The organism is Rubrivirga marina (genome assembly GCF_002283365.1).
Taxonomy (GTDB): domain Bacteria; phylum Bacteroidota; class Rhodothermia; order Rhodothermales; family Rubricoccaceae; genus Rubrivirga; species Rubrivirga marina.
In genome coordinates, this window is sequence record NZ_MQWD01000001.1 from 1311154 (window position 1) to 1426496 (window position 115343).

General features: G+C 72.8%; 85 protein-coding genes and 1 pseudogene (1 of these 86 running past the window's edge). 42 read left to right on the forward strand and 44 right to left on the reverse strand.

Annotated elements, in window-relative coordinates:
* From BSZ37_RS21860 to sqr, 5 genes and pseudogenes are all read right to left on the reverse strand, one after another.
* A pseudogene (locus tag BSZ37_RS21860) lies at nucleotides 1-355 on the reverse strand (energy transducer TonB); the annotation flags it as partial.
* 183 nt (nucleotides 356-538) lie between these two features.
* Nucleotides 539-3241 (reverse strand): pyruvate, phosphate dikinase, encoded by a 2703-nt coding sequence (gene ppdK / locus BSZ37_RS05425; protein ID WP_095509564.1) that lies wholly within the window; start codon nucleotides 3239-3241, stop codon nucleotides 539-541.
* Nucleotides 3242-3260: 19 nt separating this feature from the next.
* Nucleotides 3261-3785 (reverse strand): DsrE/DsrF/DrsH-like family protein, encoded by a 525-nt coding sequence (locus BSZ37_RS05430; RefSeq protein WP_095509565.1) that lies wholly within the window; start codon nucleotides 3783-3785, stop codon nucleotides 3261-3263.
* A gap of 84 nt (nucleotides 3786-3869) precedes the next feature.
* Nucleotides 3870-4184, reverse strand: a complete 315-nt coding sequence (locus BSZ37_RS05435) for a TusE/DsrC/DsvC family sulfur relay protein (RefSeq protein WP_095509566.1) — start codon at nucleotides 4182-4184, stop codon at nucleotides 3870-3872.
* 19 nt (nucleotides 4185-4203) lie between these two features.
* Nucleotides 4204-5454 (reverse strand): type III sulfide quinone reductase, selenoprotein subtype, encoded by a 1251-nt coding sequence (gene sqr / locus BSZ37_RS05440; RefSeq protein WP_095509567.1) that lies wholly within the window; start codon nucleotides 5452-5454, stop codon nucleotides 4204-4206.
* A 272-nt stretch (nucleotides 5455-5726) separates the two neighbouring features.
* Between sqr and scpC the strand changes: the two genes are divergently transcribed.
* Nucleotides 5727-7217, forward strand: coding sequence for a succinyl-CoA:acetate CoA-transferase ScpC (scpC, locus tag BSZ37_RS05445; protein WP_095509568.1), 1491 nt, complete (start codon nucleotides 5727-5729; stop codon nucleotides 7215-7217).
* 178 nt (nucleotides 7218-7395) lie between these two features.
* Nucleotides 7396-8337 (forward strand): universal stress protein, encoded by a 942-nt coding sequence (locus BSZ37_RS21865; RefSeq protein ID WP_095509569.1) that lies wholly within the window; start codon nucleotides 7396-7398, stop codon nucleotides 8335-8337.
* Between the two features lie 95 nt (nucleotides 8338-8432).
* On the opposite strand, the gene BSZ37_RS22770 is transcribed toward BSZ37_RS21865, so the two are convergent.
* From BSZ37_RS22770 to BSZ37_RS05475, 5 genes are all read right to left on the reverse strand, one after another.
* The gene (locus BSZ37_RS22770) at nucleotides 8433-9458 is read right to left on the reverse strand and encodes a DUF6920 family protein (RefSeq protein ID WP_342761180.1); all 1026 of its coding nucleotides are present in this window, start codon (nucleotides 9456-9458) and stop codon (nucleotides 8433-8435) included.
* Between the two features lie 41 nt (nucleotides 9459-9499).
* Nucleotides 9500-9916, reverse strand: a complete 417-nt coding sequence (locus BSZ37_RS05460; protein ID WP_095509571.1) for a CBS domain-containing protein — start codon at nucleotides 9914-9916, stop codon at nucleotides 9500-9502.
* 75 nt (nucleotides 9917-9991) lie between these two features.
* On the reverse strand, nucleotides 9992-11413 hold the full coding sequence (locus BSZ37_RS05465) for a hypothetical protein (RefSeq protein WP_095509572.1): 1422 nt from the start codon (nucleotides 11411-11413) through the stop codon (nucleotides 9992-9994).
* Nucleotides 11414-11444: 31 nt separating this feature from the next.
* Entirely contained in the window at nucleotides 11445-12011 is a 567-nt protein-coding gene (locus BSZ37_RS05470) for a YceI family protein (RefSeq protein WP_095509573.1), read from the reverse strand.
* A 33-nt stretch (nucleotides 12012-12044) separates the two neighbouring features.
* Nucleotides 12045-12617, reverse strand: a complete 573-nt coding sequence (locus BSZ37_RS05475; RefSeq protein ID WP_095509574.1) for a YceI family protein — start codon at nucleotides 12615-12617, stop codon at nucleotides 12045-12047.
* A 334-nt stretch (nucleotides 12618-12951) separates the two neighbouring features.
* Between BSZ37_RS05475 and BSZ37_RS05480 the strand changes: the two genes are divergently transcribed.
* The 7 genes from BSZ37_RS05480 to BSZ37_RS05515 all read left to right on the forward strand — a co-directional run bounded on the left by BSZ37_RS05480 (nucleotide 12952) and on the right by BSZ37_RS05515 (nucleotide 21675).
* Nucleotides 12952-13866, forward strand: coding sequence for a universal stress protein (locus BSZ37_RS05480; protein ID WP_095509575.1), 915 nt, complete (start codon nucleotides 12952-12954; stop codon nucleotides 13864-13866).
* Between the two features lie 12 nt (nucleotides 13867-13878).
* Nucleotides 13879-15108: a universal stress protein gene (locus BSZ37_RS05485; RefSeq protein ID WP_095509576.1), complete on the forward strand. Its 1230-nt coding sequence runs from the start codon at nucleotides 13879-13881 to the stop codon at nucleotides 15106-15108.
* The gene (locus BSZ37_RS05490) at nucleotides 15105-16706 is read left to right on the forward strand and encodes a sensor histidine kinase (protein WP_095509577.1); all 1602 of its coding nucleotides are present in this window, start codon (nucleotides 15105-15107) and stop codon (nucleotides 16704-16706) included. The genes BSZ37_RS05485 and BSZ37_RS05490 overlap by 4 nt, the downstream gene beginning before the upstream one ends.
* Nucleotides 16703-17359 carry a response regulator gene (locus tag BSZ37_RS05495; protein WP_095509578.1) on the forward strand — a complete coding sequence of 219 codons (657 nt, stop codon included), beginning with the start codon at nucleotides 16703-16705 and terminating at the stop codon, nucleotides 17357-17359. The genes BSZ37_RS05490 and BSZ37_RS05495 overlap by 4 nt, the downstream gene beginning before the upstream one ends.
* A 296-nt stretch (nucleotides 17360-17655) precedes the next feature.
* Nucleotides 17656-19140: a UDP-glucose dehydrogenase family protein gene (locus tag BSZ37_RS05500; RefSeq protein WP_095509579.1), complete on the forward strand. Its 1485-nt coding sequence runs from the start codon at nucleotides 17656-17658 to the stop codon at nucleotides 19138-19140.
* Nucleotides 19141-19192: 52 nt separating this feature from the next.
* Nucleotides 19193-20179 carry a UDP-glucuronic acid decarboxylase family protein gene (locus tag BSZ37_RS05505; RefSeq protein ID WP_095509580.1) on the forward strand — a complete coding sequence of 329 codons (987 nt, stop codon included), beginning with the start codon at nucleotides 19193-19195 and terminating at the stop codon, nucleotides 20177-20179.
* A 548-nt stretch (nucleotides 20180-20727) separates the two neighbouring features.
* Complete coding sequence (locus BSZ37_RS05515) at nucleotides 20728-21675, forward strand: class I SAM-dependent methyltransferase (RefSeq protein ID WP_179299492.1); 948 nt, start codon at nucleotides 20728-20730, stop codon at nucleotides 21673-21675.
* A gap of 447 nt (nucleotides 21676-22122) precedes the next feature.
* On the opposite strand, the gene BSZ37_RS05520 is transcribed toward BSZ37_RS05515, so the two are convergent.
* Nucleotides 22123-22890 (reverse strand): hypothetical protein, encoded by a 768-nt coding sequence (locus BSZ37_RS05520; RefSeq protein ID WP_095509583.1) that lies wholly within the window; start codon nucleotides 22888-22890, stop codon nucleotides 22123-22125.
* 260 nt (nucleotides 22891-23150) lie between these two features.
* Here BSZ37_RS05520 and BSZ37_RS05525 point away from each other — a divergent pair, with 260 nt between their 5' ends.
* Nucleotides 23151-24620 carry a sugar transferase gene (locus BSZ37_RS05525; protein WP_095509584.1) on the forward strand — a complete coding sequence of 490 codons (1470 nt, stop codon included), beginning with the start codon at nucleotides 23151-23153 and terminating at the stop codon, nucleotides 24618-24620.
* On the opposite strand, the gene BSZ37_RS05530 is transcribed toward BSZ37_RS05525, so the two are convergent.
* Nucleotides 24614-26242, reverse strand: coding sequence for a right-handed parallel beta-helix repeat-containing protein (locus BSZ37_RS05530; RefSeq protein WP_179299493.1), 1629 nt, complete (start codon nucleotides 26240-26242; stop codon nucleotides 24614-24616). The two genes, BSZ37_RS05525 and BSZ37_RS05530, sit on opposite strands and share 7 nt — an antisense overlap.
* Before the next feature lie 436 nt (nucleotides 26243-26678).
* The gene (locus tag BSZ37_RS05535) at nucleotides 26679-27170 is read right to left on the reverse strand and encodes a helix-turn-helix domain-containing protein (protein WP_095509586.1); all 492 of its coding nucleotides are present in this window, start codon (nucleotides 27168-27170) and stop codon (nucleotides 26679-26681) included.
* 406 nt (nucleotides 27171-27576) lie between these two features.
* Here BSZ37_RS05535 and BSZ37_RS05540 point away from each other — a divergent pair, with 406 nt between their 5' ends.
* Complete coding sequence (locus BSZ37_RS05540; protein WP_179299494.1) at nucleotides 27577-30765, forward strand: malectin domain-containing carbohydrate-binding protein; 3189 nt, start codon at nucleotides 27577-27579, stop codon at nucleotides 30763-30765.
* A 60-nt stretch (nucleotides 30766-30825) separates the two neighbouring features.
* On the opposite strand, the gene BSZ37_RS05545 is transcribed toward BSZ37_RS05540, so the two are convergent.
* On the reverse strand, nucleotides 30826-31038 hold the full coding sequence (locus BSZ37_RS05545) for a helix-turn-helix domain-containing protein (protein WP_095509588.1): 213 nt from the start codon (nucleotides 31036-31038) through the stop codon (nucleotides 30826-30828).
* 257 nt (nucleotides 31039-31295) lie between these two features.
* On the opposite strand from BSZ37_RS05545, the gene BSZ37_RS21870 reads away from it, so the two are divergent.
* The gene (locus BSZ37_RS21870; RefSeq protein ID WP_095509589.1) at nucleotides 31296-32333 is read left to right on the forward strand and encodes a site-specific integrase; all 1038 of its coding nucleotides are present in this window, start codon (nucleotides 31296-31298) and stop codon (nucleotides 32331-32333) included.
* Nucleotides 32334-32405: 72 nt separating this feature from the next.
* Here the strand turns inward: BSZ37_RS21870 and BSZ37_RS05555 are convergent, their stop codons facing one another.
* From BSZ37_RS05555 to BSZ37_RS05580, 6 genes are all read right to left on the reverse strand, one after another.
* A complete protein-coding gene (locus BSZ37_RS05555; protein ID WP_095509590.1) occupies nucleotides 32406-33332 on the reverse strand; it encodes a malectin domain-containing carbohydrate-binding protein in 927 nt (308 codons plus the stop codon).
* An 82-nt stretch (nucleotides 33333-33414) separates the two neighbouring features.
* Nucleotides 33415-35370: a sulfate adenylyltransferase subunit CysN gene (cysN, locus tag BSZ37_RS05560; protein ID WP_095512320.1), complete on the reverse strand. Its 1956-nt coding sequence runs from the start codon at nucleotides 35368-35370 to the stop codon at nucleotides 33415-33417.
* 187 nt (nucleotides 35371-35557) lie between these two features.
* Nucleotides 35558-36496, reverse strand: a complete 939-nt coding sequence (cysD, locus tag BSZ37_RS05565) for a sulfate adenylyltransferase subunit CysD (RefSeq protein ID WP_179299495.1) — start codon at nucleotides 36494-36496, stop codon at nucleotides 35558-35560.
* Nucleotides 36497-36519: 23 nt separating this feature from the next.
* The gene (locus BSZ37_RS05570; protein ID WP_095509592.1) at nucleotides 36520-38295 is read right to left on the reverse strand and encodes an SLC13 family permease; all 1776 of its coding nucleotides are present in this window, start codon (nucleotides 38293-38295) and stop codon (nucleotides 36520-36522) included.
* Entirely contained in the window at nucleotides 38283-39125 is an 843-nt protein-coding gene (locus BSZ37_RS05575) for a 3'(2'),5'-bisphosphate nucleotidase CysQ family protein (protein WP_095509593.1), read from the reverse strand. The genes BSZ37_RS05570 and BSZ37_RS05575 overlap by 13 nt, the downstream gene beginning before the upstream one ends.
* Entirely contained in the window at nucleotides 39122-40003 is an 882-nt protein-coding gene (locus BSZ37_RS05580; protein ID WP_143537567.1) for a hypothetical protein, read from the reverse strand. Before BSZ37_RS05580 ends, BSZ37_RS05575 begins: the two co-directional genes overlap by 4 nt.
* Before the next feature lie 157 nt (nucleotides 40004-40160).
* Here BSZ37_RS05580 and BSZ37_RS05585 point away from each other — a divergent pair, with 157 nt between their 5' ends.
* Together BSZ37_RS05585 and BSZ37_RS05590 are read left to right on the forward strand one after the other, a co-directional pair.
* Nucleotides 40161-40967 (forward strand): WecB/TagA/CpsF family glycosyltransferase, encoded by an 807-nt coding sequence (locus tag BSZ37_RS05585; RefSeq protein WP_095509595.1) that lies wholly within the window; start codon nucleotides 40161-40163, stop codon nucleotides 40965-40967.
* Between the two features lie 26 nt (nucleotides 40968-40993).
* Nucleotides 40994-42058 (forward strand): NAD-dependent epimerase/dehydratase family protein, encoded by a 1065-nt coding sequence (locus BSZ37_RS05590; RefSeq protein ID WP_095509596.1) that lies wholly within the window; start codon nucleotides 40994-40996, stop codon nucleotides 42056-42058.
* Nucleotides 42059-42215: 157 nt separating this feature from the next.
* On the opposite strand, the gene BSZ37_RS05595 is transcribed toward BSZ37_RS05590, so the two are convergent.
* The 3 genes from BSZ37_RS05595 to BSZ37_RS05605 all read right to left on the reverse strand — a co-directional run bounded on the left by BSZ37_RS05595 (nucleotide 42216) and on the right by BSZ37_RS05605 (nucleotide 45236).
* Nucleotides 42216-42443, reverse strand: coding sequence for a tetratricopeptide repeat protein (locus tag BSZ37_RS05595; RefSeq protein ID WP_179299497.1), 228 nt, complete (start codon nucleotides 42441-42443; stop codon nucleotides 42216-42218).
* On the reverse strand, nucleotides 42443-43846 hold the full coding sequence (locus BSZ37_RS05600; RefSeq protein WP_095509598.1) for a hypothetical protein: 1404 nt from the start codon (nucleotides 43844-43846) through the stop codon (nucleotides 42443-42445). The genes BSZ37_RS05595 and BSZ37_RS05600 overlap by 1 nt, the downstream gene beginning before the upstream one ends.
* An 82-nt stretch (nucleotides 43847-43928) precedes the next feature.
* Complete coding sequence (locus BSZ37_RS05605) at nucleotides 43929-45236, reverse strand: O-antigen ligase family protein (protein ID WP_095509599.1); 1308 nt, start codon at nucleotides 45234-45236, stop codon at nucleotides 43929-43931.
* A 181-nt stretch (nucleotides 45237-45417) separates the two neighbouring features.
* Between BSZ37_RS05605 and BSZ37_RS05610 the strand changes: the two genes are divergently transcribed.
* The 11 genes from BSZ37_RS05610 to BSZ37_RS05660 all read left to right on the forward strand — a co-directional run bounded on the left by BSZ37_RS05610 (nucleotide 45418) and on the right by BSZ37_RS05660 (nucleotide 67808).
* The gene (locus tag BSZ37_RS05610) at nucleotides 45418-47685 is read left to right on the forward strand and encodes a polysaccharide biosynthesis tyrosine autokinase (RefSeq protein ID WP_095509600.1); all 2268 of its coding nucleotides are present in this window, start codon (nucleotides 45418-45420) and stop codon (nucleotides 47683-47685) included.
* Nucleotides 47686-47688: 3 nt separating this feature from the next.
* Nucleotides 47689-48549: an SLBB domain-containing protein gene (locus BSZ37_RS05615; protein ID WP_095509601.1), complete on the forward strand. Its 861-nt coding sequence runs from the start codon at nucleotides 47689-47691 to the stop codon at nucleotides 48547-48549.
* 23 nt (nucleotides 48550-48572) lie between these two features.
* Nucleotides 48573-49478, forward strand: coding sequence for a sulfotransferase family protein (locus BSZ37_RS05620; protein ID WP_095509602.1), 906 nt, complete (start codon nucleotides 48573-48575; stop codon nucleotides 49476-49478).
* A complete protein-coding gene (locus BSZ37_RS05625) occupies nucleotides 49475-50947 on the forward strand; it encodes a lipopolysaccharide biosynthesis protein (RefSeq protein WP_095509603.1) in 1473 nt (490 codons plus the stop codon). Before BSZ37_RS05620 ends, BSZ37_RS05625 begins: the two co-directional genes overlap by 4 nt.
* Before the next feature lies 1 nt (nucleotide 50948).
* Nucleotides 50949-51962: a glycosyltransferase family 2 protein gene (locus tag BSZ37_RS05630; protein WP_095509604.1), complete on the forward strand. Its 1014-nt coding sequence runs from the start codon at nucleotides 50949-50951 to the stop codon at nucleotides 51960-51962.
* The gene (locus BSZ37_RS05635; protein WP_095509605.1) at nucleotides 51959-53149 is read left to right on the forward strand and encodes a glycosyltransferase; all 1191 of its coding nucleotides are present in this window, start codon (nucleotides 51959-51961) and stop codon (nucleotides 53147-53149) included. Before BSZ37_RS05630 ends, BSZ37_RS05635 begins: the two co-directional genes overlap by 4 nt.
* A complete protein-coding gene (locus BSZ37_RS05640) occupies nucleotides 53146-54120 on the forward strand; it encodes a sulfotransferase family protein (protein WP_095509606.1) in 975 nt (324 codons plus the stop codon). The genes BSZ37_RS05635 and BSZ37_RS05640 overlap by 4 nt, the downstream gene beginning before the upstream one ends.
* Nucleotides 54117-55067, forward strand: coding sequence for a glycosyltransferase family 2 protein (locus tag BSZ37_RS05645; protein WP_095509607.1), 951 nt, complete (start codon nucleotides 54117-54119; stop codon nucleotides 55065-55067). Before BSZ37_RS05640 ends, BSZ37_RS05645 begins: the two co-directional genes overlap by 4 nt.
* Before the next feature lie 135 nt (nucleotides 55068-55202).
* Complete coding sequence (locus BSZ37_RS05650; RefSeq protein WP_095509608.1) at nucleotides 55203-58175, forward strand: malectin domain-containing carbohydrate-binding protein; 2973 nt, start codon at nucleotides 55203-55205, stop codon at nucleotides 58173-58175.
* A 302-nt stretch (nucleotides 58176-58477) separates the two neighbouring features.
* Nucleotides 58478-66469 carry a PKD domain-containing protein gene (locus BSZ37_RS22350; protein ID WP_095509609.1) on the forward strand — a complete coding sequence of 2664 codons (7992 nt, stop codon included), beginning with the start codon at nucleotides 58478-58480 and terminating at the stop codon, nucleotides 66467-66469.
* An 88-nt stretch (nucleotides 66470-66557) separates the two neighbouring features.
* Nucleotides 66558-67808, forward strand: a complete 1251-nt coding sequence (locus BSZ37_RS05660) for a glycosyltransferase family 4 protein (protein ID WP_095509610.1) — start codon at nucleotides 66558-66560, stop codon at nucleotides 67806-67808.
* Between the two features lie 81 nt (nucleotides 67809-67889).
* Here BSZ37_RS05660 and BSZ37_RS05665 read toward each other — a convergent pair whose 3' ends face one another.
* Together BSZ37_RS05665 and BSZ37_RS05670 are read right to left on the reverse strand one after the other, a co-directional pair.
* Nucleotides 67890-68549, reverse strand: coding sequence for a response regulator (locus tag BSZ37_RS05665; protein ID WP_218830413.1), 660 nt, complete (start codon nucleotides 68547-68549; stop codon nucleotides 67890-67892).
* A 183-nt stretch (nucleotides 68550-68732) separates the two neighbouring features.
* Nucleotides 68733-69782 (reverse strand): sensor histidine kinase, encoded by a 1050-nt coding sequence (locus tag BSZ37_RS05670; RefSeq protein ID WP_095509612.1) that lies wholly within the window; start codon nucleotides 69780-69782, stop codon nucleotides 68733-68735.
* A 175-nt stretch (nucleotides 69783-69957) separates the two neighbouring features.
* On the opposite strand from BSZ37_RS05670, the gene BSZ37_RS05675 reads away from it, so the two are divergent.
* Nucleotides 69958-70425, forward strand: a complete 468-nt coding sequence (locus tag BSZ37_RS05675; protein ID WP_095509613.1) for an SRPBCC family protein — start codon at nucleotides 69958-69960, stop codon at nucleotides 70423-70425.
* Nucleotides 70426-70513: 88 nt separating this feature from the next.
* Here BSZ37_RS05675 and BSZ37_RS05680 read toward each other — a convergent pair whose 3' ends face one another.
* On the reverse strand, nucleotides 70514-71260 hold the full coding sequence (locus BSZ37_RS05680) for a T9SS type A sorting domain-containing protein (RefSeq protein ID WP_095509614.1): 747 nt from the start codon (nucleotides 71258-71260) through the stop codon (nucleotides 70514-70516).
* A 61-nt stretch (nucleotides 71261-71321) separates the two neighbouring features.
* Between BSZ37_RS05680 and BSZ37_RS05685 the strand changes: the two genes are divergently transcribed.
* Nucleotides 71322-72437: a helix-turn-helix transcriptional regulator gene (locus BSZ37_RS05685; protein WP_095509615.1), complete on the forward strand. Its 1116-nt coding sequence runs from the start codon at nucleotides 71322-71324 to the stop codon at nucleotides 72435-72437.
* 79 nt (nucleotides 72438-72516) lie between these two features.
* On the forward strand, nucleotides 72517-73629 hold the full coding sequence (locus BSZ37_RS21905) for a helix-turn-helix transcriptional regulator (protein WP_218830414.1): 1113 nt from the start codon (nucleotides 72517-72519) through the stop codon (nucleotides 73627-73629).
* A 95-nt stretch (nucleotides 73630-73724) separates the two neighbouring features.
* On the opposite strand, the gene BSZ37_RS05695 is transcribed toward BSZ37_RS21905, so the two are convergent.
* From BSZ37_RS05695 to BSZ37_RS05725, 7 genes are all read right to left on the reverse strand, one after another.
* Nucleotides 73725-75035: an amidohydrolase family protein gene (locus BSZ37_RS05695; RefSeq protein ID WP_095509616.1), complete on the reverse strand. Its 1311-nt coding sequence runs from the start codon at nucleotides 75033-75035 to the stop codon at nucleotides 73725-73727.
* Nucleotides 75032-75319 (reverse strand): hypothetical protein, encoded by a 288-nt coding sequence (locus BSZ37_RS05700; protein WP_095509617.1) that lies wholly within the window; start codon nucleotides 75317-75319, stop codon nucleotides 75032-75034. The genes BSZ37_RS05695 and BSZ37_RS05700 overlap by 4 nt, the downstream gene beginning before the upstream one ends.
* A 2-nt stretch (nucleotides 75320-75321) precedes the next feature.
* Entirely contained in the window at nucleotides 75322-76185 is an 864-nt protein-coding gene (locus BSZ37_RS05705; protein WP_095509618.1) for a PPC domain-containing protein, read from the reverse strand.
* 11 nt (nucleotides 76186-76196) lie between these two features.
* Nucleotides 76197-76595, reverse strand: coding sequence for an alpha/beta hydrolase (locus BSZ37_RS05710; protein WP_095509619.1), 399 nt, complete (start codon nucleotides 76593-76595; stop codon nucleotides 76197-76199).
* Nucleotides 76592-76969: a hypothetical protein gene (locus BSZ37_RS05715; protein ID WP_095509620.1), complete on the reverse strand. Its 378-nt coding sequence runs from the start codon at nucleotides 76967-76969 to the stop codon at nucleotides 76592-76594. Before BSZ37_RS05715 ends, BSZ37_RS05710 begins: the two co-directional genes overlap by 4 nt.
* Nucleotides 76970-77010: 41 nt before the next feature.
* Complete coding sequence (locus tag BSZ37_RS05720; protein ID WP_143537569.1) at nucleotides 77011-78093, reverse strand: hypothetical protein; 1083 nt, start codon at nucleotides 78091-78093, stop codon at nucleotides 77011-77013.
* Between the two features lie 75 nt (nucleotides 78094-78168).
* Nucleotides 78169-79554: a T9SS type A sorting domain-containing protein gene (locus tag BSZ37_RS05725; protein WP_095509622.1), complete on the reverse strand. Its 1386-nt coding sequence runs from the start codon at nucleotides 79552-79554 to the stop codon at nucleotides 78169-78171.
* Nucleotides 79555-79759: 205 nt separating this feature from the next.
* Between BSZ37_RS05725 and BSZ37_RS05730 the strand changes: the two genes are divergently transcribed.
* The 5 genes from BSZ37_RS05730 to BSZ37_RS22355 all read left to right on the forward strand — a co-directional run bounded on the left by BSZ37_RS05730 (nucleotide 79760) and on the right by BSZ37_RS22355 (nucleotide 87061).
* Complete coding sequence (locus tag BSZ37_RS05730) at nucleotides 79760-82465, forward strand: DUF5916 domain-containing protein (RefSeq protein ID WP_095509623.1); 2706 nt, start codon at nucleotides 79760-79762, stop codon at nucleotides 82463-82465.
* An 11-nt stretch (nucleotides 82466-82476) separates the two neighbouring features.
* Nucleotides 82477-83442 carry a DUF2268 domain-containing putative Zn-dependent protease gene (locus BSZ37_RS05735; protein ID WP_095509624.1) on the forward strand — a complete coding sequence of 322 codons (966 nt, stop codon included), beginning with the start codon at nucleotides 82477-82479 and terminating at the stop codon, nucleotides 83440-83442.
* A 27-nt stretch (nucleotides 83443-83469) separates the two neighbouring features.
* A complete protein-coding gene (locus tag BSZ37_RS05740) occupies nucleotides 83470-84183 on the forward strand; it encodes a hypothetical protein (protein ID WP_095509625.1) in 714 nt (237 codons plus the stop codon).
* A gap of 86 nt (nucleotides 84184-84269) precedes the next feature.
* A complete protein-coding gene (locus BSZ37_RS05745; RefSeq protein WP_095509626.1) occupies nucleotides 84270-85913 on the forward strand; it encodes a S41 family peptidase in 1644 nt (547 codons plus the stop codon).
* Between the two features lie 35 nt (nucleotides 85914-85948).
* Complete coding sequence (locus tag BSZ37_RS22355) at nucleotides 85949-87061, forward strand: helix-turn-helix transcriptional regulator (RefSeq protein WP_218830415.1); 1113 nt, start codon at nucleotides 85949-85951, stop codon at nucleotides 87059-87061.
* On the opposite strand, the gene BSZ37_RS05755 is transcribed toward BSZ37_RS22355, so the two are convergent.
* The 10 genes from BSZ37_RS05755 to BSZ37_RS05800 form a co-directional block, all read right to left on the reverse strand.
* Nucleotides 87058-87480, reverse strand: a complete 423-nt coding sequence (locus BSZ37_RS05755; protein WP_095509627.1) for an OsmC family protein — start codon at nucleotides 87478-87480, stop codon at nucleotides 87058-87060. The genes BSZ37_RS22355 and BSZ37_RS05755 overlap by 4 nt on opposite strands.
* Entirely contained in the window at nucleotides 87477-87929 is a 453-nt protein-coding gene (locus BSZ37_RS05760; RefSeq protein ID WP_095509628.1) for an SRPBCC family protein, read from the reverse strand. Before BSZ37_RS05760 ends, BSZ37_RS05755 begins: the two co-directional genes overlap by 4 nt.
* Nucleotides 87930-87934: 5 nt before the next feature.
* Nucleotides 87935-89044 (reverse strand): WD40/YVTN/BNR-like repeat-containing protein, encoded by a 1110-nt coding sequence (locus tag BSZ37_RS05765; RefSeq protein ID WP_143537570.1) that lies wholly within the window; start codon nucleotides 89042-89044, stop codon nucleotides 87935-87937.
* Nucleotides 89045-89114: 70 nt separating this feature from the next.
* Complete coding sequence (locus BSZ37_RS05770) at nucleotides 89115-90227, reverse strand: helix-turn-helix transcriptional regulator (RefSeq protein ID WP_095509630.1); 1113 nt, start codon at nucleotides 90225-90227, stop codon at nucleotides 89115-89117.
* A 261-nt stretch (nucleotides 90228-90488) separates the two neighbouring features.
* Nucleotides 90489-92048: a S41 family peptidase gene (locus BSZ37_RS05775; RefSeq protein WP_095509631.1), complete on the reverse strand. Its 1560-nt coding sequence runs from the start codon at nucleotides 92046-92048 to the stop codon at nucleotides 90489-90491.
* A 39-nt stretch (nucleotides 92049-92087) separates the two neighbouring features.
* On the reverse strand, nucleotides 92088-92288 hold the full coding sequence (locus BSZ37_RS05780) for a hypothetical protein (protein ID WP_095509632.1): 201 nt from the start codon (nucleotides 92286-92288) through the stop codon (nucleotides 92088-92090).
* A gap of 11 nt (nucleotides 92289-92299) precedes the next feature.
* Nucleotides 92300-92479 (reverse strand): hypothetical protein, encoded by a 180-nt coding sequence (locus BSZ37_RS05785; protein WP_095509633.1) that lies wholly within the window; start codon nucleotides 92477-92479, stop codon nucleotides 92300-92302.
* 111 nt (nucleotides 92480-92590) lie between these two features.
* Nucleotides 92591-93112 carry a hypothetical protein gene (locus BSZ37_RS05790; RefSeq protein ID WP_095509634.1) on the reverse strand — a complete coding sequence of 174 codons (522 nt, stop codon included), beginning with the start codon at nucleotides 93110-93112 and terminating at the stop codon, nucleotides 92591-92593.
* Nucleotides 93113-93443: 331 nt separating this feature from the next.
* Nucleotides 93444-94436 carry a glycoside hydrolase family 5 protein gene (locus BSZ37_RS05795; protein WP_095509635.1) on the reverse strand — a complete coding sequence of 331 codons (993 nt, stop codon included), beginning with the start codon at nucleotides 94434-94436 and terminating at the stop codon, nucleotides 93444-93446.
* A gap of 47 nt (nucleotides 94437-94483) precedes the next feature.
* The gene (locus BSZ37_RS05800; protein WP_218830416.1) at nucleotides 94484-96940 is read right to left on the reverse strand and encodes a glycoside hydrolase family 9 protein; all 2457 of its coding nucleotides are present in this window, start codon (nucleotides 96938-96940) and stop codon (nucleotides 94484-94486) included.
* A gap of 70 nt (nucleotides 96941-97010) precedes the next feature.
* Here BSZ37_RS05800 and BSZ37_RS05805 point away from each other — a divergent pair, with 70 nt between their 5' ends.
* Genes BSZ37_RS05805 through BSZ37_RS05815 form a run of 3 tightly spaced genes read left to right on the forward strand, consistent with a single transcriptional unit; the run spans nucleotide 97011 to nucleotide 102323 of the window.
* Nucleotides 97011-98219, forward strand: coding sequence for a glycoside hydrolase family 5 protein (locus tag BSZ37_RS05805; protein ID WP_095509636.1), 1209 nt, complete (start codon nucleotides 97011-97013; stop codon nucleotides 98217-98219).
* Nucleotides 98220-98254: 35 nt separating this feature from the next.
* Nucleotides 98255-99952 carry a glycosyl hydrolase gene (locus tag BSZ37_RS05810; RefSeq protein WP_095509637.1) on the forward strand — a complete coding sequence of 566 codons (1698 nt, stop codon included), beginning with the start codon at nucleotides 98255-98257 and terminating at the stop codon, nucleotides 99950-99952.
* A 7-nt stretch (nucleotides 99953-99959) separates the two neighbouring features.
* Entirely contained in the window at nucleotides 99960-102323 is a 2364-nt protein-coding gene (locus BSZ37_RS05815; protein WP_095509638.1) for an AGE family epimerase/isomerase, read from the forward strand.
* Between the two features lie 24 nt (nucleotides 102324-102347).
* Here BSZ37_RS05815 and BSZ37_RS05820 read toward each other — a convergent pair whose 3' ends face one another.
* Nucleotides 102348-103601, reverse strand: coding sequence for an ROK family transcriptional regulator (locus BSZ37_RS05820; protein ID WP_095509639.1), 1254 nt, complete (start codon nucleotides 103599-103601; stop codon nucleotides 102348-102350).
* Between the two features lie 122 nt (nucleotides 103602-103723).
* Between BSZ37_RS05820 and BSZ37_RS05825 the strand changes: the two genes are divergently transcribed.
* From BSZ37_RS05825 to BSZ37_RS05850, 6 genes are all read left to right on the forward strand, one after another.
* A complete protein-coding gene (locus BSZ37_RS05825) occupies nucleotides 103724-105655 on the forward strand; it encodes a sodium:solute symporter family protein (protein ID WP_095509640.1) in 1932 nt (643 codons plus the stop codon).
* A gap of 2 nt (nucleotides 105656-105657) precedes the next feature.
* On the forward strand, nucleotides 105658-107130 hold the full coding sequence (locus BSZ37_RS05830) for a GH1 family beta-glucosidase (RefSeq protein WP_095509641.1): 1473 nt from the start codon (nucleotides 105658-105660) through the stop codon (nucleotides 107128-107130).
* Entirely contained in the window at nucleotides 107127-108347 is a 1221-nt protein-coding gene (locus tag BSZ37_RS05835) for a glycoside hydrolase family 130 protein (RefSeq protein ID WP_095509642.1), read from the forward strand. Before BSZ37_RS05830 ends, BSZ37_RS05835 begins: the two co-directional genes overlap by 4 nt.
* Nucleotides 108347-109552 carry an AGE family epimerase/isomerase gene (locus BSZ37_RS05840; RefSeq protein ID WP_095509643.1) on the forward strand — a complete coding sequence of 402 codons (1206 nt, stop codon included), beginning with the start codon at nucleotides 108347-108349 and terminating at the stop codon, nucleotides 109550-109552. Before BSZ37_RS05835 ends, BSZ37_RS05840 begins: the two co-directional genes overlap by 1 nt.
* A gap of 242 nt (nucleotides 109553-109794) precedes the next feature.
* Entirely contained in the window at nucleotides 109795-112794 is a 3000-nt protein-coding gene (locus BSZ37_RS05845) for a TonB-dependent receptor (RefSeq protein ID WP_095509644.1), read from the forward strand.
* A gap of 65 nt (nucleotides 112795-112859) precedes the next feature.
* Nucleotides 112860-115343: the 5' portion of a T9SS type A sorting domain-containing protein gene (locus tag BSZ37_RS05850; protein ID WP_095509645.1), read on the forward strand. Its footprint extends 198 nt past the window's final position; the window shows 2484 of its 2682 coding nt (coding positions 1-2484); its start codon is at nucleotides 112860-112862; its stop codon lies beyond the right edge, outside the window.

A 115343-nucleotide genomic window follows, 5' to 3' on the forward strand; every position in this document is an offset into this window, starting at 1 on the left:
GCGGGGCTGGCGGCACCGCGATCGTCGCGGTCAGGTCGAGCTCGATCTCTTCGATCACCTCCTCCTCGATCGCCACGTCGTCGGGGACCTCTTGCGGCGGCGGGAGCGCGGCCGGAGGGGGCGGCGGGGGAAGCGTCTGCTGCGTCTGCTCGATGTCTTGGAGCTCGATGACCTCCTGGACCTCGTCGATGACGGCGACGTCCTGGCCGTCGGGGAGGGGCACCGTGAAGGCGCCGATCGTGACGCCGAGGGCGAGGATCGCGCCGAGTTCGCGGTGGATCGGGAGCCGGCGTCGGAGGTCGGCGTGAGGGGCCTTGTGGATCGCCATGGCAGGAGGGGCGGGCGGAACGGTCATTCGCAACGTCGGCCGTCGCGAGCCCCCGGTTTGCCGGGTGGGCTGCGTACGGCGGCCCGGGCGTCCCCGACACGCCGTGTAGGGCGATCGCCTACCCGGAAGCCCTTCCGCCCTGCACACGACGCGGCCCCGGACGCGCCCACCGACGCGCCCGGGGCCGTCCGCCCCGCCGGGGCCATCCACTCAGGCCTCCGGCGTGTCGGGGGAGTCGCGGAGGGCGGCCTGCGCCGCCGCCAGCCGGGCGACGGGCACCCGGAACGGCGAGCAGCTCACGTAGTCGAGGCCGGCCTCGTGGAAGAAGGCGACCGACTCGGGGTCGCCGCCGTGCTCGCCGCAGACGCCGAGGTGGAGCGCCGGGTTGGCGTTGCGTCCGAGCGCCGCGGCGTTCCGCACGAGCAGGCCCACGCCCTCCTGGTCGATCGTCTGGAACGGGTCGTCCGGGAGGATCTTCGCGTCGAGGTACTGCGGGAGGAAGCCCGTGCCCGCGTCGTCGCGGCTGTAGCCGAACGTCATCTGCGTGAGGTCGTTCGTGCCGAACGAGAAGAACGCGGCCTCCTCCGCGATGGCGTCGGCGAGGAGCGCCGCGCGCGGGACCTCGATCATCGTCCCGACGAGGTACGGGACCGTCCGACCGCGCTCGGCGAAGACCGCCGCGGCGACCTCGTCGACGACGGCCCGCTGGTGCCGGAACTCGGCGACCGTCCCGACCAGCGGGACCATCACCTCGGGCCGGACGTCGGCGCCAGCCTCGGCCGCCTCGACAGCCGCCTCGAACAGGGCGCGCGCCTGGGTCTCCGTGATCTCGGGGTGCGTCACGCCGAGCCGGCAACCCCGGTGGCCGAGCATCGGGTTCTGCTCGCGGAGCGCGGCGACCCGTCGGCGGACCGTGCCCACAGACACGCCGAGGCGGTCGGCCAGGGCCTCCACGCCCGCGTCGTCGTGCGGCAGGAACTCGTGGAGCGGCGGGTCCAGGAGGCGGACCGTCACGGGCAGCCCGTCCATGGCCTCGAAAAGCGCACGGAAGTCGCCGCGCTGGAGCGGGAGGAGGGCGTCGAGGGCCGCCCGCCGGTCGTGCTCGGTCTCGGCGAGGATCATCTCGCGGACCGCCTCGATCCGGCCGTCCTCGAAGAACATGTGCTCGGTCCGGCACAGCCCGATCCCCTCGGCCCCGAAGGCGCGCGCTTGCTCGGCGTCGGCCGGCTGGTCGGCGTTGGCGCGGACGCCCAACCGGCGGAACTCGTCGGCCCAGGCGAGGACTTCGGTCACGTCGTCGGAGAGGCCCGGGGGCACGAGCTCCGCCCGGCCGAGGAGGACCTCGCCGGTCGTCCCGTCGAGCGACAGCCAGTCGCCCTCGCGGACCGTGACCGTCCCGGTCGTGACGTGCCTCCGCTCCTCGTTGACCACGATCCCGTCGCACCCCGCGACGCACGGCTTGCCCCAGCCGCGGGCCACGACGGCCGCGTGGCTCGTCATGCCGCCGCGCGACGTGAGGATGCCCTCGGCCGCGTGCATCCCGCCGACGTCCTCGGGACTCGTCTCGACGCGCACGAGGATCACGGCGTCGCCCGCGGCCTTGGCCGCCTCGGCCGCCTCGGCGGAGAACACGGCCTTCCCGACGGCCGCGCCGGGCGAGGCCGGCAGGCCCTTCGCGATCGGCGTCGCGCCGTGGTCGCCGTCGGTGGCGAAGCGCGGGTGGAGCAGCTGGTCCACGTGGCCCGGCTCGACGAGGTCGCGCACGGCCCGGTCCTTCGTCACGACCCCCTCGCGGACGAGGTCGGTCGCGATCTTGACGGCCGCCGCGCCGGTCCGCTTGCCGTTGCGGGTCTGGAGGAGGTACAGCGTGCCCTCCTCGACGGTGAACTCGATGTCCTGCATGTCGCCGTAGTGGCGCTCCAGGCGCGTCACGGCCGCCTCGAGGTCGACGTAGACCTCGGGCATGGCGTCGCGGAGGGCCGAGAGCGGCTGCGGCGTGCGGATGCCGGCCACGACGTCCTCGCCCTGGGCGTTGGCGAGGTACTCGCCGAAGAGGCCCGGCGCGCCGGTCGACGGGTGGCGCGAGAACAGGACGCCCGTCCCGCTCCCCTCGCCGTGGTTGCCGAACACCATGGCCTGCACGTTGACCGCCGTCCCGACGAGCCCGCGGATGTGGTTGATCCGGCGGTACGTGATGGCCCGATCGCTCCGCCACGACCCGAACACGGCGTCGATGGCGAAGCGGAGCTGCTCGCGCGGGTCCTCAGGCGGCATGTGGCCGGTGTGGCGGCGGTAGACCGCCTTGTAGCGGTCGACGAGGTCGCGGAGGGCGACGACGTCAAGGTCGGTGTCGTCGGTCACGCCGCGCTCGTCCTTGAGGCCCTGGAGCGCCGTCTCGAACCCGGCGTGCGGGACGCCCATCACGACGTCGCCGAACATGTCGAGGAACCGCCGATACGCGTCCCACGCCGAGCGCTCGTCGCCGTAGGCCCGGGCGAGCGCCTCGACGGTCCGGTCGTTGAGGCCGAGGTCGAGGACCGTGTCCATCATGCCCGGCATCGAGACGGCCGCGCCGGAGCGGACCGAGACGAGGAGCGGCCGGCGGGCGTCGCCGAAGCGGCGGCCCGTGGCGGCCTCGAGGTGGGCCACGCCCGCCTCGACCTCCTCGTCGAGCCCCCCGGGCCACTCACGACCGGCGTCGTAGAACGCGGCGCAGGCCTCGGTGGTCACGGTGAATCCCGGGGGCACGGGCAGCCCGAGCCGGCTCATCTCGGCGAGGTTGGCGCCCTTCCCGCCCAAGAGCGCCTTGAGCGAGCGGTCGCCGTCGGTGTGGCCGCCGCCGAAGCGGTAGACGCGGCGCGGGACGTCGGTGGAGGTGGGCTGGACGGTGAGGGTGTCGACGGAGGACGTCATCGGGGGCCTCGGGGCTGGGTTAGATGAAGAGGATCTGCGTGCCGTCGCCGTCGGCGAGGCCATACATGTCGCCGACGGTGATGACGCCGGCGAGGTCGTCGATGAGGTCGGCCGGGTCGACCTTGAACATGTCGGCGGCCAGCTTGCAGGCGTAGATCTCGCCGCCGCCCGCCACGATCATCTCGAGGAACTCGGACACCGGCGGGATGTCGAGCGCGTCCATCTCCTTGCGCATCATGGCTGAGGCGAGCGCCTCGAAGCCCGGGAGCCCGCCGAGCATCGTCGGGAGCTTGGCCATGAACGCCGGGTTGCCGACGGTGGCGGTGTGGAGGTGGTCTTGGCGGTCCTTCCGAAGGGCCTCCAGGCCGAAAAAGGTGAAGAACATCTTAGCTTCGAGGCCCTCCATGAGGGCGCCGTTGGCCAGGATGAGCCCGGCGTAGACGTCCTCAATCGTCCCCTTCGAGACGATGACGAGGACCTTCTCGACCTTCCTGGGCGGCGCGGGGACGGCGGCCGGAGTGGGGAGTGGGGTGGTGAGTTCCATGACGTACCTCGGTGGGGGTGGGGCCGACCTCCCCCGCCTCGGCGTCGAGGCGAGCGGGGCCGGAGGGTGTGCCGTCGCGACGGGCTAGACGCAACTGGCGGGCTTCGGAATGCCGGCGATCCGGCTCGACACCTTCAGCGGCCCGCCGGGGAAGAGGCCGTAGAACTCCTTGATCGTGACGACCCCGGACTTGCCGACGCGGCGGATCGTGAGGGGCGTCCCCTCGAAATGCCGCTCGCGGAGAAACTGGAGGACCTCGACGTGCTTGTCGGTCAACTCGATGCCGGCGTCGCGTGCGATCTCGCGGGCGATCTCGGGCGTCCACTGCGTGGCGTCCGTGAGGTAGCCCTCGGAGTCGACGTCCAGCGTGGTCAGGTCGATGGCGGACTGGATCTGCATGGGTCTGGGGGAGGAGGGGTCAGGCGGGGGCGGCGTCGAGGCGCTTGCCGAGCATCGACATCTCGGTCGAGACCGGGAGCGGCTTGCCGCTGAGGAGCCGGTGCCAGTAGATCCACTCGAAGGCGAGCTTGCCGAGGTGGTTGGTGCGCGTCTCCTTGAGCAGGCGCATCGGGCCGAGGACCGGGAGCGGGAAGTCGCCCGGGAGCGGCTCCGTGTCGTAGTTGAAGTCGATGAGCGCCGCCTTGCCGTGCCCCGTCTCGATAAAGCAGTTGGCGTGGCCGTCGAACTCGGCTGCGAGCGGCTCCCCGGCGATCCAGTGGAGGACGTTCTCGGTCAGGATCTCGGCCTCGAAGTGGGCCACGGAGCCGGCCTTCGAGGTCGGCAGGTTGGTGGCGTCGCCGATCACGAACACGTTGTCGTGGTCGCGAGACCGAAGCGTGTGGCGGTCCGTCGGGACGTAGTTGAGGTCGTCGGCGTCGCCCATCCCGCTCGCGCCCACGAGGTCCGCGCCCATGTTGACGGGGACGGCCACGAGCAGGTCGAAGGGCACCTCGCGCTCGTCGTACGCCACGAGCGTCTTCCGCTCGGCGTCGACGCGCTCGGCGTAAAAGTCGGGCACGACGGCGATCCCCTTCTCGTCCATCAGCCCGCCGAGGAAGGCCCCAGCCTTGGGCTTGGTGAACGCGCCCGAGAGCGGCGTCACGTAGGTGATCTCGACCCGGTCGCGGATCCCGCGCGCCTCGAAGAACGAGTCGGCGAGGAACGCGAACTCGAGCGGGGCGACGGGGCACTTGAAGACGCTCTCGGCCAGGAAGACGACGAGCCGGCCGCCGTCCCACGTCGCCAGCCGGTCGCGGAGGGCCGTGGCCCCCTCGAGGGTGTAGAAGTCGAAGGCGTCGCGGTACCACAGCGGGCCGTCGAGGCCGGGCGTCTCGGCGGGGCGGGGCGCCGTGCCCGTGGCCACGATGAGGACGTCGTAGGCCACGGGCCGGCCGTCGGCGAGGAGCACGCGGTCCTTGTTGGGCTCGACCTCGGCCACTTCGGCGACGATCAACTCGATCCCGCCGTCGAGGACGTCGCGGCCGGGCCGCGTGAGCCGCTCGGGCTCGTAGACCCCGAACGGGACGAAGAGGAGGCCCGGCTGGTAGAGGTGGGTCTCGCTCTTGTCGATGACCGTGACGGACCAGGCGTCGGGGTCGAGTTCGCGGCGGAGCTTGTTGGCGGCCATCGTGCCGGCCGTGCCGCCGCCGAGGATGAGGAGGGTCTGCATGGGAGCGGGGTCCGAGGTGCCCGAAGCGTAGGCCGTCGGCGGCCCCTCGTTCGCCCGGCCGGTGCCCGTCGGCGGGCGGGATTTCTCGACGGGGGCGAGTAGGCGATCCCCCCACACGAGCGCGGCGCCTCCACGCCGGGCCTCCGCGCCTGACCGTCTGGGGGCCTGCAGGGGGACGCCCTACACCCGGGGCCGCACTGGCCCCTCACCCGCCGCGCCCCCCTGCGGTCACCTTCCGTCTATCGCTCGGCCCCAGGTCCCTCCCCCGTTCCATGCCCACTCACCCGTTCCCCACTCTTTCGGCTGATGAGGCCGCCGCGCTCATCCCGGACGGAGCCTTCGTCGGGTTCTCCGGGTTCACGCCGGCGGGCGCGGCCAAGGCCGTGCCCGCCGCCCTCGCCGACCGCGCCCGCACGCTCCGCGCCGCGGGCGAGCCCTACCGGCTCCGCGTGCTCACCGGCGCCTCGACCGGCGACGACTTCGACGAGACCCTCGCCGAGGCCGACGCCATCGCGTGGCGCGCGCCGTACCAGTCGTCGCGGGCGCTCCGGCGGCGCGTCAACGCGGGGGAAGTCGAGTTCGTCGACATGCACCTCTCCCACGTGCCCCAGATGCTCGAGTTCGGGTTCTTCGGCGCCATGGACTGGGCCGTCGTCGAGGCGACGGAGGTCACGGCCGACGGGCGCGTCTACCTCACGACGTCGTCGGGCGTCTCGCCGAGCGTGCTCCGGCACGCCGAGCGCGTCCTGATCGAGGTCAACCGACATCCGTCGAAGCGGCTCTGGGAGATGCACGACGTCGCGATCCTCCCGCCGCCCCCATACCGGAGCCCGATCCCGATCCACCACCCGCTCTCGAAGATGGGGGTCCCGTTCGCCGTGCTCGACCCGGCCAAGGTCGCGGGCGTCGTCGAGACCGACGCGCCGGACGACGTGGCGCCGTTCTCGGCCCCGGACGACGTGAGCCGCGACATCGCGGGGCACGTCATCGAGTTCCTCCTCCACGAGCTCCGGTCCGGACGGATCCCGCCGGACTTCCTCCCGCTCCAGTCGGGCGTGGGGAACGTGGCCAACGCCGTCATGGCCGGCCTCGGCGCCCACCCGGACGTCCCGACGTTCACGATGTACACGGAGGTGTTCCAGGACGCGCTCGTCGACCTCATGGAGGCCGGCCGGCTCACGGCGGCCTCGACGTGCGCCCTCACGCTGAGCCCGCCCCAGATCCAGCGGGTCTACGACCGGATGGACGTCTTCGCGCCGAAGATCGTGGTTCGCCCGCAGGAGCTGACGAACAACCCCGGCGTCGTCCGCCGGCTCGGCGTGATCACGATCAACACGGCGCTCGAGGCCGACGTCTACGGCAACGTGAACTCGACGCACGTGGCCGGGACGCAGATGGTGAACGGGATCGGCGGGTCGGGCGACTACACGCGGAACGGGTACCTCAGCTTCCTCGTCACGCCGAGCCTCGCCAAGGGTGGCGCGATCTCGGCCATCGTCCCGATGGTCTCGCACGTCGACCACAACGAGCACTCCGTCCAGATCCTCGTGACGGAGCAGGGCCTGGCCGACCTCCGCGGGCTGGGCCCGATGGCGCGGGCCGAGGCGGTCATCGAGAACTGTGCCCACCCGATGTACCGCGACACCCTCCGCGACTACGTCCGCGACGCGCGTCAGGGCCACATCCGCCACGACCTCGGCGGGGCGTTCTCGCTCCACCGAAACCTGATCGAGCACGGTCACATGCTCCCGGCGGGCCGGTGACGTCCGGACCGCCTCGGCGCGAGACCGAGGCGGACGGGGACGGCGTCGGGGCGGCAGTGTGAGGGGAGGCCCGGCACGACGGCGCGCAGCGCCCTCTCAGGCACGGGGCCGAGGAGGGGCCACCTTGCCGTTCGGCGGCGCTTCTGCCGTCCGTGTCCTTCCCTTCGTCCCCGATCCCATGCTCCCGTACCAAACCGTCGTCTGCGCGCTCGACGTCGAGCCCGGCTCGGCCCGGGCGCTCGTCCGCGCGGCCGACCTCGCCGAGCGCTCGCACGCCGCGCTCCACCTCTTCCACGCCCGCCCGCTGTTCCGCGCCCGCCTGGCGCACGCGGGCGACGACACCGCCGCTGACCCATTCGAGGCCACCGTCCGCGACTACGTGAACGAGGCGCTCGGGGCCGACGACGCGTTCGACGTACTCGCGCCGGTCGTCCACGTGGCGCACGGCGAGGCCGCGCCGGACGGCATCCTTCGTTACGCCGCCGCCGTCGGGGCCGACCTCGTCGTCCTCGGGACGCACGGGCGCCAGGGGATCGGGCACCTCCTGCTGGGCAGCGTGGCCGAGGAGGTTCTCCGCCGCTCGACCGTCCCCGTCCTCGTCGTGCCCGACCGGGCCGCGCGGACGGCGCCGGGCCCCGATGCCCCCATCCTCGTCGGCGCCGATTTTTCGGCCCACACGGCGGAGGCCCTCGCCCACGCCCTCCGCGTCGCGGGCGCCTACTCGGCCCCGATCGCCCTCGCCCACGTCCGCGACGCCCCGGCCGACACGCTCGTCGACCCGCACGCGCGCGGCCCCATGTCGCCGCCCACCGGGCTGAGCTCGCGCGAGGAGGCCCACGAGGCGCTCCGCGACCTGATCGACGCCCACGGCCTCGGCGACCGCGTCGAGCGCCACGTGATCCCGGGCCGCCCGGCCGAGGAGCTCGCCGCCCTCGCCCGTCGCACGCACGCCGGCCTCCTCGTCGTCGGGACGCACGGACGGCGCGGGTGGGACCGCCTCCGCCTCGGGAGCGTGGCCGAGGGGGTCGCGCGGCACGCCGAGTGCCCGGTCCTCGTGGTCCCGACGCCCTCGCTCCACCCGCCCGCCGAGGCGGTGGAGGTCGCCGCCGAGGCGGCGTAGTCAGATTTTCCACTCCCTAGACGTCGCCGGCCCCCTGGGCTGGCGACGTCGTTCGTTAAGAGCGGCGCCCGGCTCGGTCTCCCGCGCCACGCACGTCAAGGAGCAAACTCGTAGTCGATGCCGGTGATGTGTCCCCGCCAGTACGTCTGCTCGCCCTCCGGTGGCAGCCAGGCCACCTCGCCGTCGAGCGGCACCCGCATCCCGCCCCGCTCCTCGTAGTTCCAGTAGCGTCCGAGCCACCGGGTCGGCACGATTTCCCCGCCCACCATCCGACCTCGGGCCTCCGCTCGCACCGTGTCGATGAGGTCCCGCTCGTCGAACGTGAACAGCAGCGTGACGCTCGTGCCCCCGTCGGTCAACGTGCCGGAGGCCGAGCGGTCGTCCACGGCTGCCCACGTCACGCCCTGACTCGGCAGCAGAGCCGTCGGGTACCACGTCGCTTCGGCGAGGTACCGCATCAGTTCGCCCGCTGCCAACGCTCCATCGCCCCGCTCGTCGGCCACCGACACGAGACCTAACAGGGTGGCGTGGAGGATGCCTTCCCCTCCGACGTACGCGTCGTGGACTCGGGCGGGGACGCCAGGCAGTACGGCGACGCGGCCGTTCCAGACGAAGCCGGGCCGGTGGGGAGCCACCCACTGCTCCGAGGTGAACGGTTTCCACCGGGCCCCCGACTCGCTCATGTTGAACCTGCCCTCGTGGCGCATGGCGACTCCTCGTACGACCGGCTGACCGTCTCTGAGCACCGTACGGAAGTACCGCTGGACCGGAGAGGGCAGTCCTTCGAGGTCTCGGAAGTCCACCCTCTGCTGCCGCGGCGGCGTGCGCGCTGAGTCAAGCTGCGATCGCAGCTCTCGTGTGTGGGCCTTCCACCGCTCGGCGCCGTACGTGAGCCCGACGGCATAGATGGCCATGGCCGCGAGCGCGAGGAGGGAGAGGAGCCACGGCCACATACGGGTACCGGCTTTGGGGTGCGTGGGTTGTGGAACGGACACGTCTGTGACGCCGGGCATCTGCGTGACGAGGTGAGACGGCGGTCGAGCGCGTGGGCGCATAGGCCTTCGTCGGCCGACCCACCGAGGCGGGCGGAGCCCGAGCCAAACAGGGCGGGCCGGCGCCATCCCCAGCGCCGGCCCGCTCGGCCGTCCCACATCGACTGCGTCTACGAGAGCTGGCGCTCCTGCCCGGCCGCGTGGCGGAGCACGTCGGCCGACGTCACGATCCCGACCAGCCGGCCCTCCTCCACGACCGGCAGCGACGAGATGTCGTGCCGGAGCAGCGTGTCGGCGATCTCCTCGACCGACATGAGCGGGTCGGCCGTGATCGGGTCGGGCGACATGACCTCGCGGAGCGTCCGGTCGATGCCCGGCCCCCCGTCGGCGTCCCACTCGTGGGTCCCGAGCGAGGGGCCCGCGGCGCGGAGGACGTCGCGGTCGGAGACGAGGCCGACGAGGCGGCCGCCCTCGACGACGGGGAGGTGATGGAAGGCCCCGTCGCGGAAGCGGTCGCGGGCCTGGAGGACGGTCTCGTCCGGGGCGGCGGCCTCGGGCTGGCGGGTCATCAGGTCGCGGGCGGTCATGGCAGGCGGGGTCGGGAGGGAACGGAGCGGGGGCCGACCGCGAGAGCCGGCCCCCGAGGTGCGGGCGGACGAGGCCTAGAAGGCCAGCGTGCCCTCGACCATGAAGCCGTTGAACGAGCCGCCGTTCAGGATGTCGCCCGTCGGGAAGTCGTTGTAGGCCTGGTCGACGTAGGACGCCTTGAGGAGCAGGTTCCGGGTCGGGAACCAGCCCGCGGCGACCTCATAGCGGTCGATCGAGACGGCGTCGCCGGCCGCCGTGATGGCGCCGTTCACGCGCGCGCCGAGCAGTTCGCCCGAGACCCGGTTGAAGCGGGCGCCGAGGTAGGCCTGCTCGTTGGGCAGGAAGCGGTAGACGGCGTCGGCGGCCAGCTGCGTCCAGGCGCGGCCGAGGTCCTCCGACTCGCCGCCGGCGAAGCCCGTCGTGTACTCGTAGGTCCCGAACAGCTCGAGGCCGTTGAACTTGACGAACGGGTTGACCATCACGCTCGTGACCGACTCGGTAAAGCCGGGGTTGATGCGGCCCGTCGTGAACGCGCTGCCGCCGGGGACGTCGAGCACGTTGTAGAACCGCGAGCCGGTCCGGTCGCCGCCGTAGAGCGTGTTGCGGCCGGCGTTGCGGTTGCCGTAGGCCGACCCCGTCAGGCGGAGGCGGAGCGCCTCCGTGACCTGGCGGTCGAGGCCGAGCTTGCCATAGAGCGAGTACGAGCGGCCCTCGGGGTCTGTGACGGACCCCTTGATCTCGCCGTTCGTGACGCCGAGCATAGCGATCGCGCCGTTCGAGCGAGCGTAGACCTCGCCGCCGATCTCGGTCGTGAACGCGTCCATGATGTTGTTGCCCACGAACGGGTTGTAGAACGCGTTGCCGTTGTCGGTCCGGCGGAAGTGGGCGTCGCCGTAGTTGATCTCCATGTGGCCGAGCCGGACGGTCGCGACCTCGAAGATCCGGTCGACGAGCGGACTGCCGAGCCACGGGGCGCCGTCGACCTGGAGGTAACCGCCCTTCACCCACGTCTCCTGGTGGTGACGCGACGAGAGGTAGGTCTCGAGGTTGACCTGGACGCCGTCGGCGAGGAGGGCGTTCACGTTGAGGTTGGCCGTGGCGAGGTTGAAGCCCGGGCCGATCTCCGCGAGCGCGTTCACGTTCTCACCGTCGACCATGAACGCGTTGTTGCTGTGGTCGAGGGCCTGGAACTGCTGGGCGAAGGCGCCGCCGATGCGGAGCTGCGGGGTGGTGCCGCGGAGGCGCGAGGCCGTCTTCGGCGCCTCGAACGTGTTGAGGCCGCGGAAGTCGGGCGGGCGCTGGTTGGGGTACTGGACGAGCGGGTTGTCCGTCTCGTCGGGCGGCGTGGCGTCGTCGGTGGTGGCGTCACTCGCCGAGGAGTCGTCGGCGAGGACGGCGGGCGTGGCGCTGTAGGCCGGGTCGGTGGAGGCGACCTGGGCCGAGGCCGCGATCGAGAAGAAGGAAGCGACCAGCGCGAGGGCGAGGAGGCGTGTCATGACGGTGGGGGTATGGGGTGGGGATGGTGGGTTAGCGGGGCGCGGCGACGAGGTCGAAGCGCACCGTGATGGCGTCGTGGGCACGGACCAGCCCGAGGGCGTGGGCCGGCGGCTCGACGCCGAAGTCGGTCATGCGGAGGGGCAGCCGGCCGCGGACGTCGACGCGGCCGTTGGACCGGCGGCGGCCCTCGGCCGTGACGGCCACACGGCGCGCGGTGCCGGCGAGCCGGAGCGTCCCGACGGCGCGGACGGGGACCCACTCGCCGGGCCGGGGCTCGGAGGCGAGCGCCTCGGCGCCGTCGAGGACGTACCGGACGTCGGGGTGGGCCGCGGCGCCGAGCGCGTTCCGGAGGTCGCGCGTCATCGGCCGAGATCCGCAGTCGAAGGCGCGGACCGGCACGACGACCTCGCCGTCGAGGTCGCGGTCGCCGACCCGGGCCTCGCCGCCGACCACGCCGGCCTCGCACGTCCAGGCGCCCGTCGTCGCGGTCCCGTCGATCCAGAACCGGCTGCCGTCGGCCACGGCGTAGCGCGTGGGCGGGGCGGGGGCGAGCCCGACGAGGGCGACCAGGGCGAGGGCGGAGGCGAGGCGGCGCATGGCGGCGGGGCGCTCAGGGAGACCGAGGCGGGGCTAGCGGGCGGCCGTGACGTCGAACTTGACGGTCACGCGGTCGCCGGTGCGGAGCGCGCCGGCCATCGCGCGCGGCGGGTCGACGCCGAACTGGCTCATGGTCACGGGCACCTCGCCGGTGAACTGGAACCGGCCGCCCGACAGGACGCGGCCGTTGGCCCGGACGGTCTGCGTCCGCGTGGTCCCGTGGATCGTGAGCTGGCCTGTGGCCTCGACGAGGAACCGGCCGTTGTTGGGCTGCCCGACGCGGGCGTTCGTGAGCGCGAACCGGATCGGCGCGGAGCCGAGCGCGTCGCGGAGCTTCCCGTTCATCGTCCCGTTCCCGCACTCGAGGCCGGCGACGGGGGTCGTGACGGTGAGCCCGCTGATGCCCGTAATCGCGGTGCCGGAGACGGCCGCGTCGAGGGCCGCCGAGACCTGCTCGGCCTCGCACTCCCAGTCGTGGACGGTGGAGGTGCCCTCGACCCAGACGCGGCTGCCGGACGTGAAGGAGTACCGCGGTAGAGCGCTCCAGCCGGCCAGGCCGACGAGCGCGACGAGGACGAGCGCGGTGAAGGAGGAACGAGCAGTCATGGCCGTGAGGGCGGGTGGAGTGGATGACCCCAAGCAACCCCGCGGCGGGCCACCCCCTTGCCAGCGAGGGAGTGATCCGTTCCGTAAGCGGAGCCCAGCGAGCGGTCGCGGGGCCGCCCTCCGGTCCCCGTGCCGGGCGATCCCCTACGCCGACCGCGCTGTAGGGGCGGCCCCCGCACGGCGGGGAGGGGACGCACGCCCCGGCCCCGGGGGGCCGTCTGGCAGCGCGCGAGCCACCCCCGCCAGAACCTCCGTATGTCCCGGCCGGGCCTTCCACCTTGTGGCCCGCGGTGCCCCTATCGGTCCCCCACTCGCGCCCCCGACGCGCAGAGCCATGACTCCACTCCACACCGTCGTCGTCGCCGTCGACTTCTCGACCGGCTCCGAGGCCGCGCTCGCGTGCGCGGCCGACCTCGCGCGCCGCGCCGGCGCCGCCCTCCACGTCCTCCATGCCGACGTCTTGTTCCAGTCGTCGGGCGACGGGGCGCCTCCCGACGGCGCGCCCGGCGGGACGCTCCGCCTCCGCCTCGACCGTGCCGCGCGCGACGCCGGCGCCCCCGACGCGACGATCGCCGTCGTCCGCGACGTCAAGGCCGTCGCCGCGATCCAGCGCTACGCCGAGGACGTCGACGCCGACCTCCTCGTGGTCGGGACGCACGGGCGGACGGGCGTGGCGCGGCTGCTCCTGGGGAGCGTGGCCGAGGCGTGCGTGGCGTCGGCCCCGTGCCCGGTCCTGACCGTCCCCCGCACGGCCGCCCCGGTCGGCCCGTCGCCCGAGGCGGCTGTCCTCGTGGCCGTCGACTTCAGCGATCGGAGCCGGTCGGCCGTCGCGGCCGGCCGCCACCTCGCCGACCTCTACGGGGCCGGCCTCGAACTCGTCCACGTCGTCCGCGACGGCGGGCCGTACCCGGGCCTCGCACCCAACATCCTGTCGCTCGTCGACTTCGACCCGGCGCAAGGCGAGGCCATGCGCGAGCGGCTGGCGCGGTTCGCGGAGACGGTCCCGGGAGCGGCGCCGGACGCCCTCCACGTCGGCCTCGGTGACCCGTCGCGGGTGGTCGCCGCGCTCGCCGCCGAGCGGGGCGCCAGGGCCGTCGCCCTCGGCACGCACGGGCGGCGGGGCCTGGCCCACGCGCTCATCGGGAGCGTGGCCGAGGCCGCCCTCCGCCGCTCGCCCTGCCCCGTTCTCACGCTCCGCCAGCCGCACCGCCTCGGCCGCGTCGAGCTCCCGGTCGCGCTGGCCTCCTGACCCCCCCCGGCCATGCTGTCCCTCCAGACGATCCTCTTCCCGACCGACGGCTCCCCGCGTGCCGAGGCTGCCCGCCCCCTCGCCGACCGGCTCGCCCGCCGGACCGGCGCCACCCTCCACGTCCTCCGTGTCGAGGTCATCCCGCCCGTGGCCGACCTCCGGTTCGACCCGGCCCCCCGTCCGCCCGGGAAGGCCGAGGCGGGCGTCCTCGAGGTCCACCGCCGGTTCCCGACCGCGGGCGACGCCATCGCCCTCTACGCCGAGGAGGCTGCGGTCGACCTCATCGTGATGGGGACGCACGGGCGGACCGGCGTCGACCGGCTCACGCTGGGCTCGACGGCCGAGCGCGTCCTCCGCCAGGCGCCCTGTCCCGTTCTGACCGTCGGCCCCGACGCGACGCCGCACGCGGAGGGCCCGGTGCTCGCCCCCCTCGCCTTCGACTCGGCGTCGGACCTCGTGCTGGAGACGGCCGCGGCCCTCGCCGAGGACGAGGGCGTTCCGCTTGTGGCCGTCCACGTCATCGAGCCGAGCACGTTGCCGCTGCCGTACGCCATGACGCTCCCGCCGTTCGACCCGGCCGAGCTGATCGGGCGCGTCGAGGCCACGCTCGGGCGGTGGACCGCGGCCGTCGCCGAGCGCGTCCCCGTCACGATCGAGGCGCGCGTTGGAACGCCGGGCTCGGAGGTCGTCGGGGCCGCCCGGGAGTCCGGCGCCGGCCTCGTGGTCCAAGCCAGCCACGGTCGCCGCGGCCTCAGCCGGTGGCTGCTGGGGAGCGTGGCCGAGGGCGTCGTGCGTCACGCGCCGTGCCCCGTCCTCACGCTGCGGATCGGGGCCCGCGGGCTCCGTCTCGGCGCCGAGGCCGACCTCCGCCCGGTCCCGCGCGACGAGTGGGCCGACCTGTTCGACGCGCTCTCGGAGCGGGCCGCGCGGTCGCCGCACACCGTCTCGCTCGCCGTCGTCTCGCCCGATGCCGAGGGCGCGGTCTACGATGCCGCCCCTCTCATCGGGATCACGTACGACCCGCACGACGACGCCGTCGAGGTGCTCGTCGAGGGCGGCGGCCACCACGCGCTCCGGCCGTTCGCCGTCCGTGCCGAGGCCGGAGCCTGGGCCCCCGACGCCGCGCGCGACGCCGGGGCCCGCGGCCCGTGGGCCGTCGAGGTCGTCCGCGCCGACGGTACCCGCGAGCGGCTCGTGATGGCCGAGCGCGCGCCCGAGGCGGCCGGAGCCGTGCACGCATGATGCTCCCGCACCGCTCCGCGCCCGCCGCGGCGGCCTCGCTGCCCCCCGCACTCAAGGCCGCCGTCGCCGAGCTCGCCCTCCGCGAGCTGACGCAGGCGGCCTTCGGCGGCGTCGACGCCACCGGCCGGACCGAGGCCACGATCGTCGCTGAGGCCCTCGACGTGTCGGCCGCCCTGTTCTCGCTCGTCGACGACGAGCGCGCGCTGCGGGCCGGCGCCGTGGCCCGCTGGGACGGCCTCCCGGCGGAGCTCGCGGTCGAGGGCCCGATCGCCGAGGCGCTCGGCACGCCCGCCTGCGTCCGCCTCGACCCGCTCCCGGAGCCCCTCGCCGGGGCCGGCGAAGCGGTCGCGATCCGCGTCGGGACGGACGACCGACCGTTCGCGCTCCTCGTCGTCGCCGGGGCGACGGGCGAGGACGCCCGTGTCCGGGCCTTCCTCCACGCCGTCGCGAGCGCGGTCCACGCGCGGATGGCGCTCGACGCCACGCGGCGGGCGCTCGAGGAGAGCCAGGCCCGCGCGATCTCCGTCCTCGGCACGACCGTCGACGGCGTCATCACGATCGACGCGAACGGCACGATCGAGAGCTTCAACGCCGGGGCCGAGCGGATCTTCGGGTACGCCTCGGCCGACGTCGTCGGGCGGAACGTGTCGGTGCTCATGCCCGAGCCGTACCGCTCCGAGCACGACGGCTACCTCGAGGCCTACCACGAGACGGGCGTCGGGCGGATCATCGGGGTCGGGCGCGAGGTCGTCGGGCGGCGGAGCTCGGGCGAGACGTTCCCGATGGACCTCGCCGTGAGCCGGGTCGAGCTGCCGGACGGCACCACGATCTTCACCGGCGTCATCCGCGACATCACCGAGCGGCGCGTGCTGGAGCGCGAGGTGCTCCGCATCGCCGAGGCCGAGCGCCGGCGGATCGGGCAGGACCTCCACGACGGGCTCGGGCAGGAGCTCACGGCCATCGGCCTGTTCCTCCGCGGCCACGTCAAGGCGCTCGAGCGCGACGGGTCCGAGCGGGCCCCCGAGGCCGCCCGCCTCGTGGGGCTCGTGGACGAGGCCGACGCCCACGCCCGCGGCCTGGCCCGGTCGCTCGTGCCGGTCGAGCTGGAGCAGAACGGGCTCGAGACCGCGCTCGCCCGCCTCGCCGAGCGGGCGACGGCCCTCTACGGGACGGCCGTCCACTCCGAGACGACGGGGTCGGGCCCGGCCGAGGCCTCGGCCCTCCGCGCCGACGCCGCCACCAACCTGTTCTGGATCGCACAGGAGGCCGTCTCGAACGCCATCCAGCACGGCCGTGCCGCCCACGTCCGCGTCGTCCTCGTCCGCGGGGCCGACCGGCTCCGCCTCCGGGTCGAGGACGACGGCGTCGGCTTCGACCCTGCCGGCCTCGACGGCCAGTCAGCCGAGGCCGCCGCCCGCGACGTCAGCGCGCCGGCCCGGCCGGCCGACCAGCGCGGCATGGGCCTCCGCATCATGCACTACCGCGCCCACCTCGCCGGGGGCGCCCTCGAGATCCGCCCCGGCGCCGAGGGCGGCACCGTCGTCACCTGCGCCGTCCCCCTCCGCAGCTCCGGATTCCACGCCTCGCCCTCGCCATGACGCGCCTCCTCCTCGTCGACGACCACCCGCTCCTCCGCCAGGGCATCGCCATGACCATCGAGGCCGAGCCGGACCTCTCGGTCGTCGCCCAGGCCGGCGACGCCGACGAGGCCCTCGCGCTCTTCGCCGAGGCCGCGCCGGACCTCGTCATCACGGACATCTCACTGCCGGGCGCCAACGGACTGGAGCTGATGAAGAACCTCCTCACGCTCCGGCCCGACCTCCCCGTCCTCGTCGTCTCGCGCCACGACGAGGACCTCTACGCCGAGCGGGCCGTCCGGGCCGGCGCTCGCGGCTACGTCTCGAAGCTGGCGGCCGGCGACCAGATCGTGACGGCCATCCGCCGCGTGCTCCGCGGCGGCATCCACCTCTCGGAGGACTTGAAGGACCGGATGCTGTTCGGGGCGGCGGCCGGCGTCAAGGACGCGACGCAGACGCCGCTCGAGGTCCTCTCCGACCGCGAGCTCGAGGTGTTCGAGATGACGGGCCGGGGGATCCCGACGCGCGAGATCTCGGAGCGGCTCCACCTCTCGATCAAGACGGTCGAGAGCTACCGCTCGCGGCTCAAGACGAAGTTGGGGCTATCGAACGGGACCGAGCTCATCAAGCACGCCGTGGCGTGGGTCGAGGGCGAGGGGGCTGGACGGTCGTAGCGTCGCTCACGCGCCCGGCCCCTCGCGAGGTCGGACGTCGGGAGGCCGCGCTCAGGCCCCCGAGGTCTCCGCCCGCCTCCCTAGGCTGGCCGCCGGCGTCGAGACGCCGGCGACGCCCGCGAGCGCCTGGCGGGCCGGTCGAGCCGTTCGGGGCGAGACGTTCCACGTCGTCCGATCTCAGCTGGACCCAGGGCCCTTCGGGGCTTGACTTTCTGCAGAGCCGCTCCGGCGCGTGGAATGAGAGGCCGGTGGGCACTCTGTCTGAGCGCCCCGCCTGCACCACACACGGTCGCTACATGCACATTGCTGTCGTCGGAACCGGATACGTCGGCCTCGTCTCGGGCGTCTGCTTCGCCGAGATGGGCAACCAAGTCACCTGCGTCGACATCGACGCCCGGAAGGTCGAGAGCCTCCGCGACGGGCGCCTCACGATCTACGAGCCCGGGCTCGAGGTCTACTTCGACCGGGGCCGCCGCGAGAACCGGCTCCGGTTCACGACGGACCTCGCCGAGGCCCTCGCGCCGGCCGACGTCGTGTTCCTCGCCCTCCCGACGCCGCCGGGGGAGGACGGCTCGGCCGACCTCCGCTACGTCCTCGGCGTCGCCGATGACGTCGGCCGGCTTCTCGCCGAGGCCCGGCGAGGCCTCGCCGGCGCCGAGGCCGGCGGGGACGGCGCCGCCAGCAGGCCCTGGGGCTACAAGGTGATCGTCGACAAGAGCACGGTGCCCGTCGGCACCTCGGCCCGCGTGACGGCGGCCATCGAGGCGCACGGGCTCGAGGCCGGCGAGGACTTCGACGTGGTGTCGAACCCCGAATTCCTCCGGGAGGGCGCGGCCGTCGACGACTTCATGAAGCCCGAGCGCGTCGTCGTCGGGACCGACTCGGAGAGGGCGGCCGAGCTCATGACCCGGCTCTACGAGCCGTTCGTCCGGAGCGGGAACCCGATCCTCGTCATGGACGAGGCGAGCGCCGAGATGACGAAGTACGCGGCGAACGCGATGCTCGCGACGAAGATCACGTTCATGAACGAGGTCGCGAACCTCTGCGACCGGGTCGGCGCCGACGTCGACAAGGTCCGCCGCGGGATCGGGACGGACAGCCGGATCGGGCCGAAGTTCTTGTACGCCGGGATCGGGTTCGGCGGGTCGTGCTTCCCGAAGGACGTCCAGGCCCTCCACCGGACCGCGGGGCAGAACGGCTACGACTTCCGCATCCTTCAGGCCGTCCTCGACGTGAACGAGGACCAGAAGCGGGCACTCGTCCCGCCCGTCCTCGACGCGCTGGCGGATGACGCCGGCCGCCTCGACGGCAAGACGATCACGGTGTGGGGCCTCGCGTTCAAGCCGCACACGGACGACGTCCGCGAGGCGCCGGCCCACGTGCTCATCCGCGAGTTCGTCGGCCTCGGGGCCGACGTCGTCGCGTTCGACCCCGAGGCCGTCGAGACGACGAGGGCCACGTTCGAGCGCGAGCCTCTCGAGGGGTCCGGCTCGCTGTCGTACGCCGAGACGGCCTACGACGCGGCCGCCGGCGCCGACGCGCTCGTCGTGGCGACGGAGTGGCCCGAGTTTCGCCGGCCCGATCTCGCCCGCGTCCGCCGGTCGCTCAAGCCGGGGCCCAACGGCGCCCCGCTCCTCTTCGACGGGCGGAACGTGTTCGAGCCGGGGGAGATGGCCGAAGCGGGATTCGCCTACCGGTCCATCGGCCGTCCGGCCGTAGAGCCGCTGCCGATCGACGACGGAGCCGGCGCGACCCCCGTCGTCACGCTCCCCGGTTCCTAGGCGTGAGCCCCCACTCGTCGCGCTGAATCCGGCGACCGCACCCTCTCCCCGCATGCCCCGCACGCTCATCACCGGCGGCGCCGGCTTCCTCGGCTCCCACCTCTGCGACCGGTTCGTCGCCGAGGGCCACGACGTCGTCTGCGTCGACAACCTCGTCACGGGGAACCCCGACAACGTCGCCCACCTCGTCGGGCACCCCCGGTTCGAGTTCGTCCGCCACGACGTCTCGACGTTCGTCTACGTCGCGGGCGACGTCGACCACGTCCTCCACTTCGCGAGCCCGGCGAGCCCGATCGACTACCTCCGGCTCCCGATCCAGACGCTGAAGGTCGGGTCCCTCGGGACCCACAACGCGCTCGGCCTGGCCAAGGCGAAGGGGGCCCGGTTCCTCCTCGCCTCGACGAGCGAGGTGTACGGGGACCCCCAGGTCCACCCCCAGCCCGAGTCGTACTGGGGCCACGTGAACCCGGTCGGGAGCCGCGGGGTCTACGACGAGGCCAAGCGGTTCGCCGAGGCCATGACCATGGCGTACCACCGGTCCCACGGGGTCGACACGCGGATCGTCCGGATCTTCAACACGTACGGCCCGCGGATGCGGCTCGACGACGGGCGGGCCCTCCCGGCGTTCATGGGCCAGGCGCTGAGGGGCGAGCCGATCACGGTCTTCGGCGACGGGTCCCAGACGCGGTCGTTCCAGTACGTCGACGACCTCGTCGAGGGGGTCTGGCGGCTGCTCCACTCGGGCGGGCCCTCGGCCTCCGACCCGGTCAACGTGGGGAACCCGGACGAGGTGACGATCAAGGAGTTCGCCGAGGAGGTCGTCGCGCTCACGGGGTCGTCGTCGTCGATCACGTACGAGCCGCTCCCGTCGGACGACCCGAAGGTCCGCCAGCCCGACGTCACGCGGGCGCGGGAGGTCCTGGGCTGGGCGCCGACGGTGGACCGGGCCGAGGGGCTCCGCCGGACCCTCGACTACTTCCGAAAGCGCGTTCCCGAGTTCCACGATCGGATCTCGGAGCCCGCCAGATTGGTGGTCTAGCGAACGGGCGGCCTCGCCGGTACGCAGCCCTCGGACAGAGGAGCCGAGCCCCGTCGCGGTCGGCTCTCGGTCCAGGTTTCCGCAAGCGGTCCCGGACTGGACGACTGGACACGGTGGCTTCTCCCGATCCCTCCTGCCCCTGAGCCCGCTGCCTCCCCTCGAATCGACGGCCGTTTCGCCTATCCCGCTCACGCACATGGGGCGGGCATCGGAGGCGCTGCGACTCGACGTGGGCGCGGCGGTGTGCCGCGCGGACTCGGGGCTCGGGTCCCGCCTCCTCGCGGCGGGCCGAACGTGCCGCTCCGAGCGGGCGGCCCCCCGACTCCATCGCTGGACCGTCCTAGAGCTCCACCGCCCTGTCCGCGCTTCCAGGAGCACCCACGCGGCGGTGCCCCTCGTCGAGCACGAGCGGGCGGGTCACCGCGGCGGCCTCCACCGGCTGACCCTTCCACTCCCCAGCGACTCCGGCCGCCGCGTCGCGCGGGGCCATGTACGGGGGGCGCCGTCCGCGGCGTGACGCACACCCTCCGCCACCGGCGGCCTCGGCCATGACCTCGCCGACCTACGACGCCGACTACTTCGACGAGCTCTCCGGCTTCGCCCGGTCGTCGGCCGCCGCCGTGGTCCCGCTCGTTCGTGAGCTCGTCCGGCCGGAGACCGTGGTCGACGTCGGGTGCGGGTCGGGGGCCTGGCTGGCCGCCTTCGCCGAGGGCGGCGCCGAGGTGGTCGGGGTGGACGGCCCATGGGCGGAGGGGGCCGCGTTCCCGGGGCCGTTCGTCGCGTGCGACCTCGAAGACGAGGTCCTGGCGTTGGGCCGCCGGTTCGACCTCGCCGTCTCGCTCGAGGTCGCCGAGTACCTGTCGGAGGACCGGGCCGAGCCGTTCGTCGCCGCGCTGGCGGACCTCGCCGACGTCATCCTGTTCGCCGCGGCAGTCCCGGGTCAGGGCGGTCGCGACCACCGGAACGAGCAGTGGCCCGCGTATTGGGCCGACCACTTCGGCGTGCACGGCTACCTCGCCGTGGACGTGCTCCGCCCTCGGATCTGGGACCGGCCCGAGGTGGCGTGGTGGTACCGTCAGAACGCGCTCCTCTTTGCCACCGAGGCGGCTCTCGACCGGCTCCCCGACCTCCGCCCCAGCGTCGCGACCCGCGGTCCCCTTGCCCTCGTCCACCCCGAACGGTTCCAATACGTGCTGGCCGACCTCCAGGCCGCGCGTGAGGAAATTCGCTGGCACCAGGCGGAGGCCGAGCGATACCAAGAGGTGGTGGAGCGATACCGAGAGTGGGCGGGGCACCTCCAGGCCGAGGGCAACGACGCGCACGACCGAATCGAGGAGCTCGCGGCATGGGGCCGGCAGCTCGAACGCGACATCGACCGACTCCGCCGGCTGGAGCCCGGAACCGTCCCGCTCCGGACCGTCCTCCACGCCCTCCCGTCCCTAGCGGTCCACGCCCTGGGGCGCCGCGTCGCCGAGGGGGAGGGGGCGCCGCATTAGCTCGCCGGAGGGCTTTCCAGTGCAGTGTAGGAGGGCGTAGACCCACCGCCAGCGCCGTTCCCGGACCCGGTCGTAGGCCCGCGACGGATGCTCCCACGGGGACGTCCACGGGGAGCCGGCCCAGGCGAGGTCGACGTTGGGAAGAGAGACCCGAGCGGGTCACCGCTGCGCCGGGCCTCGGGCACCCAGCGCGCCATCTCCTCACCTGCTCCATCCGGCTGACCTGGCGGCCAGGTCGCCGGGGTACCAGAGGTCGCCGGTGTCGAGGGGGCGACGTCAACATCATGGCGGCGATCCCGGCGTTCCGCGCCGCGACCCCGCCCACGGTTGCCTAGCGGATCAGCCAGACGCGCGGGCCCCGCTCCGAGATCGCCTCGACGGTCACCGTGCGCCGGCCGGCGGAGCCCTCGTCGAGCAGAGGGGCGCACTTCGGCCGACGACAGGTGCCTAGTCGACTGGAAGGACGGCGGCGGCGGTGTCGGGGCTCGCGTCGAGAGGGAGCGGCTCTGGGGGGGCGGACGGCGTCCACGACCCGCCTTCACACCCCGGTCGGGCGAAGGTCTCCGCGGTGAACGTCGGCGGGTTGCCCGGGGTGGCCACGATGCGGACGGCCTCCTCGCCGTCGCGTCCTGCGGCACACCCGCTCCGGTACACCGAGGCTCCGGGGCGCTCGATCAGACCGGACGCCCCGACGGACACGAGCCGCACGCTCTCCTCGACGTCGCCGCCCATCCCGAACGCGCTCCGGAGCGCGAGTTCGTCGAGCCCGTCGCCGTCGATGTCGGGGACGGTCGTCACCCCGATGGTTGGCCCCTCGAAGGCCACGTTCCGGACGAGCCGGCCAGGTCCGCCCACCTCGGGTGTGCCCTCGACGATGCCGAGGCCGACCTTCGGGCAGCACCGCGGCCACAAAGCCATGAGGTACAGGACAGCGTGCTCCTCGGCGCCGGGTCGGGTGAACGCGCCATCGGCGACGGCGAGAACCCGGACCTCCTCCTCATACCCGGGGTCCTGGGCCGTCCAATGAGCGCGGGCGGCTCGGACGGCGGCCTGGACGGCCGGCCGCGTGGCCCACTCGGCCAGCGCCCCGGCATCGTCGGTGGGAGGGGCGTCCACGTCGCGACCGTCGGCGACGACGGCGGCGGGCGCGTCCTGAGCGTCGGCGCAGGCGATCAGAGTGAGCGAGCCGAGGGCGAAGACGACACGGAGGAACACGGCGAGGACCTGAAGCAGAGTGCGCCCAAGGTCTGTCGCCCGCGCTCGCCCGCCTAGAGGTGCGTCCGATGAGCCGGCCCGCTTTTGTCGGGTCTCGCTCTCGCGCGCTCGGTGGAGAGCCGCGGCTACGGATGGCTTCCGCACCCGGGACGAGCCGGGACGACAGAAGGGCGGGCCGGAGCGTGGGCGATGACCGCGGGCCTGCCCTCCCGATGAATCGCTCAGACGGCGGCCGTCGGCTGCTTCTCACCCGGGGTCCCATGAGTTCCGTTGATCGCGTCCTTGACGTCTCGCTCGGTGGCGTCCCATCCGTCGCTGCCTCTGCCGATGAGGCGCCGTCTTGGAAGCGCGCGTTGTCGAACTCGCTCGCCCTCGGCACCGGCGACCTGCTGTCGATCAGCGTCTCGATCCTGCTCGCGCAGACCGTCGTGTACTGGGGGCTCGGCGGGAGCTACGGGGTGCCGGTCTGGGCGTCGTCGCTCGTCGCCCTCTGGTTTGCCGGGGCCGCCCTGCTCCACCTCCTGCCGGGCTGGGGCCTCGGCCCCGTCGAGGAGCTCCGGCGTGTGACGACGCTCTTGGTGGGCGTCTTCGGGACGCTCATCGTCACGACGTTTTACGGCAACGCCCTGGCGGGGCTCTACCTCTCGACGGCCGCGGCCAGCCTCCAGAGCGCGCTGCCCGAGGTCGCCGGCCTCGCCGCCGCTGGGGTGACCTGCGCGGTCACGGTTCCGCTCATGCGGACGTGGGTCCGCCGGGCGCTTATCGAAGCCGGGCAGTGGGGGATCCCCGCCGTCGTGTTCGGCGCGGAGCCGGCGCGAGACACGGTGGCCGGGTTGCTCGAGAGCGAGCCCGGGATGGGCTACACCCCTGTTCTCCGCGGCGACCTCGCCGATCTCGCGGGCGCCCCGTCGCGAACGCCCCGCCAGTCCGTCGCGGTCCTCGCCCTCGAAGGCCTAGGCCGGGCCGACGCGTCGCGCATGCTGGAAGGGCCACTCTCGGCGTATCGGACGGTCATCGTCGTCCCAGACCTCATGACGTCGCCGTGCCTGTGGGTCCGGCCCCGCGACCTCCGTGGGGTGCTCGGGCTCGAGATCACGCGGAACCTCTCGAGCGTCACGGCGCGCGTCACGAAGCGGACGACGGACGTGTTCCTGGTCCTGGCCGCCGCGCCGGTCTGGTTCCCGATCTGCCTCGTCCTCAGCGCGCTCATCTGGCTCGAGGACCGCCGCTCGCCCCTGTTCCTGCAGGAACGCGTCGGGTCGGCCGGCCGGGCCTTCCAGACCTTCAAGTTCCGGACGATGCGGCCGGACGCCGAGGCCGTCCTGGCCGAGGCCCTCGCCACCGACGCCGCGCTGCGAGAGGAGTGGGAGGCGAACTACAAGCTCCGCGTCGACCCACGGATCACGCGCGTCGGCCGGCTGCTCCGGGCCGTGAGTCTCGACGAGCTGCCCCAGCTCCTGAACGTCCTGATCGGCGACATGTCGCTCGTCGGGCCGCGCCCCCTCCCGAGCTACCACCACGTCACGCTCTCCCCGGGGGCCCAGATGCTGCGCCAGCAGGTCCGCCCGGGCATCACGGGGCTATGGCAGGTCTCGGGCCGGAGCGACATCGGCAACGAGGGGATGGAGCTCTGGGACCCGTACTACGTGCGGAATTGGTCGCTCTGGCTCGACGCCGTGATCCTCGTCCGGACGGCGCGGGCGGTGATCGCCCGGTCCGGGGCCTACTGAGCCACGCCGGCGCCCACGTCGGCCGAGGCAGGGCGGGGGCGTCCCCAGGCGTCGTGGGTGAGGTGATAGGCGGCCGCGTCGCGGCGGCGTCCGGCGTCGAACAGCGAGAGGACGGTAGGGGGGACCGGGACGGCTGAGCCTCGAGCCGGCGACCTGGTCGCAAGACGGAAGGTGCCCTCTCGATTCGTCGTCCCCTCGAAGACGGCCAGCGGGTCGGGGACGGCCCGGCCGGTCCTCTCGGCCCTCGGCGAGGGCCAGACGAGATTACCGCCCCACGTTGACGCCGAGGCGACGGCCGCCGGGACGCGGATCGCGCTCGCCGCGCCCGAGCGCGCCAGGAGCACGTTGTTGAGGACGACGAGGTCCCTTGAGCGCACGGGGCGCCCATCGGCGTCCGGCGCGCGCGGGTTCTGGCCGGACCGGGCCTCGTTGGGGCCGCAGGCCGGATCGCCGTCGTGGTCGCACGGCCAGAGCGATCGGTCGTCGATGACGACGACGAGCGCCGCGTTCGTGGCCTCGACGACCGTGTTGAAGGCGACGACGATCCCGGCGGCGTCGGTGAGCCGGACGCAACCTGCGAGCCGGGCCCCCTCGGGCGGGTCGTTCGGCCGGGGGCGGTTGTCGACGCACACGTTGTCGACGACGAGGCTCGAGTCGCTGAACAGCTCGAAGAAGAGACCCGTGTTCGCGTTCCGTTCGAACAGGTTGGCCGCGACGATGGCGTTCCGGTTGTTGATGTCCAGCCACAGACCGTTGATCTCGTTGTCGGCGAACACGTTGTGGTGCGCGACGAGCCCACGCGACCGCGTGACCTTGCCCGCCCCGCCGTGCCCCCGCACGTTCGGATCGGCCCACCCATTCCCGCGGACGTCGTTGAAGGCGAACACGACGTCGGTGGCCCCGGTCCCGCCCGCGCCCTCGATCCCGTTGTCATGAATCCAGTTGCCCGTGACGGTGTGGTCGCGGCCGGAGAGGTCGACCCCGCCGCCGTTCTGCCAGCCCACGTCCGAGTCGAGGAGGGTGCCGTCGGCGGCGCCGAGGCAGACGGCGAACCGCTGGCGGGGGCTCGTGCCGTGGCGGAATGCCATGCCGGCCACGAGAGAGCCGGCTTGGCGAGAGGTCCCGCAGCGTCCGCCCGCGGCGTCGGCGGGCACGAAGAGGAACGGGCGCTGGCCGACCTCGATCACCGCCACGTTGGGGTCGACGTCACCAGGCGGGTTGAGGTAGACGGCCTTGGGCGTCGCGGGCGGCCCCTCGACCCAGAACCGGCCGTCGGGGAGCGCGGGCCGCCGGTCCCCTCCCACACCCCGCATCACGACGCCGTCGACGACGAACAACTCGCGGCGGCGACCCGGGCTGAGGTCACCGTTCCTGTTGTCCTGCGCTTCCCACGCCCAGACGTGCCGCCAGACGTCATCGTCGACCGGAGTCCACGCGCCAGACGGGATCACGTCGGCTCCGCTCACGACCGGGTGGTGGCCGGGGTAGGCCACCAGCGCGACGCGGTCGGCCGTCGGTCGGACGGCCTCGCGGTACGTCCCCGCCCGGACGATGATTGCGTGCCCCTCCGCGAACCCGCACCCGGCGATGGTCGTCGCGTCGGCCGTGCCGTTGGGGTCCACGGTGCAGGTCGAGGTGAAGCCCCGGGTCGCGAGCCAGGCCTCGATCGAGACGCACCGCCCCTCTTCTGAGACGGACCCGTCGGGGCACGCATCGGAGTAGGTCGCCTCATAGAGAGGCGAGGCGGGACCCCACGGTGCGGTGTCGGCGGAGGAGTGGGAGGGAGGCGCGGGTTCGAATGGGACCGCCGCCAGGGCCAAAAGGAGCAAGGCGGCGGCGCCCATTTGCCTGCCGCCGGCCCGTCGACCGCTCCGAGTAATTAACATTTTATGAACAACCAGCCGGTGAGGGGCCGAGGCTAATGGGGTGGGAGTGGGAGCGCGAGGAATTCCCGAGGCCCGCACCTCGTCCTCTCCGCCGGGCCTCGAGTTGAAGCCCGGGCCCCATCAGAGGCGCGGGGAAGAGGATCTCGATGGCCTGGGCTCCTGAAGTGGCGACTCACAAATTCGTAGGCTGCCAGCGGTCCTCGTTCTCGGCCGCACCGAAATCGAGCCACGTCGCCTCGACGAGGGGGACCGGGGGGGCGAGCGATCGGGAGCCAGCGACGAGCGGCCGTGGCCTACGAACGGTCGGAGCAGTCTTTTTTTTTGACCGAAGGCCGGCGTCACGGATCGCGCGATTGACTGTCGAGCGACTCACTTCGACGTCGCGCTCTCGCGCGAGCCGGTCGGCCAGGTCGGCTCCGGTGGCGTCTGGGTCCTGGTCGAGCCACCGCTCGAGGGCGTCGAGGTCCGCCTCGGTCAGGCGCGGCCGGGGCCCGCGGCGGGCGCGGGACGGGGCGATGGAGCCCTTCGTACGGTGAAGCCGCTTCAGCTTCTGGACGAACGACCGGCTGACGCCGAACCGATTGGCGACGGCCTGTTCGGTGGCGTCGCCGCGGAGCGCGGCATTGAGGACGCGCTGGCGGAGGTCGTGGGAGTACGCGGACATGCGACGTGGCGGAGCTGCCGGCTTACGAAAACTCTAGCCCATCATTACCGCCCGGCCCAAAATGAACGGGGCGCGTGTGTGCTAGCGAGGGGACGGCAGCCCCCTGCTGATCAGCGATTCGTTCCGACCAGCGGGGACTGCTGGAACGCGTGGCGTCTGCAGGGGCGGTCAACTGAAGCGAGTCTCTATCACCTTTCCCTTTTGACAAGGCAGCCCCCCATCTCACCATCAGGCTGGCCCGATCTTGGACGGGAGGGCACACTGTTGTCCCCGGGGATCCTCCTAGATAAATTCCCCAGGTCGGCGGCCGATAGAGGACTCGGCCCCGGCACGAGGCCGCGTTCTGCTCTGGGAGTCCGGAGCGATGGGCCCTCAACCCCCACCACCACACCTGTCCCCTGTCGTTATGCGTCATCTTGCCGCTGGGAGGACCAGCCGCACGCTCGTCCAGTTCGCCGTCACGGCGTTCATCCTCCTCCTCGTCCCGTCGTCTCAAGCCCAAACCTTCCACCGCGACTGCGGGACGGGCCGGCTCTACGACGACGTGACGGGGGGGTGTAACAACGTAGAAACCGTCCTCTCCAGGAACGGCACCCTGTACTGGGTAGACCAGGCCACCGGGAACGACAGCGACCCCGGGACGAAGAGCAGACCGTGGAAGACGATCTCGAGGGCCAACCGGGCCGGCCAGCTCTTGCCCGGCGATGCCGTCCTCATCCGGTCGGGGACGTACCGCGAAGAGATCCGCCCCCGCACCGCGGGGCAGGCCGGCCGCCTCGTCACCTTCTCCGCGTACCCCGGCGAGACCGTGACGGTCTCGGGCGCGGACGTCGTCAACCGGCCCGGCAGCGGGTACGCCGGGTGGGTCCAGCAGAGCGACGGCTCGTGGCGACACGCCTGGACCTGGGACGCGCTCCCGTCGGAGGGCACGCACCTCGCCGACCGGCGCCGCGAGCTGTTCGTCGTGAACGGGACCGTGCTCCGGCAGCTCAGCGGGACGTCGAAGCCGTCCATCGCGCCCGGCCAGTTCTGGGTCCAGGGCTCCGACTCGAACCCCACCGCCGTCTACATCAAGACGCCCGACGGCGCCAACCCGAACACCCAGCTGGTCGAGGTCGGCCAGCGCGACCTGCTCTTCCAGCCCGAGAGCCGCGACGTCTGCACCCGGTCCGACGACGGGTACTACCGCGTGCTCCTGCTCCGCTTTATGCACTCGACGGCGAAGCGCCAGCGGATGGCCGTTTGCACGGGCGCCCGCGGGAGCCGGATCGAGGAGGTCGAGGTCGTCTGGAACAACGCCGGCGGCATCCAACTCACCGGCCGCGACCAACTTGTCCGCGGAGTGATTTCGAGCCACAACGGCATCGAGGGGATCGGCGTGCAGGGGTGCGACAACTGCACCGTCGAGTACTCCGAGGTCCGCGGCAACCACTGGAAGTGGTGGCAGGACGAGGGCGGCCGGTCGCACGGCGGCGGCGGCAAGATCACGGGCACCACGAACTCGACGATCCGATACAACACGTACGCGGACAACGACGGGGCCGGGATCTGGCTCGACGAGAACGCCAGCGGCAACGAGATCTACGGCAACCGGGTCGACCGCAACCTGAAGCAGGGAATCCAAATCGAGCTCCACTCCGACGGCAACCGGATCTACAACAACGTCGTCACCCGGACCCGGCACTACAGCTCGATCTGGAACGGCATTGGGATCTCGCTGTCGGTGAGCGACGGCAACCTCGTCGCCTACAACACGGTCCTTGGCAACCAGGGGTCCGGCCTCCGGGTCGGCGGAGACAACCGCGGAACGTCCACCGGGAGCGTCGTCTACAACAACCTCTTTCTGTACAACGCGCTCGCGGCCGACGCGGGCCGCGAGATCATGATCCTCGGGAGCGGGCCGGCGTCGGACCCCGGCTCGCCGTGGCAGCGCGTGCAGACGAACCGGGTCGACGGCAACGCCTACACGTTCCGGAACCCGCTCGAGATCCTGCGCAACGAGGCCAACTTCATGGTGTCGCCGTCGTGCAACGGGTGCGACGCGCTCTACGCGAACGCGCTCGACGAGTGGCAGGAGCCGGTCGGTTTCGACGGGGGGGGGCACGTCACGCAACTCCTGCAGCCGACGATCCAGAACCCGCTCGACCCGGTCAACGGGTGGCGTTTGAGCCTGGGGAGCCAGTACGCCGGGCGGGCCGTCGCCCTCCCCTCGGGCGTGGCCCCGATCCTGACGGACGCGTTCGGCGCGACCCGGCCGGCGTCCGGCGGATCCATCGGGGCGCACGAACTGGGTGGGAGCCCGCCGCCCGCGTTCACCGCGAAGACCACGCCGCAGCCCGGTCCGCAGCCGGGCCCGACGGGCGGCGTGGTCTTCGCGGTGAACGCGGGCGGCGGAGCGTTCACGGCGGCCGACGGGACGGCGTACCAGGCCGACCGGCTCTACACACGCGGGCGGACCCGATCGACGAACGCGCCCATCGCCGGGACGACGGATGACGCGCTGTACCAGACGGCCCGGGCCGGCCAGTTCGCCTACAGCGTCCCCGTCCCCGACGGGACGTACGAGGTGACGTTCCGGTTCGCCGAGTTCGTCTACGACGGGCCGGGCCAGCGCCGCTTCGACATCGAGGCCGAGGGGACTGAGGTCCTCTCCAACGTCGACGTGTTCGCGGCGGCCGGGGCGAACCGGGCGTACGACCTCACGGCGACCGTGGCCGTGGCCGACGGGACGCTCGACCTCCGGTTCCTCCAAGACACCAAGGGGCCGTTCGTTTCCGCCATCGTGGTCCACGCCCCGACGGCGTCCCCGGCGGGCCCCATCGCGTTTGCAGTGAACGCGGGAGGCGACGCGTTCACGGCGGGCGACGGGACGGCGTACGAGGCCGACCGCCTCTACACGAGCGGGCGGATCAAGTCGACCGACGCCCCGATCTCTGGGACGACCGACGACGCGCTGTACCAGACGGCCCGGGCCGGCCGGTTCGCCTACAGCGTCCCCGTCCCCGACGGGACGTACGAGGTGACGTTCCGGTTCGCCGAGTTCGTCTACAACGGAGCCGGGGACCGCCGCTTCGACATCGAGGCCGAGGGGACTGAGGTCCTCTCCAACGTCGACGTGTTCGCAGCGGCCGGGATCCGCCGGGCGTACGACCTCACGGCGACCGTAGTCGTGGCCGACGGGACGCTCGACCTCCGGTTCCTCCAGGACACCAAGGGCCCCATCGTCTCCGCCATCGTCGTCCGCCATGCGTTGGACGCGTCGCTGGCAGAGGAGCCCCCGGTCGCCCTGACCGCCCCGGAGACGATCGTGGCGCGGAGCAGCGCGCTCCCCGACGTGGTGACGCTCGAGCGCCCGAGCCCGAACCCCACGCACGGGCGGGCCGTGCTCCGGTACGCCCTGCCTGAGGCCTCCGACGTGCGGATCGACGTGCTCGACCTGCTCGGCCGGCCGGTGGCCGTCCTCGAGGACGGGAGCCAGTTCGCCGGGTGGCACGAGGTCGCGTTCGAGGGGGCCGGGCTCCCGGCCGGGGTCTACGTGGTCCGGCTGCTGGCGGATGGCCAGGCTGCCGTGCAGCGGCTGACGCTGGCCCGCTAAGGACGGGCGTTGAGAAGGAGTCGGGGCCCGCCGGACGGAAGTCAGGCGGGCCCCGGCGCATTACCCGGGCGTCGGTCCTTCGCCGGGCCCCGTCGGGCCGTGCCCATCGGGGACGCCGTCCAGGTCGGCGTAGAACGCGGTGTAGAACGCGGCAAGCTCGCGGGCGGTGACGTCCTCCTCAATGAGGCGGGCGATCGCCTCCCGCTCCTCAGGTCGGAGCGTGTCGGGGTAGCGAACGAACCGTTCGACGGCGTCTTCGAGGGATGGGGACATGCGGCGGGGTACGTGGCGGGGGCGGAGTACGCCAACGGAGTGGACGAGGGGTGAGAATAGACGCACTGATGCGTCCGGAACCGCGCCAAAAACGCAGGCCGAAGCGGGGGTTAGGCGGGCATTCCGCTAACGGCCCACGGCTCTATGATGGTCGTTACATCCCGGCCCGGCCCAATAACGACGAGGGCCGCGCTCTGGACTTCCCCAAAGTCTCGCTGGCCCCCGACTACGAGACTCGGTCCCCTTCCCCGCTGACCATGTCTCTTGCTCCTGCGTCACTCCGGCGCACCTTCGCCGACCTCGTCGGCGACCAGCCGTCTCGGCTGGCGACCGACGCGTTCGTTGAACACAGCCGTCAGATCGCGACGGCCTACCTCTTGCGCCGAACCCACTCGGGGCGGCTTCGCCTTGACCAGTTCGACCTTCGGGTCGAGGACCTCGCCCTCGACTGCTTCGCCGACCTCTTCCGCCGCGACGACGAGGGCCGCCTGGTCCGCCTCCGCGGCTACGCCCAGTCGATCGGCTGGGAGTCGCTCGACGACGCCGGCCTCGCGATCGCGGTGCGCCGGCTCGTGTTCAGCGTGGTCAATGAGGGGCTCTTCCGGCGATACCGCGAGAGCGACCCCACCGTGGGGCGCCTGATCCGGACGCTGAAGCAGCACGTCGGCGAGCACGATCGACTGAGCCTCCACCGCGTGCGCGGGACGTACCTCGTCGAACTCCTCGACGCGACGCCGGACCAGAAGGCGAGGCCGCTGATGCCGCCGGAGGTGCTCGAGGCCCACCTGCACGGGTTGCTCGGCTCAAGCGGGCCAATGCGTGACGTCGTCGGCGAGCTCGCGGAGCTGTTCGCGTCGCACCCCCTCTACGCGCCGGCGGTGTCGCTCCCGGACCTCGCGCTGTGCATCCGGAACGTGCTCGCGCGCCGGGGCGAAATCTCCGGCGAGGCCACGGCCGACGCCGACGACGTCGACGGTCGAAATCTGACGGTGCTGGTCCAGTCGTATATCGAGCACGCACTCGCGCGGGTCCGACACGATATGGAGGGGCTCTACGTCGGCCGTCGTGGGATCAGCCCGAACCTCTACCTGGCCTACTTCAGAGCGGTCGGGGACATCTTACGGGACCAGCTCACCGGGGCGGGGACACCCGACCTGTCCTTCCGTGAGGCGCTCAACGGTCACATCGCGGCCGTGAGCAGCAAGGAGTACCGGCGGACGCACCAGGCCGTCCTCGAGTACCTCGTCAACCTGACCCGGGCGCGCGTCCTGGCCCAGGCCGCGCCGCTGGTCTGACGCCCCCGTCGTTGGGACGCTCTGAGGCGAGCGCGCGACCACGGCGCGCGCTCGCCCCACGGCTCCGGCCCGCTAGCGGGCGACGGACATCGTTCCGGACGCAGCCGCGTCGCCGTGGGCCATGACGGCTCGGAGACGATAGGCGTAGGCCCCCGTCGCGAGGCCCCGAACGTCGACCGGCAGGGGCCGGTCGGTCCCGGCCGAGAGCGCCGTCGTGGACGACCAGACGCGGCGGCCGAGCACGTCGTAGAGGGCGAGCTCGATGGTGGCCGCCTCGGGCAGCGTCAGGCGCAGCGTCGCCGTCGCGGCCGAGGGGTTCGGCACGGGCGGGCCGACGGTGAGCCGCGACGGCGGCGGGGCGGCGGCCGTGGTCCGGGCGACGGGGCGGGAGACCTCGATGGCCGCCACGTGCGGCTGGTCGACCGAGGCGAAGAACCCGACGTCGAGCGTGTCGTCCTCGGCCACGTACACCGTGAACTGCTTGACGACGGCCGTGGCCGGGCCGGCCTCGGCCGTGATGTCGAAGTCGTCGATGATCGTCTGGCCCTCGGCGTCCACGTCGAACACGCGCGAGCCGACGCCGCCGGGCTCGCCGCCGGGGACGCCCCAGTAGATCTCGGCGAAGTGGAGGCGGAGGATGTAGAGGCCGGCCTCCGGGACGGCGATCCGGTAGGCGAACCGCTCACGGCGGCCCGTCGAAGTCCGGCCGGTGAGGTAGAGGCTGTCCGCGTCGGTCCCGGCGATCTCCGTCAGGACGCGGTTCACCGACGGCCGGCCGTCGTCGGCCGACGTGTCGGCCGCCCACTCGGCGCCGTTCGCCATGAGGGCGGGACCGCCCGCGTTGATTCGTGCGATGACCTCCTCGACGGGGTCGTCCTCCGGGGACGACGACTGGGCCTGGGCGGGGCCGGCGAGGAGACCGACGAGAAGGAGACCGAGGAGCGCGCACCGGAGGTGAGCGAGCCCGACCGAAACCACAGGCAAGGAAGCCGTAGGCATGGGGGTGGGAGGTGGGGAAGGAGATGATTCCCAATCGTTCCACGAGCCCGCCGATGCAGGATCGGCGCGGGGCCCGTCGGCGTTACCCCGGGGCGATGCCGGCCTCGACGAGTCGCCGCCAGAGCGTCTCGACCGACGCCTCGATCGAGGCCGACGCGGTGGGGAGGACCACGTCGGGAGCGGGCGGCGGCTCGTACGGGGCCGAGACGCCGGTGAACCCCTCGATCTCGCCGCGGTCCGCGCGGGCGTAGAGGCCCTTCGGGTCACGCGCTCGCGCGGTCTCCACGTCGACCTCGACGTAGACCTCGAGGAAGCGGCCCTCCGGGACGAGCGCCCGGACCCGGGCGCGGTCGGCCGCCGACGGCGAGACGAGCGCGCACAGGACGACGAGCCCCTGGTCCACCAGCAGACGGGCGACCTCGCCCGTGCGGCGGACGGCCTCGGCGCGGTCGGCCGCGTCGAAGCCAAGGTCGCCGTTGAGCCCGTGGCGGAGGGCGTCGCCGTCGAGCCGGACCGTCTGGACGCCGGCCGCCTGGAGACGCCGCTCGACGTGTCGGGCGATCGTCGTCTTGCCTGAGCCCGAGAGGCCCGTGAGCCAGACGACCCCCGCACGCCAGCCATTGTGCGCCTCGCGTTCCGCCAGCGGCACGTCGTCCGCCTCCCACACGACGTCCGGGGAGGACGGCCTCGCGAGGACCGGCGAGCCCGCGCCGCGCCCGTCGCCGCTCGGGGGCGCCACCGGGGGTGCCTGTCCGTCGAGGCGCGCGGCCTCCCGAGCGACGTCGTCGGGGTCTTGCGCAGCGCCGCGGATCATGCCGGCCGCGACCGTCCCGTTCGAGTAGGGGTCGATGAGGATGAACCCGCCGGTCTTCCGGTTGATGGCGTAGGGGTCAAAGAAGATCGGGGCCGCCGTCGTGAGGCGGACGCGCGCGATGTCGTTGAGCCCGAGCGCGGCGGCCGGCTGGCGGTGCAGCGTGTCGACGTCGACCCGGTAGACGATCTCGTCGACGAAGACCTTCACCTCGCGGGTCGTGTGGCGGAGGAGGTAGTGGCGGCCGGGCTCGAGGGGCGTCTCGCTCATCCAGCACACCATGGCGTCGACGGCGCTCGCGACCGTCGGGAGGTTCCCCGTGCGGACGAGCATGTCGCCGCGCGAGACGTCAAGGTCGTCCGTCAGCTCGATCACGACGGGCTCGCCGGCGGCCGCCCGAGGCTGCTCGCCGTCGAAGGTGGTCACGCTCAGGATCCGGCTCTCGCGGCCCGACGGGAGGGCGAGGACGGCGTCGCCCGGCCGGACCTCTCCCGACGCGACGGTCCCAGCGAGCCCGCGGAAGTCCTGGTGCGGCCGGATGACGGTCTGGACGGGGAACCGGAAGTCGACGAGGTTGCGGTCGGCCGCGACGTTGATCGTTTCGAGGAGGTAGAGCAGCGTCGGGCCCTCGTACCAGTCCATGTGCTCGCTCCGCTCGACGACGTTGTCGCCCTTGAGCGCCGAGACCGGCACGAACCGGACGTCGTGGACGCCGAGCTTGGCCGAGAACGCGGTGTACTCCTCCACCACGGCGTCGTAGGCCTCCTCGGCGTAGTCGACGAGGTCCATCTTGTTGATGGCGACCACGAGGCGGGGGATGCCCAAGAGCGACGCCAGGAAGCCGTGCCGCTTCGACTGGGTCTGGACGCCGCGTCGGGCGTCGACCAGGATGATCGCGAGGTCGGCCGTCGAGGCCCCCGTGACCATGTTCCGCGTGTACTGGACGTGGCCCGGCGTGTCGGCGATGATGAACTTCCGCCGCGGCGTCGCGAAGTACCGGTACGCCACGTCGATCGTGATCCCCTGCTCCCGCTCGGCCCTCAGCCCGTCCGTCAGCAGCGCGAGGTCGGGGACCCCGTCGTCGTCGGTCCCCCGGGCCCGCGAGGCCTCCGAGACGGCCTCGAGCTGGTCCTCGAAGATCGACTTCGAGTCGTAGAGGAGCCGGCCGATCAGCGTGCTCTTCCCGTCGTCGACGCTCCCGGCCGTCGTGAACCGGAGGAGGTCCATGTCGAGGTACCCGTCGGAGGGGTCGACCGGGGGGCCGTCGGGGGCGCCGGCCTCGGCGGCGAGGCGGGCGGGGTCGGTGCCGTTGGTCTGCATGGTCGAGAGCGGGGTGCGGGATCGGGGATGTGGGATGGGTGAGGACGAGCGATGGGCTCATCCCTCGACGTCCCTCTTAGAAATGGCCCTGGTTCTAGAAATAGCCCTGCTTCTTCCGGTCCTCCATGGCCGCCTCCGACCGCTTGTCGTCGTGGCGCCCCCCCCGCTCCGTCTGCCGCGCCGCGGCCACCTCCCGGATGACCTCCGGGAGCGTCGACGCCGTGCTCCGGACGGCCCCCGTGCACGTCGCGTCGCCGACCGTCCGGAACCGGACGGTCTCCCGCCTCACGGCCTCGCCGGCCTGGGGCCCGGCGAACTCCGTCACGGCGAGGAGCGTCCCCCCCCGCTCGAACACGTCCCGCTCGTGGGCGAAGTAGAGCGCGGGGAGCCCGACGCCCTCGAGCGCCACGTACTGCCACACGTCCATCTCCGTCCAGTTCGAGAGCGGGAACACCCGGAACGTCTCGCCGACGTGGCGGTGCCCGTTGTAGAGGTCCCAGAGCTCGGGCCGCTGGTTCTTCGGGTCCCACTGGCCGAACCGGTCGCGGGCCGAGAAGAACCGCTCCTTCGCCCGGGCCTTCTCCTCGTCGCGCCGCCCGCCCCCGAACGCCGCGTCGAACCGGTGCTCGGCGAGGGCGTCGAGGAGCGGGACGATCTGGAGCCCGTTCCGGGAGGCCTCCGGCCCCGTCTCCTCGACGACGCGGCCGGCGTCGATGGCCCCCTGGACGGAGGCGACCTCGAGCCGGAGCCCGAGCCCGGCGACGAGGGCGTCGCGGAAGGCGAGGGTCTCGGGGAAGTTGTGGCCCGTGTCGACGTGGAGGAGCGGGAACGGGACGGGCCCGGGGTGGAACGCCTTCCGGGCGAGGTGGACCATGAGGATCGAGTCCTTCCCGCCGGAGAACAGGAGGGCCGGCCGCTCGAACTGGGCGGCCACCTCGCGCATGACGTGGATCGCCTCCGCCTCGAGCGTCCGGAGGTGGGAAGACGGCGAGGCCGCCAAGCGGGCGGGCGCGGACGGGGCGGGAGCGAGCATTTCCAGGGGCATGGGAGTCGGGGTCAAAACCAGAGCAGCTTCATGGTGAGGAGAGCGGTCGCGCTGTAGACGAGCGAGACCGGCGCGCCGGCGCGGACGTAGTCGGCGAAGCGGTAGCCGCCGGCGGACATGACCATGAGGTTGGTCTGGTAGCCGAACGGCGTGAGGAAGCCGGACGAGGCCGCGAGCGCGATGGCGACGCCGAAGACGGTGGGCGAGACGCCCGCCTGAGCGGCCGCCTCCAGACCCATCCCGATCATGAGCGCGGCGGCGGCGTTGTTCGTGATGAGCTCGGTCAGGACGACCGTCACCAGGTAGAGCGCCATGAGGACGCCGAACGGGCCGGCAGGGCCTGCCACCCCGACGACGGCGTCGGCGAAGGTGACCGCGAGGCCCGTGGTCTCGAGGGCCTTCCCAACCCCGAGCGCCATCGCGATGACGACGAGCGTCGGGAGTTGGACGGCCTCGCGCGCGTCGCGTCCTCGGAGGCATCGGGTCGCGATCATGGCGAGGGCCCCGACAAACGCCGCCCGGTCGATGGGGACGATGCCGGCGGCGGCCAGCGCGATGACGGTGCCGAGAATGGCCAGCGCCAGTGGGGCCTTCCGGGGCTGAGGTCGTGGGCGCTCGGGCCGGCGGGGGGCCACGAGGTAGAACTCGTCGCGGCGCGCGTTCCACTCCTTCTCGAACCCGTTCGCCGCCTCGACCACCAGGAGGTCGCCGGAGTGGAGCGGCGTGCGGCCGAGGCGGCCCGTGAGGGCGTCGTCGGCCCGCTGGATGGCGAGGACCACGCCGCCGTAGCGCTCGCGGAACTCGGCCTCCCGGAGCGTTCTCCCCACGAGCGACGACGACTCGGCGACGACGGCCTCGTAGAGGGGGAGCGTCTCGAGGAGCGGGGTGGAGACGGGCTCGACAGCGCGGGCGAGGCCGGGCCGGTCGAGGAGCCCGTCGAGCGCCCGCGCGCTCCCCTGGAAGGTGAGGGTGTCGCCGGCACGGAGGGCGGACTCGGGCGTCGCGGGGACGAGGTCGTCGTCGCGGCGAAGGTGGACGAGGTAGGCCGTCTCGAGCGAGCGGAGCCCGGCCTCTTCGATCGTCTGGCCCACGAGAGGCGAGCCCGTGGGCACGCGAACCTCGAAGAGGCAGCGGCCGAGTCCGTCGCCGACGGGGCCGTCCCCGGCCCGGCGGCCGGGGAGGAAGCGGTGGCTGACGAGCGCCATCACGGCGAGGGCGGCGAGGGCCGCCGGCAGGGCCACTGGCGTCTGAGTGAACATGCCGAGGGGCTCGAGGCCGGCCTCGGCCATCCGACCGGTCACGACGAGGTTCGTGCTCGTACCGATGAGCGTGAGCGTCCCACCGACGGTCGTGGAGTAGGCCACGAACATGAGAACCTTCGAGGGCGGGATGCCCGCCCGTTCGCACCACGCCTGCGCACGCGGCGTGACCATCGCGACGATCGGCGTGTTGTTGAGGACGGCCGACATGACGCCGAGGAGGCCTCCCATCTGGGCGACGGATCGCGTCAGGCCGCCCTGCCGCGGGAACAGGGCCCGATCGGCGAAGCCAAGGGCACCGGTGTTCTGGACGCCTGCCGCCAGGACGAACAGCGAGGCCACGGCGATGACGGCCGGGTTGGCGAACCCCGCGAAGGCGTCCTGCGGGGAGAGCACGCCGAGGGCCACGAGGACGCCGACGGCTCCGACGAGGACGAGGTCGGCCCGGGCGAGGTCGCGGACGAGCGCGTAGAGCATGGCCCCGACGACGGCGAGCGTCGCCCAGGCCGCCCAGGTCAGGCCGCCCATACGGGAGGGGGAGGAGCTAGAGAGGTGGCCTGCACGGGGGCCGAGACGTACTGATGCCAGTCGAGGTCGGGATCGCCTGACCCGACGATGGCCGGGGCGGACGGGGCCGACATGGAGTACGCCAGGGGCCGGCCGGCGAGGTCCGTGAGCCGCCCACCGGCCGCCTCCAGAATCGCCTGGGCCGCGGCCATGCCCCAGGCCGGCGTCTGGGCCGCGCGGGGGGCGAGGTCGGCCGCCCCCTCGGCGACGAGGCAGAACGGGAGGGACGAGCCCGCGCGGCGCGACGTGACGCGGACGCCGCCCATGTAGAGCCGGAGGGCCAGGTCGGCGGCAGGCGGTCGCTCTGAAGACGAGCCCACGGCGACCGTGAGCCGGCGCGGATCGGCGTGGCGAATGCGGATGGGTACCGGCGGGCCGTCGCCGTCGACGCGGTGGGCGCCCCGCCCGCGCGCCGCGGCATAGGCGCGTCCCCACGCCGGGGCGACCACGACGCCGAGGACGGGCCGGCCTCGTTCGATAAGGGCGACGTCGACGGTGAACGCTCCCGTCCGCTGCAGGAACTCGGCGCTCCCGCCGAGCGGGTCGACGCACCACCACTGGTGGGCCGACTCGTGCCGCTCCTGGACCGCGTCGGCCGAGACGACCGGGACGCCGGGGGGGAGCCGGGCCAGCCGATCCCGGAGGTAGGCCTCGGCGGCGGCTCGGGCCGCCGCGAGGGCGTCGTCCCCGAGCGGCGCGGCATGGCCGTAGTGGGCGAGGGCGATCGCGCCGCCGGCCGTCGCGAGGCGGCGGACGAGTTCGACGGGCGGCCCCGGGCGGCGGTCCGTCATTGGTCCGGGTGGGGCGGGGCCGTGCGGTGACCCGGGGCGGCAGAGCCCCGAGGCGGGCTCCGTCGGGTCATGGCCCAAGCGACACGACCGGCCGCGCCGTCCCCACGGGAGGCCACGGAGAGGGAGGCGGGGGCCTGTACCAGCGCGTGGTAGAGACGGTAGGCCTCGTCGCGGAGCGCGCGGTGGCTCGGGAGGTTGAAGGCCGTGCGGAGCACGTCCTTTCCGACCTGCCGCTGCCCAGAGGGCCGCGCGACGGTCCGTCCGGGCTCAGGCGCCGTGCGTCGGTAGAACTCGTCGATGACGGCGAAGCACCGCTGGACCTCGGCGTCCGTGTGGTCGAAGGGGGCGAAGTCTGTCCCGAAGCGGGCGTTGACGGCGCCGACGACGGCGCCGAAGTCGCTCGTGACGTCCTGGAAGTCCGCCACGACGACGTGCTCGCGGTACGGGAGCACGCGGCGGTAGAAGAGGACGTAGTCGCGGAGGGCCGTCTTCAGCGGGTACCCGAAGGACCGCGCGTTGGAGACGACGGCCTCCTCGGGGTCGCGGATGAGGAGGATGGTCGGGATGCCGGCCGCGGCCGCCCCGACGATCTGGGCCTCGGCGTGGAGGTGGTGCGCGGCCTCGACGGGCGTCCCCTGCGCCAGTTGGAAGGCGACGGTGGCGAACGTGTTGCCGCACCGCGGGTACCCCTCGATCACGATCCGCGTCCGGTCGTGGACGACGCCGGTGTGAACCATGCGAACGCCGTTGATGAGCATGTACGGCCGCTTCTTGTGGCGGATCAATGGGAAGTAGACCCTCGGAAAGTGCCGGACAGCCTGCCGGAGGTAGAAGCGCACGCGGCGTTGGGCGGTCCAGTCCCAGGAAGACGATGCCATCGGGGAAGCGGGGCTAGGAGAGCTCACACGCCAGTCTCGTCTCGGCCACGGCGGGGCGCGGAAATCCGAACGAGGCCCGGTTCCGCCGAGGGGCGTGTCTGCACAGGCCGGGGCCCGCGACGAAGGGGCCCACAGACGCTCTCCTCGTTGAGTCCGCATGGACCTGGCCCTCTCCCCCTCCGCTCCCCCTCCCGTGTCCGTCCCGGCGCCGCCGTCGAGGCGTGTCCTCGGGGCGCGCGTCGACGCGACGAGCTACGACGGCGCGACCCAACTCGTCATGCAGTGGGCGCGCGAGCGGCGCTCCGCGTACGTCTGCGCCACGAGCGTCCACGGCGTGATTGAGGGGAGCGAGGACCTCTCGTTCCGGGACGTCTTGAACGAGGCCGACCTCAACACGCCGGACGGGATGCCCCTCGTGTGGGCGCTCCGCCGGCTCGGCATTCCCGAAGCCAGCCGGGTCTACGGCCCCATCCTGACGCTCCGGCTCTGTGCCGCCGCCGAGACCGCCGGCACGCCGATCGGGCTCTACGGCGGGACGCCCGAGAGCCTCGAGGCGTTTCAGGCCTTCCTCACGCGGACCTTCCCTCGGCTCCGCGTCGCCGTCGCGATCTCGCCCCCGTTCCGCCCTCCGACACCGGAGGAGGACGAGGCCGACACGGCCGCTATCGTCGCGTCCGGCGCCCGGATCGTGTTCGTGGGGATCGGCTGCCCGAAGCAGGAGCGGTGGTGTGCCGCCCACCGCGGGCGGATTCCGGCCGTGATGGTCGCCGTCGGGGCCGCCTTCGACTTCCACGCCGGCCGCGTCCGGCAGGCCCCGCCGGCGCTCCAGCGCGCGGGGCTCGAGTGGGCCTTCCGCCTGGCCGTCGAGCCGCGCCGACTGTGGCGCCGCTACGCCCGGATCGTCCCCCGCTTCGTCGTCCGCTTCGGGCACCAGCTCGCGCGGCACCAGCTGCGCGCGGCGTAACCCTCTTCCCCTCCCCTCTACGCATCATGAACGAACGCGTGCTCGTCACCGGGGCCGGTGGCTTCATCGGCCACCACCTCGTGACCTACCTCAAGAACCGTGGCTACTGGGTCCGCGGCGTCGACCTCAAGCACCCCGAGTACGAGCCGACGGCCGCCGACGAGTTTGACATCCTCGACCTCCGCCGCTGGGACGCCTGCCTGGAGTCGCTGCGCCCGGCGCCTGACGGACGCAAGATCGACCACGTCTACGCCCTCGCGGCCGACATGGGCGGGATGGGGTTCATCTCGGCCAACCACAGCCTGATCCTCCACAACAACGTCCTCATCAACACGCACACGATCGAGGCGGCGCGGAAGGCTGGCGTGGAGCGCTACTTCTACACGTCGAGCGCGTGCGTCTACCCGGAGCACCTCCAGACCGAGGCGAACGTGACGCCGCTGCGGGAGAGCGACGCGTACCCGGCCGCGCCGCAAGACGCCTACGGCTGGGAGAAGCTGTTCACCGAGCTCCTCTGCCACTACTACGCCGGCGACTACGGCATGGAGACGCGGACCGTCCGGTTCCACAACGTCTACGGTGAGTTGGGGACGTGGGAGGGCGGCCGGGAGAAGGCGCCGGCCGCGATGATGCGGAAGGTGGCCTACGCCAAGCTCCTCGGCGGCAAGGAGGGCGCCCCCGGCGGCCCGCCGACCGTCGAGATCTGGGGCGACGGCGAGCAGACGCGGTCGTTCATGCACGTCGACGACTGCTGCGAGGGGGTCTACCGGCTGATGATGAGCGACTATCGGGAGCCGCTGAACCTCGGCCGGGACCGGATGGTCACGATCAACGAGCTGTGCGACATCGCCGCCGAGGCGGCCGGTGTCGACGTGGTCCACGAGCACATCGACGGGCCCCAGGGGGTCCGTGGGCGGAACTCGGACAACACGCAGCTCCGTGAGATCCTTGGGTGGGAGCCGGGCATCCCACTTGAGGAAGGCGTCGCGCGGACGTACGAGTGGATTGAGGGCCAGCTCCGGGCCAAGCTCGAGGCGGTGGGGAAGCTGCCTTCAGGCGATGGCGCCCTCGTCGACATCTTACCCGCGTGACGCCAATCGTCGTTGGGGCGGCCTCGGGACTGAGAGGCCGCCCCGACGATGTTTTTTGGGCGAGATAGCGCCCAGTAGAACGGCAAGGGCGCGCCACGGACTCGCCGGCGGTTCGACCGCGCGGTGACCTACGACCCAGCCGAGTTCAGGGTGTCCCTCAGTGGGGCGAGGCGGAGAGGAAGGCGCGAGCTTCGGCCAGCCCCTCTCGTGTGGACCCGTCGGCGCTGCTCTCCACGAGCTCGGTGTAGAACGCCCGCGCCGCGGCCGGCTCTCCGAGCTCACGCGCCGCACGCGCCGCACCCAGCAGGCCGTTAAAACGGCGCGGGTAGAGGTCGAGCGAGCGCTCGTATGCCTCGAGGGCCTCCCCGGGTCGGCCCTGCTCCATCATGAGGTGCCGAGGAGTTCGGACGCGGGAAGCGTGGGCCCGGGCGTAACCGGGGGCTTGGGCGTGGATGCCTCGAGGTCGGCCGCCTGCGTCATCTGCTCCACCGCCAGGGCCTCCTCCCCTCGGGCCTGGGCGGCCCAGGCCGCGACGCCCAGCCGCAGGATCCGGATCTGCCGCGCGAACAGCGTCTCCCCGGCCTCCTCCGCGACGCCTTCGAGCGCCTCCAGCCGGTCGAGCGCTTGCACGGCGCCGTCGAGGCGGCCCAGGCGGGCGGTGCCGAGCCCCCGGGCGAACCACGTCACCGCCTCCGGCCAGGGGAAGCGGTCCCAGTCGATCGCGTCGGACGGGCGCGGCGTGAGCGCCGCCGCGTCGTCCCACGCGCCGCGTTCGAGCGCGTACCGGGCCGGGATCGAGGCTAGGTGGAACGCCGTCTTCGACGACGGCTCCAGGTGCGGCGTCGCACGAAGTCGTTCGATCTGGACGGCCGCCGCGTCGTCGTCGCCCCGCTGGAGGTCGGCGTAGACGAGGTACTCGATGGCGTGCGGAAACTCGTCCCAGACGTACTGGCCCTCGTCGCCGGCGGGGTAGCGGAGGGCCGCGTCGGCGGCGCGGAGGTTCCCCTCGACGACGGCCTCCCACTCCCCGAGCCGGGTGTAGATGTGGGTCGGCATGTGGAGCGCGTGGGGGTTGTCGGGGGCGACCGCGGCGTAGTGGCGGACGACGTCGGGCGACTCGTGCTCGCGCCCCGGCGTGTCGTTGGCGTGGAGGAGGTAGTGGCTCGCGCCGGGGTGGAGCGGGTAGTCGCCGAGGACGCCCAGCAGGAGGGCCGCGGCGCGGTCCTGCCGCTCGTGTGCGTCGGCGACCGCCGGGGCCGTCGCGAGGAGGGACAGGGCGTAGAAGACGGTCGCCTCCGGATCGTCGGGGAACGCCAGGGAGAGCGCCTCCGAGGCCCGTCCCCACCGGCCGATCCGGTCCCAGTAGTCCCCGGCCTCGGGGCCGTCGAAGAACGCGGCGGCCGCGGCGACGAAGAGCCGCTCGTGCTCGGTCGCCAGGGCGAGCGCCTCCGCGCGTCGGACGGCGGCCCATCCCCGTTGGAGGTCCGCCGGGCCGGGACGGGTGGGCCAGAGCGGCTGGAAGAGGGTCATCGCCACACCCCAATGGGCCATCGCGCAGTCCGGGTCGATCTCGGCCGCCCGCCCGAATGCCTCCCGCGCCAGCGGGTAGGTCATGTGGTGGAGGAGGAGAAGACCCTGGTCGAATGCCCGCTGCCCCCCGTCGGTGCAGGAGACGGGAAACAGGACCTCGCCGAGCGGTGCGCCCGCCTCGGCCGAGTCTTGTGCGGAGGCGCCGCCGGCCACGAGGAGGGCGACGAGGGAGACGAGTCGCGCTCGAGGAGGGCGCATGGGGGCTCGGAGAGATGCCGAGGCCACCGGCGGCCTCGGCCGGGGAACAGGGGGCGCGGGCCGCCTCGGCCGAGCGCCGGCCTCAGTCGGTCGCCGTGAGGACCTCGGGGCGTTGCGTGTGGATGACCATCGCCGCGACGCCGGTCCCGAACAGGGTCCACATCCAGATCGCCCCCATCGGGCTCTCGAGGACCACGTCGAAGCTGGCGTTGACCATGAGCGCGGTCCAGTAGGCGATGAGGAAGGCGAAGACGGCCATCCAGGTCCGGTCGCCCGCGCGACGGCTCCGGGCGTAGTGGACGAGCATCGAGGCGAGCCAGCCGAGGTGGAGGGCCGCCCAGAGCAGGAAGCCCGGCACACCGCTGCGCGCGAGCACGGTCATGTGGCTGTTGTGCGGGCTCCGGAGCGACTCGCCGGCCGCCGACATGAAGCCGTCGTCGACGGACAGGTTGACGCCGTAGCCCTTGCCGGCCCAGAAGTAGGGCCCGCCGACGGTGTACCCAACGATCTTCGACCACCACTCGAGGCGCCACTCGCGGGTGTTGCTGAGCCGCCCGGTGTCTTCGGGCGCGACGATGCTCTCGATCTTTTCCACCACGATGTCGCCTGAGACGGTCCGGTCGCCGAGGGTCACCGTCGGCTGGAAGAGGGCCAGCGCGACGAGCGCGACGAGACCGAGGTAGACGAGCCGGGCGGGCTTGCTGGCGAACGGGGTGAGCGCCACGGCGATGCCGACGCCGACGGCACACGAGAGCATCCCGGCCCGGTTGGCGAGGAGTGGCGTGACGGCGAGGAGCGCGATGAGGACGAGGCGGGGGCGCCCCAGCCCGACGAGCAGGAAGGCCGCCGCGCCCGCCACGTGGACGAGCGTGTCGCCGCTCTTGACCTCGACGATCGCAATGTCGGTGCCGGGCACGCGCGGCAGCGCGAGGCCCTGCCCTTTGATCGCGAGCACGAGCCACGCCAGCGCCCCGAACACGACGACGAAGCGGCGATAGCGAAGGATGACGTCCCGGAGCCGCTCGGGGTCCTCGAGGAGCAGGGCCGCGACGACGATGGCGAAGCACCCGTAGCCCCAGAGCGCTGCGTCCCGGAGGGCGGCGACGCCGTACGTCGAGAGGTAGGGGGCGGTACACGCGGCGCCCCAAAGCATAAAGACGACGAGGAGTTGGACCAGCGGGGTCCGGGCGGCGAGACTGAGGCGCGCGCCGGCCGTGATCAGCCCGATCCCCATCGCCAGCTCGCCGACGTAGACGGGCGGCACGCCGAGGTAGGCCGCCCCGCGCCCGAGGAGGGCGTAGGCGAGGAGGAGCCACCCCAGACCGACGAGGTAACGGTCGCCGGTGCGAGCCGGGGCGGAGGGGAGCGCGAGGGCGGTGGCAGAGGGCACGAGCGAGGCGGACGGGTGGTCATGGGGTCGTCGCGCCCCGGGCGCTGCGCAGAATCGATCGGGGTGGGCGCCCTTTCTGCACCCCCGGGCCCTCGAGACGAGGAACCGACAGCCGATGGGAAGCAGGAGGCCCGCCGCTCCGCCCTGGCTCCTGCCCTGACCTGGTCCGCGACCCCCGCCGATGTCCATCACGCCTACCTCCTCGTCCCGCGACCCGCTCCTCTACGCCCCGGCGCCCGGTGGCGGGCTCCGGTCCGGCCTCCAGTCCCTGTCGAGGCTGCTCCGCCGCCATTGGCTGATCGTGGCCGGAAGCATCGCGCTCGCCCTCGCGATCGCCGGGGCGTACCTCTATTTCACGCCCGACATGTACCGCGCCGAGAGCGTGCTGTTGTCGGAAGAGTCCGACCCCAACGACCCCGACGACGCGCTCTCCCTCGGGTTCGTCCCCGGGCCGACGGAGGAGGGGCCGGACGAGCAGCTCCTGATGCTCCGGGAATCCTCTGCGCTGGCACAGGAGGTGGCCGCGCAGCTCCTCGGTGGGTCCGGCACGGCGGCCGGGCCCGCCGGGGCAGAGTCGCCCGAGGCCCTGGCGCGGCAGCTCCGCGCGACGGTCGAGTTCACGGCGTACGAGCCGAACGCCATCGGGATCGCGGCCACGAGCACCGACCCGCGCGAGGCGGCCCGGATCGCCGACGTCTACGCCGAGGTCGCCATCGCGCACGCCCGCAACGAGAGCAAGCGCCGCCTGGCCGAATCCCGCGCGTTCGCTGAGGAGCGGCTGGCGTCGGCCGAGGCCGACCTCCGCGACGCCGAGGGGGCCCTGGCGGGCTTCATGAGCCGAGAGGGCACGGCGGGGCTCGACGCCGAGGCGGCCGCCGTCGTCAATGACGGCGCGCGGCTGGCGTCGTCGGTGCGCGAGGCGGCGGCCGCGCTCCAGGCGCGCCGGGCCTCCGTGCGGGCGACCGAGACGGAGCTCGGGCGGATCCGGCCCGGGCTCGCGCGGCGCGTCGCCTCGGGCGTCGACCGCGAGATCGAGGCGGCCCAGACCCAGATCGCCACGCTTGAGACCCGCCTTGAGCAGTTCTACCAGAACACCCCCGAGGCGCGGTCCGACCCCAGCGACCCCCGGGCGCGGCCGCTCCGCGACGAGATCGCCCAGTGGCGGCAGCGCGTCGACGACCTCTCCGCCCAGTACGTCCAAGAGACCCTCGCCGCAGGCGGGTCGAACGCGGGCGACGCCAGCTCCGGGATCAGCTACGCGACGGAACTCGAGCGCCGGCTCATCGACGACCGGATCGCGATCACGGGGCTCGAGGCGCAGATCGCGGCGCAGCGGGGCCAGCTCGGCTCGTACGCCGCTCGCCGCCAGTCCATCCCGCGCCAGTCCGTGGCCGTGGGCCAGCTCGAGCGGAAGCGGGCCTCGGCCGAGCAGCTTTACCTATACCTCGCGAACACGCTCCAGGAGATCACGATCGCGGAGAACTCCGAGATCGGGTCGCTCCAGCTGCTCCGCCGCGCGACCACGCCCGACGCGCCCCTGAACCGGGGCCCGGTCCAGGTGCTCGGGCTGGCGGCCCTGCTCGGGCTCCTGCTCGGGTTCGGCACGGCTCTCGCCCGCTCCCGCATCGACGCCCGGGTCCACACGCCAGAGGACATCGAGGCGCTGGGAATGCCGCTGCTTGGGGTGATCCCGAAAGTGGAGGACCACGCCGCCGCCGCCGAAGGCGGGCCGATGGGCAACGTCGTCGCCGTGCTCGACGCGCAGTCGGCGGCGGCCGAGGCGTACCGGCACCTCTACTCGCGGATCCAGTTCAGCCGCCCCGACCGCGTCGTGGAAGTCGTCCTCGTGACGAGCCCCGAGGTGGGGGCCGGCAAGAGCACGACGGCGCTCAACCTCGCCGCGACGATGGCCCGCGCGAACCGGCGCACGCTCGTGATCGACGCCGACCTCCGGCGCCCGTCCGTGGGCCGCTACCTGGGCGTCGACGGAGGGCCGAGCCTCCAGAGCCTGATCGACCGAGACGGGTCGCTCGAGGACGCGGAGGCCCTCGTCGAGGGCGCGTTCACGCCCGTCTGGAACCTCTACGCGCTCGCCACCAGCACGCCCGTGGAGGTCCCGATGGAGCTCCTGACGTCGGAGCGGCTCCGCGAACTCCTCGGCGCCTTCCGGTCTCGGTTCGACACGATCGTGATCGACACGCCACCCATGATGGTCGCCTCCGACGCGGCCCTCCTCGCCTCGCAGAGCGACGCCTGCCTGCTCGTCGTGTCCTCGGGCCAGACGGACACCGAGGCGCTCGCCCAGTCGCGCCGCGAGCTCGAGGACGCGGGCGGGCACGTCATCGGCGTCGTCCTCAACCAATTCGACCCGGCCGAGGCTCGCTACAAGAGCACCTACGGCTACCGGGAACGGCACTACGCCTCCTACCACGACCTCCGAGTCAACTGAATCGTGCGCGTCCTTCTTCTTCCCCACTCGCGCCTTCTCCTCACCGTCGTCCTCTCCACCCTGGCCCTCGCGCCCGGTGCGGGGGCGCAGTCCGTGATCGGCCGGGCTGAGTCGATGGCGTCGAACGCCGAGGCATACTACTACGTCCGCCCGGGGACGGCGTCGGTCCGGGTCCAGGTCCTCGGGGCCGTCCGGTCGCCGGGGCTCTACGAGGTCAGCGAGGGGACCGGCCTCGGCCCGCTCCTCGCCCTCGCCGGCGGGCCCGCCCTCGGCACGACGCCGTCCGGGACGCGCGCCGAGACGGCGGTCAAGCTCTACCGGTCGGGCGCGGCGGGCCAGGAGCTCGCGTTCCAGGCCCCGCTCGAACAGCTCGTCGGGAGCGTCTCGACGCCCCCGGTCCTCGACGGCGACGTCCTCCTCATCGAGGTCGCGAGCGGTCGGATCGAGAGCGCCGACACGAACGCGAGCTCCTTCTACTACGTCCGCCCGGGGACGGCGTCGGTCCGGGTCCAGGTCCTCGGGGCCGTCCGGTCGCCGGGGCTCTACGAGGTCAGCGAGGGGACCGGCCTCGGCCCGCTCCTCGCCCTCGCCGGCGGGCCCACCCTCGGCACGATGCCCGCCGACACCCGGACGGTGGTGACGATCCGGCTGCACCGCCCGCGCGGTGGGAGCACGGAGCTCGTCTATGAGGGCTCGTTCGAGCCGACGGCGGGCGTCGTCCTCCCGACGCTCCAAGACGGCGACGTCGTGGTGACCGAGGCCCGGTCGCGGCGGACCATCAGCTGGCGCGACGCCATCCAGGTCATCAGCGCGGTCGGCGTTGTGGCTCTCGCCATCGACCGGCTCTCCGGGACCGGCAACTAGCCCTCTCCCTTCGGACCGACGCCATGCCCACCTCCACGCCGCCCCCGAGGCCGACCCTCGGGGCCCGCGACCGCCTTCCGCCCCCCATCCGCTCGGCCCTCTCGGCCGGGAAGCGGGCGGCGTGGTTCTCGATCGGCCGGATGACCCCGGTGCCGACGCGGCCGGTCCTCGTGCTCGGCAACCAGAAGGCCGGGACGACGGCGGTCGCCGCGCTCCTCGCGCAGTACGCCGGGCTCTCGGCCACGCTCGACTTCCGCTACCTCACGTCGAGCTGGCTGAAGGGCGTCCACGACGGGAGCATCCCCTTCCAAGCGTTCCTCCGGCGTCACGCCCTCGACTTCTCGCGGGGCCTGGTGAAGGAGCCGAACCTGTCGCTGCTCTACCCCCACCTCGTCCGGGCCTTCCCCGAGGCCGAGGTGGTCCTGATCGTCCGCGACCCCCGCGACAACATCCGGAGCGTGCTGAACCGGCTGGGCCTCCCGGGCGACGCGCCGCCGCCGGAGGGCTGGGCCGACCGCGTCAACCCACTGTGGCGTCTCGTCGTCGACGGGGCGTGGCTCGGGCTCGAGGGCGGGACGCACGTCGAGGCCCTCGCCAGCCGCTGGAGCGCGATCGCCGACGTGGCCCTCGACCACGCCGACCGCGTCCGCCTCATCCGTTACGAGGACTTCATGGCCGACAAGGAGGGCGCCGTGGCCGACCTCGCCGCCCGGTGCGGGCTCGAACAGAAGGCCGACATCGCCGACCGGCTCAACGTCGCGTTCCAGCCGCGCGGCGACCGAGCCGTCTCGTGGACGTCGTTCTTCGGCGACGACGCGCTCCGGCGCCTCGACACTCGCTGCGGGGACCGCCTCGCCGCGTTCGGCTACCCCTCCAGCATCGAGGCCGGTCCCCCGGCCGATCCCGCCCCCTCGCCCCCCCTCCGATGAGCCTCCGCCAGCAGGCCGTTTCCGGGGTGCTCTGGTCGGCGCTGGAGAAGTGGGGTGGCAAGCTGTTCTCCCTCCTCGTCTTCCTCCTCCTGGCGCGGCTCCTGTCGCCGGAGGACTTCGGGCTCGTCGCGCTCGCGGGCGTGTTCGTCACGTTCGCCCAGGTGGTGGTGGCGCAGGGGCTCGCCGAGGCCATCATCCAGCGTGACGAGCTGGAGCGGGGCCACCTCGAGACGGCGTTCTGGATCAACGTGGCGACGGGGCTCGCGGCGACGGCGCTCACGCTCCTGCTCGCGAAGCCGATCGCCGCGGGCCTCGGCACGCCGGCGCTCGAGCCGATCCTCCGCGCGCTCTCGCCGCTGTTCTTACTGAACTCGCTCAACGCGGTCCAGACGGCACTGATGCGGCGGGACCTCGCCTTCCGGTCGCTGGCCGCGCGGACGATCGGGGCGAACATTGCTGGGGGCGTCGTCGGGATCGGGATGGCCGTCGCCGGGTACGGCGTCTGGAGCCTCGTCGGCCAGCAGCTCGCCGCCAAGGCGGCTGAGGTGGCCCTGCTGTGGTCGATGAGCCAGTGGCGCCCCGGCCTCGGACCGTCGGGCCGCCACGCCCGCGACCTCTTCGGGTTCTCCGTCCACACCGTCGGGATCAGCCTGTTGACGTTCCTGAGCCGGCACTCGGACGACCTCCTGATCGGCTACGTCCTCGGGCCGGTCGCGCTCGGGTATTACACGGTGGCGTACCGCGTGCTCTCGACGCTTCTCGACGTGCTCACCGGGGTGACGCGGCAGGTCGCGTTCCCCGTCTTCTCTCGGCTCCAGCAGGAGCCCGAGCGCCTCCTCCGCGCGTTCTACAGCGCGACGCGCTACACCGCGTTCGCCTCGTTCCCGACCTTCTTCGCCCTCGCGGCGCTAGCGCCGGAGGTGATCCCGGTCTTCTTCGGGCCGCAGTGGGGGCCGAGCGTGCCCGTGATGATGTGGCTGGCCGTGGCCGGGGTCCTCTCGTCGGTCACGTTCTTCAACGGGAGCGTGCTGGTGGCCGTCGGGAAGCCGTCGTGGAGCCTGTTCGCGATGGCCCTGAGCGTTGTGGCGGCCGTGGTCGGGTTCGCCGTCGCCGTGCAGTGGGGGATCGTGGCGGTCGCCGCGGCCGTCGCCGTCCGGGCCTACGTGTTCTCGCCGGTGAGCCTGTGGCTGATCGGGCGGGTCCTCCCACTGAGCGGCAGGGCCTACGTCCGTCAGTTCGTCCCGGCCGCAGCTGGGTCCCTGGGGCTCGTCGCCGCCGTCGTGGCCCTCCGGCTGGCGCGACCGCCTCTTCCGGACGTGGCCTTCCTGGCGCTGGCGGGCGTGCTCGGCAGCGCCGTCTACCTCGGCACCGTCCAGCTCCTGGCGCCGACGGCACGGACGGAGGCCCTCGGGTTGCTCCGGTCGATCCGTGGGCCCCGGGAGGCCGTCACGCCCGACCCCCAGACCTGACATGGACGCCCTCGCCGCCTCCGTCGTGGTCCCGTGCTACAACGCCGCCGAGACCGTCGAGCGGGCCGTCCGGTCGGCCCTCGGGCAGTCGCGTCCGCCGGCCGAGGTGATCTGCGTCGACGACGGGTCGACCGACGGCACCCTCGACGTGCTGCGCCGGCTCGCCCGCGAGGCGCCCGGCCGGGTCGAGGTGATCGCGCAGTCGAACGCCGGCGCCTGCGCCGCGCGGAACCGCGGCCTGGCGCGCGCCACGGCCCCCTACGTCCAGTTCCTCGACCACGACGACTGGCTCCACCCCGACAAGCTGGCCCGCCAGCTCGCGCTCGTCGCGTCGTTCGGGGGCGAGGGGCCGGACCTCGTCGCGAGCAGCTTCACCCGGGTGCGCCTCGACGGAGAGCACGTCCTCCACGTCGCCGAGCCCGACGACCCGTGGGTCGCCCTCGCGTGGGTCCGCCTCGGGATCACGTCGGCCAACCTGTTCCGCCGGGAGGCCGTCGAGCGCGCGGGGGGCTGGAACGAGGCGTTCGCGAGCAGCCAGGAGTACGAGCTGATGTTCCGGATGCTGCGGCGGGGGGCGATCGTGGCGTTCGACCCGGAGTCCCTGACCGTCCTCTACCAGCAGGCCGGCTCGATCACACAGTCGACGCCTGAGGCGAACTGCGTCCAGCGGATCGAGCTGACGGCGGCGATCCGCGACCACGCGCGGCGGTACGGGAGCGCGCGGGCGGTCCGGGCGGCCGACGCGGCCCTGTTCTTCCTCGTCCAGATGCGCTGCGGGTTCAGCGTCGAGCGGGGCGTGGCGAGCTACCGCACGCACTTCGCGCCCGGCTACGTCCCGCCCATCGGGCGGGGCGTCGGCCGGGCATACTACCACCTCCACCGGGCGCTCGGATTCGAGCTCGCGCAGCGGATCCGGGTGGCCAGCCGACGGGCGGCGGGCTGGCGGCAAACGGGCCTCCCCGCCCGTCCGCGCGGGCCGCAACGCCTGCGCGCTCTTCAACCCTCGCAGTCATGACCGCTCCTCGCACCGCCCTCCTCTACTCGAACGCGCTCCTCCCGTACTCGGAGACGTTCATCCGCGACCACGGGGCGTCGCTCACGCGGTACCGCCCCGTGTACGCCGGCTGCCGCCGCGTCGAGGGGCTCGAGCTGGACGCCCCGGTCGAGGTCCTCAACGCCGGGAGGCTGGACGGGGGGGCGAACGAGGTCCGGTTCAAGATGACGGGCCACGCGCCGGCCTTCGTCGAGCGGCTCCGGGCCCACGACCCCGCCCTCCTCCACGCCCACTTCGGGGGCTGCGCAGCCGTCGCGCTCCCCCTCGCCGACACGCTCGGGATCCCGTTCGTGGTCACGTTCCACGGGGTCGACGCCACGCGGACGCTCCGGGACCGGCTTCGCGCGCCGACCCTCACGTCTCAGTTGTACCTCCTCCGCGAGCAGCGCCTCCAGAAGCGTGCCGACGCGGTCCTCGTCGTCGCGAACTACATGCGCGACCTCCTCCTCGCGCGGGGCTTCCCCGAGGACAAGGTCCGCGTTCACTACCTCGGGATCGACACGGAGGCGTTCGCGCCGGACCGGTCGGGCGTCCCGCCGCCGCTCGTCCTGTTCGTCGGCCGGATGGTCGAGAAGAAGGGGGCGACGTACCTCCTGCGGGCGATGGCAAAGGTGCGGGCGGACGTGCCCGAGGCGGAGCTGGTCGTCATCGGCGACGGGCCGCTGCGGGCGTCGCTGGAGCGGGAGGCCGCGGCGCTGGTCCCCGGCGCGCGGTTCCTCGGGCGCCGCCCGCCGGCCGAGGTCCGGGAGTGGATGAACCGGGCCCGGGTGCTCAGCGTGCCTAGCATCGTGGCCAAGTCGGGGGACCGTGAGGGGCTGGGGATCGTGTTCCTCGAGGCCCAGTCGGTCGGGACGCCCGTCGTGACGTTCCCGACGGGCGGCGTGCCCGAGGCGCTCGACGACGGGGCGTCGGGCTTCCTCGTCCCGGAGAAGGACGTCGAGGCCCTGGCGGCGCGGATCACGTCCCTCCTCACGGACGACGCGCTGTGGGCGTCGATGAGCGAGCGCGGGATCGCCTGGGTCCGCGAGCGGTTCGACATCCGGCGGCAGGCGCGCGCGCTCGAGTCGCTCTACGACGAGCTCACGGAGCGCCAGCCCGCGACTGCCGTCCGCGCGTCCCACCGGCCGCTGGTGGCCTCCGAGCTATGACCGCGACGGCGCCCCTGCTCCACATCGGCTACATGAAGACCGGCAGCACGTGGCTCCAGCGCCACGTGGCGTCGGACGCGGCGACCGGCCTGGGGCTCATCGCCGAGCGCGAGGACCTCACCGAGCTCCTCGTCCGGCCGACCGTGCTCGGCTACGACGCCGGCGTCATCCGTGCCCTCGTCGCCGGCCCGCTGCGGGAATGCGAGCGCCGCGGACTCGTGCCCTTCATCTCGCACGAGCGGCTCTCGGGCAACCCGATCTCGGGCGGCTTCGACAGCACGATCGTGGCCGACCGCCTCGCCGACCTGTTCCCCGAGGCGCGGGTGGCCATCGTGATCCGGGAGCAGCGGTCGTTCCTCGCTTCGTTCTACAACGAGTACGTGTGCGGCGGCGGGGCGTGCTCGCTCCGGGCGTTCCTCCACCCGCCGCCGGGGGCGAAGCTGCCGCTCTTCACGGCCGGCTTTCTCGAGTACGACCGGCTCATCGGCTACTACCAGGAGCGGTTCGGGCGGGACCGCGTGCTGGTCCTCCCGTACGAGTCGCTCCGTCGCGACCCGCTGGCCTTCTGCAACCGCCTGATCACGTTCGGCGGCGGGCGCCCGCTTGCCGCCGTGCCGACGGAGGCGACGCGGCGGAGCCGGTCGTGGGCCGTCCTCGGCCTCCAGCGGGGCCTCAACTTCGCCCTGTTTCGCGACAGCTCGAACCCCGCCGCGCCAGTCCGCATCCCCAACATTAACCGGGTCGCGGACGTGGCCTCGCGCGCCACGCCCGCCTCGGTGGACCGCTGGGCCAAGCGCCGCGCCGCCGCGCTCATCGCCGACTTCGTGGGCACCCGCTATGCCGAGAGCAACCGGCGGACGCAGGCGTCGGTGGAGGCCTCTTTGGGCGAGCTCGGGTACGACCTGGCCCCGGAGCAGACCGTGCCTCTGGCGCCGGTCCGGGACGCGGGCGCAGAGGTCTTGGTGCCATGAGTGTCCGCGTCTCCGTCATCGTCCCCGCCTACAACGTCGAGCCGTACCTCCGGCGGGCCGTGACTTCCGCCCTGGGACAGACCGAGCCGTCCGTCGAGATCCTCGTCGTCGACGACGGGTCGACCGACGGGACGCTCGCCGTGGCGCGGTCGCTGGAGGGGCCCCGCGTCCGGGTGTTCGAGAGCGAGGGCAACCTCGGCCCGAGCGCCGCGCGGAACCGAGCCATCGAGGCCGCGCAGGGGGAGTGGGTCGCCGTCCTCGACGCCGACGACTGGTACGCGCCGGTCCGCCTCGCGCGGCTCCTCGCCGTCGCCTATGAGGAGGCGGCCGACCTCGTCATCGACGACCAGCACATCGTAGCCGACGGCGACGACCGGCCGTTCACGACCCAGTTCGAAACGTCGGGGACGCCGCTCACCGAGCGCCAGATCGTGGACCCCGTCGCGTTCGTGCGCTCGAACCGCCCAGGGTTCGGGAGCCTCCGGTATGGGAGCGGGAAGGCGCTCATGCGACGGGCGTTCCTCGACGCCCACGTGCTGCGGTACGACGAGCGAGTCCGCGGCGTGGAGGACTCCGTGCTGTACGTGCGGTGCCTGGCCCGCGGCGCGCGGTTCGTCGTCGTGCCCGAGGCCTACTACTACCGGCGGAAGCGGGAGGGCTCGATCACGGCCGGGCTCATCCGGATGATCGAGAACGACGTGGACGTGAACGCCCTCGTCCTGGAGGAGCCGGAGATTCAGGCGGTCCCCGAATTGGCGGAGGCGCTCCGCGAGCGTCTGGCCGAGGCCCGGAGCCACCTCGCGTACCAACGCCTGCTGGCGGCGGCCCGGTCGGGCGCCTTCGGCGAGGCCGTGGCCGTCGCGGCGGGGCACCCCGCCGTGGTCCCGTTCGGGGTCCGGAAGCTGGCGCACCGGCTGGTCGGGCCCGGTCGGCTCGGGGCGGACTGACCGGGCCGCAGTCTGCAGGGCCGCCCGCGCGGAACGAGGAGGGGCACACGCCACGGGGCTCTTAGCCTCGTGGGCCCGCACTTCCCCCGCGTTCGATCCCACTACCTGGCTTCGGCGCGCCGCGAGCCCCTCCCCATGTCCCGACTGATCCACCTCACGAGTGCGGCCGTCCTGGTCGCATCGTTCCTCGTCGCCCCCATCACCCTCGGACAGGCCCCCCTGCTCCGGTTCGAGAACCTCGACGGGGCGCCGTTCCCGGACCGCCTCGTCATGAGCCGGATCGGGACGCTGGCGAGCCCGCCGCCCGCCAACGGCGTCCACGACGTCTCGAAGGTCCGGCTCCACAACGACGGCACGGGCCCGCTCACGGTCTCGTCCCTCTCGGTGTCCGGCGCGTTCGAACTGGCCACGTCGCCGACGCTCCCGCTGACCGTCGCCGCCGGCGGGTCGACGGACGTCTCAGTCCGCTTCATCGCCGAGAGCGGGACGCAGAGCGGCGGTACCCGCGGGCCGCACCTCGGATACCTCACGATCGGTTCCGACGACCCGAGCACGCCGAGCGCCGTCGTCACGCTCCGGGGGTACTGGCAGAATCTCTCAGAGAACAACAAAGAACCGAGCCTGGTCCAACTCATCGAGCAACTGTTCGGGTACGGGACGAAGATTCTCCGGTCCGGTGAGAGCGTCGTCAGCCAAGGCCGGATCGAGCGGGTCGGGGACGAAGTGATCTCGCCGTTCTGGCGCGCGGCCGACCCCGACCAGCCGGTGTCCGTCCAGCAACTCGCGGCATACCACGTGTGCTGCACCGACGGCGACCCCCTGTTCTGGTACGAGCGGGGGACGACCGCGACGACCCAGATCGTCCGCCACAACGCGGCCGATGGGCAGACCGTCCTCCCCCGCCGCGCCGGGAGCAGTGTGGCCCTCGCCATCGGCACGTTCACCCCTGGCCTGACCGAGTTCGGGTTCCGTACGGGCAACGAGTGGAGCGACCCGTTCAAGAACGACGCGACGCCCGATGACTGTTCAGGAGGGATCGGCACGTGCGGCCAGCACGTTCGGTTCTGGCCAGCTAAGGACCCCTCGGGGACGGTGATCCCTGACTCGTATTTCCTGACGATGGACTTCGCGGGGATCAACTACGACTTCAACGACAACGTCTACCTCATCTCGAACATCGCCCCGGTCACTCCGGTAGCCACGTCCGGGACGGTCCGCCTGAACGCCGGCGGCCCGGAGGTCACGACCGGAGAGAAGACGTTCGGGGCGAACGCGTTCGCGACGAACGGCCAGAGCTACACGCCGACGTGCGACCTCGGCGACATCGCGGGGACGACGGACGACGACCTCTACCGGACGGAGCTCGAGCCGGTCCCGACGGGGCCCCGGGCCTTCGCCTACAACGTCCCGGTCTCGAACGGACCGTACACGGTCCGGCTCCACTTCGCCGAGATCTACTGGGGGAGCTGCGAGGCCCCGGCGGCGACCGTCGGGAAGCGCGTGTTCTCGGTGACGGTGGAGGGCCAGTCGGTCCTGACCAACCTCGACATCTTCGCCGAGGTCGGGGTCCGGGCGGCCCTCGTCAAGACGTTCCAGACGACGGTCACGGGGAACATGCTCAACGTGTCGTTCCTGGCCAGCGCGAACAACCCGATGCTCTCGGCCATCGAGATCGTCCCGGGCGGGCCCACCGACCCGTCGATCGTGGTCGATGGCAACCGCGGGTTCCGTTACCTCGGCACGCCGTCACTCGGCGTGACCGTCGACGACCTTGCGGCGCAGAACCTCGTCCGTGGCGTTCCGGGGTATTACCCGCCCGCCATTCCGCCGAACCTCTACACGAGCTACGACGCCACCTCGGCCTCGTGGAACGTGTCGGCCGGCACCGGCGAGGTCCTCACCCCGGGCCAGGCCTTCCGGTGGTTCATGTACGACCGGAACGTCGGCAACCCCGCCGTCTCGCGCTCGGTCGAGCTCCCGTTCACGCTCTCGACCGACTTCGCCCCCAACGCGGCCGACGTGACGGTCGAGCTCCAGACGGGCGGGTCCCGGTTCAACTACCTCGCCAACCCGTTCGGGGTCGATCTCGACGTGACGGGCATCTTCGGGTGGCCCGGCGGCGACAACGTCGCCCCGATCTTCGGTGTCGAAGTCTTCGACGACCTCACGCTCTCGTGGAAGCCGGCGGTCGGCTCGATCGCCCCGTGGGCGGCGTTCCGGATCCGGGCCAAGGGCCCGTTCCTCAACGGCGACCCGCGGACGCTGACGATCCCAGCCTCGGCCACGCTCTCGGGCGCCCAGCAGGCCGACCGCCAGGTGGTGGCCACGGCGGACCGTGAGGCCGGCGTCGTCCGCCTCGCGTTCGCCCTCGACGGCCGGTCCCTCGACGGCCAGCCCCTCGCCGACCGGTCGTTCGCCGTCGCGTTCACCGACGACGCCCGGACCTCCCTCGACGAGGCCGACGCGCCGAAGTCCGCGCCGCTCGCCGAGGCCTCCCTCACGCTTGGAGCCCGAATCGACGGCCGGCTCGTCGGCGTCGACGCCCGGCCGTTCGTGGCCGGCGAGGTCCCGCTCGCCCTCGACGCCCGCGGGGCCGCCCGCGAGCTCACGCTCTCATGGGACGCCACGGCCCTCCCGGCCGGGCTCCCCGTCACGCTCGTCGACCTCGCGACCGGCGCCGAGGTCGACGTCCGCACTCAGACGAGCTACGCGTTTCAGGCAGCATCGCGCCCGGCTCTCTCGGAGGACGAGGTCGCCGGCCTCGGCGAGCTTGCCGACGGGGCCGCCGCGATGGACCGGTTCGTCCTCCGGATCGGGACCGTCCTCACCGACGCCGAGGCGGTCAGAGCCCTCGCGCTCACGACCATCGCGCCGAACCCGCTGTCCTCGACGGCCCGCGTCGCGTTCGATGTCCCGACATCGGGCCGGGCCCGCGTGTCGGTCGTCGACGTCCGGGGCCGGGAGGTCGCCGTGCTCGTCGACGGGGTCGTCGAGGCGGGCCGTCACGAGGCGGTCCTCGACGGGTCGGGCCTGGCGGCGGGGGTGTACCTCGTCCGGCTCGAGGCCGACGGGCGGGTCGTGACGCGGCAGGCCGCCGTCGTTCGGTAACAGCGAGGAGTTCGGGGCCCGTGGCGACCGGTAGGGCCTCGCCCGCGTCTGCGATAGACGTGGGCGAGGCTAACGCGCAGCATGGTCGACGAGGGCGCCCAACGTCCCGTCTGGGTTCCTGAGGCCGACCGCTCAGCCCTCCCGGAGGAGACGGTCTCCAGGGAGCGGATAGCGCGCTCGGACCACGCTCACTAGGTCTTCTGCACCACCCCGGCTGCGCGACGACATAGGAGCGCACAGCGGCACCTGGCAGTCCCCTCGCTCGCTCCCTCTGGTCGTCACGCACGTCGTGAACCCGCCCCATGGCCTCTTCCTACTGCATGAGGGCGTTTGCCTTCCTGTTGGTCGCGCTCCTCGTCGCCCCAGCGGCTCTCGCTCAGTCCCCGCTCCTCCGGTTCGAGAACCTCGACGGGGCGCCGTTCCCGGACCGCCTCGTCATGAGCCGGATCGGGACGCTGGCGAGCCCGCCGCCCGCCAACGGCGTCCATGACGTCTCGAAGGTCCGGCTCTCCAACGACGGCACGGCCGCGCTCACGGTCTCGTCGCTGACGCTCGCCGGGCCGTTCCAACTCGTCACGACGCCGGCCCTCCCGTTCTCTCTCCCCGCCGGCGGCTCGACCGACCTCTCGGTCCGGTTCGTCGCCGAGACCGGCTCGCTCCAGAGCGGGACCCGTGGGTTCCACTCGGGGACGCTGACGGTGGGCTCGAACGACCCGACGAGACCGAGCGCCGCTGTCGCACTCCGGGGCTACTGGCAGAACCTCTCCGAGAACAACCGGGAGCCCAAGCTGAACGAGATGGTCGGATCGCAGCTGTTCGGGTACGGAACGCAGATCTTGGGCTCGGGCCAAGTCATCAACAGCCGGGGCCGGATCGAGCGGGTCGGCGACGAGGTCGTCTCGCCGTACTGGCGCCTGGCGGACGCGGGCCAGCCCGTCACCGTCCGCCAACTCGCGGCCTACCACGGGTGCTGCACCGACGCGGCCCCGCTCTACTGGCATGCGCGGGGATCGACGGCGACCACCCAGGTCGTCCGCCACAACGCGACGGACGGACAGACCCTCCTCCCGCGCCGGGCGGGGAGCACGACGGCCCTCACCGTCGGCACCTTCGCGCCGGGCGCCGGGACCGTCTTCGGGTTCCGGGTCGCGGGGAACGAGTGGAGCGACCCGTTCCGCAACGACCCGACGCCCGACGACTGCTCCAGCGGCGTCGGCACGTGCGGCCAGCACGTCCGGTTCTGGCCCGCCAAGGACCCGAGCGGCGCCCCCATCCCCAACACGTACATCATGGGGATGGACTACGCCGGGATCAACTACGACTTCAACGACAACGTGTACCTCGTCTCGAACGTCACGCCGGCCGAGGCCGTCGCGACGTCGGGGACGGTCCGGCTCAACGCCGGCGGCCTCGGGGTCACGACAGGCGGGGTCGCGTTCGGGGCCTCCCAGTTCGCGACGAACGGGCAGGGCTACACGCCGACGTGCGACCTCGGCGACATCGCGGGGACGACGGACGACGACCTCTACCGGACCGAACTCGAGCCGGTCACGGGGAGCAGCCCGAAGGCGTTCGCCCTGAACGTCCCGGTCCCGAACGGGGAGTACACCGTCCGGCTCCACTTCGCCGAGATCTACTGGGGGAGCTGCGGGGCCCCGGCGGCGACCGTCGGGAAGCGCGTGTTCTCGGTGACGATGGAGGGCCAGTCGGTCCTGACGGACCTCGACATCTTCGCCGAGGTCGGGGTCCGGCGGGCCCTCGTCAAGACGTTCCAGACGACGGTCACGGGGAACATGCTCAACGTGTCGTTCCTCGCGAGCAAGGACAACCCGATGCTCTCGGCCATCGAGATCGTCCCGGGCGTGACGGACCTCCCGCCGGCCAGGCCGACGGCGCTCGTGGCGACGGGATCGACCGGCGGCGTGGCCCTCGACTGGGCCGACAACACCGAGTCTGACCTCGTGGGCTACACGGTTCACCGCAGCGCGATCGCGGGCGGCCCTTACGTGGCCCTCACTTCGACGCCCGTCACGACGTCGGCCTTCTCGGACGGCACGCTCGCCAGCGGCGAGCGCGCGTTCTACGTCGTCCGCGCCGTCGACGTCGGTGGCAACGTGTCTGACGCCTCGGCCGAGGTCCACGCGACGCGCCAGGTGCCCGCGACGACGTTCACGACCGTCAACTGGGGGACCGTCGCGGCTCAGCCGCTCGGCAACTCCGAGGCTCAAGCGGCCGTCGTTGGCGGCAAGCTGTACTCGTTCGGTGGGTTCGACGTCGAGAAGAAGAACGGGGCGTGCAACTGCTTCACCCCGACGCCCCGGGCGTACGTCTACGACCCGGCCGCGGGTACGGGAGGGACGTGGACGCCGCTCGCCCCGCTCCCCCACACCAACGGCGGCGGCGTGACGCACGCCGGCATCACCACCGACGGCGTCGACGTCTTCTTCGCGGGCGGGTACATCGCCAACGCCGCCCGCACGGGGCAGATCTTCGGGACCAACCAGGTCTGGCGATACAACACGGCGACCAACACGTACACCGCGCTCCCGAACCTGCCGGCCGAGCGCGCCAGTGGCCAGCTCACGTACTTCGGCGGGAAGCTCTACTTCATCGGTGGGGCCAACAAGGCCCGGACCCAGGATGTCGGGAACGTCTACGTCCTCGACTACGCCGCCTTCAAGGCAGGCCAGACCGTCACGTGGGGCTCGGCAGCAGCGCTCCCCAACCCGCGGACTCACATGGGTGGGGTGGTGCTGAACAACCTGATCTACGCCGTGGGCGGCCAGCACGGAAGGGACGAGGAGCTCGTCACCCAGGCGTCGGTCCACGCCTACGACCCCGCCAGCAACACGTGGGCCCCCGTGGCGAGCCTTCCGCAGGCGCTGAGCCACATCAGCGGGGCGACGTACGTCCACGAGGGGCGGATCATCGTGCTCGGCGGTGAACGGGCCCACACCTCGTTCGTCAACACGGCCTACGCCTACAACCCCGCGACGAACGCATGGGCCACGCTCACGCCGCTCCCCGTCAGCCGCGCCTCCGGCGTCGGCGGGAGCCTCGGTGGGAGCCTCTACTACTCGACGGGCAACTTCAACCGGCCGACGTACCAGGGCACGCCGGGGACGCCCAACCAGCCGCCCACCGCCGCGTTCACGGCCACCCCCGACGGCGCCTCGCCCCTCACGATCCACTTCAACGCGGGCACCTCCTCGGACCCGGACGGCGCGATCGCCAGCTACGCGTGGAGCTTCGGCGACGGCACGCCCGATGGGACCACCGGCCCGACGATCGACCACACGTATGCGACGAACGGGACGTACACCATCGTGCTGACGGTGACCGACAACAACGGGGCGACGGCGACGGCGAGCCAGACGCTCACGGTCCTCGCCTCGGCCTCGCGTCCGTTCGTCACGGGGACGTTGCCGGCGAGTGGGGCGACGGGCGTCCTCCGCAACGCCTACGTCGCCGTCGACGTGAGCCTGCCGAACGTCGGCTACGGCATCGACGCGGCGACGCTGACGGCCGCGACCGTCCGGCTCTACCCGACGGGCGACCCGGCCTCGGCCGTCGTCGCCCAACTCAACACGAGCGCCGGCGGTGACGCCGTCGTGCTCCAGCCGACGACGCTGCTCGGCGCGAACGTGGCCTACACGTTCGAGGTCACCGAAGGCCTCCGCGACCTCGCCGGCCAGCCGTTCCTCCCGTTCACGTCGACGTTCACGACGGGCTCGCTCCCCACGGGCGCGCCCCCATCGAACGTCCAGTTCCAGCGGGTCTCGCTGAGCGCGGCGACGCCGAGCGTGGTCGGCCAGCACTCGTCGCTGGCGATCGGCCCCGACGGGCGGCTCTACGCCACGACGATCCAGGGCAGCATCAAGCGCTGGGACATCGCCGCGGACGGGTCGCTCTCGAACCTCCAGACGTACAACACCGTCCGGACGATGAACGGGGGGACCAATCGGCTCTTGGTTGGCCTCGCGTTCGACCCGGCCTCGACGGCGGCCGACCCGATCCTCTGGGTGACCCACTCCACGTTCGGGTTCAACAACGTCCCGGACTGGGGCGGCAAGCTGACGCGGCTCTCGGGGGTCGACTTCGCGACGGCCCAGGACGTCCTCGTCAACCTGCCGCGGTCGATCCGTGACCACGCGACGAACAGCGTCGCGTTCGGCCCGGACGGGGCGCTGTACCTCCTCCAGGGCAGCAACTCGGCCATGGGCGACGCCGACACGGCCTGGGGCAACCGGCCCGAGCGGCGGCTCAGCGCCGCTGTCCTCCGCGTCGACGTCGCTGGGCTGATGGCGGGCTCGCTCCCGCTCGACGTCAAGACGTCGGAGGGCGGCACGTATGACCCGGCCGCGCCCGGCGCGCCCGTGCGCGTCTTCGCCTCGGGCGTCCGGAACGCCTACGACCTCGTGTGGCACACGAACGGGGACCTCTACGTCCCGACCAACGGGTCGGCGGCGAACGGGCGCGCGCCGGCCAGCGTCGCCGGGACGATCCGCCCCGACGGCCTGCCCTACAACGGCCCGGCCGTCCCGGCCATCGACGCCGTCGAGACGCAGAACGACTACCTCTTCCGCGTGGCGCCGCCGAGCGGGGGCACGTGGGGCTACCACTACTACGGCCACCCCAACCCCACGCGCGGCGAGTACGTCCTCAACGGCGGCAACCCGACCGACGGCCTCGACCTCGCGCAGGTCGACCGGTACCCCGTTGGCGTCCAGCCGGACGCGGCGTGGGGCGGTTTCGCCTACAACTTCGGCCGCAACATCTCGCCGAACGGAGTTGTCGAGTACAAGAGCAACACGTTCGGGGGCGCGCTCAAGGGCAAGCTCCTCGTCGTCCGCTACAGCGGTGGAGACGACATCGTCGTGCTCACACCGGGCGCTTCGCGTGACATCGCGCCGGACGGGGACTCCCGGCTTCTCGTTCAAGGGTCCGAACTGTTCTCCGACCCGCTCGACCTGATCGAGAACCCGGCGACCGGGGACCTCTACGTCTCCGAGTACGGCGGCGGCGGGCAGATCTTGCTCCTCCGCCCGACCGTCAACCAGCCGCCGGTGGCGTCCTTTACGGTGACGCCTGACCCGGGCAACCCGCTCGCGTTCACGTTCGACGCCAGCGGCTCGACGGACAACGGCACGATCACGGGGTACGCGTGGGCCTTCGGGGACGGGACCATGGGGACCGGCCTTACGACCAGCTACACGTACGCGTCGGGCGGGTCGTACACGGTCGTCCTCACCGTGACCGACAACGAGAACGCGACGGGGACGGCCCAACAGACGGTCTCGGCCGGCAGCCCGGGGAACGGGCCGTTCCTCGAGGCTGGTGGGCTCGTCGTCGTCGAGGCGGAGAACGCGCACGAGTCGATCGCACGAGGTGGGCAGAGCTGGACGCAGACGCCGGCGGCGGGCGCCGTCGGGACGGCCCTCGGGGCGCTCCCGAACACGGGCGTCAACCGGAACGCTGGGTTTGTGGGCACGGCCCCGGAGCTCCGCTACCGCGTCCAGTTCTCGACGCCCGGTACGTACTACGTCTGGGGCCGTGTCCTCGCCGCGTCCAACGACGACGACTCGTTCCACACCGGGATCGACGGGACGGGCCCGGCCTCGGCCGACCGCCTCTTCACGGCGGTCCGGAACGAGATGGCGTGGACGAACACGACGATGGACTCGAACTCGCGGGCCACGATCACGGTCGGCTCGGCGGGCGAGCACGTCATCAGCGTGTGGATGCGGGAGGACGGCATGATCCTCGACCGACTCCTCCTGACGACCAACGCCGCGCTCACCCCGACCGGGAATGGCCCGGCTGAGAGCACCCGGAACTCGAACCAGGCGCCGGTGGCCTCCTTCACGGCCACGCACGACGGGGAGGCCCCGCTCTCGTACACGTTCGACGCGAGCGCGTCGACCGACGACGGGACGATCACGGGGTACGCCTGGGACTTCGGCGACGGGGCCACCGGGACCGGCTCGGCCCCGGCCCACACCTACGCCGCGTCCGGGACGTACACCGTGGCCCTCACCGTGACCGACAACGGTGGCGCGACGGGGACGGCGCAGAAGACGCTGGTCGTCGACGACGGGAGCCTCGCCGTGGTCGCCGAGGCGGGCGCGGTGACGGTGTCCCAGACGAGCGGGGCCCAGTGGCACGCCGTCGCGCTCCAGCACGCGTTCGCCGACCCCGTCGTCGTCATGGGCCCGCCGTCGTCGGGGGACCCCGAGCCGGTGACGGTCCGGGTCCGGAACGTCACGGCGTCCGGGTTCGAGTTCCAGCTCGACGAGTGGGACTACCTCGACGGGGTCCACGGGGCCGAGACCGTCGCGTACCTCGTCGCCGAGCGGGGGGTCCACACCCTCGCCGACGGGCGGCTCCTTGAGGCCGGGACGACGGGGGCGAGCGGGTCGATGAATACGGCCGCCCTCGCCGCCCCCTTCGCCGCCGCGCCGGTCCTCCTCGCGCAGGTCGTGTCGACAGGGAGCCCTAACGCCGTCACAACCCGACTCCGGAACGTCACCGCCACGTCGTTTCAGGTCAAGCTCCAGGCCCAGGAGTCGACGTCGGGGTACGGCACCGAGACGCTGGCCTACGTGGCCATCGCGCTGGGCACGACCGACGGGGAGTTTGACGCGGGCCGGACGACGGACCGGGTAACCAATACGTTCACCGGGATCACGTACGGGGCGCCGTTCGCGGCGGCGCCGGTCGTCGTGGCGGCGATGCAGACGATGAACGGGAGCGACCCGTCGACGCTCCGGACCCAGTCGGCGCTCCCAGCCGGGATCCAGATGCGCGTCGAGGAGGAGCAGTCGGCGGACGCGGAGACATCACACGGGACGGAGGTCGTCGGGTACGTCGCCCTCACCGCCGGGCCCGTCTACGCCCTGCCGCCGCCGCCGGTGAACCAGCCGCCGGTCCCGAACTTCGCCGCGACGCCGGATGGGGCGAACCCGCTCTCGTACACGTTCGACGCGAGCGCGTCGACCGACGACGGGACGATCACGGGGTACGCCTGGGACTTCGGCGACGGGGCCACCGGGACCGGCTCGGCCCCGGCCCACACCTACGCCGCGTCCGGGACGTACACCGTGGCCCTCACCGTGACCGACAACGAGGGGGCGACCGCGACGGCCCAGAAGACGCTCACCGTCAACGACGGGAGCCTCGCCGCCGTGGCCGAGGCGGGGTCGGCGACGGTGTCGCAGGCGAGCGGGGCCCAGTGGCACGCCGTCGCGTTCCAGCGCCCGTTCGCCGACCCCGTCGTCGTCATGGGCCCGCCGTCGTCGGGGGACCCCGAGCCGGTGACGGTCCGGGTCCGGAACGTCACGGCGTCCGGGTTCGAGTTCCAGCTCGACGAGTGGGACTACCTCGACGGGGTCCACGGGGCCGAGACCGTCGCGTGGCTCGCCGTCGAGCGGGGGGCCCACACCCTCGCCGACGGGCGGCGCGTCGAGGCCGGGACGACGGCGGCGAGCGGGTCGATGAAGACGGCGACGTTCGGGTCCCCGTTCGCGGCGGCCCCGGTCGTCCTCGGCCAGATCGTGACGGCGTCGCGGTCGGAGGCCCTGACCACGCGGCTCCGGAACGTGACGGCGACGTCGTTCCAGGTCCGGCTTCAGACCCAGGAGTCGAGTTCGAACGTGGGGCAGGAGACGCTGGCCTACGTGGCCCTCGAGCCCGGGACGACCCCCGGCAAGACCGACGTGGGCCGGACGACGGACCGGGTGACCGACGCGTTCGCCGGGATCACGTACGGGGCGTCGTTCGCCCAGGCCCCCCTGTTCATGGCGTCGATGCAGACGCTGAACGGGAGCGACCCGTCCACGCTCCGGCACCAGTCGGCGAGCCCGACGGGGATCCAGGTCCGCGTCGAGGAGGAGCAGTCGGCGGACGCCGAGACGGCCCACGGGACCGAGGTCGTCGGCTACGTCGCCCTCCCAGCGGGCCCCCTCTACGCGCAGCCGCCACCGTCCCTGGCTCAGGCCGCCTCGGCGGGCCTCCTGGCCGAGGCGCTCCCCGAGGCCTACGCCCTCGAGACTAACCGCCCGAACCCGTTCCGCTCGCGGACGACCCTCCGCTACGCGCTCCCCGAGGAGGCGTCGGTGCGTCTCACGGTCTACGACGCCCTGGGCCGCCGCGTCGCTGTCGTCGTGGACGAAGCGCAGCCGGCCGGGTGGCACGAGGTGTCGTTCGACGCCGGTGGCCTCGCGGCCGGGGTCTACGTGTGCCATCTCGAAGCGGGGGCGTTCGCCCAGTCGCAGCGGATGTCGATCGTTCGGTAGCGGACCCGGTAGGGCCTCCCGCGGCTTCTGCGGGGGGCCCGCATCGGAACGAGGGGGGGGTGTCGCCCCCGCGCAGCCCCCCCCGCCCATGCCGACTCGCATCCTGTTCCTGCACAACTACTACCAGCAGCGCGGCGGGGAGGACGAGAGCTTCGAGTCCGAGGTCCGGCTCCTCAAGTCTAGGGGGCACGACGTCGTGGTCCACACGGTCCACAACGACGCCGTCGACGGGATGTCGCGGCTGGCGCTGGCGGCGACGCCGGTCTGGAGCCGGGCGTCGTACGGGACGGTCCGGGCGCTGCTCCGCCAGCACCGGCCGGACGTGCTCCACTGCAACAACACGTTCCCGCTCCTCTCGCCGTCGGTGTACTACGCGGCGCGGGCCGAGGGCGTGCCGGTCGTCCAGCACCTCCGGAACTACCGGCTGGGCTGCGTCAACGGCCTGTTCTTTCGGGACGGCCACGTCTGCGAGGACTGCCTCGGCGCGCGGGCCCCGTGGCGGGGCGTCCAGCACGGCTGCTACCGCGGGAGCCGGGCCGCCAGCGCGGCCGTGGCGGCCATGGTCGCCGTCCACCGCGCGGCCCACACGTGGACCACGATGGTGGACACGTACGTCACGATGACAGAGTTCGCGAAAGACAAGCTGGTCCAGAGCGGGCTGCCTGCCGACCGGATCGTGGTCAAGCCGAACTTTCTCGACCCCGTGCCGGCGGTCGGGAGCGGGTCGGGCGGGTACGCCGTCTTCGCGGGCCGGCTGTCGTCAGAGAAGGGGCTCCAGACGCTGTTCGAGGCGTGGGAGCGGCTCGGCGGGGCCATCGAGCTCAAGGTGATCGGCGACGGGCCCGAGGCGGCCCGGGTCGAGCGAGCCGCCGCGCAGGTCCCCGGCGTGTCCTGGCTCGGCCGCCAGCCCCTCGAGCGCGTGCACGAGCTGATGGGCGAGGCCCGGCTCGTGGTGTTCCCCTCCGAGTGGTTCGAGACGTTCGGCCGCGTGGCGATGGAGTCGTTCGCCATGGGGACCCCCGTGGTGGCCGCCGACATCGGGGCGGTCGCCGAGCTCGTCGACCACGGCCGGACGGGCCTCCGGTTCCGGCCCGGGGACCCCGAGAGCCTCGCCGAGCAGGTCGGGTGGGCGCTCGCGCACCCCGACGCCTGGCAGGCGATGCGCGCGGAGGTCCGGCGCGAGTTCGAGGCCCGCTTCACGGCGGACGCGACCTACGAGACGATGGTCCGGATCTACGAGCGGGTCACCGCGCGTCCGGCCGTGGCGCCAGCCCGCCGCGCAGCGGCGGCCGTCGGGCGGCCGTACGTGGCCCCGCCGGTCGCCGTGCGCGGGGTCTAGAGGTCGGCCGGGCTCCCGACCGAGCGGAGGTCACGGGACCTCGAGGTCGCCGGGTGGTGCGGCCCGGCCGTCTGCCGGGGGCTACGTGTCGGTCCACCGGACCGCGAAGACGAGGAGTTCGGAGATGGAGTTGAGCTCCAGCTTCTCTTTGACGTGGCGGCGGTGGGTCTCGACCGTCTTCCGGCTGACGTGGAGGCGGCTCGCGATCTCATCCAGATCGCCCCCCTCGCCGAGGAGTTGGAGCACCTCGATCTCCCGGTCGGTGAGGAGGTCAGTGAGGGGGCCCGACGCCTTCCCCGGCTTCCCGGACGCCCGGGTGAGGATCCGGGACGACATCGCGCGGCTGAGGTAGGCCTCGCCTCGCGCGACGGACCGGATGGCCTCCCGGACCACCGCGCTCGACTCCCGCTTCATGACGTACCCGAGCGCCCCGGCCCGGAGGGCCCGTTCGGCATAGATCATCTCGTCGTAGATGGAGTACACCACGACGCCGAGGTCGGGGTAGACCGAGAGGAGGCTCCGGACGAAGTCGAGCCCGTGCGTGTCGGGCATGGCGACGTCGACGACGACGACGTCGGGGACGTCGCGCTGGATCAGGGTGAACCCCTCGTCGGCCGTGCCGGCCTCGCCGGACAGGGCGAGGTCTGGGGCGTTCTGGATCATCCAGACGAGGGCCTCTCGGATGGCCGGGTGGTCATCGACCACTAGGACGCGGGTGCGCTGCTGGGAAGCCGAAGTCACGGTCGCGGGATGGGGGAGAGTCGAAGCCTGACAGTGAGCGCCGACGCAGGGCGGTGTCCGCCCAGCCTCCGACCTCATGCTGCCCACAAACGAGGTGCCAGCATCGCAGCGGAGGTGCCCGTAGATACACAGGACGGGGGTTTTACCCGTCATCCATGCCTCGGGAGATTCCTTATTCTGTCGTTAGGCCTCCGGGGGCTCGGTGGACGAGAGCACCCACACGGTTGCCCGTGTGCCTCGACCGGCGGCGGTGTCGAGGGTGAGCGACCCGCCGATGAGACGGAGACGGGTTCGAATTTGGGAGAGGCCGAACCCCTCGACGCGTTGCTGATCGGTCAGATCAAAGCCGTGCCCGAGATCCTCGACCGTCACCCTCGCGCCGCCGGGCTCGAACGCGATCTCGACGGTCGCTTCCGCGACGCCGGCGTGCTTGTAGACGTTGAAGAGGAGTTCTCGGACCGCCTCGTACAGCACGAGGGCGGCCTCCTCGGGGATCGAGCGAGGCGCCCCCACGAGATGGACGCGGGCCTGGAAGCCGAACCGGCGGGAGAAGTGGATCGCGAACTGTTCGAGGGCATCCACCAAGCCCATCCTGGCCGGCGGTGGGGCCAACACGTTGGGGATCGAGTGTGAGAGCTCCGCCGCTTCGCGGAGGAGGGCCTGGACCTGCTGCCCGACGTGCTGAGGGTCGGCGTCTTCCTCGAGGAGGTGGTCGACCCAGAGGGCCGAGGCCGTGAGGACCTGCTGGAGGTCGTCGTGGATCATGCGGGCGATCCGGATGCGCTCGCGCCGCTCGGCTGAGATGATCGCCCGGAGGAGCCTCCGCGCCCTGGGGACGCTCGTAGGCGCATCCGCAGGGCCGCCACGCCCGGCCGGGCTCGACGGGCCGCCCGCCGTCCGGAAGACGGGTCGGACGCGCCGGCGGACGGGGACCACGAGCGCCACCACGCTGCCCCCCGCCGCCCCATCCTCGAGTTCCAGCCTGACGCGGACGTGATCGTGCCGGACGGTCCGGTCCACGCCCGTTCCCCGGCGAGCGCACGCGACGTCGTCACCGAACTCCGGGTAGCCGAGGGCGAGGCCGAGCGCGCTCGCCGACATCCCGACGTGCTCGGGGCGCACCCCGAGAACGGCCACGTCTCCGGCCGTCCACGCCAGACGTCCGTCGGTGTCGAACCGGAGGTGCCCGGAGCCATGGGAGGCCTCTCGCCGGTGGGGAGCGTTCGCGATCATGCAGGCGAGGGCCGGAGGCGCACCGGTCGAGGTCCGTGATGCTCGGTAGATAAGGTGCGGCTTGGTTCGACCGTCCTTTAGATGAAGGGGTTTCCGACAGCGCCGCTCCTGGGAGAGGTTTCGGCACGGCGTTCTCGACGGTCCGATAAGGAGGTGCCCTCACATTCCACGTCCGATGGCCTCCCACTCCCCGCCGCCCCCAGCGGTCATCGCCTTCGCCGAGGCCCACGTCGACGCCCCTCCCCATCTCGTCTGGGCCACCGAGGCGGACCTGAAGGGGTGGCCGTCGTGGAACCCGGATGTGGGGTGGGTCGACGTAGCGGGCCCGGTCGTGGCCGGGACCCCGTTCCGTTGGCTGGCCGGGGGGATCCCGATTCGGTCGGTGCTCCGGGCGGTGGAGCCGGGACGCCGGATCAGCTGGGCGTGGCGAGCCCCGCTGGGCCTGCGCGCGGTCCACGTATGGACGTTCACTCCCGAGGACGGGGGGACGCGGGTGCGGACCGTCGAGACGTTCGACGGGTGGTTCGCTCGCATCGCATCGGGCCCCCTCCAACGGACGCTCTCGGTGACGCTCCGATTGGGCGTTGCAGCACTGCGAGAGGAGTCGGAGCGACGCGCAGGGGGCGGGCTCGTGCATCGGTGAAGCGCTCGCGGCGACTTCGCTTCGACTCGCCTCATCTGGATCGGCCGTGGGGGGACGCCGTCCTACGAGGACCGGGGGTGCCCTGGGCCTACCGGACGACCGTGAGCGGGCGCGAGGCAACGCCGTCGGTGCCTGTGGCGCGGATGATGTAAGCGCCGGCCGGGAGCCCGGCCGTGTCGACCGCCAGCGCCCGGCGCCTGCGGACGACGGGCCCCTCGTGGAGCGTAGCGACGCGGCGTCCGAGCGTGTCGAACACCTCGACGCGGACTGGGCCGGTACCCGCCATCTCGACCTCGGCCCGGCCGTGGGCCAGGTTGGGCGCGGGCGGCGAGCGCGCGAGCGGCCGTCGGGCCGATCGTCCGTCGGCGTCGCTCCAGCACGTGTTCGTCACGCGCGAGTTGCCGCGCTGGCGGTCGAGGACCAGTGAGTCGGCCGAGGTCGCGTACCGACCGTGCTCGTCGACCATGATCGTCGAGGTGCAAACGCCGGCCGTGACGTTGAGGATGCCGCCGGCCCGGAACGTCCCGTCGGTCCGGAGGATGAGGAACGTGCCCGTGCCGTTGGGGGCCGCCCAGTGACCGGTCGCGGGGTCGTAGAACTGGATCGTCGAGAGCGTCCCCTCCCACCACGACCCGACGACGCCCGAGGCGGTGATGTCTGACGGGGCGGACGGCGGGGGCGGCAGCGAGGAGGGCGACCGCGAGGGGGCGGAGGAGCGAGCGACGCACGGGGGTAGCAGAGCGTGGAGCCGCAGTCTCCCTCGATCGGGAGGGGCCGTGCGTGAGGTGTCAGCCCCAATCGGGTCCGAGGTCTGATGTGAAATCGCCCACGGCATCGCGCGCCGCGTCGACCGTGTCCGCCCGCGATCTACTTTCGGCCGCTTTCGCGCCACGCCCATGGGCCTCTCCCTGACGACGGCCGACCTGACCCGGCTGGAGGCCGCCAGCCGCCTTCTGGTCAGTCCGCTCGCGGCCCCGTCTCCGGAGGCGTGGATCCGCGAGGCGGGCGCGGCCGTGCGCGACCTCGTCGGAGGGGAGAGCGTCGTCCTCCAACTCAGCACGAGCGCGACGCCGTTCCTCAGCGACGACGCGCCCGACGTGGTCGGCGGCGTGCTCGAGGTGGTCGAGGCCGTGCTCTCCGACGGCGTCCGGTTCTCGGACCCCGTCACGGACCTGTGGAACCGGCTCCGGCGCGAGCGCGAGATCCACACGTTCAGCTGGGACAGCAACCGGCACCTTGTCGAGGCCCACGACGTCTCGATCGACCAGGGCCTGCTCATCGACTCGCTCCGGCGGCTGGGCTACCACGACTTCGTGGGGATGGTGGAGCTGACGGCCGAGGGCGAGTCGATGGTGTGGGTCCTCCAGCGGCGGCACGGGCGGTTCCCGGTGGGCGAGGCGGCGCTACCCCTCCTCGGCTCGATCCTGCCCTCGTACCGGTCCGGGCTGGCCACGCTCGGGCGGCTCGGCGCCCACCGCGCCGCGCTCGACGCCGTCTCGGAGCCGCTCGCTGCGTTCGGGCCGGACGGCCAGGAGCTTCACCGGAACCCCGCGCTCGTCGCCCTCCTCGCCGGCGAGCCCGAGGCGGCCCGCCTCGACGCGGAGCTCCGCCGCCTCGGCGCCCAGGCCCGCTGGCTCGCGCGCTCGACGGCGCGACAGGACGCCCCGGTCGACGCCGAGCGGGCGGTGCCGACAGCCCGCGGGCGCTACACACTCCGCACGACGGTCCTCCCGCCCGGGCTCTTCGGGTCCGACCCGGCGCTTCTCGTGACCGTCGCCCCGCCCGCCGGCCCCACGCTCCCGACGCCCGAGACGGTCCGCGAGCGGACCGGCCTGACGCTCCGCGAGGCCGAGGTCGCACGGCTCCTGGCCGAGGGGCTCTCGAACGCCCAAGTCTCCGACCGTCTATTCATCGCGCCAGCGACGGCACGGCGCCACACGGAGAACGTCCTCGGCAAGCTGGGGATCGGCACTCGCGCCGCCGTCGCGTCCGCGCTCCTCGCCGTCGCCTAACCCACTACCTCGGCCCCTCCGCGGTGCCACCTCCGTCCGCGCGGGCCGTACGACGCGCGCTCCAGACTCCACGCCGCCGTTGTTCTCGTCCACCGACCTCGCCCGCCTCGAGGACGCCTCGCGTCTCCTCCTCGCCCCGCTCGCCGCGCCGTCGGTCGACGCCTGGCGCGTGTCTGCGCTCGACGCGGGCCGCCGGCTGTTTCAAGCCGACTCGGCCATGTTCGGCCTGCCGCACGAGGGCGTCGCGTTCTACGCCAACGACGGCGTCGACGGGGCCGTCGTGCCCCAGATGACGGCCTACATCCAGGAGCGCGCGAAACTCCAGGGCCAGGCGCCGGACCCGCTCATCAACACGTTCTACGAGCGGCGCGAGAAGCTCGGGCTCGAGGTGTTCAACCGCGAGATGATGTATGACCTGGTAGACCACCAGCACCGGACGTCCGAGTTTTACAACGAGATCTGGGGCCGGGCCGGTCTCGACCGCGTCCACGTCCTCTACGTCGACACGCCGCGGGGCGTGGCGAACCTCCACCTCCACAACCTCCGCCGCGAGAACCCGTTCGGCGAGCTCGGCGTGGCCGTGCTCCGGCTCCTCCTGCCGTCGTTCAAGGCCGGGCTCGACGCGCTCGGGCGGCTCGACGCCCACCGGGCGGCGCTCGACGCCATCGGCGAGCCGCTGGCGGAGTTCGACGCCGACGGCTGCGAGCGGTACCGGAACGCCGCGCTCGTCCGCCTCCTCGACGGCGACCCCGACCGTGACCGCGTCGCCGTCGAGATCGCCGCGCTCGCCCGCGGCCTCCGCCGCCTCGGTGCGCCGACGGCCCGGGACCGGATGGCCGGGCCCGCCGTCCCGCCGCCCGTGACCCGCGAGGTCCGGACGGCCACGCGGTCGTACCGGCTCCGCGGCACCCTGTTGGCGGAGGGCACGAGCGGTCCTGGCCTCCTCGTCACCGTGACGACGGCGGGCGGCGCGGTGCTCCCGGCCGAGGGCGTCATCCGCGAGCGATTGGGCCTGTCAGCGCGCGAGGCCGAGGTGGCGCTTCTGCTCGCCGAGGGCCTGACGAATGCGCAGGTGGCCGATCGGCTCTTCATCGCGCAGGCCACGGCGCGGCGTCACACCGAGAACGTCCTCGGGAAGCTCGGGGTGTCCACCCGTGCCGCCGTGGCCCCGGCGCTCCTCGACGCCGCTTGATGTCAGGACTCCGGCTTGACCGCGGGGCCGAGGGAGTCGAGCGACGAGCGCGACCGGTTCGCCACCCGGTGCCTCGGTGCCGGGGCCCAGGCCCTCTACCGGGCGTCGTGGGCGACGGCGCCGCCCTTCATCACGAGGCGGACCTGCTCCAGCGAGTCGAAGTCTTCAAGGGGGTCGCCCTCGACGGCGACGAGATCCGCGAGGGCGCCGGGGCGGAGGACGCCGAGGTCGTCGCGGCCGAGGAGCGCGCCGGCCCGGATCGTCGCGGCCTGGAGGACCTCGGCGGCAGGGATGCCGGCGCCGAGGTACGCCCAGAGCATCCGCTTGGCGACCTCGCCCTGCGGCCGGCCCGCGTCGAGGTAGGCGTCCGAGCCGGCGACGATGCGGACGCCCGCGGCGTGGGCCCGGCGGATCCGATCTCGGCTCCACCCGAGGTACCCCGTCACGCGCCGGTCGATCTCCTCTGGGGCGAAGTCGGTCGTCGCCTCGAAGTAGCCGCGGACCGTCACGCTGTCGATCTCAGTCGGCACGTAGGCGACGCCGAGGCGGGCCATCGCGGCGAACGTCGAGTCCGACGCCATGTAGGCGTGCTCGATGGAACTCACGCCGGACTCGGCTGCCCGCCGGATGGCGTCGTCGAGCGTGGCGTGGGCGGCGACGGGCACGCCAAGGCGGCGGGCCTCGCCGACGACGGCTGCCAGCTCCTCGTCGGTGAGCGACAACCGGCCCGGTGTGTTGTCGGCATAGACCTTGACGACGCCGGCACCCTGCGCGACGGCCTCCCGGACGGCCGCGACGGCGTCGCCCGGCCCGCGCACGATCCGGTACTCCTCGGCCACGAGCCCCTGGTGGGGATGGAGGAGGTCCGGGAACTGGCCGCCGTCGGGCGAGAGGCCGGGGCCGGAGCCTATGATCCGTGGCCCGGGGAGTGTCCCCTCGTCGATGGCGCGTCGGAGCGCCTGGTCGCCGAACCGGCCCGAGTTGCCGAGGTCGCGGACGGTCGTGATGCCGGCGTCGAGGAACGTCTTGGCGCGGGTGGCGCCGCGGAGCGCACGCAGCGGGAGGCCTTCGGTGAGGACCGCCTTCATCCCGCCCTCCATCAACGACGAGTTCGGTTCCTCGAGGTACAGCAGGTGCGTGTGCGCGTCGATCAGGCCGGGGAGGACGGTGTACCGGCGGAGGTCGAGGACCGTGGCGCCGTCCGGTGCGTCCAGCCCCGTCCCGACCGCCTCGATGCGGTCGCCGCGGATCAGGAGGTCCTGGCCCTCGACCATCCGACCGGCCTCGGCGTCGAAGACCCGACCGGTGCGGACGAGCGTGACGGGGCCGCTCGGCGGCGGGCCTTGGGCGAGGGCGAGCGCGGGCAGGAGGAGTCCGAGGAGGGCAGCCTGTCGGAGGCGCGTCATGGGCGGAGCGAGACGGAGGTGATCTCCAAGGCCGGCAGGAACGCCACCTCGTAGTCCTTGACGAGGCCCTCCACGCGGAGCGCGAGGCCGGCCTCCTGGAACTCGCGCGGGAGGTTGATCGGGAAGTAGGCCTCGTCGGGCCGGTCCGTCCCGAGGACGTAGCTCGGCGGGCCGGAGAGGACGAGCGTCTCGACGGTCGCGTCGAAGGCGACCGCGTGCGGGGCGACGGTCGTGTCGCAGCCGGCGACGGCGAGCGCGAGGAGGGCGACGGAGAGGCAGCGCATGGTCAGCTCCCGCGCTCGAGCTCGTCGAAGAACTCGCCGTCCTGGCTCCGCGTGAGCGTGGCCACGCCGCCACGGCCCGGGGCGACGGTCACGGCGAACCGCTCCGTCTCCGGCTCGAGCGTCCGGTCGTACGGCGCGCCGCCGCAGACCTGGCCCCATGACCGGCCGCTCTGCCGGTGGAGCACGAGGTCGCCGTTCTCGACGGCGTACGTCCCGCGCTCGTCGACGTGGACGGTCGAGGTGCAGCCGTACGTGGTCTGGTTCATCACGCGCGTCTGGCGGTAGGTCCCGTCGGCGCCGAGGTCGAGCGTCGTGCCGATCCCGTTGGTGGGCGCGGAGGCGCCCGTGTCGCGGTCGCGGTACTGCGTGGCCGTGACCGAGCCGCCGACCCAGTGGCCGGCGATCTCGGCCCGCGTGGCGGCGGGCGCCGACGGTCCGCGGCTCGGGCCGCTGGCGACGGGCCCGCGCGTCGGCGGGGGCGGCGTGACGACGGGCGCGTGGCCCGCCTCGATCTCCAGCCGGTACGCGCCGGTCTCGCCGGCCGCGTACGACGTCACGGCGACGGTGTACGTCCCGGTCTCGGCCGCCGTCGTGACGATCCGCGCGTGCATCGTCGAGCCGAGGTAGTCGTCGTTCTCCTCCTGCGCACCCGACGGCGCCCGGAGGATGAGGTACGGGTCGAAGTCGGACGATGTGAGGTCGGCCTCGAAGGGCTGGCCGGCGCGGAGCTCGACCCTGTACGAGTCGACCCACTCGCCGCCGTCGAGACGGTCGTCGCCGGCCTGCAAGGAACCGGGGTGGAGGGTTTGCGCGCCGGCCGATCCGGCGAGGAGGAGGCCGATCGCGGCCAGATGTCGCGTGGTCATGGGGGCGAGAGTTAGTGGCCCGCGAGGGTCGGGGCGGATGGGTGTGTGCCGAGGTGGCGGTCGAGCCAATTGAGGCGGTCGGCCTCGGCCTGCTCGTGGAGGGCGTGGCCGGCGTCGTACCAGCGGACCTCCGCGCCGTCGGGGAGACGGGCGGTGAGGTCGGCCGCGCGCGCGGCCGAGACGAGCCGGTCCTGGTGCCCCCACAGGAAGAGGAGGCGGCCCTCCGCCTGACCGACGTAGCAGGCCGGCTCGACGGCGCTCATCGCTTGGACCCACGCGTTCCGCTCCTCGGCGGTCAGGTCGTCCGGAAACTCGGGCCCGGCGGCGGGCACCGACAGCGTCACCGAGGCGGACCGAGGCGTCGGGGTCGGCGACGGCGCGGAGAGCGTGGCGAGGAGACCGCGGGTCATCGCGGGACGGGGCCGAACACGACGAGGACTTCGGCCCGGCCCTGGAGCGGGCACGACTCCATCACCGTCCCGTCGGTGTAGACCGCGACCGAGTCGCCCTCGGCGACGGCGCCGATCGCGGCCGGCACGATCCGCCCCGACGGCTCCTGCCGCACGACGCGCGTCTCGGCGTCGGCCACGGCCTGGAAGGCGCAGGCCGCGCCGGTTTCGACGAGCACGCCCGACGCCGTCGCCGAGTGGCGGACCGAGGCGACCACGCCGGCCGCGGCCGGCGGGCCCTCCGGGACGCCCGGGAGCGTCGCGCTGGCGCAGACCGCCAGCGTGAGCGACAGGACGAACAGCACGAAGCTGGTGACGATGCGGACGAGGTCCATGGAGGTGGGGGCTGCCCGAGGGCGGCGGCCCCGGTGGAGGGTTAGTCGGTGACGGTGACCCGGAGGGCGCCCGCCTCGGTGCCGGCTCGGACGCGGACGACGTAGACGCCGGCCGGGAGCGTGTCCGTGGCCAGTACGACCCGCTGCGGGCCGGCCGAGCGCGTCCCGTCGGTGAGCGTCGCCACGCGGCGGCCGAGCGCGTCGTAGGCCTCGACCGCGACGTCGCCGGCGGCCTCGAGGGCGAACCCGACCTCGATCGGGCCGCCACGGCGGACGGGGTTGGCCGAGCGGAGCGCGAGGTCGAGCGCGCCGCCGTGCGGGCCGCCCTCACCCGCTGTCGTGCCGCCGGACAAGACGGTGTAGCTGGCGTAGTCGACCACGCCCTCGCCGTCGAGCGTGATCATGGCCCCGGCGCCGGAGGTCGAGATGAACTCGATCGTGTAGAGCGAGTCGGTCATCACGATGGGCTCCTGGCCCTCGGCCTCGATCGTGCTCGTGGAGACCGTCTTGGTCCGCACCTTGAGGACGGACAGCTGCCCGGCCGGCGTCACGAGCGTGCCCCAGCCCTCGACCGTCGACGTCTCGGTGGCGTCGGCCGTGATCCCCTCGAAGGCGGGGATGAACTCGAGGGAGTAGGCCTCCGACCATGTGGCACCCGACGTCAGCGGGAGCGGGAAGCCACGCTCGTACGGGTCGAACCGAAGGCCGAGCGTCTCGCCGGTGTCCTCGTCGGTCCCGACCACGCCGATCACGTCAAAGCCGTCCCCGATGCGAAAGTAGCTGTAGGCCGCGTCGCCTTCAGGGACGTCGAATTCGATGACGTGCGTGGCTTCCTGGAACTCGGGGATCTCAGACCCCGGGACGGTCCCGGTCGCGGGCCTGAACGTCGAGACTTCGCCGGGCGTCCAGGTGAAGGCCGTGAGGTCCCACGTCTGGTTCGGGCCCGAGCGGTCGGCGAGGGCCTGGAGGGCGGACGGGGGGCTGGCGAGTTCGAACGAGGAGGCCGTACCGCTGGATTGGAGGTAGGCCTCGATGTCGGCGCGGGTGATCGTGATCTGGGCCGAGGTCACCGGAGCGACGAGGAGCGCCACGAGGGCGGCGCAGAAGGCGTAGAAACGGGACATGGGGAGCGCCATGGGGGGCGCGGGAGGGTGCCGGAGGCGGAGACTCCGCCCCCGGCGAGGAGGGGTGCGCTAGGGCTAGCGCGCGAGCGTCACGGTCCGAGTGAGGGCGAGACCCTCACCCGTGACGCGGACGACGTACAGGCCGGCCGGGAGGCCGGCGCCGTCGAAGGCAACCGGGACCGGCTGGCCGGCCGCGGCGACGCCCTCGAACAGGACGGCCACCCGGCGGCCCGTCACGTCGAAGGCCTCGACCAATACTCGTTCCGAGACGGAGGCGGTGAAGGCGAGCGCGGTCCGCCCGGCGAAGGGGTTGGCGCCCGTCACGTCGAGCCGGCCTCCGCGGCCGGTCGGGTCGCCCTCGCCAGCCGTGTTCATCTCCGTCACCGTGATCTGGACGCCCGTCGCCGAGCACGCCACGGCCACGTTGTACGGCGCCGGCGTCACGCCGTCGGGCTCGGTCACGACCACGTCCTCCGGCCCGTAGCAGCCCGTCATCGGGTAGGTCGTGGCGTGCGTGAGGATCGGGTAGGTCGCGCCGGCGACCGCCTCGGACCCGACGCGGACGAGGAGCTGGCCGTCGATGGACACGCTCCCGCGCGAGGACGCGATCTGGTCGAAGCTGTCGGGGCCCGCGAGGTCGATGTCGAGCACGTGCGTGTCCGACATCGGGACCGGGCCCTCGATCGGGAAGACGCCGACCGTGCCGGCCCCGAACGGCTGCGTCCGCCCGCCGAACGAGGCCGTCGGGCCGCTGGCGAGGTCGAGCAGCTTGGCGCCGATGATGGTGCCGGACGCGTTGTTCTCGAACCGGGCCGGCGAGATGACCCGGAACCCCGCGCCGTCCACCCGGAGCGTCCCGTCGTTGAAGAAGTGGACGTTCCCGTTCGTCCCGACCGACTCGACGGACCACGTCCCGCGGTTGAGGACGTAGGGGTCCCCGGTGGTCGAGCCGGCGCGGGCGATCGAGTGCGACCCGGCCGAGTTGTCGATGAACGTCCCCTCGTTGACGAGGACGCCATCGTCGCCGAACTGGAGCGTCCCGTTGGACCACGTCGAGGCCCCACGGAGGTAGAGGGTCCGGCGGATGGTCTTCGACGTCGCGCCCGTGAACTCGGCGGTCCCGAGGACGATCGTCGAGCCCTCGCCGGCCATCGTCCCGGTCTCCCAGACGAGCGACTCGGACACGGTGACGGTGCCGTCGCCGTCGAGGGTGCCGCCGGTCATGGTGAACGAGCGGACGGTGACGGACCCCGTACCGCCGACGCCGGCGGAGAAAGTGACGGTGCCGGCCGCGATGACGACGTCGTCGGTGGGGCCGGGGACGGCGTTGCAGCTCCAGGCGGAGGGCGTCTGCCAGGCGGCCGCGCCGCCGTTCCAGGTGCAGGTGGCGGCCGAGGCGGGTACGCTCAGGAGGAGCGCGAGGAGGAAGGCCCCGAGCGGGGCGGCGTAGCGAGCGGTCATCGGAGGGAGAGCGGTTGGAGTCGGTGTCGGCCAGCGGGGCTGGCGGTGAGCGTCGACAACGTCCCCCGTTTCAACCTCCGGCCGCATGGGTCATCCTGCCCATTCGCCCCGACGGCAGGATGGGTGAGATGGCCCATGCGGAGGGCGGGCTCGCCGGCGGACGTTGCGGTCGTCCTCCCGACATCCGGCCTCCGCCTCCCTCCCGATGACTCCCATCCGCCTCCTCGCCGCGCTCCTCGTCGCGGGCTTCGCCGCCGGCCCCTCTGCGCAGGCCAGTCTCGACGCCTCGACCGTCACGCTCCCGGCCACCGACGGCGCTCGCGTCCTCCGCGCGCTCGCGCTCGACGCCAGCCCGGTCGACCTCGACGGGCGGCTCACCGAGGCGGCGTGGGCCGCGGCCGAGGTGGCCTCGGGCTTCGTCCAGCGCGCGCCGAACCCCGGCGCCCCGGCGACGGAGCCGACCGAGGCCCGCGTCCTCTACGACGGCGCGTTCGTCTACGTCGGCATGCGGATGCACGACTCGCAGCCGGCCGCCATCGCCGCCCGCCTCGGCCGGCGCGACACCGACGTCCCGAGCGACTGGGCCATGGTCCAGCTCGGGTCGTACGGCGACGGCCGGACCGCCTTCGCGTTCGCCGTCAACCCGGCCGGCGTCCGCGTCGACCTCCTCCTCTACGACGACGTCCAGGAAGACTTCTCGTGGGACGCGGTCTGGGACGCCGCCACGAGCCGCGACGAGAGCGGGTGGACGGCCGAGTTCCGAATCCCGCTCTCCCAGCTCCGCTACGCGCCCGCCGAGGGCGAGCAGGCGTGGGGCCTCCAGTTCCGCCGCGACCTCCTCCGCAACGGCGAGGCAAGCTTCTGGTCCCCGTCGCTGCCCGAGGACGACGGGCAGGTCAGCCGGTTCGGCACGCTCGAGGGGCTCCGCGGGCTCCGATCCCCGCGCGCGCTCGAACTCCAACCGTACGTCGCCAGCGCGCTCACGCGGGCGCCCGGCGACCCGGCCGACCCGTTCTACCGCGCCAACGACCTCGCGCCGCGCGTCGGGCTCGACGCGCGCTACGGCGTTACCGGCGACCTCACGCTGGCGGCGACCGTCAACCCGGACTTCGGGCAGGTCGAGGCCGACCCGGCCGAGGTCAACCTCGGCGCGTTCGAGCTCTTCCTCCAGGAGCGCCGGCCGTTCTTCGTCGAGGGCGCCGACGCGTTCGCCTTCGGCCGGACGCGGGCCATGTTCCGCATGAGCCGGCCGACGTACCTCTACACGCGCCGGATCGGCGGGGCGCCGTCGCGTACCCGGTTCGTCCCGGCCGAGGCCCACGACCTCGCGGGTGACGGGGCCGTCTACACCGACGCCCCGCTCCAGACGACGGTCCTCGGCGCGGCCAAGCTGTCGGGCCGCGTCGGGCGGTTCTCGGTCGGGGTGCTCGACGCGGTCACGGCGCCGGCGTGGGGCCGCTACCGGGCGTTCGACGCGACGGGCACCGAGGTGGCCGCGGGCGACGCGCTCGTCCAGCCGGCCGCCAACTACGCCGTCGCCAGCGCCCGCGGACGGTTCGGGAAGACGGTCCTCGGCGCGCTCGTCACCGACGTTCGCCACGCCACGGGCGAGGGGGCACTCGCCGCGCTCCTCCCGTCCGGCGCGACGCTGGCGGGCCTCGACGCCGAGCACCGCCTGAGCGCCGACTGGGTCCTCAGCGGCGCGGTCGCGGCGAGTCATGTCGTGGGCAGCGCCGAGGCCATCGCCGGGCTCCAGCGGGCCTACCCGCGCCTCTACCAGCGCCCCGACGCGGGCCACCTCGGCCTCGACGTGGGGCGGACGGCGCTCTCGGGCCTGACGGGTGAGGCCGCCCTCACGAAGTCGGGCGGTCGGCACTGGCAGGGCTCGCTCGTCGGCGCGTTCACGACCCCGGGGTTCGACGCGAACGGCCTCGGCTACCAGAGCCGCGCCGACCACGCCTACGTCGGCGGCATCGTGGCCTACAGCCAGAACGAGCCGCAAGGCCTCCTCCGGAGCTGGAACGCGAACCTCTACGGCGGCTCGGCCTGGAACTTCGACGGCGACCGGATCTCGATGTTCGGCGGCGCCGGCGCCGGGGGGCAGTTCCACAACTTCTGGCATTGGGGCGTGGGCGTGCAGGGGTACGCCCGGGCCGTCAACGACCGGCTCACGCGCGGCGGCCCGGTCGCCACGTGGCCGATCGACGGGTCCGTCCAGGCCTCGGTCGGGACCGACTCGCGGCGGGCCGTCTCCGTGAGCGCCGGCGCGCTCGTGGGCCTGAACGAACTGGGCGGCGGGTCGAAAGGGGCCGAGATCGGGATCGAGGTCCGGCCGCGGACCAACCTCGCGCTCTCGTTCTCGCCCGGCGGCTCGATCGACGCGTCGCCCCGCCAGTTCGTCACGGCGGTCGACGACGAGACGGCGACGGCCACGTTCGGCCGGCGCTACGTGTTCGCCCGCCTCGACCAGACGACGGCCTACCTCACGGCTCGGGCCGACTGGACGTTCACGCCGGACCTCACACTCCAGCTCGTCGTCCGGCCCTACCTCTCGGCCGGCCGGTTCTCGCGCTACGCCGACCTCGGCGCGCCCGGCGCGCTCCGGCTCCCCGAGTACGGCGTCGACCTCGGCTCGATCGAGACGCACGCCGACGGGTCGGTGACGATCGCTCCGGGCGGGGGGGCGGAGCCAATCGCTCTCGGCGCGCCCGACTTCGCGGTCCGTTCGCTGCAGGGGAATGCCGTGCTCCGGTGGGAGTACCGGCCGGGCTCGACGGTCTTCGTCGTCTGGCAGCAGCAGCGCGACGGGTTCGACCCCGACGGCGCCTTCGGCGGGCGCGACGTCGGCCGGCTGTTCACCGACCCGGTTCGCAACGTCGTCCTCGTCAAGCTGAGCTACTGGCTCGGCTAAGCCTCCTGGTCATGCGCTGCCTCCTCGTCCTCCTCCTTCTTTCCCTAAGCGCCCGCGCCCAGGGCCTCGACGTCGAGCGCGTCCGCGCCGTCCCGCCCGAGCGGACGCTCGCCGACGGCCGCCTCCGCGTCGTCAACCTCTACCGCGCGCAGGCCCTCGCGCTCGCCGAGGCAGGCCTCGTGGGACCGGACTCGACGGTCGAGCGGCTCGTCCGCGACGCCCACCGGCCGTACGCCGACTTCTGGGCCGGCTACCTCGGCGACGAGGACGCCTTCCGCGAGTGGAGCCGCGACGCGCTCCTCGATCCGGAGACGTCGTTCGCCGACAGGGTCGGCGCGTTCCTCGACGCCGACCTCGACGGCGCGTTCGAGCACGGGGCCGCCTGGGTCGAGGCCACGACCGGCCACGCCCCGGAGGGCACGTGGGTCCTCGCCTACGGCCCCGGCTGGACCGACATGGGCGGCCTCGGCGGGATCGGTATGGTGGCCGACCTCTCCAAGCTGTCCGTCGAGCCCGAGTGGCTGCCGCACCTCGTCGCCCACGAGCTGGTCCACCAGGTCCACGGCCCGGCCCTCGACCGAGCCGGCGACCTGGACCGGGGGACCGTCCTCCACCGCATCGTCGCCGAGGGGCTGGGCACGTACGCGGCGTATGTCCACGCGGCCGGCACGGCGACGCCGGCGCGGGCCGTCGGCTACACCGACGCCGAGTGGCGGTGGGCGCTCGCCCACGAGCCGCACCTCGCCGTCGTCGTCTCTCGCGTCCTCGACTCGACCGATCGGGACTACATCGACGCGGTTGCGGACCGGGGCGCCCGGATTCTCGACGGCGCGCCCGGCGCCGCCGGCTACGTCCTCGGCTTCCGGATCGTCCAGGCCTACGAGGCCGCGCACGGCCCGGGCTCCTGGGTCGAGATGATCGACCTCCCCGTCCGCGAGGCGCTCCGGCGCAGCGGCTACGCCTACCTCCATCCTTGACCCCGCGGGCTCCGGCCCGTTCCGACTATGACTCGCACGCTCCTTGCCGCGCTGGCGATCCTCCTCGCCGGCTGCGCGAGCACCGTCCCCTTCCGCCCCGTCGCGTCGCCCCCGCAGGACGTGGTCGTGGCCCGCTTTCTCCTCGACGTCGACGGGCTCGAGGCCGACTTCCCCGACCAGGGCGGAGGGCTCATCCCGGTCGCGTCGCGCGTGATCCAGACGGGCCGCGACGTCGCCGAGGCGGGCCGGACCGCCCTCTCGCCCGAGGGCTCGGCCGTCAAGGCCGCCCAGGACTCCACGTTCGCCGCCCTCGCCGACGGGATGGGATGGCAGGCCGGCCTCCGGCTCCTCCCGCTCGAGACGCTCCGCGGCGAGGTCCCGTACCTCGTCGGCGCGCCGCTGGGGACGGCCGAGGACGTCGCCGGCCGCCTCGCGATGGAGATCGAGGCGTATGTCGAGGTTCCGGACGCGGGCCAGGCGTCGTGGTCGATCCTCGGCACGGGCCGCGCCCGCGAGACGGGCCACCCGGAGATGACCGTCTCGGTCCGGATGCTCGACGCGGCCGGCGCCGTCGTCTGGCGCGACCGCGTCCGGGTCCGGTCGCGCGAGCGCGTGACGCTCGACGAGCGGTGGCTGCTGGCGATCCGCACGGACCGCGAGGTCTCGGACGCGTCGACGCTGCCGGCGATGATGCGCGAGGCCGTCGACCGGCTCGTGGCGCGGAGCCCGGCGCGCGGGTAGGTCCGCCTCGGGCGGCGAATGGGCCGAATGCCCCATGACGTGGAGGCCGGCGTGGGGGACGTTGCGTGCGTCCTCCGCGCCCGACCATGCCCCGCTCGCTCGTCCTCCTCGCCGCTCTCCTCGCATCCAGCGCCGCCGCCCAGCCGCTCGCCGACTCGCTCGCCCAGCGCGGCATCGAGGCGTACGAGTCCGGGGCCTACGCCGAGAGCGCGCGGCTCTTCGCCGACGCGCTCGACGCGGGCGCCCGCGACGGGACGCTCGCCTACTACGCCGCCTGCGCTGCCGCTCTCGCCGGCGACGCCGACGCGGCGTTCCGCTTCCTGGCCCTCGCCCCCGACCTCGGCTTCCTCGACGCCGACCTCGTCCGGCGCGACTCGGACCTCGCGAGCCTCCATGACGACCCCCGCTGGCCCGTCGCCGTCGCCCGCGTCGAGCGCGCGTCCGCTACCTCCCGGCTGCTCTGGGCGAGCCCCACGTTCCGCACGCCCTACGCCGACACCCTCGCGGTCGACGAACGCGTCGCCGGGCTCTCGCGACTATGGGCCGAGGTCAAGTTCAACTTCGCCAACTTCGACCTCGTCCCGGGCCGGCTCGACTGGGACTCGCTCTACGTCGCCACGCTCCCGCGCGTCCGGGCGGCCGGGTCGACGCTCGAGTACTACCGCGTGCTCCAGTCGGTCGTCGCACGGCTCCACGACGGGCACGTCAACGTCTGGCTGCCGCCCGCGCTCGCCGACCGGGCCTCCGCCCAGCCCGGTCTCACGACGCGGCTGGTCGAGGGCCGCGTGTTCATCACGGACGTGTGGGATCCGGCGCTCGCGGCGCTCGGCCTGCGGCCCGGGCAGGAGATCGTGGAGATCGACGGTGAGCCTGTCCACGACTACGCGGCCCGCGTCGTGCGGCCAGTGGTCAGCTCCCCGAAGCCGCTCGCGAGCGACGTCTGGACCTACGAATACTCCCTCCTGTCCGGCGACGCCGCCACGCCCGTCGCGCTCACGGTGGACGGTGCCGACGGCAGCCGCCAGCGGGTCTCCGTGCCTCGGCTCCCGGTCGAGCAGGCGCGGGTGGTGGTGCCGACGCCGGAGCCGTTCGGGCTCGACTGGCTGCCCGGCCGCGTCGCGCACGTCCGCCTGACGACGTTCGGCGGGCCGGAGGCGGCCGACCGGTTCCTCGAGCGGTTCCCCGAGATCGCCGAGGCGGCCGGAGTCGTCCTCGACGTCCGCGAGAACGGGGGCGGAGATGGGGCCGTCGGCTACCGCGTGCTCTGCGCGCTCACCGGCGCCGAGCGGCTGGTGACGGCCGCGTGGCGGACCCGGCTGTACCGGCCGGTCTACCGCGCGTGGGGCCGCGGCGAGGCCTCCGACGGCGACCCGGCCCCGACGTACGGCTGCGACGATGCGCTCGACTACGACGGCCCCGTGGCCCTGCTCGTCGGCCCGCGGACGGGCTCGGCGGCCGAGGACCTCGCCGTCGCTTTCGACCTGCTGGACCGCGGCCCGATCGTCGGCGAGCCGACGGCCGGCAGCACGGGCCAGCCGCTCCTGTTCGCGCTCCCCGGCGGCGGCAGCGCCCGCGTCACGACGCGCCGCGACCTCTACCCGGACGGCCGCGAGTTCGTCGGCCTCGGCGTCCAGCCCGACGTGCCCGCGGCCCCGACGGTCGCCGGCCTCCGCGCCGGCCGCGACGACGCGCTGCAGGCCGCCGCCGCCGCGCTCAGCCTGGGTGACTGACTGCTCCCGCCGCCCGTTCCGTTTCCTCTGCCCCGTTGTTCACGTCCACCGACCTCTCTCGCCTGGAGTCCGCCAGCCGCACGCTGCTCTCGCCGCTCGCCGCGCCCGACGTCGACGCGTGGCGGAGCGAGGCCATCGCGTCGGCCTCGGCCCTGCTCGGGGCGGACTGCGGCCTGTTCATGCTGTCGTCGGCGCCGCGCGTCCACGTCAGTGACACGACCGACGCGGCGTTCCTCGCGGTCTACGACCAGCACGTGGCCGAGGTCACGGCGCGCGGGCCGCGGCTGAGCGACGCCGTCATGCAGCGGTGGCTCGACGAGCGGCGGCGCGTCGGGCAAGAGGTCGTCACGAACGCCCTCGCCGACGACCTGCTCGCGCCGTACGGCCTCGCGCTCCGCGACTCGTCGCTCTACAACGAGGGGATGGCGCCCGGCGGCTGGGCGGACCAGCGGACGCTCTACGTCGGGTTCGGCGGGGGCGAGGCCATGCTCCAGCTCGGCTACGCCCGCGCCGACCGGGCGCCCGACCCCGACGCGTCGGTCGCGTTCCTCCGCATTCTGCTGCCGTCGCTGAAGGCCGGCCTCGACGCGCTCGGGCGGCTCGGCGCGCACCGGGCCGCGCTCGACGCCGTCGGCTCCCCGCTCGCCCTGTTCGACGCCGACGCCCGGCAGGTCCACCGGACCGCGGCGCTGAGCGGCCTTCTCGCCGCTGAGCCCGACCGCGATCGGCTCGCCATCGAGCTCCGCGCGTTCGCCGCCACGCTCCGACCGCTGGCGGCCCCGCGCCGCCACGACATCGGGCTGAGCCCGACAGGACCGGTCCGGGAGGTCCGGACGGCCGGCGCGACGTACCGCCTCCGCGGGACCATCCTCCCGGCCGACGCCGCCGAGGCGCCCCTCCTCGTCACCGTCGAGCGCGTAGGCGCCGTCGCGCTCCCCTCGCCCGAGGAGGTCCGCCAGCGGACGGGGCTGACGTTGCGCGAGGCCGAGGTGGCGCTCCTGCTCGCCGAAGGGCTGACGAACGTGCAGGTCGCCGACCGCCTGTTCATCGCCCCGAAGACCGCGCGGCGGCATACGGAGAACGTTCTCGGCAAGCTGGAGGTCGCCACCCGCGCGGCGGTCGCCTCGGCCCTGCTCCGGGCGGCCTAGGGGACGATCTCGACGGCCGTCTCCACGAGGCGGACCGGGAGCCCGGTCCGGAGCGTGTTCTGGACCTCGGCCACGGCGTCGGTCCGTTCGAGGAGGCGAACGACCTCCGCCTCGGCCGCGCCGGCGGCCGAGACGCGGGCCCGGTACCGGACGTCGCGCGCCGGCTCGCCGACGCCGCCGAACGTGCCTTCGACCTCAACCTCCACGCCGCGGACGTCGATGCCGAGCGCGGCGGCCTCGCGGTAGACGTCGTTGCAGTAGCAGGTGGCGAGGGCGAGGAACAGGAGCTCGCCGCCGTTCGCGCTCGACCCGAGCCCGCCCGGTTTCGGTGGGATCGTGAGGGCGTGCTCGGCGTCGTTGGTGCGGAGCGTCACCTCGTGGCGCCCCTCCCGGTTGCGGACGTGCGCCTGGACGGTCATGGCAGAGAGGGGGCCTGGGCGCGCTCGCGGGCGATGGCCTCGCAGCGGGCTTTCATGCCCTCGTTTTCCTGGACGAGGGCCCGATGCATCACCGGGCGGAGGAACGGCCCGAGCAGAACGGCGAGGACGCCGGAGGCCTCCACGCCGAGGTGGTTCGTCGTGCCATTGCCCGACAGGGACACGCGGTGCGAGCCGGTCATCCGGAGGCCCGGCCGGCGGGTCTCCCACGCGAACCGCTCGCCGTCGACGAACTCGGTGACGGTCCAGACGGCCTCGGGCTGAGCCGGCTGCTTGATCCGGGCCTGGCTGCCGAGTCGAAGCGGGCCGTCGTCCACCCGGGTGACGGACGTGATGGTCGGGGTGAGCTCGGGCCACCGTTCGACGTCTTCGGTGACGGCCCACACCACGTCGGGCGGGGCGGCGATGCGGAGGGCGTGCTCGACGCGCATACGGGTTAGAGGACGGCGAGAGGGTGGGACACGACGTGGTCGGCGACGACGAGCCGGCAGCGGTAGAGGCCAGAGGGGAGGCCCTCCGCGGACAGAGGGACGGGGTGGACGCCCGCGGGGTAGGGGCCCTCCGCCAGCCGGGCGGCCTCGGCCCCGTCGGTGCCGACCAGGGACAGTACGACGTGGCTGGCCACTGGGAGCGTGACGGTCAGCTCGGCGGGCGTGCTCGCCAGAAAAGGGGGCACGCCGTCGAGGCTCGGCACGGGCGCCGAGGCGGGTGGGGACGTCGCGGGCCGGCGCCAGAGGCCGCCGTCGTCGAGGGCCGCCAGCCGCCACGCCGGGCCCGGCGCGAGCGCGTGGGGCGGAGCGGGGAGCCCGTCGCCATAGGGCCGCCACGGCCCGCCCTCGGCGGCCCGCCAGACGAGGTCGTGGGACGCGTCGAGGGCGTACAGGGCGTGGGCGTCGGCGCCGAGGAGGCCGACGGTCGCGGCGTCGCGCTCGGCCCACACGTCGCCGTCGAGCTGGAAGAGCCGGCCGTCGGCCTCGGCGAACAGGCGCGGCCCGCTGGCGGCGACCGCCAGGTGCCCGATCCGGAGCGGGAGCCCGGCGCCGGCGGCCTCCCAGGCCCGCCCCGCGTCGCGGCTCCGGCTCACGCCGAGCGCGTGGGCCACGAACAGGGCCGCCTCGGTGGAGGCGAAGCCCGAGACCCCCAGGCCGACGCCGCGGAACGGGAGCCCCCCGTTCGAGGCGATCCACGTCCGGCCGTCGTCTTCCGAGCGGAACACGCCGTGGCCGTCCGTCCCCGCCATGGCGACGCCGCCGGCCCGTGCGAACGAGACGACGGGGCCCTCGGGGAGCCCGTCGGTCGGGAGGGGCCGGCCGTCGGCGGCGATGCGGTCGAGGCCGTCGGGGCCGCCCAGGAGGAGCGCGCCGGGCACCGCGAGGAGCGCGACGGGCACCGGCCCCGGCGCGTCGGCCACGACCTCCCACGGCCCGCCGCCGTTGGGCGAGCGGAGCACGCGGCCGTCATCGAGCCCGGCGTAGGCCGTCCCGCCGTCGAGGGCGAGCGCGACGACGACGGCGGAGAGCGCGGTCGGGGTCCAGGGGGGGAGCATCGAGGCGGGCGACATGACACAAGGTGCCTCTGACGGGATCCGGCCACATGGGCGGATCGACCCATTCCGCTTAGGCCATCTCGAACACGCGGCCGGCGACCGCCGAGCGCGTCGCCACGCCGAGCTTGCCGAGGACGTTCTCCGTGTGTCGCCGGGCCGTCGCCGGCGCGATGAACAGGCGGTCGGCGACCTGCGCGTTCGTCAGCCCTTCGGCGAGCAGGAGCGCGACCTCGGCCTCGCGCAACGTCAGGCCCGTCCGCTGGCGGACCTCTTCGGCCGTGGGCGGGACCCGCACGATCGAGGCGTCGACGGTCACGAGGACGGCCGGGTCTGGCCCGAACAGGCCCGGTGGGAGGGCCGTCGAGCGCACGACGTACTGGCCGCGGGCGGTCGTGACGGTGACCTCTGACGGCGGCACGGCCCCGCGGACGGCGCGGGCGAGAGCCCGGCTCGCGCGCCCGAGGCGGGCCACCTCGCGGTCGACCGTGGCGCCCTCGGGGTCGGCGGCGAGGAGAGCAGCCAGCGCCGCGTTCCGGTGGAGCGCGCGGCCGTCGGCGTCGAACGCCGCGAGCGGCTCCGAGACGGCGTCGAGTGCGGCCCGGTGCGCGCCGAGCCGCCCGAGCGCGTCGAGGCCCGCACGGAACGACGGCATCAGCACCTGGAGCAGGCTGGCCGACCGCTCGCCGAACGGGAAGCCGCCGTACCGGCGGTGGAGCACCCACACCATCGCCTCGCCCACCGGCGTCTCCCCGATCATCCCCACGAAGTCGTTGAACCGCTGGCCCTGGAGCACGTCCGTGATGATGGGCGCGTCGTTGGGGTCGAGCCCACGGTCCCGGACCATCGCGATGTTGACGTCCCACGAGAACGTCTCCATGCGGGACTCGCGGCGCATCCGGTTCCACGCGTCGACGACGGGGTCGGAGAACCGGACGCCGTCCCACTGGATCTCCTGCGTGTAGTCGAGGACGCCGGTCGAGACCTCGGTCGCATCGTCGCTGAAGTAGGGGACGGCGGACGTCGGGAACTGGAGGACCACGCCGGTCCCGCCGACGAGGTCGCGGACGGCGCCGCCGGCCTCGGCCAGCCACGCCTCGGGCGAGGCCGCGGCGAGCGGGCTCATGAGCGCCCGGCTGGCGGTTTCGAGGCGGACGAGGTCGGCGGCGGTGAGCGTCGGACCCATAGCGGCGTGTCGCGAGGACGCAGCAGCGAAGGTGGCGACGATACGGCGCAGCGAGACCGATTCCACCGCCCGGCACGTCGGCCGCGATTCTTCACGGGTCCCCTCATCGCCGCGCCCCTGCTCCGAGGCGCGGCGGCGGCCCCTCACCGCACGAGGCGGACTGGCCGGGCCGACGGGTGGTCCCGGCGGCGAGGCGGACGAACCGAAGGGCGAACGTGGAGAGACCTCTCCATGGCGGGTCGAGGGGGGAGGGGGGCGCCGCTATGGTCGGCGCAGGAGGCAGCGGAGGGCCGGCGCCTGCGCCGGCACGTGGTCGCGCCCGACGACGGCGAACACGCGCTCGCCGGGAACCGCCTCGGCGAGGGCGCGGGCCATGTGGCGGTCGCGGAACGTGCTCGACGCCCGGTTGGCCTCGGCCATGAACTGGCCCCCGGTCTGGGTGTCGTCGGCGCCGGGGTCGAACCACGCGCCAGGGACGTCTCGCCAGTCGGCGGGGGAGCCGGGCACGTCGCTGAAGTGCCGGGCGTAGGCGGCCCGGAGGGCGTCGAGATCGGCGAGTGGAAGGCCGAGCGGGGCAGCCCGACGGAGCAACTCGGCGATGGGCTCGTCGAGCGCGGGGCCCGTCGTGTCCTTCCGGTCGCGAAGGCGGGCGGCCTCGCGGAGCACGAAGAACAGCGCGGCCGGCTCGGCCCCGACGGCCGCGGCCACGGCGCCGAACTCGGGCCCGGGGGCGGGCTCCAGCCGTCGCACCTCGACGCCGTCGCGCGCCGCCATCCACCGCACGAGCCCCGACTCACCCGTCTGGCGGATCGTCTCGTCGGCCGTCGCGGCGAGGGGGCGCTCGGGCCCCTCGTAGAACGCGACGGTCGGGCGGAACGCGGTCCACGCAGCTTCGATGGCGGCGACCTGCGGGTCTGCGGGGTCGTCGCTGTGCCGGGCGCCGACCATGTGGAGGACGCCCGCAGCGGTGCCGAGGTGGAGGGAGAAGGCGGAGTCGGGCGGTCGAGGCCCACCCGGAGCGGAGGGGGCGACGAACTCGAGGCACTCGGCCTCGGGCTGATCGCGGACCCAGGCGGCGGCGGTCTCGATCGCCTCGTCCGCCTCCGCTCCCGGGTCGTCCACAGCCACGACGTCAGGGAGTAGGCGGACGCCATAGGCGCGGCCGGTCCGGTCTGTCATCAGGTCGGTCGTGACGACGAGGACCGATCCGTCGGGGAGCGGGATCCCCTCGTTGGCTGAGGACACGCCGGCGGTGGCCGTGCCGAGCCGTCGGCTCCGCGGGCGGCCCTCGAACGCGAGAGCGACGGCCTCGGCCGAGGACCCCGTCGCGCTGTCGGCCAGCACGGCGACGGGCGCGAACGGGTCGGAGACCAGGTAGGCCCGCGACGTGCGGATCACCTCCGCCGTCGTGTCGGGCGTGACGGCGACCGCCGCCGAGCCCTCGATCCGCGTCCAGCTCCGGGCGCCGTCGGCGGCGACGCTCCCGCCCACGACGCCGTCGCCGAGGAGGGGCGCGAGCCCGGCCAGCATCGGCCAGACGTTCCCGCCGCCGTTCATCCGGACATCGACGATCCACCCAACCGGGCGGGCGGCGTCAACGCGGCGGATCGCGGCCACGAGGCTGTCCGCGTAGCGGACGGCGCCCTCGTCGCCGCCCATGAAGAACGGGACGCGAATGACCCCGACGGGGCCGCCTGAGCCCTCGACCACTCGGCCCTGGAGCCGACGGAGCCAGCCGGGCTCCGCGCTGGCGGCGTCGGCCGCGACCGCCTCGCTGTGCTCCGGCACGAGGAGGAAGCTGTGGCCGTCGCCGAGCGCCACCAGCGCCTGTCGGATCGCGCCGTGGACCTCGGCGGCGGACTAGGCGTCGGCGGTCTGCTCGTAGGCCCGTGCGCGGACGGCGGGCCAGTCCACGCGGGAGGCGTAGTAGCCGCGGGCCTCCATGGCGTCGAGCGCGGCGTCGAGCGTCGCCCGCCCGGGGGCGGCGGGCTGGGCAGACGCGGCGGTCCCGACGATCGCGGCGGCCAGCGAGAGGGTCCGAAGCAGGAGGCCGATCGGCATCGCGGAAAGGGTCAGGACAGCGCGGGCGCGACGACCCGGGGCCCCGGCGGTCGCGGCAACCGGAGGGCGAGGCGGATCCGGCTCGCGCCCGGCGCGGTGGGTCGGACGGTCCGGCCGCGCCGGCGGCGAGCGGTCACGCCGCCGGGCGGGCGGGCCGGGCGGTGGTTGTAGAGAGCGAAGTAGGCGCGCATGGCGAGGGGGCGGTCGATCGGTCGGGTTCTCGCCCTGCCGAGGCAGGGCACGGGCGTTCAGAGCGGTCGCCGCCAGCCGTTCGCTGGCGGCGACCGAGGCGGAGGGGGCCGTTACCGGCCGACCCGCGCCTCGGAGGGCATGACGACGGTGCCGGACTTGGCGTCGAACGAGCCGCGCAGGCGGACCGTCTCGTCCTCGTCGGCGATGTTCACGGCGGTGACGTCGAACGTGCCCACGACGCGGGCGGCGTCGGCGCGGGTGACTGTGATCGTGCCCGTCTCCGAGAAGTACATGTCGCCGGTGCCGTCGGTCTCGCCGAGGAGGAGCATGGCGCCGGCCGTCTCGCCGGCGATCGTGTAGGTCTTGGCCGTCACGCGGCCGTCCATCAGGAGGAAGGCGACGTCGTCCTCGTCCTCGTCGATGAGGGCGATGGCCGAGGTGGTCTCGCCGTCCTCGGAGTCGATGGCGAAGACAGCCTGGCCGCCGAGGGAGGCCTGGGCGGCCCCGGTGACCTGGGCCTGGAAGCTGCCGAGGTCGCCCTCATCGTCGGACGAGTCGCAGGCGGTGAGGGAGGTCGCGGCGAGCGCGGTGAGGAGGAGGGCCCGGAGGCGGAGCGAAAAACGGGGGGTCATGGCAGTGCGGGCACGCGCCCGCGAATGGCGGAAAGCCGGTGGTTGGAAGGCACCTCGCGCGGAGGCTCTGCCAGATTCCCGCTTTCCGCCACCAGCGCCATGGGTCGTTCAGCCCATTTGGACCTCCCGCCCACGGAGTCCAGAGAAGCCGGTAGGTCGAGCGGAACGCCCCCTCAGCGGGTCGACCTCGCGCAGGCGGGAAGGGCAGGCCGCGCCCGCATCGCTCCGGCGCTGCACGGTTCGGTGGCGTCGGCGTCTTCCGGTTTCCCGCTTGTCGGACCACGCGCGACCGTCGCCGAGTCCGCCCGCCTCGGCCCCGAGGCGGGGGCGGTCAGTCGTTCAGCCGGCGCATGGCGTCGCGGAAGAAGGCGCCCTGGACCGTCGGCTCGAAGTCCCAGCTCTGGATCATCTGCGGCGACCACTGCGGGTCGAAGACCCACGGTGCCCACGAGATGCCGCGCGCCTCGAAAAAGGCGACGATGGCCTCGCCGTACGTCTCGTCGGAGATGACCGGGATGTGCGCGCCCGGCCCGTCGGCGCTCATGAAGCCGAGCTCCGTCGCGAAGAGCGGGTACGTGTCGGCCACGAAGCCCCACGTCTCCTCCCACTTCGGCTCCCACGGCCGCTCGCGCTTCTGCGGGTACGGGTGCGTGACGTAGGCGATGCCCTCCGCCCGGACCGGGTCCTCGCGAACGCCCGAGAGGTCGTAGGACCAGTCGAGCCCGCCGACGAGCGGGATCGTGCCGGGGTCGCTGGCGCGGACGATGTCGATGAGGTCCTCCATCAGCTCGCGGTGCTCGTGCCACGAGAGCCGGCCGAGCGTGCCGTTGTAGCTCGTCGGCTCGTTGAACAGCTCGTAGAAGGCGACCGTCGGGTTCCCGGCGTAGCGCTGCGAGACCGTCCGCCAGAACCGGGCCGTCTCGCCCTTCGACGTCTCGTACATCGGGTGCTGGAACACCTCCGTCCGGAGGTTGCCGATCGAGTGCCAGTCGATCACGACGTAGAGCCCGGCGGCCCCGGCCCACTCGACCGCCTGGTCCAGCAACTCGAGGTAGCCCTCCTCGCCGCGCGCCCGCCACGCCCGCGGGTGGACCGGCAGGCGGACCACGTTGGCGCCCCAGTCGGCGACCTCCTCGAAGAGCGCCGGGCCCCACTGGCCGTCGCGCTCGACCTTGTCGGGGTCGGCGATCGAGACGCCGCGGAAGACGACGGTCTCGCCGGCCTCGTTCACGAACCGGTTGCCCTCGACGTGGACGGCGGGGAGCTGTGCCGCGGCCGGCAGGGCGGCGACGATCGTGGCGAGCAGGAGGAGGTGTCGAGTCATGGCGGGGGAGGAGGGAGTCGGCCCGCCTCGGGGCCGAGGCGGGGGAGTCAGTCGTTGAGGACCTGGTCGGCGGCGAGGGCGAGGAGCATGAAGTGCGTGGCCCCGCCGCCCATCACGTACTCGGCCTGCTGCCAGAGGTACGGGTAGTCCTTGAGCTCCGGGAAGTCGGGCCGGATGAGCGCCGTGCCGGAGGCCACGCCGCCCGGGATGTAAGCGTAGTCGGCCCGGTTGAGGCCGTAGCCGCGCTCCACCGACGTCGCGCCGACGCCGCTCGCGAACGACGCCGTGTTGCTCCCGGGGTGGACGCCCAAGATGAAGTTGAGCGCGTTCAGCAGGTACTCCGACGACACGCTCTCGGGGAACGCGCGGTGCAGGAAGTACTGCTGCACGCCGAACGCCTGGATGCCCCAGCCCGCGCCCCAGATGTAGGGCTCGTACGGGACGCCGTAGGGCGGCGCCGGCTGCGCCTCGACGGTCCCGGCCTGCGCCCCGGCCACGGCCTCGCGCACGGCCGCTTCGAAGCCCGCGTCGCCGACGGCGTCGAGCGTGCGGCCGAGCGCCCAGCCCGTCCGGCCGATGGCCTCGACGATCTCGGCCTCGTGGTCGAGGAGCCACTGGCGGTACGTGTCGTCGCCGGTCGTGAGGAGGAGCTCGACGGCGGCGGCGGTCTGCTCGGCGAGCGCGTCGCCGTGGTCCATCGCCCAGAGGGTCACGGCGGCCGCCTCCGCCTCGGCGGCGAGGTCGGGGGTGTGGGCGCGGAGGACGCGCCCGGCGATGGCGAGGGCGGCGATGCCCTTGAACTCATGGCCCGCGTGCTCCTCCGTAAAGACCCAGCGGTCGTCCGGCGGAAGGCCGCTGTCCGGTTCGAAGTCGACGTTGTCCGTGCTCCCGGCGAAGTCGCCGATCATCCGGTACTGCTCCAGCGTCGGGACGATGACGCCGCGGTAGAGCCGGCCCAGCGACCGGTAGCCGCCGACGATGTTGAGGGTCCCGTGCTCGACCTGCTGCAACAGATCCGGCACGCCGTCGGGCCGGTGGATCCTGGCGAGCCGCGCGCTCTGGTCGATCTGGGTGTTGTCGTAGTCGCGGAGCGCGTCGAACGCCTCGTAGGACGCCGCGAGGACCCAGACCTCGTCGGCCTGCGACTCGATGCGGAGGTCGTCGTCGCCCGCGTCGTGCCAGCCGCCGACGTCGAGGTTCGGGACGCGCTGGCCGGGCTCGACGTCCGTCAGCAGGTCCGGACCCTGGACGTAGCCGTCGAAGTGGTTCGTGTCGGCCGGCGCCATGCGGGCGTCGTCGAGGTGGCAGACGCCGTGCCAGAGGCGATAGGGGTCCTCGACGCGCATGTGGCACATCTGGACCGGCAGGAAGTAGTCGACCGTCGGCTGCCAGACGTCGCGGGCGTAGACGTCGCGCGCGATCTCGAAGGCGTGCGAGCGCCGGCCGCGGTACTCGACGGCGTAGAGGCCCGGCACCGTCACATCGGAAAAATCGAACAGGCGGTACTGGTAGCGGAGGAAGTCGCCGCCCCACGCCTCGGGCACAGCCTCCCGCACGACCTCGGTGGCGTCGGCGCCGAGGCGGAGGAGGCGGGCCGGCGTCCGCTCGGCGTCGCGCCGGTCGTGCTCGATGACGACGACCTTCCGCTGCGCCGGGTGGTACCCGACCTGCGACACCTGGACGACGGGTTCGTACACCCAGCCCTCGACCGCGTGTGGGCGGATCGTCCACTCGATGGCGCCCGTGGTCGCGCCGGCCGGGACCGTCTCGCGGACGACGAACCAGCCGTTGTTGTGCTGGTTGCGACCGTCGAGGAGCACCAGCTCGCCCGTCGCGCTCTCGATCTGCAGGCGGAGCGTCTCGCTCTCGGGCGCGACCGTCAGGCGCCGGCCGGTCGCGAACGGGACGGCCTGCGCCACGCCCTCGGCGTCGACGCGCATGGGCCCGTTGGGCTGGCGGGGGAACTGGCCGCGCGCGTCGCCGAGCAGCCACCCCTTCCCGAACAGATCGACGGGGTACAACTCCAGGTTGAACCCGACCTCGCCGACGTACTCGGCCGGGAGCGCCTCGTCGAGGTCGACCGTCACCACGACGGCGTCGCCCTCGGCGCGGGCGCGGACGGCGTAGCTCATCTCGAGGTCCGGGTACAGGATCGGGTTGAAGCCCGTCCGGTTTTTGCCGGGGTCCGGGTACGAGAGGCGCGTGACGATCTCGCCGTCGACCACCTCGCGGGCGTCCTGCTTGGGGACGGGGTCCCACTGGCCCGGCGTCGCGTTGAGGCGGAGGTCGCCGTTGGCGGCGAGCCGGATCCCGTGCTGGACGACGGTGACGCCGCCCTGGTGACCGTCCGGGTAGAAGTCCTGGAAGGCCATGACGCTCACGCCCTCGCGCTGGAAGTACCCGGCGTCGGTCAGCGCGAACGTGCGCTGGGCAGAGGCCGGCGCTGCCCAGAGGCCGACCGAGGCGGCCAGGGTGGCGAGGGAGGTCAGGAATCGGCGGGGCACGGCAGTTCGGGTTGGAAGCGCTTGCGGCTGAAGGTATTCTCTTTCGTCCACTCAATTGACGAAACCGCTCATGGACCGCCGTGCCTTCCTCGGATCCGCCTCGGCCGCGGCCGCCAGCCTCACCGTCGCCGGCTGCGCGACCTCCGCCGCGCCCGCGTCCGCCGCGGCGCCCGAGGCGGGGGGAGCCCGCGCGGCGCTCGCGCCGACCGCCGCGCGCTCCACCGACGGCGAGGTCGTCGTCAGCCGGCCCGGCGACCTCCCGGGCACGCGGACGCAGCCGCGCATCCCGCGCTGGCGCGGGTTCAACCTCACGGAGCTGACCGGCGGCGACCGCGACCGGTCATTCCGCGAGGACGACTTCGCCTGGATCGCCGAGCTCGGCTTCGACTTCGTCCGCATCCCGATGTCGTACTGGGCGTGGTCGTCCCCCGACGACTGGATGACGATCGACGAGGACGGGCTGGCGAAGGTCGACGAGGCCGTCGAGTACGGCGAGAAGCACGGGCTCCACGTCAACCTCAACCTCCACCGGATCCCCGGCTACTGCGTCAACCAGCGCGAGCTGGAGCCGCACCTCCTGTTCGACAGCCCGCGCGAAGAAATGGAGCTCGCGATGGAGGCCGCTCTCCACCACTGGCGGACGCTCGCGGAGCGCTACAGGCACACCTCGAACCAGGCCGTCTCGTACGACCTGTTCAACGAGCCGCCGTGGACGTACCAGGACCAGAGCCGCTACGTCGAGGTGGCCCACCGGCTCGTCGGTGCGATCCGCGACGTCGACCCCGACCGGCTCATCGTGGCCGACGGCGCCGACATCGGGCAGACGCCGGTGCCCGGGGTGGTCGGCCTCGGGCTCGTGCAGAGCACCCGCGGCTACCTGCCGAAGATGGTCAGCCACTACACGGCGACGTGGGTGCCCAAGAACGAGTTCGAGAGCTTCGACACGCCCGTCTGGCCCATGCGCGCCGACGACGGCCGGATGTGGGACAAAGAGGTCTTGCGGGCGGAGCTCGTCGACAAGTGGGTCCCGCTCGTGAACCAGGGCGTGCCGGTCCACGTCGGCGAGTGGGGCTGCTACAACCAGACGCCGCACGCGGCCTGCCTCGCCTGGATGGAGGACGTCACGAGCCTGTGGCGCGAGATGGGCTGGGGCTGGGCGATGTGGAATTTCCGCGGCTCGTTCGGCATCCTCGACAGCGGCCGCGAGGACGTCGAGTACGAGGACTTCCGCGGCCACAAGCTGGACCGGAAGATGGCCGACCTCCTCCTCGCCAGCTGATCCGCCCGACCGTCCCCACCACCCCGTTCGATCCCATGCGCTGCTTCCTGCTCCTCATCGTCCTCGCGGGCGCCGTCCACGCCCAGACCGTCGTCGAGGCGGAGGGGGGCGAGCTCGTCGGCGCGGCCGCGGTCGCCACCAGCCGGGCGGGCTACTCCGGGACCGGCTACGTCACCGGCCTCGGCGCCGACGGCGACAGCCTCCGTCTCGTCATCGACGGCACCGGCGAGTTCGTCCAGCTTCGGCTGGCGGTCGCCGGGAGCGGACGGTTCGCGACCTTCGAGGTCCGCCTCGACGGCGACGTGATCGCGGGCGGCAACACGACCGTCGGGTCCAGCTTCCGCGAGCTCGCGGTCGACGAGCGGCGGCTGAGTGCCGGCCCACACGTCGTCACGATCCACGGCTCGGTCGACGTGGACTACCTGGTGCTGGAGCCGGTCTCGTACGAGGGGCCCGCCGCGCCGCCGCCGGTCCTGTCGGATCCCGACGCGACGGACTCGGCGAGGGCGCTGTTCGCGTTCCTCCTCGACATCTACGGCGAGCACGTCCTCGCGGGGCAGCAGGACGGCTACCAGAACGGCGCGCCCTCGACGCGCGAGATCGACTACGTCGAGTCGGTGACGGGGACGGTGCCGGCGGTCGGGGCGTTCGACCTCATCAACTACTCGCCCTCGCGCCGCGCGCGCGGGACGAACCCGACGGGCTGGGCCGAGCACTGGATCGAGTGGGCCGGCGACCACGGGATCGTCACGCTGATGTGGCACTGGAACGCGCCGACGGACCTGCTCGACACGAGCGACCAGCCGTGGTGGCGCGGCTTCTACACCGAGGCCACGACGTTCGACGTGGAGGCCGCGCTCGCCCAGGGGCCCGGCGGCGAGGACTACGAGCTGCTCCTCCGCGACATCGACGCGATCGCCGTCGAGCTCCAGAAGTTCGAGGACGCCGACGTGCCGGTCCTCTGGCGCCCGCTCCACGAGGCGTACGGGCGTTGGTTCTGGTGGGGAGCCAAGGGCCCGGGGCCGTACGTCGCGCTGTGGCGGCTGATGTACGAGCGGCTCGTCGAGTACCACGGCCTCCACAACCTGATCTGGGTCCACACTCACCGGCCCTCGGACGGCGACCAGGCCGCGTGGTACCCCGGCGACGCCTACGTCGACGTCGTGGGCGTCGACGAGTACGTCGAGGACCCCGACGCCGTGTTCCGGAGCGACTGGGAGCTGCTGCAGGAGCAGTTCGGCGCCAACAAGCTGGTCGCGCTGACGGAGACCGGGACGCTCCCCGACATGACACGCTCGGTCGACTTCGGCATGACGTGGAGCTGGTTCGCGGTGTGGGAGGGTAGCTTCATCCGCGACCTTGACACAGACCGCCTCGTCGACGTGTACACGAGCGAGGTCGTCCTCACGCGCGACGAACTGCCCGACTGGCGCAGCTACACCCTCGCCACCGCCGAGGCGGACGGACCCGAGGCGCCGACCGACCACGCCACGATCACGCCCAACCCGAGCGCTGGGCCCGTCACGCTCCGCCTCGACCTCGGCGCCGCGGCGGACGTGGTCGTCGAGACGTTCGACGCGCTCGGCCGGCGCGTGGGGCGCCAGTCGCTGGGGACGATGCCGGCCGGGTCGCTCGCCGTCGCGTTGGCCGCGCCCGCCGTCCCCGGCCCCTACTTCGTCCGCGTGACGGCCGGCGACCGCGTGGTGCGGGGCCGGTTCGTCGTCGCCCGCTGATCTGACGATGCGCCGTCTGGTCCTTGCCGCTCTCGTCGCGGCGCCCGTCTTTGCCCAGCCCACCGTTGGCCCGTTGACGCCGCCCGTTCGTGAGGCGCTCGCCGAGGAGGTGGAGGTCGGCCTCCGCCACGTCCTCGACGCGTGGTACCCGCGCGCAGTTGACCGCTCGCAGGGCGGGTTCTTGAGCGCGTTCGACTGGCGCTGGCGGCCCGTCGGCGGGCAGGAGAAGATGATCGTGACCCAGGCGCGCCACGTCTGGACGACGGCCCAGGCCGCGATGTGGACGAACGACGAGGCCTACGCCGAGATGAGCCGCCACGGCGTCGCCTTCCTCCGCGACGAGATGTGGGACGCCGAGCACGGCGGGTTCTACTGGCTCGTCACGCGCGACGGCACGCCGGTCCCGGAAGCCGACGGTCGGCTCGTGAAGCAGGCCTACGGCGTCGCGTTCGGGATCTACGGGCTCGCTGCCGCCTACGCCGCGACGGGCGACGCCGAGGCGCTGGCGCTCGCGCAGGATGCGTTCCGCTGGCTGGATGACCACGCCCACGACTCCGAGCACGGCGGCTACTTTAACTACCTCACACGCGAGGGCGAGCCGCTCCGCGAGGGGCTGGGGCGGACGCCGCCGAAGGACCAGAACTCGTCGATCCACATCCTCGAGGCCTTGACCGAGCTCTACCACGTCTGGCCCGACGACACGCTCCGCCAGCGGATCGAGGAGATGCTGCTCCTCATCCGCGACACGATCACCGTCGACCCCGGCACACTCACGCTGTTCTCGACGCCCGACTGGACGCCGATCTCGTACCGCGACTCGACGGCGGCCGTCCGCGAGGCGAACGGGTACTACGACCACGTCTCGTTCGGGCACGACGTGGAGACGGCCTACCTCATGCTCGAAGCGGCCGAGGCCATCGACCTCGACCCGGAGCCGACGCTCCGCGCGGGCCAGCGGATGCTCGACCACAGCCTCGCGACCGGCTGGGACACACGCAACGGCGGGTTCATGGAGGCCGGCTACTATTTCGCCGACGGCGAGCCGCTCGTCGTGGTCGACTCGACCAAGAACTGGTGGGCGCAGGCCGAGGGGCTCAATACGCTCCTCCTCATGGGCGACCTCGTGCCGGCCGAGCGGGCCCGCTACCACGACCGCTTCCTCCAGATGTGGGGCCTCATCCAGGGCTTCCTCGTCGACCACGCGCACGGCGGCTGGTACCGCGGCACGCTCGACCGACAGCCGGAGCTGCGGACGGCCGACAAGGGGGGCATCTGGAAAGCCGCGTATCACGACGCCCGCGCCCTCATGAACGTCGCCCGCCGCCTCCGGAGTGGGTCCGCCTCGGCCGTCCCGGCGGCCGACCCGCGGATCCGCGTCATGGGCCGCCACCGCGCCGAGGCGGGCGGGGCCGTGGACTTCGGCGCGGCCGGCGTCACGTTCGGCATCCGCTTCCGCGGGACGCGCCTCGCCGCCCGCCTCGACGACGCGTTCCGCGACGGCGGCCACAACTGGTTCACCGTCGTGGTCGATGGGGGAGAGCCGGTCCGGTTCCGGACGCGGCCGGGGCAGCACGACTACACGCTCGCCTCCGGCCTCGACGACGGCGAGCACACGCTCTGGCTGAGCAAGGCGACGGAGGGCCAGAACGGCCCCAACCGGCTCATTTCGTTCGAGGGCGCGGAGATCCTCCCGGCCGACCCGCTGCCGGAGCGCCGCATCGAGTTCATCGGCGACTCCATCACGGCCGGCTACGGCGTCGACCCCGAGCCCGTCGCGTGCGGCGCCGGCACGTGGTACGACCCGACGCACGCGTGGCAGGCCTACGGCCCGCGTCTCGCCCGCCGCCTCGGCGCGCAGTGGATGCTCAGCGCCGTCTCCGGCATGGGGATGCACCGCAACTGGAACTCGCTCACGCCGGTGATGCCGGACGTTTACGACGGGCTGTATCTGGAGTACGCGACCGACAACCCGGCGTGGGACGTAGACCAGTACCGCCCCGACCTCGTCGTCGTCGCGCTCGGCACGAACGATTTTTCCGCCGGTGACGGCGAGACGCCGCGGCCCGCGCTCGACGGCGAGGCGTTCGTGAGCGACTACGTCGGGTTCGTCGAGCGCGTCCGCCAGCAGAATGCGGAGGCGCCGATCCTGCTCCTCAACAGCCCCGTCTTCGAGGGCGAGCAGCGCGAGCTTCTGGCGGAGTCCCTCCGCGAGGTGGCCGCCCGCCGCGCCGCGGCCGGTGACGACGCGATCTCGACGTTCTCGTTCGTGGGCCGTTACGTCGACGGCTGCGACGGGCACCCGGGGAAGGCCGGCCAGCAGGCCATGGCCGACGAGTTGGAGCCGGTCCTCCGCACGCTCACCGGCTGGTAGCCCCGCCTCGGGGCACCGGCGGGCCTACCCGATCACGCCCGGCCGCTTGAACGCGGCGCCGACGCCCGTCTCGTCGGCCTCGGGCTCGGCCGAGTCGGCGCGGCGGAGGACGGTCCGCTGGAGCGGGGCGAAGGCGTGGTAGAGCGGGAGGGAGGCCACGCCGAGCGCGCCGGCGTCGGCGCCGGCCGTGGCCAGCTGGAGGTCGGGCGCGTCGAGGCCGCCCGGGACCACGGCGTCACCGAGGTGGACGCGGGCGCGCTCCAGCAGGTCGCTCAGGAGCCGGTCCGGCCAGCGCCCACCGACGAACGTGGCCTCGGGGTCGAGGATCGCGCGGACCGTGAACAGGAGGCCCGCCAGCTCTTCGGCCACTTCCTCGAACCACGCCTCGAACGCCGGCTCGCCGGTCTCGTGGAGCGCGAGGAGGTCGTCGGGCGTCGCGGCCTCCACGCCGGCCTCGGCGAGGCGCTCGTAAAGGGCGCCGAGGTTGAACAGCTCGCCGACATGGGTCGGGCCGCCTGCCCGGCGCCCGCGGCGCGGCGAGAGGTAGCCGATCTCGCCCGCGTTGCCCGTGTGGCCGTCGAACGGGGCGCCCTGGACCATCAGCCCTCCGCCGAGGCCGCTGCCCAGGTACACGTAGAAGAACGCCGAGAGGTGGCGGCCCGCGCCGTACCAGTGCTCGCCGAGCGCGGCCGCCGTCGCGTTGTTCTCGATAAAGACCGGGAGCCCGAGCCGCTCGTGGAGCCGCTGCGCGATGGGCTCGTCGTGCCAGTCCGGGAAAGCGATGGGGCTCACGAGGTAGGTCCCGTCCGGCCCCGGCCGCATCGGCCCCGGGATCCCCACGCCGACGCCCCACACGCGGTCCATCTCGAGCCCGAGCTCGGCCGCGAGGGCCCCGGTCGCCTCGACGCACAGGTCGAGCGCGGCCGCCGGCGACGCCAGCGACACCTCGTGGTGGACGCGGGCGCGGACGGCGCCCGAGAGGTCCACCAGGACCGCCGTGAAGTGATCCGTGTCGAGGTCGAGCCCGACGGCGAACGCGGCGTCCGGGTTGACCTCGAGCTGGATCGGCGGCGCCCCGCGCCCGCCCGTCGCCCGCGCCGTCTCGACCACGAGGCCAGCGTCGACGAGCTGGCGGACGAGGTTCGAGATCGTCTGCGCCGTGAGGTCCGTCCGCCGCGCCACGTCGGCCCGCGAGATCGGGGCGTAGAGGCGGATCGTCTCGTGGACGATCTGGAGGTTGTGACGCTTGGCGTGGGAGAGGTTGGTACCGGTGAGCATCGCGTCCGTGGCTGGCCGAACGTACGACGGCCGCCCGGAGGCGGTCCGGAGTCGAAATAATCAATCGTTTTGATTTACTGAGGCCGACGGGCTAGTTTCACGGAAGCGCTTCCCTCCCGCGGATGTCCCTCCACCCCATCGACCTCGCCATCATCGCCGCCTACATCGTGGCGACGGTGGGGATCGGCTTCTGGATCTCGCGCAAGGCGTCGAAGAGCATCCAGAACTATTTCCTCGGCGGCAACGAGATCCCGTGGTACGCCCTCGGCCTGTCGAACGCCTCGGGCATGTTCGACATCTCGGGCACGATGTGGCTGGTGTACCTCCTCTTCGTCTATGGGATGAAGAGCGTCTGGGTGCCCTGGCTGTGGCCCGTCTTCAACCAGATCTTCCTGATGGTCTACCTGTCGGTCTGGCTGCGGCGGTCGGGCGTGATGACGGGGGCCGAGTGGATCCGCTTCCGGTTCGGCGACACGCGCGGGGCCAAGCTGTCGCATCTCGTGGTGGTGCTCTTCGCGCTCATCAACGTCGTCGGGTTCCTGGCCTACGGCTTCATCGGGATCGGCCAGTTCGCGGCGGCCTTCCTCCCGTTCCAGCTCTCGCCCGACCCCGTCTGGAACGCGAACCTCTGGGGCCTCGCCATCACGGCCATCGCCACGCTGTATGTGGTCAAGGGCGGGATGTTCAGCGTCGTGTTCACGGAGGTCCTTCAGTTCGCCATCATGACGGTGGCGTGTTTCTGGGTGGCCGTCATCGCGATGCAGCAGGTGTCGCCCGACACGCTGGCGGCCGCCACGCCCGACGGGTGGTCCAACATCTGGTTCGGCTGGACCCTCGACCTCGACTGGGGCGCGCTCCTGCCGTCCGCCAACGAGAAGATCGCGGCCGACGGCTACACGCTGTTCGGGGCCTTCTTCATGATGATGCTGTTCAAGGGCGTGCTCTCCAGCATGGCGGGCCCGGCTCCGAACTACGACATGCAGCGGGTCCTCTCGGCGCGGACGCCGAAGGACGCGGCGAAGATGAGCGGCCTCGTGAGCCTCGTGCTCATGGTCCCGCGTTACATGCTCATCACGGGGCTGACGGTCCTCGCCCTCGTGTTCTTCCGCGACGAGCTGGGCGCGATGGGCTCCGACGTCAACTTCGAGCTGATCCTGCCCTTCACGCTCCGGGAGTTCATCCCGACCGGGCTCCTGGGCCTGCTCATCGCCGCGCTCCTGGCCGCGTTCATGAGCACGTACGCCGCGACGGTCAACGCCGCGCCGGCCTACATCGTCAACGACGTCTACAAGCGCTACATCAACCCCGACGCGCCGGAGAAGCGGTACGTCTGGATGAGCTACCTCGTCTCGATCGTCGTCGTGGTCATTGGGACGGCGTTCGGGTTCGTGGCCCAGAACCTCAACGAGATCGTCCAGTGGCTGGTGGGCGCGCTCTACGGCGGGTACGCGGCGTCGAACCTGCTCAAGTGGCACTGGTGGCGGTTCAACGCCTACGGCTACTTCTGGGGGATGCTGGCCGGCATCATCGCCGCGGGCATCGCGAGCCCCGTGATGGGCCTCCTCGGGCTCGACTTCGGCGCGGCGACCCCGCTCTATGCGTTCCCTCTCATCCTCGGGCTCTCGCTCGTCGGGTGCGTCGCGGGCAGCCTGCTCACCGAGGCGGACCCCCCCGAGGTACTGAAGGACTTCTACCTGAAGGTCCGCCCCTGGGGGTTCTGGAAGCCGGTCCACGACGCCGTCGTGGCCGAGCACCCAGAGATCGAGGCCAACGGCCACTTCCGGCGCGACGCGGTCAACGTGCTCGTCGGGATCGTGTGGCAGACGGGGCTCGTCGCGATCGGCATCCTCATCGTGATCGAGGACTGGACGGCCCTCGCGATCGCCGTCGGCGTGGTGCTGGCGACGAGCGCGTTCCTCAAGGTCAACTGGTACGACACCCTCGAGGACTACCCGGAGCAGCCCGACCTCGGCACGGCCGTGGCCGGGGGCACCCCCGGCGCGGCGTCCGGCGACGCCAGCCGCCCACCCGTCGACGTCCCCGTCCCCGCCTAGCCATGCGCCGCTTCCCGGAGGACTTCGTGTGGGGCGCCGCCACGTCCGCCTACCAGATCGAGGGCGCGTGGGACGCCGACGGCAAGGGGCCGTCGGTGTGGGACGCCTTCGCCCACACGCCCGGCCGGATCGCCAACGGCCACACCGGCGACGTCGCCTGCGACCACTACACGCGCTTCCGCGAGGACGTCGCGCTCATGGCCGACCTCGGCCTCAAAGCGTACCGGTTCTCGATCTCGTGGCCGCGCGTCCAGCCAACCGGCACCGGCGCCGCGAACGAGGCCGGCCTCCGGTTCTACTCCGACCTCGTCGACGCGCTCCTGGAGGCCGGCATCACGCCGTGGGTCACGCTCCACCACTGGGACCTCCCGCTCGCGCTCCAGGAAGAGCACGGCGGCTGGCTCAGCCCGCGCATGGCCGACGCCTTCGCCGACTACGCGCGGATCTGCTTCGACGCGCTCGGCGACCGTGTCCGCCACTGGATCACGCTCAACGAGCCGTGGGTGACGGCCGTCATCGGCTACGGTGAGGGCACGTTCGCGCCGGGCCTCGCCTCGGCCGACGGGCCGTACCGCGCGGGGCACGAGATGCTCCGCGCCCACGGCGCCGCCGCCGAGGTCTACCGTCGCGAGTTCCAGGCCGACCAGGGCGGCGTGATCGGGATGGCCAACAACTGCGACTGGCGCGAGCCCGCCTCGGGCGCCCCGGCCGACCGGGCCGCCGCCCAGCGCGCGCTCGAGTTCTACCTCGGCTGGTTCGCCGACCCGCTCTACCACGGCGACTATCCCGCCTCGATGCGCGAGCGCCTCGGCGGCCGCCTCCCGACGTTCTCAGACGAGGACCGGGCCCGGCTCCGCGGCTCGGCCGACTTTTTCGGGCTCAACCACTACACCACCCACCTCGTCGCCCACGCCGACGGCGGCGGGCCGGTCTACGACGGCGCCAACGTGGGCTGGGCCGAGGACCAAGACGTCGCCGTCTCGGTCGACCCCGACTGGCCGACGACGGCGATGGGCTGGCCCGTCGTGCCCGACGGCTGCCGCCAACTGTTGGGGTGGATCGACGACCGCTACGGCCGGCCGCCGGTCGTGCTCACCGAGAACGGCTGCGCCTACGACGCCGAGGTCGTGGATGGGGCCGTCGAGGACGCCCGGCGGATCGACTACCACGCCGGCTACCTGGCCGCCTGCCACGACGCCATCGCCGACGGCGCCGACCTCCGCGGCTACTTCCTCTGGTCGCTCCTCGACAACTTCGAGTGGGCCTCGGGCTACGACAAGCGGTTCGGGCTCCACCACGTCGACTTCGCCACGGGTACGCGGACGCCGAAGGCCTCGGCGCGCTGGTACCGCGACGTGATCGCCCGAGGCGGGCTGACCGACGACGCGGCGGCCGGCGACGGCGCGGCGGCTCCGGCTCTCGCCTCTCTCCCCGCCGGCGCCGACGCGCCGGCCCGACTGCGCTCCCCCCGATGACCCCAGACTCCCACGGCAATGGCGCGTCCGTCGCCCTCGACGCGCCGGCCGCTCGGCTGACGGCGCTCCGCGACGCGCACGAGGCGCTCGTCGAACGCCCCAACACGCCCGAGCCTCTCGGAAACGGGATCTACACCCGCTACCGGTACCCCGTCCTCACCGGCGACCACGCGCCGCTCGAGTGGCGCTACGACCTCGACCCGTCGACGAACCCGTTCATGATGGAGCGGCTGGGCGTCAACGCCGCGTTCAACGCGGGGGCGATCCGGCTCGACGGCCGGTACCTCGTCGTGGCGCGCATGGAGGGCGTCGACCGGAAGTCGTTCTTCGCCGTCGCCGAGAGCCCGACGGGCGTCGACCGGTTCCGGTTCTGGGACGAGCCGCTCGTGATGCCGGAGACCGACGAGCCCGACACGAACGTCTACGACATGCGGCTCACGGCGCACGAGGACGGCTGGATCTACGGCCTCTTCTGCACCGAGCGGCCCGACCCGGAGGCCCACGCCCAGGGCGACCTCTCGGCCGCCATCGCCCAGTGCGGCATCGCGCGGACGACGGACCTCCGGTCGTGGGAGCGCCTTCCCGACCTCGTGACGCCGAACCCGCAGCAACGCAACGTGGTGCTCCACCCCGAGTTCGTCGACGGCCAGTACGGGCTGTACACGCGGCCGCAGGACGGCTTCATCTCGGCCGGCTCGGGTGGCGGGATCGGCTGGGGCACGTCGCCGACGATGGACGGCGCGCGCGTCGAGCGAGAGGACGTGGTTGACCCGCGCGTGTACCACTCGGTGAAGGAGGTCAAGAACGGGCAGGGCCCGCCGCCGATCAAGACGGAGGCCGGGTGGCTCCACCTCGCGCATGGCGTCCGGGGCACCGCCGCGGGCCTCCGCTACGTGACGTACCTCTTCCTGACGGCGCTCGACAAGCCGTGGCGCGTGACGCACGCCCCGGGCGGCCACCTCATCGAGCCGCAGGGCGAGGAGCGCGTCGGCGACGTGTCGAACGTGACGTTCGCGAACGGCTGGGTCGCGGACGACGACGGGCGGGTGTTCGTCTACTACGCCTCGTCCGACACGCGCCTCCACGTCGCCACGAGCACCGTCGACCGGCTCGTCGACTACGCGCTCCACACGCCCCCGGACAGCCTCCGCTCGGCCGCCGCCGTCGACCAGCGGCTCGCGCTCATCCGCAAGAACCGCGCGTTCCTCGACCGCTGATGGAAGACCTTGCCGACCTCGCCGAGGAGGCCCGCGCCGAACTCGTGGACCACATCCTCCCGTTCTGGGCCGAGCGGACGCTCGACGACGAGCACGGCGGGTTCGTCGGTCGGATCGACGGCCACGGCCGGCGCGTGCCCGAGGCGGCCAAGGGCAGCGTCCTCAACGCGCGCATCCTGTGGACCTTCGCCGCGGCGTGCCGCGCTCTCGGCACCGACCGCTGGTGCGCCGAGGCCGACCGCGCCTGCGACGCCCTCCGGACCCACTTCGCCGACCCCGAGCACGGCGGCGTCTACTGGACCGTCGCGCCGGACGGGACGCCGGTCGACGACAAGAAGCAGGTGTACGCGCAGGCCTTCACGATCTACGCCCTCGCCGAGCACGTCCGCCAGCGCGGCGACGGCGAGGCCCTGGCGTGGGCGCAGGACCTCTACCGGCTCCTCGAAGACCGCGCCGTCGACCCGGAGCACGGCGGCTACATCGAGGCGTTCTCGTGCGACTGGGGCCCGGCCGCCGACCTCCGCCTGAGCGAGAAGGACGCCGACGCGCCGAAGTCGATGAACACGCACCTCCACGTGCTGGAGGCCTACACGACCCTCTACCGCGTCTGGCCCGACGCCGGCGTGGCCGGCCGACTCCGAGCGCTCGTCGAGACCTTCCTCGACCACATCGTCGATCCCGAGACCGGCCACCTCGGTCTGTTCTTCGGCATGGACTGGACGCCGCTCTCGGCCGACGTCTCGTTCGGCCACGACGTGGAGGCGAGTTGGCTGCTGGACGAGGCCGCGGCCGTCCTCGATGATGCCGGCCTCGCGGCCCGGGTCCGGCCCGTCGCCCTCCGCCTCGCGCGGCTCGCGCGGGAGGAGGGCCTCGACGCCGACGGCGGCCTGTTCAACGAGCGTGGGTCGGACGGGCGCCTCGACACCGACAAGCACTGGTGGCCGCAGGCCGAGGCCGTCGTCGGCTTCCTCAACGCCTACGAGCGCACGGACGACGATTCCTTCGCGGAGGCCGCCCACCGGACCTGGGCCTTCATCCAGCGCGCCATCGTCGACCGCGACGGCGGGGAGTGGTTCTTCCGCGTCGACCGGGAGGGCGTGCCGTACCGCGAGGAGGACACGGTCGGGCCCTGGAAGTGCCCGTACCACAACGCCCGCGCCTGCCTCGAGATCATGGAGCGGGCGGGGGCCCCCGTCCCGCCCTGAGCCGGTTCGGACCGGCGTCCGGTCGAGGCGAAAGGGGACGACGCGAAGGCCTTCCGCTTCCGGGCGCAGGTCACAAAGGAGTCCACCCCCGCCCACAGGGCAGGAAAGGAGCCTCACGCGGAGGCTTGGGCCCGGGAATCGTCGGAAGCGCTTGCAATAATCAAATTGATTGATATACTATCCGTGAAGCCGGACCGGGCCTTTCGCCCACCGGCCCCGCTGCTCTCCGACGCTCTCTCCGCATGATCCCGCGCACCGCCCGCCTGGGCCTCCTCGCGCTGGCGGCCCTCGTCGCCGCCCCGACCCTCGCGACCCCGAGTCCGGCCGCTGGCCGGATCGTGGGCACCGTGACCGATGCCCAGTCCGGCGAGGCGCTGATCGGGGCGAGCGCCCGGATCGTGGGCACCTCGATCGGCGCCGCGGCCGACATCGACGGGCGGTTCACGATCCCAAACGCGCCGTCCGGCCCCCAACAGCTCATCGTGTCGTACGTCGGCTACGTCAGCGACACGCTCGCCGTCGACGTGCCGGACGGCGGGACGGTCGAGGTCGAGGCCGAGCTGAGCTTCCTCACGCTGGAGGGCGTCGAGGTCACGGCCCAGGTGGCCGGCCAGCTCTCGGCCATCAACGAGCAGTTCCGGAGCGCGACCGTCGGCAACGTGGTGTCGAGCGACCGGATCCAGGAGCTCCCGGACAACAACGCGGCCGAGTCGATCGGGCGCCTTCCCGGCGTGGCCATCCAGCGCTCCGGCGGTGAGGCCAACAAGGTGGCCATCCGCGGGCTCTCGCCGAAGTACAACACGGTGACCGTCAACGGCGTCCGCCTGCCGAGCACGGGCGAGGGCGACCGGTCCGTCGACCTCTCGCTCATCTCGTCGAACACGCTCGCCGGGATCGAGGTCCGGAAGGCCATCACGCCCGACATGGACGGCGACGCGATCGGCGGCTCGGTCGACCTCCGGCTCCGCGACGCGCCCTCAGGCTTGAGCATGGATGTTCTCGGCCAGGGCGGTTACACGGGCCTCCAGGACGCCTACGGCAACTACAAGTTCGTGGGGACCGTCAGCAACCGGTTCTGGGGCGACCGGATCGGGGCCATCGCCACGGTCAACACCGACGAGTACGACCGGAGCGCCGACAAGGTGAGCCTCGGCTACGGCCGGTCGTCCGACGCCGAGACCGGGACCGACCTCGTCTACGTCAGCAGCGTGGACACGCGCGAGGAGAACGTCACGCGCGGGCGGACTGGCGGGAGCCTCCTCCTCGACTACACCGTGCCGGCCGGGCGCGTCACGGCCAACGCGTTCTACAACGAGCTGCGCAGCGACGGCTTCTTCCGGCTCCAGAACGCGACCGAGAACAACCTGAACTACTCGGTCCAGGACGTGGCCGGGACCACCTCGATCCTGACGAGCGCCCTCGGCGTCGAGCAGGACTTCGGGTGGCTCCGCTACGACGTGACCGGCTCGCTCACGCGGTCGCGCTCCGACAGCCCCGAGAACATCGGGTTCACGTTCACCGACGACGGGTCAGGCTTCCAGGGCGGCGCCCCGGACCGCTACGGCGTCCCGGCCCTCGACGTCGGCCCGCTCATCCGCGTCGACTCGACGATCACGCTGTCGCAGGTCTACGTCGACGACACGCACCTCGACGACGACCAGTCGGCGCTCCAGGCCAACCTCCAGGTCCCGTTCCGCCTCGGCGAGTGGGTCACGGGCTTCGTCAAGACGGGCGGGAAGCTCCGCTGGCTCGACCGGGTCTTCGACAACAACCGGCGGGCCCGCGGCAACATCCAGTACCCTGACGCCGACCTCTTCCAGTGCCTCGAGGAGTCGGTCCCCGCCCTCGCCGAGTCGTTCGACGGCGGCTCGCTCCCGATCACGGCCGTCCTCTCGGACTACCGGCGAGACGAGTTCCTTGACGGCGACTTCGGGTTCGGCCTCGTGCCGGACTACGACATGCTCCTGACGGTCCTCGACGGGCTCGAGAGCGACCGGTGCTCGCCGAACGCGCGGGGCACCCAGGACGAGTACGCCAACGAGATCTTCCCCGACCAGCTCGACTCGGCCGGCCGCGACTACGACGGCGTCGAGCGGTACCAGGCCGGCTACGTCATGGCGCGGCTCGACCTCGGGTCCTACGTCACGCTCATTCCGGGCGTCCGCTACGAGGGGGACTACGCGCGGTACAACGGCCAGGTCTTCCGCGAGGTCACGGGCGCCACGCCGGGCGTGCCGCCGCCGGCCCTCGACCGGATCGAGGTCGAGCGCGAGAACGGGTTCTGGCTCCCCATGGTCCACCTCGACGTCCGCCCCGTCGACTGGGTGTCGCTCCGGCTGGCGCGGACCGAGACGATCACGCGGCCCGACTTCAGCCAGTACGCGCCGATCTCGTCGATCGACGTGTTCAACTTCCAGATCACGGCGGCCAACTCGAACATCCGCCCGTCGCAGGCGACGAACTACGACGCCTCGCTCCAGATCGCCCGCGGCAACCTCGGGCTCGTCGGGGTCTCCGGGTTCTACAAGGAGATCGACGACCTCATCTTCGTGGTCCGGTACCCGAGCGTCATCCCAGACCAGCTCCCGCCGGACCTCCTCGAGGGCACGAACATCCCGGAAGCGTGGTACTCGGGCACGGCGAACCCCCGGCTTCAGACGGTCGCCAACAACCCGAACCCGGTCACCTTCTACGGCTACGAGTTCGAATGGCAGACCAACTTCTCGTACCTGCCGGGGGCGCTGCGCGGGCTCGTCCTGAACCTCAACTACACCCGGTCCTTCTCGGAGGCGACGTACACGTTCGTCCGCCGCGAGGTGGAGCGGACGTGTGAGGGCCGCCTCTGCTCCGACGTCGTGACGTTCATCGACTCGTCGCGCGTGGGCCGGATGCCGGACCAGGCCGCGCACCTCGCCAACGTCACGCTGGGGTACGACTACAAGGGCTTCTCGACGCGGCTCTCGTACCTCTTCCAGAGCAACACGGCCTCCTACGTCGACCCGACGAACCGGCTTTTCGACACGTTCGTCGGCGACTACTCCCGGTTCGACCTCTCGGTCCGGCAGCAGCTCCCGCGTGGGCTCGAGGTGTTCGCCAACCTGAACAACCTCAACAACCGGCCGGACCAGATCTACACCAACCAGGACACGGCGGCCGAGGGGTACCTGTTCAACCAGGACTCGCTCAGCTACCGCGAGCTCTACGGGTTCACCGTCGACGTCGGCGCCCGCGTCCGCCTCTGATCGTTTCCCGGCCGGCGGGACGATCCGCCGGCCTCCCCTCTCATCACTCGCCCTCCGAGGCCCCCATGAGACTTTCCTACTCCACCCTCGCCCTCGCCGCGCTGGTCGCGTGGGCGTGGCCGCCCGCCGCGGCCGCCCAGGACTACACCGTCTGCCCGACGACGCAGGCCGAGTGCCTCGTCGACTGGGACCTGAACGGCGACTTCGTGCCGGAGAACAACGCGCTCCGCAACGCGATCGCCAACGACACCGACCGCCCGGCGGACCGCGTCTACGTCCTCCGCCGCGGCGGCCTCTACTACAACGAGGACCGGATCGCGAACGCCGGGTTCGACCTCCGTCTCGTGGGCCAGACCCGTGACGAAGCCGACATCATCGACCTCGACTGCCCGCCGGGCGAGACGAACCCCGACAACTGCGACGACTTCGGCCCGGCCGTCCTCCAGCGCGTCACGCGCGGGGACGGGTCGATCGACGGCGTCATGATCGAGTCGAGCGGCGACGGCAACGGCGGCCAGGTGCTCAAGAACGTCTGGCTCCAGGGCCAGGGCGACCAGGGCGCGCTCGCCAACTACGAGCCGATCGTGATCAACTCGTCGAACTCGTACTTCGAGTACGACGGCGTCGTGTTCGACCGCAACGACTGGCACCACCTCGGGTTCAAGGCCGGCGGGAACGACATCTACGTCCGCAACAGCCTGTTCCGGAACCTCTCGGACTCGAACCCGACCCAACGCTACGCCGGGCGGGCCATCCGGCTCGAGGCCGGGGCGGACACGGTGGCGTTCGAGAACAACTCGTTCTTCAACCTCACCTCGTTCCCGTTCCAGTCCGAGGCCGCGCCGGTCGAGTACTTCGTGTTCAACCACAACACGCTCGTCAACTTTGGGCTCACGTTCAACGCGGGCGGGATCTGGAAGCGGGCCTACATCGCCAACAACATCATGGTCAACCCCTTCTGGCAGGGGGAGAGCGAGGACCAGTACACGGCGCCCGACCGGGCCGACCCGTTCACGGGCGTGTTCCAGATCGCGCAGCTTCCGGGCCGGTTCGGCCTGGAGCAGGACCGGCGGATCGTGTTCGCGAACAACAACCTGTACCGCCAGCCGGAGATCGAGAGCTTCTACGGGACGCTCGACCCCGTCGTCCGGTCGCAGCCGATCATCAGCGACACGACGCGGGGCTTCTTCGAGGCCGACCCCGAGCACCGCGTGTTCCAGAACAACACGCAGCTGGAGCCGGGCCTGACGACGGCGCCGACGGACGCCGCGACGATCGCCCAGATGCAGGAGTTCATCGCCGACGCGGCCACGCCGGGCGCCGCCCAGCCGTGGGCGGTCGTGTACTGGGACCCCGGCCGGAGCGACAACCCGCTCGCGATCAACTTCCCGCCGCCGGAGGACTTCACCTACTCCAACACGGCGCTCCTGTCGGCGGGCACCGACGGCCTTCCGCTCGGCGACCTGAACTGGTACCCGGAGGCGAAGGAGGACTACCTCGCCAACCGCGAGGACTACATCACGGAGATCGAGAACCTCGCGGGCGGCGGGCCGCGTGAGGTCGCCGAGGTCCTCCAGGCCGAGGCCGAGGCCGGCACGGTCGCCGGCGGCGCGGCCGTCCAGACCGTTGCGGGCACCACCGACATCAACCTCCAGAACGGGACGGTGTCGTGGTCGTTCGACCTCGGCAACACGAGCGACGTCACGGTCGGCGTGCGGACGGTCGTGAGCCTCGGGCCCTCGCAGGACGCCCGCGGCACGCGGGTCTTCCTCGACGGCGTCCAGCTCAACACGCAAAACCTCTACGGCGAGACGATGTACTGCCGCGAGGACTTCGTGGCGTACGACGGCACGACGGACTGCGCCGCGCTCTCGGGTGGCTTCCCGCTCCCGCAGGACGGCTCGTTCGCGGCCGCCGAGTTCAACAGCTCGAACGTCGTCGTCTTCGACGGCCAGAACCCGGACGGCGCCGGCGCCCTCGTGCTCGGGCCCGGCACGCACACGCTCCGGATCGCCGCCGGCTGGGGCGGGGACTTCTTCATCCGCGACGTCGAGATCACCGACGACGCCGGCGCGACGCTCGAGACGCTCTCGACCGTCGAGGCCCTCGCCACGGGGACGACCCTCGTCTGCGACGAGGAGGTCTTCTGCGCGAGCGGCTTCCAGTCGGTGCTGCTGCCGGCCGGCGGCAGCACGGAAGTGTCGATCACCATCCCCTCGGGGATCGGGTCGGCCATCCCGCGCCTCGTCTACCGCTCGGCGAGCGGGGCGACGGGCGAGATCTACGTCGACGGCACGAAGGCGGGCGACCTCTCCTTCGACGCCACCACCGACATCGCGACGCGCGAGGCCGTCGCGCCGGAGGTGACGCTGGGCGAGGGGACGCACACGGTCCGCATCGTCTCGACGTCGGGCGATGTGGAACTCGACTACGTCCTGTTCAACCTTTATGACGGCGGCGGCACGGCCGTCGAGGAGCTGCCGGAGGGCTGGGCCCTCGGGACCTCGTTCCCGAACCCGACCGCCGGCACGGCGACGATCCGGTTCGCC

Excerpts from the sequence above, each read along its gene's own strand:
- BSZ37_RS05745 (WP_095509626.1), top strand. The coding sequence starts at position 84,270 with ATGCCCCGCTCGCTCGTCCTCCTCGCCGCTCTCCTCGCATCCAGCGCC.
- BSZ37_RS05810 (WP_095509637.1), top strand. The coding sequence starts at position 98,255 with ATGCGCTGCTTCCTGCTCCTCATCGTCCTCGCGGGCGCCGTCCACGCC.
- BSZ37_RS05470 (WP_095509573.1), bottom strand. The coding sequence starts at position 12,011 with ATGCGCCGCCTCGCCTCCGCCCTCGCCCTGGTCGCCCTCGTCGGGCTC.
- BSZ37_RS05430 (WP_095509565.1), bottom strand. The coding sequence starts at position 3,785 with ATGGAACTCACCACCCCACTCCCCACTCCGGCCGCCGTCCCCGCGCCG.
- BSZ37_RS05490 (WP_095509577.1), top strand. The coding sequence starts at position 15,105 with ATGATGCTCCCGCACCGCTCCGCGCCCGCCGCGGCGGCCTCGCTGCCC.
- BSZ37_RS05730 (WP_095509623.1), top strand. The coding sequence starts at position 79,760 with ATGACTCCCATCCGCCTCCTCGCCGCGCTCCTCGTCGCGGGCTTCGCC.
- BSZ37_RS05620 (WP_095509602.1), top strand. The coding sequence starts at position 48,573 with ATGCCCACCTCCACGCCGCCCCCGAGGCCGACCCTCGGGGCCCGCGAC.
- BSZ37_RS05840 (WP_095509643.1), top strand. The coding sequence starts at position 108,347 with ATGGAAGACCTTGCCGACCTCGCCGAGGAGGCCCGCGCCGAACTCGTG.
- BSZ37_RS05735 (WP_095509624.1), top strand. The coding sequence starts at position 82,477 with ATGCGCTGCCTCCTCGTCCTCCTCCTTCTTTCCCTAAGCGCCCGCGCC.
- cysD (WP_179299495.1), bottom strand. The coding sequence starts at position 36,496 with ATGCTCGCTCCCGCCCCGTCCGCGCCCGCCCGCTTGGCGGCCTCGCCG.
- BSZ37_RS05770 (WP_095509630.1), bottom strand. The coding sequence starts at position 90,227 with ATGGGTCCGACGCTCACCGCCGCCGACCTCGTCCGCCTCGAAACCGCC.
- BSZ37_RS05845 (WP_095509644.1), top strand. The coding sequence starts at position 109,795 with ATGATCCCGCGCACCGCCCGCCTGGGCCTCCTCGCGCTGGCGGCCCTC.
- BSZ37_RS05760 (WP_095509628.1), bottom strand. The coding sequence starts at position 87,929 with ATGCGCGTCGAGCACGCCCTCCGCATCGCCGCCCCGCCCGACGTGGTG.
- BSZ37_RS05500 (WP_095509579.1), top strand. The coding sequence starts at position 17,656 with ATGCACATTGCTGTCGTCGGAACCGGATACGTCGGCCTCGTCTCGGGC.
- BSZ37_RS05780 (WP_095509632.1), bottom strand. The coding sequence starts at position 92,288 with ATGCCGATCGGCCTCCTGCTTCGGACCCTCTCGCTGGCCGCCGCGATC.
- BSZ37_RS21865 (WP_095509569.1), top strand. The coding sequence starts at position 7,396 with ATGCTCCCGTACCAAACCGTCGTCTGCGCGCTCGACGTCGAGCCCGGC.
- BSZ37_RS05650 (WP_095509608.1), top strand. The coding sequence starts at position 55,203 with ATGTCCCGACTGATCCACCTCACGAGTGCGGCCGTCCTGGTCGCATCG.
- BSZ37_RS05610 (WP_095509600.1), top strand. The coding sequence starts at position 45,418 with ATGTCCATCACGCCTACCTCCTCGTCCCGCGACCCGCTCCTCTACGCC.
- BSZ37_RS05710 (WP_095509619.1), bottom strand. The coding sequence starts at position 76,595 with ATGACCCGCGGTCTCCTCGCCACGCTCTCCGCGCCGTCGCCGACCCCG.
- BSZ37_RS05495 (WP_095509578.1), top strand. The coding sequence starts at position 16,703 with ATGACGCGCCTCCTCCTCGTCGACGACCACCCGCTCCTCCGCCAGGGC.
- BSZ37_RS05570 (WP_095509592.1), bottom strand. The coding sequence starts at position 38,295 with ATGGGCGGCCTGACCTGGGCGGCCTGGGCGACGCTCGCCGTCGTCGGG.
- BSZ37_RS05580 (WP_143537567.1), bottom strand. The coding sequence starts at position 40,003 with ATGGCATCGTCTTCCTGGGACTGGACCGCCCAACGCCGCGTGCGCTTC.
- BSZ37_RS05680 (WP_095509614.1), bottom strand. The coding sequence starts at position 71,260 with ATGCCGTGGGCGATTTCACATCAGACCTCGGACCCGATTGGGGCTGAC.
- BSZ37_RS05595 (WP_179299497.1), bottom strand. The coding sequence starts at position 42,443 with ATGGAGCAGGGCCGACCCGGGGAGGCCCTCGAGGCATACGAGCGCTCG.
- BSZ37_RS05805 (WP_095509636.1), top strand. The coding sequence starts at position 97,011 with ATGGACCGCCGTGCCTTCCTCGGATCCGCCTCGGCCGCGGCCGCCAGC.
- BSZ37_RS05660 (WP_095509610.1), top strand. The coding sequence starts at position 66,558 with ATGCCGACTCGCATCCTGTTCCTGCACAACTACTACCAGCAGCGCGGC.
- BSZ37_RS05600 (WP_095509598.1), bottom strand. The coding sequence starts at position 43,846 with ATGCGCCCTCCTCGAGCGCGACTCGTCTCCCTCGTCGCCCTCCTCGTG.
- cysN (WP_095512320.1), bottom strand. The coding sequence starts at position 35,370 with ATGGACCTCCTCCGGTTCACGACGGCCGGGAGCGTCGACGACGGGAAG.
- BSZ37_RS05825 (WP_095509640.1), top strand. The coding sequence starts at position 103,724 with ATGTCCCTCCACCCCATCGACCTCGCCATCATCGCCGCCTACATCGTG.
- BSZ37_RS05820 (WP_095509639.1), bottom strand. The coding sequence starts at position 103,601 with ATGCTCACCGGTACCAACCTCTCCCACGCCAAGCGTCACAACCTCCAG.
- BSZ37_RS05725 (WP_095509622.1), bottom strand. The coding sequence starts at position 79,554 with ATGACCGCTCGCTACGCCGCCCCGCTCGGGGCCTTCCTCCTCGCGCTC.
- BSZ37_RS05535 (WP_095509586.1), bottom strand. The coding sequence starts at position 27,170 with ATGTCCGCGTACTCCCACGACCTCCGCCAGCGCGTCCTCAATGCCGCG.
- BSZ37_RS05480 (WP_095509575.1), top strand. The coding sequence starts at position 12,952 with ATGACTCCACTCCACACCGTCGTCGTCGCCGTCGACTTCTCGACCGGC.
- BSZ37_RS05635 (WP_095509605.1), top strand. The coding sequence starts at position 51,959 with ATGACCGCTCCTCGCACCGCCCTCCTCTACTCGAACGCGCTCCTCCCG.
- BSZ37_RS05645 (WP_095509607.1), top strand. The coding sequence starts at position 54,117 with ATGAGTGTCCGCGTCTCCGTCATCGTCCCCGCCTACAACGTCGAGCCG.
- BSZ37_RS05785 (WP_095509633.1), bottom strand. The coding sequence starts at position 92,479 with ATGCGCGCCTACTTCGCTCTCTACAACCACCGCCCGGCCCGCCCGCCC.
- BSZ37_RS22350 (WP_095509609.1), top strand. The coding sequence starts at position 58,478 with ATGGCCTCTTCCTACTGCATGAGGGCGTTTGCCTTCCTGTTGGTCGCG.
- BSZ37_RS21870 (WP_095509589.1), top strand. The coding sequence starts at position 31,296 with ATGTCTCTTGCTCCTGCGTCACTCCGGCGCACCTTCGCCGACCTCGTC.
- BSZ37_RS05705 (WP_095509618.1), bottom strand. The coding sequence starts at position 76,185 with ATGACCACGCGACATCTGGCCGCGATCGGCCTCCTCCTCGCCGGATCG.
- BSZ37_RS05815 (WP_095509638.1), top strand. The coding sequence starts at position 99,960 with ATGCGCCGTCTGGTCCTTGCCGCTCTCGTCGCGGCGCCCGTCTTTGCC.
- BSZ37_RS05585 (WP_095509595.1), top strand. The coding sequence starts at position 40,161 with ATGGACCTGGCCCTCTCCCCCTCCGCTCCCCCTCCCGTGTCCGTCCCG.
- BSZ37_RS05630 (WP_095509604.1), top strand. The coding sequence starts at position 50,949 with ATGGACGCCCTCGCCGCCTCCGTCGTGGTCCCGTGCTACAACGCCGCC.
- BSZ37_RS05715 (WP_095509620.1), bottom strand. The coding sequence starts at position 76,969 with ATGGACCTCGTCCGCATCGTCACCAGCTTCGTGCTGTTCGTCCTGTCG.
- scpC (WP_095509568.1), top strand. The coding sequence starts at position 5,727 with ATGCCCACTCACCCGTTCCCCACTCTTTCGGCTGATGAGGCCGCCGCG.
- BSZ37_RS05740 (WP_095509625.1), top strand. The coding sequence starts at position 83,470 with ATGACTCGCACGCTCCTTGCCGCGCTGGCGATCCTCCTCGCCGGCTGC.
- BSZ37_RS05575 (WP_095509593.1), bottom strand. The coding sequence starts at position 39,125 with ATGACGGACCGCCGCCCGGGGCCGCCCGTCGAACTCGTCCGCCGCCTC.
- BSZ37_RS05540 (WP_179299494.1), top strand. The coding sequence starts at position 27,577 with ATGCGTCATCTTGCCGCTGGGAGGACCAGCCGCACGCTCGTCCAGTTC.
- BSZ37_RS05505 (WP_095509580.1), top strand. The coding sequence starts at position 19,193 with ATGCCCCGCACGCTCATCACCGGCGGCGCCGGCTTCCTCGGCTCCCAC.
- BSZ37_RS05700 (WP_095509617.1), bottom strand. The coding sequence starts at position 75,319 with ATGCGCTGCCTCTCCGTCGCCCTCCTCGCGCTCGCCGTCGCCGGCTGC.
- BSZ37_RS05590 (WP_095509596.1), top strand. The coding sequence starts at position 40,994 with ATGAACGAACGCGTGCTCGTCACCGGGGCCGGTGGCTTCATCGGCCAC.
- ppdK (WP_095509564.1), bottom strand. The coding sequence starts at position 3,241 with ATGACGTCCTCCGTCGACACCCTCACCGTCCAGCCCACCTCCACCGAC.
- BSZ37_RS05485 (WP_095509576.1), top strand. The coding sequence starts at position 13,879 with ATGCTGTCCCTCCAGACGATCCTCTTCCCGACCGACGGCTCCCCGCGT.
- BSZ37_RS05515 (WP_179299492.1), top strand. The coding sequence starts at position 20,728 with ATGACCTCGCCGACCTACGACGCCGACTACTTCGACGAGCTCTCCGGC.
- BSZ37_RS05625 (WP_095509603.1), top strand. The coding sequence starts at position 49,475 with ATGAGCCTCCGCCAGCAGGCCGTTTCCGGGGTGCTCTGGTCGGCGCTG.
- BSZ37_RS05545 (WP_095509588.1), bottom strand. The coding sequence starts at position 31,038 with ATGTCCCCATCCCTCGAAGACGCCGTCGAACGGTTCGTTCGCTACCCC.
- BSZ37_RS05465 (WP_095509572.1), bottom strand. The coding sequence starts at position 11,413 with ATGACACGCCTCCTCGCCCTCGCGCTGGTCGCTTCCTTCTTCTCGATC.
- BSZ37_RS05475 (WP_095509574.1), bottom strand. The coding sequence starts at position 12,617 with ATGACTGCTCGTTCCTCCTTCACCGCGCTCGTCCTCGTCGCGCTCGTC.
- sqr (WP_095509567.1), bottom strand. The coding sequence starts at position 5,454 with ATGCAGACCCTCCTCATCCTCGGCGGCGGCACGGCCGGCACGATGGCC.
- BSZ37_RS05555 (WP_095509590.1), bottom strand. The coding sequence starts at position 33,332 with ATGCCTACGGCTTCCTTGCCTGTGGTTTCGGTCGGGCTCGCTCACCTC.
- BSZ37_RS05685 (WP_095509615.1), top strand. The coding sequence starts at position 71,322 with ATGGGCCTCTCCCTGACGACGGCCGACCTGACCCGGCTGGAGGCCGCC.
- BSZ37_RS05830 (WP_095509641.1), top strand. The coding sequence starts at position 105,658 with ATGCGCCGCTTCCCGGAGGACTTCGTGTGGGGCGCCGCCACGTCCGCC.
- BSZ37_RS05640 (WP_095509606.1), top strand. The coding sequence starts at position 53,146 with ATGACCGCGACGGCGCCCCTGCTCCACATCGGCTACATGAAGACCGGC.
- BSZ37_RS05835 (WP_095509642.1), top strand. The coding sequence starts at position 107,127 with ATGACCCCAGACTCCCACGGCAATGGCGCGTCCGTCGCCCTCGACGCG.
- BSZ37_RS05755 (WP_095509627.1), bottom strand. The coding sequence starts at position 87,480 with ATGACCGTCCAGGCGCACGTCCGCAACCGGGAGGGGCGCCACGAGGTG.
- BSZ37_RS05765 (WP_143537570.1), bottom strand. The coding sequence starts at position 89,044 with ATGCTCCCCCCCTGGACCCCGACCGCGCTCTCCGCCGTCGTCGTCGCG.
- BSZ37_RS22770 (WP_342761180.1), bottom strand. The coding sequence starts at position 9,458 with ATGGCGCCGGCCCGCCCTGTTTGGCTCGGGCTCCGCCCGCCTCGGTGG.
- BSZ37_RS05790 (WP_095509634.1), bottom strand. The coding sequence starts at position 93,112 with ATGACCCCCCGTTTTTCGCTCCGCCTCCGGGCCCTCCTCCTCACCGCG.
- BSZ37_RS05435 (WP_095509566.1), bottom strand. The coding sequence starts at position 4,184 with ATGCAGATCCAGTCCGCCATCGACCTGACCACGCTGGACGTCGACTCC.
- BSZ37_RS05695 (WP_095509616.1), bottom strand. The coding sequence starts at position 75,035 with ATGACGCGCCTCCGACAGGCTGCCCTCCTCGGACTCCTCCTGCCCGCG.
- BSZ37_RS05675 (WP_095509613.1), top strand. The coding sequence starts at position 69,958 with ATGGCCTCCCACTCCCCGCCGCCCCCAGCGGTCATCGCCTTCGCCGAG.
- BSZ37_RS05795 (WP_095509635.1), bottom strand. The coding sequence starts at position 94,436 with ATGACTCGACACCTCCTCCTGCTCGCCACGATCGTCGCCGCCCTGCCG.
- BSZ37_RS05460 (WP_095509571.1), bottom strand. The coding sequence starts at position 9,916 with ATGACCGCCCGCGACCTGATGACCCGCCAGCCCGAGGCCGCCGCCCCG.
- BSZ37_RS05525 (WP_095509584.1), top strand. The coding sequence starts at position 23,151 with ATGAGTTCCGTTGATCGCGTCCTTGACGTCTCGCTCGGTGGCGTCCCA.
- BSZ37_RS05720 (WP_143537569.1), bottom strand. The coding sequence starts at position 78,093 with ATGTCCCGTTTCTACGCCTTCTGCGCCGCCCTCGTGGCGCTCCTCGTC.
- BSZ37_RS05670 (WP_095509612.1), bottom strand. The coding sequence starts at position 69,782 with ATGATCGCGAACGCTCCCCACCGGCGAGAGGCCTCCCATGGCTCCGGG.